The sequence below is a fragment of the Streptomyces sp. 11-1-2 genome (assembly GCF_003595545.1).
Taxonomy (GTDB): domain Bacteria; phylum Actinomycetota; class Actinomycetes; order Streptomycetales; family Streptomycetaceae; genus Streptomyces; species Streptomyces hygroscopicus_B.
In genome coordinates this window covers 7,030,305-7,144,598 of sequence record NZ_CP022545.1, presented here as the reverse complement: position 1 = coordinate 7,144,598, position 114,294 = coordinate 7,030,305, and the positions used below count along the sequence as shown (strand labels likewise).

Genomic DNA, 114,294 nt, shown 5'->3' with positions numbered 1-114,294 from the left:
GTCGGCTTCGGCGATCCTTACGGAGGCCATGTGCTGGCCGATCCGTTCGACGGCGGGCGGCCGCTGTCCAGTGAGGACGCGGCGACGCTGGTGTCAGGGGCCACGGGCGCCCCACTCTCCGCGTCGATGCTGACCCCGGCCGGGCCGCTGGACATCGTGCTGCGGATCCTCAACAACATCCGCGCTTGGGCGTCCGCCCGCCCCGAGCGCACCGATGTCCGGCTGTGGGCGGTCGAGCTGTCCCTGCTGCTGCCCAGCCACCCGGCCGAGCTGCGCTACGAGCGGGCACAACTCCTGGTGGAGCGGGGCGACTTCATGACCGGCGCCAAGGAGCTGGAGGACTACGCGGAGGTGGTGGAGGCGGTGAAACCCGACGCCGCCGAGACCGTACGCCACGAGGCCCGCGCCGCCCGCGCGATGCTCAACTAGCGGCTGCCTGGCGGGTCCTCGCGCCGGTGGCAGCGGCGGCTGCTCGGCCTCGGGCCCGGCCTTCCAGCCCCTCCGGCGTTTGAGGAGCGGGGCCCAGGGGCGGAGCCCCGGCGGGGGCCGGGGGCCGGGCCCCACGCGGCGGAGCCGCATATCGTCAGGTGTCGGGAAGGGTCGGGGAGGGGAAAGCCCGGGCCGCTACAGCCAGCCCTTTTCGCGGGCGATGCGGACGGCCTCGGCCCGGTTCCGGGCGGCGGTCTTCTGGATGGCCGTGGAGAGGTAGTTGCGGACCGTGCCCGGCGACAAGTGCAGGGCGCGGGCCAGCTCGGCGTTGGTCGAGCCGTCCGCCGAGGCATGCAGCACCTCGCGCTCCCGCGCGGTCAGCGGGCTGGCCCCGTCCACGAGCGCGGCGGCGGCCAGCGTGGGGTCGATGACCCGCTCCCCGCGCAGCACCCGCCGTATGGCGTCGGCGAGCTGGGCCGCCGGGGCGTCCTTGACCAGGAAGGCGTCGGCGCCGGACTCCATGGCGCGGCGCAGATAGCCGGGGCGGCCGAAGGTGGTCAGGATCACGATCCGGATCCCGGGCGCGGCCCGGTGCAGCGCGGCGGCGGCCTCGATCCCGCTCATGCCGGGCATCTCGATGTCCAGCAGCGCCACATCGGGGCGATGGGCCCGGGCGGCGTCCACGACCTCGTCGCCGCGGGCCACCTGCGCGATGACCTCGATCTCGTCCTCGAGCCCGAGGAGCGCGGCCAGCGCCTCCCGCACCATGGACTGGTCCTCGGCCAGCAGTACCCGGATCACGCCCCGCAGCGTATCCGCTCCTCGTCTCCGCTCTTCCGCGCGCTCCCTCCACGCGGTCCCTCCACGCGGTCCCTCCGCGCGCTCCTTACGGCGCGGCCCGTGCTACGGCGCGGCCTGTGAGGGCAGCTCCATGTGGGCGCCGCGGGAGAGTGGGACCAGGGCGCGGAGGGTGAAGCCGCCGCGCTCGCCGGGGCCGGTCTCCAGGCGGCCGTCGGCGAGCTGGAGCCGCTCGGCCAGCCCGGTGAGCCCGTTGCCGTGCGGGCCGGTCGCGCCGCGGCCGTCGTCGGTGACGGTCAGGCACAGCTCGTCGTCCGTCTCGTCGAGCGTGACCGCGCAGCGACGCGCCCCGCTGTGCCGCACCGCATTGGTGACCGCCTCGCGCAGCGCCCAGGCCAGCGCGCCCTCCTGGTCGGGCGGAAGGTCGGGGTGGTGGGTGGCGGCCCGGCTCAGGTCGGCGGCGATGCCCGCGGCGGCGAGGGCGGTACGGGCCCCGGCGACCTCGGCCTCCAGCGTGGGGCGGCGAAAGCCGCTGACCGCCTCCCGGACGTCCACCAGCGCCTGCCGGCTGACCCGTTCGATATCTGCGACCTGCCCCGCCGCCTGCTCGGGCTTGTCGGGCAGCATCCGGCCCGCCAGCTCGCTCTTGAGCGTGATCAGGGAGAGCGAGTGGCCCAGCAGATCGTGCAGATCGCGGGCGAGCCGCAGCCGCTCCTCGTTGGCGGCGAGCTGGGCCACGGTGGCGCGGGCGGCGCGCAGCGCCCGGGTGGTACGGACCATCTGCCGTACCCCGCTCATCGCGAACCCGCCGAGCAGCGAGGGGATCACCAGGGCGGACACCAGCCCGTGCGAACCGCGCACCAGCACCCCGACGGCCACCATGAACGCGGTGTTCAGCGGAATCGCCCACCGCGAGAGCCGCAGCGGCAGCACCGCCCCGTAGGCGACGGACACATAGACGCACAGCACCAGCCAGGCGTCGCCCATGGTGAGGGTGAGAACGGCGGCGAGCACACAGATCGTGCCCAGCGCCCCGAAGACGGCGGCCCGGTTCAGCGCCCGGCCGGTGTGCCGGAAGACCAGCACCAGATAGACGGCGACGAAGGCCAGCAGGCCGAGCGCGCCGCACACGGTGGCGGGGACCGTGTGGTGGCCGTCGGCGAGATCGCTCACCGGCGCGCCCATATAGGCCATCCAGATCCCGATCCACATCAGCTTGATCAGGACCTGCCGCCGGTTCTCGGGGCTCTGGCCGATGGTGGCCAGCCGGTCGTGCTCGTCGTCGTACGCCATCGCGTCGGCCCACCAGGTCAGCCGTCGGCGCACGCCGGGGCGGCACTCCGGATCGCCGTCGGTCCACTCGGCCCGGTCAGCCATGGTTCTTCTCTCCTCGGATCACGCCTCGGGCCACGCCCTCGGTCATGCCTTACGGCTGTCCTTCACGCCTTACGGTTGTCCTTCACGCCTTACGACTGTCCCTCACGCCTTACGGCTGTCCCTCATGCCTTACGGCTGTCCCTCACGCCTTACGGGTGTCCTTGCGGTACAGCCAGGCCGCGCCGCCCGCGAAGAGCGCCAGATAGCCGATGAGCAGCGCGACGTCCTTGGCGTGCGGGGCGCCGCCCAGCTCGATCGCCTGGCCGAGGGCGGTGTAGGCATGGGTGGGCAGATAGTCGCCGATGTTCCGCAGCCACTGTGGATAGGACGTGGTCGGCATCCACAGCCCGCCGAGGATCGACAGACCGAAGTAGATGATCATGGTCAGCGGGCGGACCGCGTCCCCGGTCGCCAGATAGCCGATGGCCACCCCCAGCGCGGCGAAGACCAGGGAGCCCGCCCAGATGGCGCCGGTCAGCGCCGCCCACTGCCAGGCGGCGTCCAGCCGTACGCCCTTGACGGCGGCGGCCACCACGAAGACGATCACGATCGACGGCAGGGTGGCCACCGCGCCCACCGCGATCTTGGCCGCCACATAGCCGCGCCCGGGCAGCCGGGTGAGCCGAAGCTGCCGGGTCCAGCCGCCCTCGCGCTCCTTGGCGATCCGCTCGCCGTTGCCCATCAGCCCGGCGGTCAGCGCCCCGAAGGAGGCCATCGCGACCATGTAGTAGAGCGGCATGGACAGCCGGGTGCCGGGCACGCGGTCGTCGGCGTCGGTGCTGCCCGCGATCAGCAGGAAGAGCACGGACGGATAGATGACCGTGAAGAACATGAACTTGCGATTGCGCAGGGTCCGCGCGATCTCCAGCTTGACCAGCGCCTTCATCGTGCGGACTCCTCAACTGTGGGCGCGGCGTCGGTGGCGGCGTCGGTGATGGCGAGGAACGCCTGCTCCAGGCCGAGGCCGGTGACCTCCAGGCCGTGGGGATAGAGCCCCAGTCCGTAGACCGCGTGCACGGTCGCGTCCGCGTCGGTGGACCGGATTCGTACGGTACGCCCCGAGATCTCGATCCCGGTCAGCGCGGGCAGGGCGCGCAGCGTCGTCTCGTCGATCGGCCCGTCCAGCTCGAAGGAGATCCGCCGGGCCCCCGCCATCGCCTTGATCTCGGCGGACGAGCCGTCGGCCAGCACCCGGCCGCCGTGCAGCACGATCACCCGGTCGGCGATGGCGTCGGCCTCATCGAGGTAGTGGGTGGCGAACAGGATGGTGCGGCCCTGCTTCGTCTGCTCCCGCATCGCGCCCCAGAAGGTCTGCCGGGACGACACGTCCATACCGGTCGTGGGCTCGTCCAGCACGATCAGATCGGAGGCGCCGGCGGTGGCGAACGCGAAGCGCACCCGCTGCTCCTGACCGCCGGAGAGCTTGTTCACCTTGCGGGAGGCGATCTCGGCGATCCCCGCGCGCTCCAGCACCTCGTCCACCGGATGGCCCTTGGGGTGCAGATCGCAGGCCAGCCCCACCAGTTCGCGGACCGTCACGTCCTCCATCAGAGCGCCGCTCTGCAGCATCGCGCCGACCCGGCCACGGACGATGGCCTGGCGCGGGGTGGTGCCGAAGACCTCCACCCGGCCGGAGTCGGGGTGGCGCAGGCCGAGCAGCAGATCGAGGCTGGAGGACTTGCCGGCGCCGTTGGGGCCCAGCAGGGCGACGGTCTCCCCCGGGTACAGCGTGAGATCGAGATCGGCCACGGCGCGCACACTGCCGTAGCTCTTGTTCACCTTCTCGAAGCGGACCACGGGCGGGGCGCCCGTGGTGGCGGCCCCGGTGCCGGGGGCGGAAACAGCGGTCGTTGCGGTCATGGCCACAAGCCTGGCCGAGGGCGGGCGGCGCCCGGCAGTGTCAGCGGTCGTGACCTGGGGATGACAGATGTCATGGGTCGGGGCATGACGCGCCGGGGAGACACGGCGCGGCCCCCGCCCGGTGCCGGGCGGGGGCCGCGTGGTGAACGAGCGGGGCCCGCTCAGTTGTCCTTGCCGATGACGCCGATGCGGTCGCTGGGCGTCTTGCCGAGCAGCGCCTGCCGCAGCGCGGACTCCACGTCCTCCGGGGTGACGGGCTTCTTGCTGCCGTCGCCCCGCTCGAGCAGAACGCCGTCGAAGGTGCCGCCGTAGAGCTGCTTGAGGACGGGCAGGTCGTAGTGCTCCACCAGCTTGCCGTCGATCACCTTCATGGAAAGGATCTTCGGCAGCGACTTGTCCGGGCCGAACGGAATCGAGTGCTGGGCGTCCGTCTGCACCGTGACCAGACCCGACATCGCGGGCTTGGCGAAGCTCTTCATCTTCCGGTCGACCTCGGCGTCGCTGACCGTGGGACGGCGGACGGCGACCGGCAGGGTGATGGCCTTGTTCTGGCCGGTCTCGGCGCGCAGTCGGAACCCTTCCGAGACGGCCTTGACCGCCGTGTCCACGTCCAGCCCCTTGCCCTCCTTGCCGTACACCGCGACGGGCTTGCCGGAGCTGAAGTCGATGCCGCCCTCGCGGGCCGTGCCGGAGTGGCCCGCGAGCCGCTCCAGGGCGTCCCGCAGCTTCTCCTCGTCGACCGTGACCGCGGGGTCGGCCTCATGGGTGCCGCCGAAGAGCGAGCCGATCACGGTGACCGGGTTGTAGTCCCGGCCCGCGACGTCCCGGACCGTGGCCTCGGTGTCGAGCGCCAGGCCCGCGACGGAGGGCTTGATCTCCTTCTGCTGGCCGTCGACCGACACCGTCAGCGGGGCGGTGGTGCGCTTGCCCAGCGCGGCGTCCAGCTTGTCGACGGCGACCTCCTTGGAGCTGCCGCCGATGTCGACGCCGAGGACGGTGGTGCCGTTCGGCACATCGGCGTGGTTCATCACCAGACCGGCGGCGTAGGCCCCGCCCGCGATCACGAACAGCAGGCCCGCGACCATGACGACCTTGGAACGGCCCTTCTTCTTGGGCTTACCGGCCTTCGGGGCGGACGGCGCCGGGGCGCTGTCGCCGCCGGGCGCCGGGGCTCCCGGACCGCCCGGGGCGGGCGGCGCCGGCGGCCTGGCCCGGCCCTCGCCCGACGGCACCACGGGCACCCCGCTGACCAGCGTGTCGCTGGAGATCTGGTCCGGCGGCACCCCGCCGCCCGGCGTGGGCTCGGGGTCGCGGAACAGCGAGGGGGACGGATCGCTCCCGAGGCCGTTCGCGAAGCCGTCGCCGGGGCCGGTCAGCGGGCCCGCGCCGGTGGTGGCGCCGAGGCTGCCGGACATCGGCGAGCCGCCCGGCGGGGTCGGCGGCTGGGCGGCCGGGCCGCCGCCGGCCAGCGGCCCCACTCCGCCCGGAGGCGTCTGCGGGTCACCGCCGTACAGGCCGCCGGCGGGGCCCGGTCCGGGCGGGGCCAGCAACTCACTGTCGTGCGGGCCCGCACCGGGGCCGGACGGCGGCATGAACATGTCGCCGGTGACCGGGCCGGTGGTCGGCCCGTTCGGCTCGGGGTGCCCGGACGGGGCCTGGGCGTCGGTGAAGTACGGCAGATCGGCGGCGGGGCCGCCGCCCTGCTGCGGGGCCGGGAACCCCTGGCTGATCTCCGGAGCGGGGAACCCCTGGGTGGTGTCCGGCGCCGGGAATCCCTGAGTGGTCTCCGGGGAGGGGAATCCCTGCGTGGTGTCCGGCGCGGGGAACCCCTGGGTGGTGTCCGGGGCCGGGGTCATCGGCGGCGTCGGCGTACTGCCGGTGGCCGACGAACCGCCCCTGGGCCTACGGGGCGAGAACCAGTCGCTGGTCCGCTGCTCGCCGTCGCCCTTCTTCTCGCGGTTCTCGGAAGGCTCGTCGGGCCCGCCGGGCTCGGCCGGCACACCGCGCTCCGGCGTCGGCGTGTAGTCGACCCGGGGCAGGGCACTGGTGGGCTCGGGTGCGTCGTCGTCCCCGCCGGAGCGCTGCGCGGGTACGCCGTCCTCCGCGACGGGCGTGCGCATGACCACCGGCGGGATGGGCCGCGATCCCGGAATGTTGATCTTGATCCGGGTCGTCAGCGTGGTCTCGGTCTTCGGCTCCTCCGGCTTGGCCGCGGCCCGCGCCTGCCCGTCGTCGGCGAACTCCTGCGGAGCCTCCTGCGTGGGGTTCGGCGAGGGGTACTGGCGGGATCCGTACGGCGGGGTGCCCGACGGGTAGGCGGCACCGCCGCTTCCCTCCCGGGGCCCGGAGGACGAACTGTCAGATTCACGGCTCAAAGCAGGTTCTCCCAGTTAGCTCCGCCGCCCGTCAGACCTCGCGCGGGCGGCTCGGCGGCGGCACCACCATACTGGGCGGTGCGGACGCGCACTTGACGGCCGCCGGATCACCGCATCCGGTACGCCCGAGGCGCACCCTTCGCCGCATGTCCGAAGGGCCTTCAAGCGCCGAGGACGTCGTGCCGAAAACGTCACGTCACTTACCAAGTCGGACCGGCGGGCCAGGAGGTTGCGGCACCAGAGGCAACGTGGCGCACATCACACCGATGAACATCCCGCCGAGGAGGAAAGCGTACGACCCCAGCCCGGCGCCGAACAGGAAATCCCCTTCCGAGCGGGAGGAAGTGAGCAGCAACACGGCCACCGTCCAGGCCCCCGCGGGCACTCCGCCGCCCATCCGGGCACCCGCGGCCTTGACCCCGCCGTAGCACAGGCCCGCGATCGCGAGCAGCGCGAGCAGCAACCCGCCGGGGAACCATGCCGCTTGGACCAGCGCGCCCGCGGCGCCGACCAGCACCCCGGCCACGGCGAGCAGGGCGTATCCGCCCAGGCGCAGGGCCGTCATGCCGTCACCCCCGCGAACAGGTCGTCCTCGCGGCCCGTCCCGGCCTCGCCCTTGACCAGCCGGTAGTGCTCATGGACGAACATCGGCTGGGCCAGGTCGTTGGAGAGCGCGAAGAAGGCTCCGTCCACCGCGATCTGGCTGGCGTGGGCGCGCATCGCCGCCGCCTTCGCTCCGGCATGGGCGGTGCCGTCGATGAACGCGGTGACGTCCGAGTCCGGCACCACTCCGGGGACGTCGTCGACCGTGGCGACCCCGGGGAAGAGCGAGTCACGGCCCGCGGCCCGCAGCCGGGCGAAGCCCTCCTCGACGGCCGAGCGCGGCACGCAGTTCCAGTAGACCTTCGCGATGTCGTGCGGCTCGCCGAGCTCGGGGCGGAAGTCCGCGTCGGCGGCCAGCTCCACGGCGCGCATCGCCACGCGGTGCGCCTGGATGTGATCGGGGTGGCCGTACCCCCCATGGGTGTCGTACGCGACGAGCACCTGTGGCCGGATCTCGCGGGCCACGGCCACCAGGTGCCCCGCGGCCTCGTCCAGGTCGGCCTGCCAGAAGCAGTCCGGCCGGTCGTTCTGCGGGGCGCCCATCATCCCGGAGTCGCGATAGCGGCCGGGACCGCCCAGAAAGCGGTGGTCCTCGACCCCCAAAGCGTCCATGGCCGCGGCGAGTTCGCCGATCCGGTGCGGACCGAGCGCGTCGTCGCGGTCGGCGGCGAGATGCGCGAGGGCAGGCGGGATGACCTCGCCTTCCTCACCGAGGGTGCAGGTCACCAGGGTGACGTGTGCGCCCTCGGCGGCATACTTCGCCATGGTCGCGCCGTTATTGATCGACTCGTCGTCCGGATGTGCGTGCACCAGCAGCAGACGACGGGCGGGAAGAGCGGTCATGGGCACAGCCTACGATTCGCACACCTGTGCCCACGGGTCGCACGCCCCGGCCCCGCTCGGAGTCAGATCTTCACGCCGCCGATCATGTCCGCCACATTGGTGGTGAGGTCGTCGATCGTCGGGGCTACCGAAGAACTCGCCAGGTAGAAGCCGAGGAGGACACAGACGACCGCATGGACTCCCTTCAGCCCTGCCTTGTTTACGAGCATGAAGACGATGATCAGCAATAGCACTGATACCGAGATCGAGAGCGCCACAGCGGCTCACCTCCAGATACACGCACTCGGACGGACAACATATTGATGCCACAGAGGGGCTACCCACTATGCGCAATCGATCATAACTATGGCGGTGTACACATGACTCGGTGCACGGGAGCATGACAGGGGCGCATGCCTGATCGCACGAACTTCCGCGCCCCCGGGGCGCTTTCTCGGTGGTTATGCGCCATCTCGCCGTCGCGCGGGGCCGGTTGGCTCCCGCGTCGTTCCGGCCGGACCGTGCCAGGGGCAACGTCGCCCCGGCCTACCGATCCGTACTCTCCCTCGCGATGATCCTGAGCCGTACGCTCGCCCTATGACCGGACAGCTCTCGTTCCCACGGCAGCACGCGCGGACCCAACGCTTCACCCTCGGGGCACCGCGGGCCCTGACCGTGGCCCCCGACGATTCACGCGTCGTCTTCCTGCGTTCCCGCTCGGGCACCGACCGGACCGGCCTCCTGTGGGTGCACGACCTCGCCGGGCAGCGCGAGTACCCCGCCGCCGACCCGGCCGAGCTGCTCGGCGGCGCCGGCGAGGAGCTGTCCCCCGAGGAGCGGGCGCGGCGCGAGCGCAGCCGCGAGGGGTCGGCCGGAGTGGTCGGCTACGCGGTGGACGCCGCCGTCGAGCGGGCCGCGTTCGCCCTCTCCGGACGGCTCTTCAGCACCGATCTGCCCGCGGGCACCACCCGTGAGCTGCGCGTCCCCGATCCGGTCGTGGACCCGCGCCCCTCGCCCGACGGCCGCCACATCGCCTATGCGGCGGGCGGGGCGCTGCGGGTCACGGGCGCGGACGGCGAGGACGACCGGGCGCTCGCGGAGCCGGAGGAGGACACCGTCACCTACGGCCTCGCGGAGTTCATCGCGGCCGAGGAGATGGACCGCTCACGCGGCTTCTGGTGGTCGCCGCGGAGCGACGCCCTGCTGGCCGCCCGCGCCGACGACGCCCCCGTACAGCGCTGGTGGACCGCCGACCCGGCCCACCCTGGCCGGAAGCCCGCGGAGGCCGCCTATCCCGCCGCGGGCACCGCCAACGCCGAGGTGCGGCTGCTTCTGCTCGGTCTGGACGGCTCCCGTACGGAGATCGAGTGGGACCGGGAGCGCTATCCGTACCTCGCGCGGGTGCACTGGTCGGCCTACGGTCCGCCCCTGCTTCTGGTCCAGGCCAGGGACCAGCGCAGCCAGCTCTATCTGGCCGTGGACACCGACACCGGACGGACCAGCACGGTCCATGTGGACGAGGACGCGGTTTGGCTGGATCTTTTCCCCGGGGTACCGGCCTGGACGGAGGACGGACGACTCGTCCGCATCGCGGACGAGGGCGGCGCCCGGGTGCTGATGGTCGGCGACCGCAAGTTGACGTCCGGCGCCCTCCAGGTGCGCGCGGTCCTCGACATCGGCACGGACGACGTGCTGTTCTCCGCCTCTCCGGGGACCGGTGCTCCGCTGCCCGAGCAGCCGGGTGAGATCGACGTCTACCGCGCCTGGTTCCGGGGCAGCGGCGACCAGGGCGGCTGGGAGCCGGTCGGCAAGCGGCCCTTCCCGGCGGTCCACTCCGCGACGCGCGGCGGTGAGGTGCTCGCACTGGCGTACACGGGGTTGGAGCGGCCCGGGGTGAGCGTGGAGATCCTCCGGCCCGCCGACCACGGCACGGCCGAGCACATCGCCGAGATCGCCTCGTACGCGGAGCGGCCCGTCATCACCGCCCGCCCCGAACTCCTCTTCGCGGGCAAGTGGGACATCCCCTGTGCCGTGCTGCTGCCCAGCGGCCACCGGGAGGGCGACGGACCGCTGCCGGTCCTGATGGATCCTTACGGCGGGCCGCACGGCCAGCGGGTGGTCGCCTCGCACAACGCCCACCTCACCTCGCAGTGGTTCGCCGACCAGGGCTTCGCGGTGGTCGTCGCCGACGGCCGCGGCACCCCCGGCCGCTCCCCGGCCTGGGAGAAGGCGGTGCGCGACGAACTGGCCGCGGTCACCCTGGAGGACCAGGTCGAGGCGGTGACGGCGCTCGCCGAGCGCTATCCGCTGGACCTCGGCCGAGTCGCCATCCGCGGCTGGTCCTACGGCGGCTATCTGGCCGCGCTGGCGGTGCTGCGCCGCCCGGATGTCTTCCACGCGGGCGTGGTGGGCGCCCCGGTGACGGACTGGCGGCTGTACGACACCCACTACACCGAGCGGTATCTGGGCCTGCCGGACGAACAGCCCGAGGTCTACGCCGCCAACGCGCTGATGACCGACGAGGGGCTGTCCGGCGCGGCGGAGACCGTCCGGCCGATGATGATCATCCACGGTCTGGCGGACGACAACGTGGTGGCCGCGCACACGCTGCGGCTCTCCTCGGCGCTGCTGGCCGCGGGCCGTCCGCACGAGGTGCTGCCGCTGTCCGGGGTGACCCATATGACCCCGCAGGAGCAGGTCGCGGAGAATCTGCTCCTGCTGCAGGTGGACTTCCTCAAGCGATCCCTCGGGATGCGGTAGCGCTCCGCGGGAAGAGCCGCAAGCTGCCGTCCTTCGTCTGCGGCTGCGTCGTGGCTGGTAGCGCCCACGCGGCGGAGCCGCACATCGACACAGCCCCGCGCCCCTTCGGGGCGCACCCAACCGCACCGGACGTCATCTGGCCGGTGGATCTTCGCCCCTGTGACATCAGCGGCTGCCGCCGCGGGGCCCGCGAAGATCCACCGGCCAGGTCCTGGCTGGGCCCCGGGGCCGCGCCGATCCGCCGTCACCAGCCCGGCGTCACCAGCCCGGCGGCGGTGCGGGAGGCGCGGGGGGCGCGGACGGCGGCGGGGGCGCGGCGGGCGGGGCCCCGGGCGGAGGGGGCACCAGCGGCGGGGTGCTGGGCGGCGGCGGGCCGTAACCCCCGCCGCCGTATCCCCCACCGCCGTAGCCACCGCTCCCGTCTCCGCCGCTCCCGTAGCCACCACTCCCGTCTCCGCTGCCCCCGTAGCCACCGCTCCCGTAGCCGCCGCCGTAGCCTCCGGCCCCGGAGCCGTCGTCGTAGCCCCCGGGCCCATAGCCGTCATAGCCGCCGTACGCCGGGGCGCCCGGCCCCGGCACCCCGGTGAACGCGGCGTCCTCCTCAACGCTCCGCCGAGCCAGCGCCAGGAGAGCGATCAGCCCCGCGATCGCCTCGAAGAAGCCGGTGAGCACGCTGAGCACGCCCACCGTCGGCAGATCGCTGAGGTGGTCCACATAGTCCAGCTTGATGTAGAGCGATGCCTCGCTGATCCCCGTCACCGTGACCAGCGCCGCCGCCGTCATCCCCAGCGGGCGCGCCAGCGGGGCACGCGCGAGCGCGGCCGCCGCGGCGGCCAGGCACAGCGCGACCGCCGCCCACGCCGTCCAGGCACCGGGCGGCGAGAGCAGGGTGGGCAGCGTGTGCTTGCCGGTGAGCAGGTACTTGTAGATCTCCCAGCCCCGCTCCTGGGCCCAGTAGATCTGCCAGGCGGCGATGACGGCCCCGCCGGCGCCCAGGAACAGCGCGCCGGTGACCGCCGCCCCGGGCGAGGGGCGGCCCGGCGGCCGGTCGGCGGGCGAGGCCAGGTGTCCGGGCGGGGCGAGGTCGGCGGGGCGGCGGGCGGCGGCCACCACGGCCAGCAGCAGCCCGCCGAGCACCACCTGCGCCCAGGCGCTGAGGTTGGCCCGCGTCTTCAGATCGCCGGGGATGCCCTGCAGCCAGTCGGAGTTCAGGTTCCACAGGCTGGGCAGGCGCACCGCGACGGTCACGACCGCGACCGTGCCGAGCGCGCCCGCGGCGGCCGGTGAGCGCAGGGCGGTGATCCCGACGACCGCGTAGACCAGCAGCAGCACCAGGTCGAGCAGGGAGGAACCGAAGATCCCTCCGGTGGCCCGGAACGGCAGCCCCGCCCACGTCCACCACAGATGGTTCGCCTCGTCGGCCTTGTCGAGGTCGTGGATGATCCACGCCAGCGAGATCAGCCCGAGAACCGCGCAGACGAGCGCCCCGAAAAGGCGCCCTCCGCTGTTGAGTATCCGTCCCTGCCCCATAGCCGTAGGTTTCCCCCGCCTCGTACCCCGGGCAACCGTCGCGGGGCGAAGAAAAATACGGATCGTGACCGTCCGGCGGCCGCGGAGGGGGTGCGACCGGCCGGGGCCACATGGCGCGCCCCGGCCGGTCCACGGCACCCGCACGGCCGTACGCAGTTCAGCCTGACGCGTCCGTATATCGGTGTTGCGACGGATGAGTTGCCGGTGTGTTAACGCGCTTCCTGCCCATAGAACATGCTTTGTCCATCCTGGCGGATCCCTGTCAAGCACGCCCGGACCTCGATCTGCCAAATCTTCGCTCAAGACTCGAATGAGCGGCACATCCACCCTCCCCGGCCCCTTGACTGGGCCGTTCCCCGATTGCGAAAGTCCGCTCAACCCGGTACGCACGCACCACCCTGGCGAGCGGGCAGCGACATGACGCGCATAGATAACGCGAGTTGACGGTGTGACACCAGTGCGGGGGGACGCTACGCGATGACGAGTCCATCCCAGTCCGGCGTGGTCGAGAAGGCCGCACCGGGCGCGGAGGGCGAGGCGCCGGCCGGTCTGGCGCCCCGGCAGCTGATGTGGCGGCGCTTCAAACGCGACCGCACGGGTGTCATCTCCGCATGCGTGGTGATCTTCTTCTTCGCCGTCGCCGTGCTGGCGCCGGTGATCTCCTCGCTGTACGGCAAGGATCCGTACACCACCTACGGCCTGGACCGGCCCGAGCTGCTGGACCCCCTCACCAGCTATCCGATGAAGCCCAACGGGGGCATCGACGGGGAGTTCTGGTTCGGCATCGAGCCCAAGCTGGGCCGCGATGTGCTGACCCAGCTCGTCTACGGCATCCGCACCTCGTTGCTGATCGGGCTGGCCGCGACCGTGCTGTCCACGGTCACCGGCATCGTGATCGGCGTGGTGGCGGGCTATCTGGGCGGCCGCACCGACTACTTCCTCGGCCGGCTCATCGATCTGCTGCTGTCCTTTCCGCAGCAGCTCTTCTTCGTCGCCTTCATGCCGGTGGTCACCGCGCTGTTCGTCAGCCCGCAGAAGGAGACACCCACCTATTTCCGGGTGACGGCCCTGGTGATGGTGTTGTGGCTGCTGGGCTGGATGCAGCTCGCCCGGCTGCTGCGCGGCCAGGTGCTGTCCCTGAGGGAGCGTGAGTTCGTCGAGGCGGCCAGGGTGACCGGCGCCTCGCCGTGGCGGATCGTCCGCAAGGAGCTGCTGCCCAACCTCGTCACGCCCATCCTGGTGCAGTCCACGCTGATGCTGCCGAACTTCGTGACGACGGAAGCGGCGCTGTCCTTCCTCGGCGTCGGCGTGGTGGAGCCGACCCCCGACTGGGGCCGGATGTTCGCCAAGGGCGCGAACTTCTACGAGGGCGACATCACCTACATGTTCTTCCCCGGCATCGCCATGGTGGTCTTCGTGGTCGCCTTCAACCTGCTCGGGGACTCGGTCCGGGACGCGATGGACCCGAAGACCACGCGGTGACCGGGGGGCCGGAGGGCCCGAGGCAGAGAACGGCAAGTCTTCCGTCCGATGAGGCAGGTGCAGTGACCACGATGACGCCGAAGAAGAACAGTCGCAGAGCCCGTACCTACGCCGTCGCCCTGGCCGCGGGCGCCCTGGCGCTCGCGGGGTGCAGCAGCGGAGGCGGCGGCTCGGACCCCAAGGAGTCGAACGAGCCCAAGATGGAGTCCCAGGACGTCACCCTGGGCACCGCCGCCGACTCCACCGGACCGGCCAAGGACCTGCCGGGCGCCAAGAAGGGCGGCACCGTCACGGTGCTGCAGCGGGACGCCTTCGAGCATCTGGACCCGGGGCAGATCTACGTCAGCGATGAGCTGATCGCGCAGACCCTCTACAACCGGACGCTGACGAACTACCAGTTCGACGACAAGACGGGCAAGGCCAAGCTGGTCGGCGACCTCGCCACCGACACCGGCAAGTCCTCCGACGGCGGCCGCACCTGGACGTACACCCTCAAGGACGGGCTGAAGTACGAGGACGGCTCGCCCATCACCTCCAAGGACGTCCGGCAGGCCGTCGAGCGGCTCTACGCGCCGTATCAGACGAACGGGCCGACCTATCTGCAGCAGTGGCTCTCCGGTGAGGGCCAGAAGTACCGCAAGGCGCTTCCGGACGGCCCCTACAAGGGCAAGCATCTGCCCTCGTCGGTGCTGGACACCCCGGATGACAAGACCGTCGTCTTCCACTTCGACCAGCCGCGCGCCGAGGTGCCGTTCGCGGTCGCCATGCCCAATATCGGCGCGGTGCCGCCGGGCAAGGACACCAAGGAGAAGTACGACAAGGCCCCGCTGGCCTCGGGCCCGTACAAGGTCCGGAACTTCAAGTCGGGCAAGGGCGTCGAGTTCGTCAAGAACGACCAGTGGGACCCCAAGACCGACTCGATACGCCATCAGTACGTCGACGGGTTCGACATCTCCTTCGGCCACCAGTGGGTGGACTCCACCCGCCGGCTCCAGGCCAACAAGGGCGCCGACCGGAACGGGATGACGCTCACCAACGCGGTCGACCCCTCGCAGATCTCCACGGTCCTCAAGGACAAGGAGGCGATGGCCCGGTCGCTGACCGAGACGCAGCCCTATGTGGACGTCGTCTCGATCAACACCGATCGGGTCAAGGACAAGAAGGTACGCGAGGCGATCGCCTGGGCCTTCCCCAGCGGGCAGTACCTCCAGCAGTTCGGCGGCCCCAAGGGCGGTGAGGTCGGCGGCGGGCTGGTCGGCCCCACGCTCAAGGGCTACGACCCCTCCTTCGACCCGTTCCAGAAGAAGAAGTACCCCGGCGGCAACGCCAAGAAGGCCAGGGAGCTGCTGAAGGAGGCGGGCAAGGAGAACTACGAGCTCGTCTACGCCTACGGCAACGGCGACACCCACCAGGACGCCTCGGTGGTCGTCCAGCAGGCCCTGGAGCGGGCCGGGTTCAAGGTGCAGAAGAAGGAGATCGACCAGTCGACCTATTACACGCAGATCGGAAAGGTCAAGAACAAGTTCGACCTGTACCGGTCCTCGTGGGGTGCCGACTGGCCGTCCGCCTCGACCGTGGTCCCGCCGCTGTACGACGGCAAGAACGTCTACGACGACTCCGCGAACTACTCGCACCTCGACGTCCCGGCGGTCAACGACGAGATCGGCAAGGTCGCCAAGGTCAGCGACCTCAGCCGGGCCACCTCGGAGTGGGTCAAGCTCAGCGAGAAGATCCTCACCGATGACGTCCCCGCGGTCCCGACCTTCTACAACCGGCTGTTCACCCTCTGGGGCTCGGGCATCGGTGGAGTGAAGTTCAACTCGGTCTACGGGGCCGTGGACCCGACGGCCGTCTTCATCAAGTAGCCGCGGCCGTACCCAGGCAGCGCAGACCCCGGCCGCACCCGTATCGGCGGGTGCGGCCGGGACCCGCCCATAGGAGGTGTCTCGTGGATCATGCCGGGCTCGCGGCGTCTGGCACGCACATCCGCCGCGTTGTCGTCGTCGCACGCAGCGCCGCTGCGCTCTCCTCCTCCGCCTTGCGGCTGCACGCTCCCCCAGCTACCGCTGGGTGGTGCCCCCTGACGCCGCTCCCTGATCCGGCCTGATCCACGAGACACCCCCTATCGGAAGATCACCGACGTCATGTTGAGATTCCTCGCCCGCCGGTCCCTCGGCGCGATCGTGATCCTGATCCTGATCAGCGCGATCACGTTCTTCCTCTTCTTCGCCCTGCCCGCCGAACCGGCCCGGCTCGCCTGCGGCAAGAACTGCGACCCCGTCTCGCTCGCCATGATCAACAAGAACCTGGGCCTGGACCAGCCGGTGCCGGTCCAGTACGCGAAGTTCATGGTGGGGATCGTCGCCGGGCGGGACTTCGCCATGGGGCACTGCAGCGCCCCCTGCTTCGGCTACTCCTTCGTCAGCCAGGAGCCCGTCTGGGGCACCATCGCCGACCGCTTCCCCACCACCCTCTCGCTCGCCCTCGGCGGTGCCGCCGTGTTCCTGGTCTGCGGGATCGGCATCGGCATGATCGCGGCCTGGCGGCGCGGCACCTGGATCGACAAGTTCTTCAGCTCGCTGTCGCTGCTCGGCGCCTCGATGCAGATCTACTTCGTCGGAGTGCTCGCCCTGGCCTGGTTCGTCAGCGGTTTGGGGATCATGGACCAGCCCGCCTACTACCCCTTCACCGACAATCCGGCGAAGTGGTTCAGCGGGATGCTGCTGCCCTGGGTGGTGCTCTCCCTGATCTTCCTGGCCAACTACAGCCGGATGACCCGCTCCCAGATGGTCGAGCAGTTGCAGGAGGACCATGTCCGCACGGCGAGAGCCAAGGGGCTCTCCGGCCGTACGGTCTTCTTCCGCTACGCCTGGCGCGGCGCCATCGCCCCCATCATCACCATCTTCGGCATCGACCTCGGATCGCTCTTCGGCGGGGCCATGGTCACCGAGTACACCTTCACCCTGCACGGCATCGGGCGGCTGGCGGTGGAATCCGTCCAGCTCACCGATCTGCCCATGCTGATGGGCGTGATGCTGGTCAGCTCCGCGGCCATCGTGGTGTTCAACATCCTGGTCGACGCCGCCTACGCCTTCATCGACCCGCGCGTGCGCCTCGCCTGACAGACCCGGAGCTGCCGAGATGACCACACTCACCAAGCCCGACGACGGCGCGACGCCCCCACCGGCCGGCCCCGGCGACGGCGCCTTCCTGTCCGTACGCGATCTGTACGTGCGCTTCTCGACCGAGGACGGCGTCGTCAAGGCCGTCGACGGCCTCTCCTTCGACCTCGAACGCGGCCGGACGCTCGGCATCGTCGGCGAGTCCGGCTCCGGCAAGTCCGTCACCAACCTCACCGTCCTGGGCCTGCACGACCCGCGCACCACCACCGTCAGCGGCGAGATCCTGCTGAACGGGCAGGAGCTGACCGGGGCGCCCGAGCGCACCCTGGAGCGGCTGCGCGGCAACACCATGGCGATGATCTTCCAGGATCCGCTGACCGCCCTGTCGCCGTACTACACGGTGGGCCGCCAGATAGCCGAGCCGTACCGCAAGCACACCGGCGCCTCCAAGAGCGAGGCCCGCTCCCGGGCGATCGAGATGCTGGAGAAGGTCGGCATCCCCAACCCCCGCCTGCGGGTGGACGACTATCCGCACCAGTTCTCCGGCGGGATGCGGCAGCGCGCGATGATCGCGATGTCGCTGGTCTGCGACCCCGATCTGCTGATCGCCGACGAGCCGACCACCGCCCTCGACGTCACCGTCCAGGCCCAGATCCTGGATCTGCTGAAGGACCTCCAGCAGGAGTTCGGCTCCGCGATCATCCTCATCACCCATGATCTGGGCGTGGTCGCCAACACCGCCGACGATCTGCTGGTGATGTACGCGGGCCGGGCCGTGGAGCGCGGTACGGTCCGCGAGGTGCTGCGCGCGCCCCAGCATCCGTACACCTGGGGGCTGCTGGGCTCCATGCCACGGCTGTCCTCCGCCGTGGACGAGCCGCTGAACCCCATCCCCGGCTCCCCGCCGAGCCTGCTCAGCCCCCCGCCGGGCTGTCCCTTCCATCCGCGGTGCCACTACACCGACCAGGTGGAGGGCGACCGCTGCGCCACCGAGCGGCCCGTGCTGCCGGACGGCCGCGGCGCCGCCTGCCACCTGGGCGCCGAACGGAAACAGACCCTCTTCACCGAGCAGATCAAGCCCCGGCTGGGCTAGGGGCCAGGGCCTAGGAGCGCTGACGCATGAGCATCGAGTCGGGCACACCCGAACCTCTCCTGGTCACCGAGAAGCTGACCAAACACTTCCCGATCATGGGCGGCTTTCCGTTCAAACGGAAGGTCGGGGCCGTGCAGGCGGTGGACGGGGTCGATCTGACCGTGCACGCCGGGGAGAGCTTCGGGCTGGTCGGCGAGTCCGGCTGCGGCAAGTCCACCACGGGCCGGCTGCTGACCCGGCTGCTGGAGCCCACCGCCGGGAAGATCACCTACCGGGGTCAGGACATCACCCACGCGGGCCGCAAGGAGCTGGCCCCGATCCGCTCCGAGATCCAGATGATCTTCCAGGATCCGTACTCCTCGCTGAACCCCCGGCAGACCGTCGGCACCATCATCTCCGGCCCCATGGAGATCAACGGCATCAATCCGCCGGGCGGCCGCGAGGCCCGGGTGCGCGAACTGCTGGAGATCGTGGGGCTCAACCCCGAGCACTACAACCGCTTCCCGCACGAGTTCTCCGGCGGCCAGCGCCAGCGCATCGGCGTGGCCCGCGCGCTCGCCCTGGAACCCATGCTGATCGTCGCCGACGAGCCGGTCTCGGCGCTGGACGTCTCCATCCAGGCGCAGGTCGTCAACCTGCTCCAGAAGCTCCAGCGGGAACTGGGCATCGCGTTCCTGTTCATCGCCCATGACCTCGCCGTCGTACGCCACTTCTCGCAGCGCGTCGCCGTGATGTACCTGGGCAAGGTGGTCGAGGTGGGCGACCGCGACTCCATCTACCACCGCCCCCGCCACCCGTACACCCACGCCCTGCTGTCCGCGGTGCCGGACGCGGCGGTGGTGATGGCCGAGGACGCCGAGCACACAGCGGACGCGGCGGACACCGGGGGCGCCTCGGACGCCTCGGACGCCTCGGGCGCCGAGGGGACCGCCCGCCGCCAACGCATCCGGCTCGCCGGGGACGTCCCCTCCCCCATCAACCCACCCTCCGGCTGCCGCTTCCGCACCCGCTGCTGGAAGGCCCAGGACAAGTGCGCGCAGGAGGAGCCGCCGCTCCTGCGCCTGGACGGCAACCGCGAGGGCCATCTGTCCGCCTGCCACTTCCCCGAGGACCCGACCCTCCAGGCCCGCGAGGAGGACGTCGTCCTCGACCCGGCACTGATCGCGGCGGAGTCGGGGACGGGAGCGCCACCGCGCAAGGAGCCGTAAGGGACTGGCCCCTCTCGGGCTCAGAAGCGCAGAAGCCCGGGGCCCTATGCGGTCTCAGCGATCTCAGAAGCGCGAGAAGGCATGCGTACGGCCGATGGCGGTGAACCCGCGGCGGCCGTACCAGTGCAGCGGCCAGTCGTCCTGGTCGGCGACGAGGAACCGCAGCCCGCACCCCGCGGCGGCCGCGCGGCGCAGCGCCGCGGTCAGGACGGTGTCGGCGTGGCCGCGGCGCAGGTACGGCTCGGCCGTCGCCACCTCCTCGATCTGGGCGATCCCAGCGGCGGGCTCCAGATACAGATCGGCCCAGGAGGCGACCTCGCCGCCGCCGTCGTGGGCGGCGAGGAAGAGCACCTCCTCGGCCCCGGCCCGCCGCGCGGTACGCCGCTCCACGAGGTCGTGCACGGTCCGCTCGTCCGCGTCCGGCATCCACCGCCGCTGCTGCGCCGTCACCGCCCGCCGCAGCGACCCATGCGGATCCGGCCCCAGCTCCCGCTCCACCACATCGGCCGCCGTGGCCTCCGGCACCGGCCCGGTGTGGACCATCAGCACCTCGGTCACATGGCCGTACCCGGCCCGTTCGAGCGCGGGCACACAGAGAAGCCCCAGCGTCTCGTCATGGACCGTGATCCGGCGATGCGGAAGGAAGGCCATGACCTCGTCGGCGAGGGCGGGAAGGCCCTCGGGGTCGGCGGGCCCGACGATATGCAGCTGATTGTGCTCATGGGAGCGCGGGTAACCGCCATGCAGCACCAGGAATCCCCCCGGCACCTCTCGCACCTCACCGGCCTGACGACGGGCGAAGGAGATCCGGAAGTCCTGGACGCGCTCAAGGTCGTTCTGCGGCACCTCGCGATCATAGGCGAACCCGCACATCGGGGGCGTCCTCCGGGACGGGGCCGTAGACGGCGGTGGGGGCAGCCGTGTCGCCCCACAACCTGCCCATCCCCTCGTTCGGATGAACCGCCGTCCATGGGCGCCCGGAATGGGCAGTCCGCCCGTATGATCGCCGGTATGAGCCTCGAACGTGTCACGATCACGATCCCGAGCGAGACCCTGAGCGCGGCCAAGGACGCGGCGGACCGCGAGGGAATGAGCGTCTCGGCCTGGCTCTCGCGCGCGGCCGAGCGCGCGGCCAAGATCGAGGCAGGGCTGATCGCGGCGGAAGAGGTGCTCGCGGAGGTCGGACCACCCACTCCGGAGGAGCAGGCGTGGGTGGATGACTTCATGGACACGGTCACGAGGCACGTCGCGGACGACAGCTCCGGTGTTGACGATCACGCGGCCTGATTTCGCAAGTGCCCGGGGGGACAACCGATGACCGTACTGCGTCCCGTCGTCTATGACGCGGGGATGTTGATTGCCGCCGAGCGTTCCCAGACGAAGGTCTGGAGAGCTCACCGTGCCTATCTCACCGCGGGCGGCGTGCCCCTGGTGCCCGCGGCCGTGGTCGCCCAGGTGTGGCGGGACGGAGCGCGGCAGGCGCGCTTGGCGCAATTGCTCAAGGGCTGCGATGTGGCGGTCATGGACGAGACAGCGGCCCGGGAGATCGGGGAATTGCTGGCCCGAGCGGGAACATCCGATCCGGTGGACGGCGCCGTCGCGGTGCTCGCCGTGCGACAGCGGGCGACGATCGCCACCTCCGACCCCGACGACATTCGGCATCTGCTCGACCGGCTTGGCACCCTGGGCAAGCTGGTGGCCGTGCAGCGGGTCTGATCCAACTCCCCTCACGTGCCCCACGCCATGTTGACGAGGGCCACGCACATCACGAGGACCATCCCCACACCCTGCACGGCCGTGCCCCAGGCAGGCATGGACTCGCCCCTCCGGGACGCCGAGCGCCGCGCGAAGAAGGCGGTCACCAGTGCGATGACGCCAATGGGGGCGAACACGATGGACAGCCAGTCAGCTTGCACAGGGGTCATGGCGGACTTCCTTGGTTTCTCACCTCGGTGACAGGGCGGCCATCATCCGTGGAAGTGCTCGGGACCCCTCCCGAGCGAGGCTCACCGGTACGGACCGTACGGGCCCCGGTCAGCGCAGGTCGCGGAAGAACGTCCGTACGTCACCCACCAGCAGTTCCGGGACCTCCATCGCCGCGAAGTGGCCGCCCGCCCCGAACTCCGACCAGTGGGTGATCCTGTGGTGCGGCTCGGCGAGGCGGCGGATCGCGGTGTCGCCCTGGAAGACCGCGACGCCGGTGGGGACGCCGGAGCGTTCGGGGGGTGTGCCCCAGGCCGAGGCGGCCTCCTTGTAGAGGCGGGCGGAGGGGCCCGCAGTGTTGGTGAACCAGTAGAGGGAGACGTTCGTCAGGACCGCGTCGCGGTCGAGGGCGTCCGGTTTGTCGCCGTGGGCGGCGAACCAGTCGAGGTTCCAGGCCAGTTGGCCGGAGGGCGAGTCGGCGAGACCGTAGGACAGGGTCTGGGGGCGGGTGCCCTGGATGGCGGCGTAGCCGGACAGCTCGCGGTGCCAGCGTTCCACACCGGCCAGCCGGGAGCGCTCCGCCAAGGTCAGCTCCTCCGGTCCGGCCGGGTCGGCCGACCCCACGGTCACCAGCGCGTTGACGTGTACGCCGACGACCCGGGACGGCGCCACCCGGGCCACCTCGGGGGAGATCAGCGAACCGAAGTCGCCACCCTGCGTGCCGAAGCGCTCGTACCCCAGGCGCCGCATCAGCTCCGTCCACGCGGTGGCGATGCGGCGGACGCCCCAGCCGGGTTCGCGGGGCGGGGCGGAGAAGGCGAAGCCGGGGAGGGACGGGATGACGACGTGGAAGGCGTCGGCCGGGCCGCCCCCGTGTCCGCGCGGATCGGTCAGCGGGCCGATGATCTCGGTGAACTCCGCGACCGAACCCGGCCAGCCATGGGTGATCAGCAGCGGCAGGGCATCCGGCTCGGGTGAGCGGATATGGAGGAAGTGCACCCGCTGCCCGTCGATCCCCGTCGTGAACTGGGGGAACGCGTTCAGCCGCGCCTCCTGCGCCCGCCAGTCGAACCCGGCGGCCCAGTACCCGGCCAGCTCGCGGACGTGGTCGAGCGAGGCCCCGTCGGACCAGCCGGCGCCGGGGAGCGGTTCCGGCCAGCGGGTGTGTTCCAGGCGTCGGCGCAGATCGTCGCGGTCGGGCTGGGGGACGGCGATGCGGAAGGGGCGGATCTCCATGGCCCGCACGGTAGAGGCGATCGCGGACGGGGAGCGTCCGCGACCCTCGGCGGCCTGCGGCCCTCGGCAGTCTGCGCCGTCCGGCGGCCTGCGGCGCCCGGGGCCAGCGGCGCCGGATATGAAACGCTTGCGCCTCTCCTATCACCCGAGACGGGAATGGATCGCTCCAAGTCCTGTAACAGCACTTGAAATCTCGGGTGTTCTTACGGGACAGTGCTCTAGAAAGCGCTTGCCGAGCGAGGGACGTACCGCTCGGCTCGCGCTTCCCCCATCGCGCTTCCTTCCCCCATCGCGCTTTCTCCCCTCCATCGCGCCTCACCCACGTCGCTTCGCCCACCGCCCGCCACCCCGGACAGCGGTCATCGACGTGCGCCGTCGCCCGAGGGGATGTCAGATGGGGCCTAAGGCGGATCTTGGACCGGATCCTCGGGAGGCGCCATGCGCGGAGCCCCGTATTCCCTGCGTGCCAGGCGCGCGCTGTCCGCACTCTGCGTGTCCGCCGTCGCCCTGCCCCTGACGGCCTGCGGCGGCGGGGACGGCGGCGCCGAGGACGGTGTCGTCCGCTCGTCCTGGGGCGATCCGCCCAATCCGCTGGAGCCGGCCAACATCAACGACGTCCAGGGCGGCAAGGTCCTCGACATGATCTTCCGCGGGCTCAAGCGCTACGACCCAAGGACCGGCGAGGCCAAGAACGCGCTCGCGGACCGGATCGAGAGCTCCGACCAGCGGAACTACACCATCACCCTCAAGCAGGGCCGGCGGTTCGCCAACAGGGAGAAGGTCACCGCCGCGTCCTTCGTGAACGCCTGGAACTACGGCGCCCGGATCGACCACAAGCAGCGCAACGCCTACTTCTTCGAGTACATCGAGGGCTACGACAAGGTCCATCCCGCCTCCGGTGGCGCCCCCACCGCCAAGACCCTCTCCGGGCTGCGGGTCAAGGACGAGCGGACCTTCACCGTCCGGCTCACCCAGAAGTTCTCCACCTGGCCCAAGACGCTGGGCTACAACGCGTATGCGCCGCTGCCCCGGGCGTTCTTCGAGGACCATGCCGCCTGGTTGAGAAAGCCCGTCGGCAACGGCCCGTACCAGGTGCGGTCGTACACCAAGGGCTCGGTGATGAAGCTGCGCGCCTGGGGCGGCTATCGCGGCCCGGACAAGGCCCGTAACAAGGGCGTCGATCTGCGCGTCTACACCGACAACAACACCGCCTACACCGATCTCCAGGCGGGCAATCTCGATCTGGTCGACGATGTCCCGGCGCAGCAGCTCAAGTTCGTCCGCTCCGATCTCGGCGACCGCTACATCAACCAGCCCGCCGGGATCATCCAGACCCTCACCTTCCCGATGTACGACCGCGCCTGGAGCGGCCCGGCCAAGGCCAAGGTCCGCCGGGGCATCTCGATGGCGATCAACCGTGCGCAGATCACCGAGCGGATCTTCCACGGCACCCGTACCCCCGCGACCGACTGGACCTCGCCGGTCCTGCGCCGCCAGGGCGGCTACGAGCCGGGGCTGTGCGGGGACGCCTGCCGCTACGACCCGGCCCGGGCGCGCAAGCTGATCAAGGCGGGCGGCGGGCTGCCCGGCGGCCGGATGACGATCACGTACAACGCCGACAGCGGCTCCCACAAGGACTGGGTGGACGCGGTCTGCAACAGCGTCAACACCGTGCTGAGAAGCGACCGGGCCTGTGTCGGCAAACCGGTCGGCACCTTCGCCGACTACCGCAACAAGATGACGGGCAAGGAGATGACCGGGCCGTTCCGGGCCGGCTGGCAGATGGACTATCCGCTGATCCAGAACTTCCTGCAGCCCCTGTACTACTCCGGCGCCTCCTCCAACGACGGCCACTTCAGCGACACCGGCTTCGACCGGATGGTGAACCAGGCCAACGCCGCCTCCGCGGACGGCCGGGCCATCGCGGACTTCCGGGACGCGGAGAAGGTCCTCGCCCAGCAGATGCCCGCCATTCCGCTGTGGTACCAGAACGGCAGCGCGGGCTATTCGCAGCGGCTCAGCGAGGTGGCGCTCAACCAGTTCAGCGTCCCGGTCTACGCACAGATCAGGGTCGGCTGAGCCATGGGCCGCTATGCGCTGCGCCGACTGCTGCAGATGATCCCGGTGTTCATCGGCTCCACCTTCCTGATCTTCTTCATGGTGTACGCGCTCGGCGACCCGGTCGCCGCGCTCTTCGGCGACAAGGCCCCCGACCCGGCCACCGCCGCCCGGATCCGTAAGGACCTCTATCTGGACGAGCCGCTGTGGCGCCAGTACGCGCACTACATGGGGCAGGTGTTCAGCGGGCACTTCGGTACGGCCTTCAACGGGCAGCCGGTGACCGAGCTGATGGCGAGCGCGTTCCCTGTCACCCTCCGGCTCACCGTGGTCGCGGTCGTCTTCGAGATGGCGCTGGGCATCACCCTGGGCGTCCTCAGCGGACTGCGCCGCGGCCGGGGGCTGGACACCTCGGTGCTGCTGCTCACCCTGGTCGTGGTCGCCGTCCCGACCTTCGTCAGCGGCACGGTGCTGCAGTATCTGTTCGGCGTGACCTGGGGCTGGGCCAGACCGTCGGTCTCCCCGGCGGCGCCGCTGACCGAACTGCTGCTGCCCGGGGTGGTGCTGGGGCTGGTGTCGCTCGCGTACACCACCCGCCTCACCCGCACCTCCATCGTGGAGAACGCCCGCGCCGACTACGTCCGCACCGCCGTCGCCAAGGGGCTGCCGCGCCACCGGATCGTCACCCGCCATCTGCTGCGCAACTCGCTGATCCCGGTCGTGACGTTCATCGGCACGGACATCGGCGCACTCATGGGCGGGGCCATCGTCACCGAGCGGATCTTCAACATCCACGGCGTGGGCTACCAGCTCTACCAGGGCATCCTGCGCCAGAACTCGCCGACCGTCGTCGGCTTCGTGACCATCCTGGTGATCGTCTTCCTGCTTGCCAATCTGCTCGTCGACCTCCTCTACGCCGTGCTCGACCCGAGGATCCGGTATGCCTGAGCCCTTTGACACGCGCTACGACATGACCGAGGCGATCGCACCGGCCGGCGGCGGCGGTCCGATGGACCTCGCCACCCCCGGCTCCCAGACCCTGAAGGGCGGACCACGGCGCGGCCCCTGGCGCCTCCCCCTCCCCTGGCGCAAGGAGCCCGGCCGCCGCTCCGGCGGACCGGCCGCGCCCACCGGACGGGGGCTGTGGTCCGACGCCTGGCACGATCTGCGCCGCAACCCCGTCTTCATCGTCTCCGCGCTGACCATCCTCTTCCTCGTCCTCATCGCGATCTGGCCGCAGTTGATCGCGAGCGGCAACCCGTACCACGGCGACCTCGCCAGGGCGCAGGACGGCCCGGCCCCCGGCCACCCCTTCGGCTACGACCTCCAGGGCCGCGACGTCTACACCCGCACGGTCTACGGCGCCCGCGCCTCCATCACCGTCGGCATCTGCGCCACCCTCGGCGCGGCGCTGCTCGGCAGCGCGCTGGGCGGGCTCGCCGGATACTTCGGCGGCTGGTGGGACGCGCTGCTCTCGCGGATCGCCGATGTCTTCTTCGGCATCCCGATCCTCCTGGGCGGTCTGGTCTTCCTGTCAGTGGTCACCAGCGGCTCGGTCTGGCCGGTCGTCGGCTTCATCGTGCTGCTGGGCTGGCCGCAGATCTCCCGGATCGCGCGCGGCTCGGTGGTGACCGTCAAGGAGCACGACTACGTCCAGGCGGCGCGGGCGCTCGGCGCCGGCAACGGCCGGACGCTACTGCGCCATATCGCGCCCAACGCCGTGGCCCCCGTGATCGTCGTCGCGACCATCGCGCTGGGCACCTACATCTCGCTGGAGGCCACGCTGTCGTTCCTCGGCGTGGGGCTCAAACCGCCCACCGTCTCCTGGGGGATCGACATCTCCTCCGCCGCCACCCAGATTCGCAACGCCCCGCACATGCTGCTGTGGCCCGCCGGAGCGCTGTCCGTCACGGTGCTCGCGTTCATCATGCTCGGCGACGCGGTGCGCGACGCCCTCGATCCCAGGCTGCGATGAGGAGCTGAGCTGCCGTGACCCACCTGCTGGAGGTACGCGACCTCCGCGTGGAATTCCGCACCCGGGACGGGGTCGCCGAGGCCGTCGGCGGGGTGAGCTACGGCCTGGACGCGGGCCGCACCCTCGCCGTGCTGGGCGAGTCCGGGTCCGGCAAGTCCGTGACCGCCCAGGCCGTCATGGGCATCCTCGACTCCCCGCCCGGCCGGGTCACCGGCGGCCAAGTGCTGTTCCGGGGGCGGGATCTGCTGACGATGGGCGCGCGGGAGCGCCGCCGGATCCGGGGCGCCGCGATGGCGATGATCTTCCAGGACGCACTCTCCGCCCTCAACCCGGTGATCCCCGTGGGCGCCCAGCTCGCCGAGATGTACGAAGTGCACCGGGGGATGTCCCGCAAAGACGCCCGGCGGCGGGCGGTCGAGCTGATGGACCGGGTCCGCATCCCGGCGGCGGGGCAGCGGTCCGGGGACTATCCGCATCAGTTCTCCGGGGGGATGCGCCAGCGCATCATGATCGCCATGGCGATGGCGCTGGAGCCGGAGCTGATCATCGCCGACGAGCCGACCACGGCCCTGGACGTCACCGTCCAGGCCCAGGTCATGGACCTGCTCGCGGAGTTGCGCCGGGAGTACGCCATGGGGCTCGTCCTCATCACCCATGACCTGGGCGTGGTCGCGGACGTGGCCGACACCATCGCCGTGATGTACGCGGGCCGGATCGTGGAGACCGCACCGGTGCGCGACCTCTACCGCCGCCCCGCCCATCCGTATACACGCGGACTGCTGGACTCCGTGCCGCGCGTGGACCAGCGGGGCGAGCGAGGCCACCGGGGCGGGGAGCTCTACGCGATCAAGGGAGCGCCGCCCAGCCCCCTCGCCATGCCCTCCGGCTGCCCCTTCCACCCACGCTGCCCGCGCGCCCAGGAGGTCTGCCGCGTCGAACGGCCGCCGCTGTACGAGGTGGTGACGGCGGGTGCGTACCCGGCGGGGACGTCTCCGGCGGGCGCGACCCCGGGGGGTGCGTCCCCGGCGTCCCCCGCGTCCGGCGGGCGGACCAGCGCCTGCCACTTCTGGAAGGAGGAGCTGCATGCCTGAGCGCATGTCCGATCCCGACGGGCCGGTCCTGGAGGTCCGCGACCTGGCCAAGCTCTATCCCCTGACCCAGGGCGTGGTGTTCAAGCGACGGGTCGGCGCCGTCCGGGCGGTCGACACGGTCTCCTTCGCCCTGCGGCGCGGGGAGACGCTCGGCATCGTCGGCGAGTCCGGCTGCGGTAAGTCCACCGTCGCCCGGCTGCTGGTCAGCCTGGAACGGCCGACCGCCGGGACGATCCACTACCGGGGCGAGGACATCACGCGTCTCTCGGGCCGCGCGCTGCGGGCCGTCCGCCGCAACATCCAGATGGTCTTCCAGGACCCGTACACCTCGCTCAACCCGCGTATGACGGTGGGCGACATCATCGGCGAGCCCTTCGAGATCCACCCCGAGGTGGCCCCCAAGGGCGACCGGCGGCGGGCGGTCCAGGAGCTGCTGGAGGTCGTGGGCCTCAGCCCCGAGCACACCAATCGCTATCCCCACCAGTTCTCCGGCGGCCAGCGCCAGCGCATCGGCATCGCCCGGGGCCTGGCGCTGCGGCCGGAGGTCATCGTCGCGGACGAGCCGGTCTCGGCGCTGGACGTGTCGGTGCAGGCGCAGGTGGTCAATCTGATGGAGCGGTTGCAGGACGAGTTCGGCCTGGCGTACGTCTTCATCGCCCACGATCTGTCGGTGGTCCGGCACATCGCCGACCGGGTCGCCGTGATGTACCTGGGCCGCTTCGCCGAAATGGGAACGGGCCCCGAGATCTACGACCACCCCACGCATCCGTACACCCAGGCCCTGCTGTCCGCCGTCCCGGTGCCCGACCCCGGGGCCCGCACCCGCCGGACCCGCATCCTGCTCCCCGGCGACGTCCCCTCCCCGGCCAACCCGCCCTCCGGCTGCCGCTTCCGCACCCGCTGCTGGAAGGCGCAGGAGCGCTGCGCGGCGGAGGTGCCGGTGCTGGCGGTGCCGACGGGCCTGGCGGGCCCGGCGGCCCATGCTTCGGCGTGCCACTTCGCGGAGGAGCGCGTGGGGGTCAGGGCATGATGTCGAATATGCTCCCGCCGGACCCGTACCCCGGCCCGCCGCCGTACCCCGGCTCGCCGCCCTGCCCCGGGCGCAGCCGGTGCACCGGGTGGACACGCAACTGAACTTGGGGCGCGAACGCCTGCATGGCGGTGGAGAGCCGGGTGTGGTCCACCTTCCACAAGGCGATGAACCGGCTGTTCCTGACGACCTCGTGCTCGATATGCGGCGCGATACCCGCGCTGAGCTGCGGGGTGAGCCCATGGTTGGGGCCGGGGGGGTCCGGCACGCCCGGCCGCAACTTCAGACCTATCCGCCGTATCGGCCTCTCCATGGTCTTTTTCGTGGACCACAGAACGACGGCTTCGATGTCCCACCACGGCACGACGGCGGTGAACCGGCGGTAGCACGTCACGGGGCCGCCCAGGGTTACGCCCGACTCATCGGCCCGGAAGGCCACCAGCCGCTTCCAGCCGACGCCCGAGAAGAGCTGCCAGGGCATGCGGGTGTAGTACGCCTGATAGAGCGGAGAGTGAGGGGCAGTCATGCCACGACCCTACGAGGTGCGGCGCGACGCCGTCTCGCGCCTTCGGCGCATTTGAGCATGGGTCGGCAGGTGGGGAGCGGGGCGCCGTCGCCGAGCGCCGGCCGCCGGGAGTGAGCGCCGGTGGCGGCGCCCGTGCTCGGGGCCGAGGCCGTTGCCGGACTGCCGGACCACCTCCAGCTTGGCGGGGGGGTGGGGTACCCCCCTTGAAAAACGTTTGACTAAATAGTTGCGTTAGATCAAGCACTTCCGGAAGGGGGTCGGGAGGGGGCACATCACCCTTCGATGCGGTCGAACTCCCCCGCCCTCGCTGCCCGCAGGAACGCGCGGAGCGCGGCCGGGGTGGTGGATATGACGACCTCCGGGTCGTCGCTCTCGCGGAGGTGTGGGGTGCCGACGGAGTCGGCGGCGAGTTCGACACACGTGTCGGAATGTCCCTCGCTGAAGCTCGACTTGCGCCACCTGAGGTGAGACATCAGCGCCCTCCTAGAGCAGGGGATACAGGAGTCGCTGGATGAGGCCCAACGAGTCCTTGGCGTCATGCGCCTCCGGTGAAACCGTTGCGTCCACGGGAGGCAACGCCACTTCGCACACCTTAGCGAAGGCATCGCCGTATCGAACGAGATCGCTACGGTCACCCAGGTAGAGCGACTTCTCCACGTGTCCCACGACCACTGTGCTCAGTTCCCATACCTCGGGCTGGATCAGCTCGAAGGACGTGCCGAACGCCACCGGCCCGTCGAACGGCATGACCTGCAGGGTGACGTTCGGCAGACGCGACAGCTCGATCAGTCGCAGCAACTGACCCCGCATGAGGCGAGGGCTGTTCAACGTCGCGCGAAGGGCCGCTTCGTGGACGACCGCGTGGAGCCGGGGAGCGCGCTCGCCGAGCAATACCTGCTGGCGCTTAAGCCGGAATTCGATGGCCAGGTCATCCTCTTGCCGGGAGGTGCGGACGTATCCAGCACGGTGGATGGCCGCCGCGTACTCGGGAGTCTGCAGCAACCCGGGTACGAACATGGGCTCGTAGCAGTGGAACGCACGGGCACCAGCCTCCAACTCGGCGACGTCCAGCAGTGACGGCCGCACCCGCTCCCGGTACTCCGTCCACCACCCCTTGCCCGACGCCTGCCCCATCTCGATCAGGGCGTCAACGTAGGTCGAGTCTTCACTACCACCAGCCACTGCGAGGGAGCGCAACCGCTCCGGTGACAGACCAGTCCGGCCGGACTCGACGTTACTGATGTGCGACTGCCGCATTCCCATGACCGCCGCGCTCTCCCCAACGCTCAGACCAGCGTTTTCGCGCAACTTGCGCACCTCCGAGCCGAACCGGCGCTGACGATACGTGGGATTTGCCCTCAGCCCCATACGCCCCTCCTCGACATCGCTCAGCAGTATGCCCCAGCCAACGAGGTTGTGGATTCACAACCCCGTTGGCTACCTTACGTATGGCGCCAGTCACAATAGGCACTCAACCGGAGGCTGCCCCATGCGCATGCCCGAAGAGCCCTGGTCCTACGGCCTGTTCATCCCCCACGACCCACGCGCCGTGAGCGTCGTACGGGCCACCATCCGCCACATCCTCAAGGCGGCGCGGCTCGACTGCATCGTCGACAGGGCCGAACTGCTCGTGTCGGAGTTGGTCACCAACGCGTACCGGAACACCACCACCGATGCGTACGTCAGCATGGACTGGGAGCCGATGCCACCCGACTTCCGGGTCACCGTATGGGACTCCGGCTGCGGGTTGCCGCAGCCGGTGACGGCGAACGTCGAGGACGAGAGCGGGCGCGGGCTCACGCTCGTCGAGTCGTGCTCCGACACCTGGGGCGTGCACGACTACACCGACAAGGACGCGGGCGTCACCGGCAAAGCCGTATGGTTCACGCTGACCCCGCAGCCACCCGCGATGGGGCAAACTGGATGAACATTGGCCTCCAGCGATCACCCTACGTGGACGACCTACGGCATACCGGAGGAGACAGCGCCGTGAGCACACAGCCCATAGAGGACTCCCACGACGAGCCGCTGTTCCCCATGCCGCCGCTGACCGAGCAGGCTCTGCGGGTCGCTGTGCGCTCCCTCGACCTCAGCGCGGCCGTCCGATTCGAGGAGGAATTCCACAGCGCCTGGCAGGAGGCGGTGCAGACGGACAGCACCGTCCCCATGCACACTTTCCTCCACCGCTGGGGGGTCTTCGTTGCTCTGCGGCGCCACCCGGACCGGGCTCGACGACTCCACGAGTTGGAAGCGGCCGTCGCCGATGCACCCAGCATCGAGGACGCCCGGCGGGCCTCTGCACAGATCGGGGTGCTGTTGGACACCGCGCGCCGTGAGGTAGCGGGGTGAGCGACTGGACCTGGGAGTACCTTCCCGATGCCGAGAACGTGGTCGGCGGTCTGAATCCGCAGATCAAGAACGATGTGGAGCGACTCGCCCAACGGCTGGCCGACGCCGCTGCCGTCAAGTACGTCGGCGACCCACCGATTCATGAGTCCGGGGTTTCGAACTTACTCGACCATGCAGAGGGCCGACTGATCGTCTGGTATCAGGAGCATCGTCGCTTCACCACCGTCTTCGTCGTCCGGGTACAGCATTGGCCCGAGTCGGACGAGGTCTGAACGACGGCGAGGGCCGCCCGGACCGTGGTGATCACGGTCCGGGCGGCCCTCGTCGTTCAACAGCGGGCCCGCGCGGCAGCGCTAGGCGTGGACCACGTCCTTCTCCTCCGCGAAGTGGCACGCCGACTCGTGTGCCGCGGGCGAGTCCGATCCGGCGAAGCGCTCCGGGATGGCCAGGAGCGGGATCTCCTTGGCGCACTTGTCCTCGGCCTTCCAGCAGCGGGTGCGGAAGCGGCAGCCGGAGGGCGGGTTGGCCGGGGAGGGGACGTCGCCGGTGAGGATGATGCGTTCGCGGCCCTCGCGCGACTCCGGGTCCGGGACCGGGACGGCCGACAGCAGCGCCTGGGTGTAGGGGTGCGTCGGGTGGTCGTAGATCTCGGTGTCGGAGCCGATCTCGGCCATCTTGCCCAGGTACATCACGCCGACCCGGTCGGAGATGTGCCGGACGATGGACAGGTCGTGGGCGATGAAGATGTAGGACAGGTTGAACTCGTCCTGCAGGCCCTCCATCAGGTTGATGACCTGTGCCTGGACGGAGACGTCGAGCGCGGAGACCGGCTCGTCGCAGATGATGATCTCCGGGTTGAGGGCGAGCCCGCGCGCGATGCCGATGCGCTGGCGCTGGCCGCCGGAGAACTGGTGCGGATAGCGGTTGATGTACTCGGGGTTGAGGCCCACGACGTCCAGCAGTTCCTGGACCTTGCGGCGCCGGTCGCCCTTGGGAGCCACCTCGGGGTGGATCTCGAAGGGCTCCCCGATGATGTCGCCCACCGTCATACGCGGGTTGAGCGAGGTGTACGGGTCCTGGAACACCATCTGGATGTTGCGGCGGACGGCCCGCAGCGCGCGGCCCGACAGCCTGGTGATGTCCTGGCCCTTGTAGAAGACCTCGCCCGCGGTGGCGGTCTCCAGGGTCATCAGCAGCTTGGCGACGGTGGACTTGCCACAGCCGGACTCGCCCACGATGCCGAGCGTCTCGCCCTGGTAGAGGTCGAAGGAGATGCCGTCGACCGCCTTGACCGCGCCGATCTGCCGCTTGAAGAGGATGCCCTGGGTCAGCGGGAAGTGCTTGACCAGATTGCGCACCTGGAGGATCGGCTCGCCGCGGTCGACCTTGGCCTCGATGGCCGCGACCGCCTCGTCCTCGGTGGCGGCGTCGACCGTCTCCACCTCCGTGACGTTGGGGGTGGCGTCCACGGCCGGTTCCATGGCCGCCTCGTTCTTCTCGGTGTCAGCCATGGAGGGTCTCCTTCCAGAAGTGGCACGCGCTGCCGCGGCCCGGCAGCTCCGTGCCGTCCTGCTCGGTGACCGGCACCAGCGCGGGGACGTCCGTACGGCAGATGTCCTCCGCCTTGGGGCAGCGCGGGTTGAAGGCGCAGCCCGAGGGGATCTTGAGCAGGTTGGGCGGCAGCCCCTTGATCGCGTAGAGCTCCTGTCCCTTGCGGTCCAGGCGCGGGATGGAGTCCAGCAGGCCCCGGGTGTAGGGGTGGGCCGGGCGCTTGTAGAGCTCGTGCACGGGGGCGGTCTCGACGATCCGTCCCGCGTACATCACGGCGATCTTGTCGGCGACGTCCGCGACCACGCCCAGGTCATGGGTGATCAGGATCAGACCCATGTTGTACTCACGCTGAAGCTCCGCGAGCAGGTCCATCACCTGGGCCTGGACGGTGACGTCGAGGGCCGTGGTCGGCTCGTCGGCGATGATCAGGTCCGGCTCCAGCGCGAGCGCCATGGCGATCATGATGCGCTGGCGCATACCGCCGGAGAACTGGTGCGGGTAGTCGCTCACCCGCTCCTTTGCCGCCGGGATGCGGACCCGGTCCATCAGCTCGATGGCCTTGGCCTTGGCGTCCTTCTTGGACAGGCCCTGGTGGACCCGGAACATCTCGCCGAGCTGATAGCCGACGGAGAGCACCGGGTTCAGCGAGGAGAGCGCGTCCTGGAAGATCATGGCGATCTTCCGGCCGCGGATCTTCCGGCGCTCCTCCCCCGACATGGTGAGCATGTCCTCGCCGCGGAAGAGGATCTGGCCCTGCGGGATCTTCCCGGGCGGCATGTCGAGGATGCCCATGATCGCCTGGGCGGTCACCGACTTGCCGGAGCCGGACTCGCCGAGGACGGCGAGCGTCTCACCGGCGTCGACGCTGTAGTTCACGCCGTTGACGGCCTTGGCGACACCGTCCCGGGTGTGGAACTCCACATGCAGATCGCGGACTTCCAGCAGTGGGGTGCCGTCGTCGCCTGCACCCTCGCGGACGGCGTCGTCCGCGGTCTTCTCGATGGTGGTCACGTACGCCCTCCTCAGCGCAGCTTGGGGTCGAGGGCGTCGCGGACCGCGTCGCCGAGCGTGATGAATGCGAAGACCGTGAGGCTCAGCATTCCGGCCGGGAACAGCATCACATGCGGGTTGTCCCGGATGGCGTCCTTGGCCGACGAGATGTCGATGCCCCACGAGATCGTCGGGTCGGCGAGGCCGAGACCCAGGTACGACAGCGTGGCCTCGGCGGAGATGTAGGCGCCGAGCGAGATCGTCGCGACCACGATGGTGGGCGCGAGCGCGTTGGGCAGTACGTGCCGGAACAGGATCCGGTTGGTGCCCGCGCCGAGGGCGCGCGCCGCGGTGACGTAGTCCGCCTGCTTGGCCGTGATCACCGAGCTGCGCATCACGCGGGCGATGGTGGTCCAGCCCAGGAAGGCGAGCGCCGCGATCACCACGTACACCTTGCGCTCGGTGAACGCGTTCAGCACGACCATCGAGCCGAGCAGGAACGGCAGACCGAAGAAGATGTCGACGATGCGGGAGACGACCGAGTCGATCCAGCCGCCGAAGTACCCGGCCAGCATGCCCAGCAGGCCACCGAAGATGGTGACCACGGCCGTCACCCCGACACCGACCATGATGGAGGCGCGGGTGCCGTAGATGACCCGGGCGTAGATGGAACGGCCCTGCCCGTCGTACCCGAACCAGTCGGCCTGGAAGAAGTGCGTCAGCTCCGGCTTGGTCAGGAAGTGGTTGGTCAGGTCGCCGTCCTTGGGGTCGGCGCCGCTGAAGAGACCGGGGAACATCGCGATGCTGAGCAGCAGCACCAGCAGCACCGCCGAGACCCAGAACAGCGGCCGGTGGCGCAGCTCGAACCAGGCGTCGCCCCACAGGGAGCGCGGCTTGCCCTGGGAGGCGGGGCCGGCGGGGGCGGTGTCCACCTCGGTCGGCGGGGCCACGGCGTCGACCGCCGTGTCGACCGCCGTACCGGACTGGGATTTGGTCATGTCAGGCATACCGGATCCTCGGGTCCAGGACCGCGTACAGCAGGTCGACGACTAGGTTGATCAGCAGGATGACGAGGACGAAGACGGTCACGACCCCGACGATCGTGGAGCCCTCCCGCCGTCCGAGCGCGTTGAACAGCAGATTGCCGACACCCTGGACGTTGAAGATGCCCTCGGTGACCACCGCGCCGCCGACCAGCGCGCCGACATCGGTGCCGAGGAAGGTGATCACGGGGATCAGCGAGTTGCGCAGCAGGTGGACGCCGATGATGCGGCGGCGCGGCAGGCCCTTGGCGAGCGCGGTGCGCATGTAGTCGGCGCGCAGGTTCTCGGCGAACGTGGTCCGGGTCAGCCGGGCCACATACGCCATGGAGAGCATCGCGAGGACGAAGCCGGGCAGCAGTAGCTGCTCCACGTCCATCGAGTTCTGCACATTCGGTGGCAGCCAGCCGAGCTCGTCGGCGAAGATGAACCGGGCCAGGTAGCCGAGGACGAAGACCGGCATCGAGATGACGATCAGCGTGAAGATCAGGACGCCGGTGTCCACGGCGCGGCCGGCCTTGAGACCGGCCCAGGCACCGAGCCCGATGCCGACGATGATCTCGATGGTGAGGGCCACCGCCGCGAGGCGGAGGGTCACCGGGAAGGCCATCCCCATCTCCTCGGAGACCGGGCGACCGCCGAAGGTCTTGCCGAAGTCTCCCTGGAAGAGGTTGACCATGTAGTCGATGTACTGCCTCCACAGAGGCTGGTCCAGCCCGAACTCATGGCGGAGGGACGCGACCTGCGCGGGGTCCGCGGCCTTGTCTCCCCACATCGCCCGGATAGGGTCACCGGGCAGTACGTGGACCATGAGGAAAATAATCAGAGTAGTCCCGATGAACACCGGGATCATCTGGAGCAGTCGCCTGGCGACATAGCGCCCCATCATGCCTCCATGCCGTTGGGGGGCGGCGGGGGCCACGTCTCGTCTGCGCCACGCGGGTGGGGGGATGAGCTGCGGGCCTCACGCCTGCGGGCCGGTGCCGCCGCTCCCCGGTGGGGGAGCGGCGGCACCGGCCGGCGGTCCCGATGATTACTTCTTCTTCACCTGGACGTCGGTGAAGATGGGGTCACCGTCCTGGCCGTAGGGGATCTTCCCCAGGACCTTGTTGGACTGGCCGCTGTTGACCTTGTAGAACCACAGCGGGATCGCCGGCATGTCCTTGGCGAGGACCTGCTCCGCCTGCTGGTAGAGCTTGACGGTCTCATCCAGGGTGGCGGCCTTGTCGGCCTTGGCGGCAAGCGAGTCGAACTCCTTGTTGGCGTAGCCGCTGGTGTTACCGGCCGCCTTGGAGCCGTACAGGTCCCTCATGAAGTTCGAGTTGACCGGGTAGTCGAGCACCCAGCCACCGCGGTACATCGACTTGACCTGGTGCTTGTCGCGCGCGTTCAGGTCGGCCTGGAAGTCGGGCTTGGAGTCGCCGACGCAGTCGACGCCGGTGGCCTTGCGGATGCTGTTGCAGACCGCGTCCACCCAGGGCTTGTGGTCCTGGTCGGCGTTGAACTGGATCGAGATCTTGTTGCCCGGGACACCGCCGCCCTCCTTGATGAGGGCCTTGGCCTTGGCCGGGTCGTAGGTGACCTGCTCCTTGAGCGCACCGGCCTTGTAGCCGATCACGCCGCGGGCGACATAGCTGTCGGCCGGGGTGCGGGAGCCGTGGAGCACGGTCTTGGTGATCGTGTCACGGTCGATCGCCATGGACAGACCCTGGATGACCTTGGGGTCGATGTTCTTGAACTGCTTGGTGTAGAAGGCCGGGACGACCGACTGGACCGCCGAGTACTCCTCGTCGATCGCGCGCTTGCCGAGGTCGGACTTGTAGTTGGTCAGCGCGGTGGTCGGGACCTGCTCGATCCAGTCGAGGTTGTTCGAGCGAATGTCCGAGTAGGCGGCGTCGGCGGTGGTGTAGTTCTTGAAGTCGATGCCGCCGTTCTTGGCCTTGTTCGGGCCCTGGTAGCCGTCGAACTTCCGGACCTTGATCAGCTTCTTGTGGTCCCAGGAGACGAACTTGTAGGGGCCGTTGCCGACCGGCTTCTCACCGAAGCCCTTGGGGTCCTTGAAGAACCCGGTGGGCAGCGGGGCCCACACGTCATAGCCCAGCTTGTAGGCGAAGTACGAGACCGAGCTGTTGAGCTCGATCTTGAACTCGTTGTCGTTGACGACCTTGAGGCCGGACATCTTGTCGGCCTTGGGCTTGCCCTTGTCAGGGTGGACGTCCTGGTAGCCCTTGATGTCCTGGAACCAACTGGAGTTGGTCTGGTTGTTCGACACGTTGGCCGACCAGTTCCACGAGTCCACGTAGGACTTGGCGGTCACGGTCTCGCCGTTGTGGAACTTCCAGCCCGGCTTGAGCTTGACGGTCCAGACAGAGGAGTCCTTGTTGGGGGTGACCGACTCCGCGTTGACGTACACCAGCTTGCCGGTGCCCGGCTCGTAGTCCACCAGCCCGGCGAAGATCTGCTTGAGGACGCGGCTGCCCTGGCTCTCCTTCGCGTTCGCCGGCTGCAGCGGGTTCTGCGGCTCGCTCAGCTGGGCGGTGAGTATCCCGTTCGGGTCCGCCGAGCCCTTGTTCATGTCATTGCTGCCGCTGTCGCTGTCGCCGCCACCACAGGCGGTTGCGGCCAGCGCCACAACTGCTGCCAACGCGACCCACTTGGCGCTCTGCGCACCGCGCATGGGTTTGCCTCCTCAGGAGTCCACTGTCACTACGAGAGGGGGCGCCCGGAGACACGCTGACACCCCTGACAGCGAAAGGGACCGGAACCCCCCAGATGTGCTCGTAGGTCCGCGCTCCCCACAGCGTGTGACCCATTGACCCGAGCTCAATGGACCCCATGATTGAGCACGTCCGGCCCTTAAACCACACCTTATGGGTCTCGCTTTGGTCACAGCATCTACGCGCGGAGCTTCGAAATCCGGACAAAACTGCCCCAGACAGACACACGCGAAACGGACTGTTAACACATCATGCGGAGTCTGGGCTCCGATACCCGGACGCCCAGATCCGGATAACCGCTTGACTGGCACCTTCCTGACATGACAACGGCCCGGACCCCCGCCGTGGAAGCGGGGGTCCGGGCCGTTGGCAGCTCACTGACGCACAGGGGGGCGCCTACGCTCCGTGATCGGCTCCGGAGTGCGCATCGGCGCACGGAGCGGGTCCCGGTGTCCGGCGCCCGGGCGTGAGCGTCAGCGCTTGGCGCGGGAGGCGCTGCGGGCGCGCTCCTTCTGGTCCAGCACCAGCTTGCGGATCCGCACCGTCTCCGGCGTCACCTCGACGCACTCGTCGTCGCGGCAGAACTCCAGGGACTGCTCCAGCGAGAGCAGCCGCGGCGGGACCAGGGACTCGGTCACATCAGCGGTGGAGGACCGCATGTTGGTGAGCTTCTTCTCCTTGGTGATGTTGACGTCCATGTCGTCGGAGCGGGAGTTCTCGCCGACGATCATGCCCTCGTACACCTCGGTGCCCGGCGAGGTGAAGAGCACGCCGCGCTCCTGGAGGTTGGTCATCGCGAAGGCGGTCACCGCGCCCGAGCGGTCGGCCACCAGCGACCCGTTGTTGCGGGTCTTCAGCTCGCCGAACCACGGCTCGTGGCCCTCGTGGATGGAGTGCGCGATACCGGTGCCGCGGGTCGCGGTCAGGAACTCGGTACGGAAGCCGATCAGACCGCGGGAGGGGACGATGAACTCCATACGGACCCAGCCGGAGCCGTGGTTGGACATGTTGTCCATCCGGCCCTTGCGGGTGCCCATGAGCTGGGTGACCGCGCCCATGTGCTCCTCGGGCACATCGATGGTGATGCGCTCGATCGGCTCGTGGAGCTTGCCGTCGATCTCCCGGGTGACCACCTGCGGCTTGCCGACGGTCAGCTCGAAGCCCTCCCGGCGCATGGTCTCCACCAGGATCGCCAGCGCCAGCTCGCCCCGGCCCTGCACCTCCCAGGCGTCCGGGCGGTCGGTGGGCAGCACGCGCAGCGAGACGTTACCGATCAGCTCGCGCTCGAGCCGGTCCTTGACCAGCCGCGCAGTGACCTTCCGGTCCTTCACGGCCGACTTGTCGGCGCCCTTGCCGCCGGGGCCGCGGCCGACCAGCGGAGAGGTGTTGGTGCCGATGGTCATCGAGATCGCGGGCTCGTCGACGGTGATCAGCGGCAGCGCGATCGGGTTCTCCGGGTCGGCCAGGGTCTCGCCGATCATGATGTCCGGGATACCCGCGACCGCGCAGATGTCACCGGGGCCGGCCACCTCGGCGGGCTTGCGGGTGAGCGCCTCGGTCATCATCAGCTCGGTGATCCGGACATTGGAGATGGTGCCGTCGCGCTTGATCCACGCGACCGTCTGCCCCTTCTTCAGCTCGCCCTGCTCGACCCGGAGCAGCGCGATACGGCCGAGGAAGTTGTCCGCGTCCAGGTTGGTGACATGGGCCTGGAGGGGCGCGGCCGCGTCGTACTCCGGCGCCGGGACGGTCCCCAGCAGGGTGGAGAAGAACGGCTGGAGGCTGTCGCTGTCGGCCGGGACGGTGCCGTCCTCCGGCTTGGTCAGCGAGGCCACGCCGTCACGGGCGCAGGCGTAGACGATCGGGAACTCGATCTGCTCCTCGGTCGCGTCCAGGTCCAGGAAGAGGTCGTACGCCTCGTTGACGACCTCGTCGATCCGGGAGTCCGGGCGGTCCGTCTTGTTGATGCACAGGATCACCGGCAGCTTGGCCTGGAGCGCCTTGCGCAGCACGAAACGGGTCTGCGGCAGCGGGCCCTCGGAGGCGTCCACCAGCAGGACCACCGCGTCGACCATGGACAGACCGCGCTCGACCTCACCGCCGAAGTCGGCGTGGCCGGGGGTGTCGATGATGTTGATGGTGACGGGGTCGCCGCCGCCCGCCGGGTGGTACTTCACGGCGGTGTTCTTCGCGAGAATGGTGATGCCCTTCTCGCGCTCCAGGTCGTTGGAGTCCATGACCCGGTCGTCCACGTGCTGGTGGGCGGCGAACGCACCCGCCTGCTTGAGCATGGCGTCGACGAGGGTCGTCTTGCCGTGGTCGACGTGGGCGACGATGGCGACGTTACGAATGTCGTGGCGCGTGGGCATAGAAGCGCGCTTCTCCCGGTTTCGTGGGTGGCGGCGCGCTCCTTGTGCGACGCGCCTTCCGCCGGGCTGATCACGCCTCGGCCTCACCCCCATGGTACGGGGACGGCGCGGAGACGGATGCCGCAGCCCGTCTCGCGCCCCGTCTCGCGGCCCGTCCCCCGCGCCGGTCGCCTCGTCCGGCGGTTCTTCCGGCGGCTGCTCTACGGGTGTCCGGCGGGTCCTTCCCCTCCCCGCCCCTTCCCGATACCAGGGGCTCCGCCCCTGGACCCCGGAGTCCGGGAGCGGAGCCCCTGGTACGCGGCGGAGCCGCATATCGATGCCGCGGGACGGGGCGAAGCCCCGGCCCAGGGTCTGGAGCGGGACGCCCCGGTCCGGGGTCCGGGCGGACGCTCCGGTCCGGGGCCTGGAGCGGACACCCCGGCCCGAGGCCCGGAGCGGACACCCCGGCCCGAGACCTGGGCGGACACCCCGACCCAGGGCCTGGAGCGGATGCCCCGGCCCGGGGCCTGGAGCGGACGCCCCGGCCCAGGGCCTGGAGCGGATGCCCCGGCCCGGGGCCTGGAGCGGACGCCCCGGTCGGGGTCTGGGGCGGAGCCCCGGTCCGGGGTCTGGGGCGGAGCCCCAGTTTCGGGGAGGGGCGGGGAGGGGAGCAGCCCGCCGCAGGCGCCAAGACCCGCCGGACACCCCCTAGCGGCGGAAGCCGATGTCCTGGTAGCGGGGGGTGGCGAAGCCGAAGGCGCCCGCGTTGACCAGGCCCTTGCGCATCGCGATCAACTGGGGGCGCTGATACAGCGGAATCGATCCGGCCGCCGCCCAGATCCGCGCGTCCGCGCGGCTGACCAGGGAACGGGAGGCACCGCCGTCCAGCTCGGAGAGCGCCTGGTCGAAGAACTGGTCGATCTGGTCGGTGCCCACCCGGGTGTAGTTCTGCTCGACGACCAGGGAGCCGTCGGCGGCGGGCTGCGGCTTGGCGTAGATGGGGCGGCCGTCGGTGGCCGGGTAGGCGGAGGCGGGCCAGGAGTAGAGGGCCAGGTCGTAGTCCCCGGTGGCGATGTGGTCCCGGAAGTAGCTCTCGCCCGAGACCTTGGTGATCTCGGTCCGGACGCCGATCTTCTCCAGCATCCGCGCGATGCGCTCGCCGACCGTGCTCAGCGGGGCGGCGGTCCGGTCGTCGGGGAGGACGAAGCGCAGCACCAGCGGCCGTCCCTTCTTCCGTACGACGGCCGCCTCCCCGAGCCGTCCGGACCGCCCGGCGTCACCGGCCGCGGGGGCGGCGTCGGAGGGGCGCTCGGAGTTCGCGGCGGAGGCGGAGGCGGTGCCGGAGGCGCTCTGGGACGCGCTTCCGGAGGCGCTGTCGGTGGCGGGGTCCGTGGCGGAGTCCGTGCCGGTGGCGGAGTCCGTGGCGGAGTCCGTGGCGCCGTCGGTGCCCGGGTCCGTGGCGGTGGCGGTCGGCGCGCTGTGCCGCCTGCCCCGGTCGTCCGTCTTGCCGTCGAGCGCCTTCTGCCGGCCGGCGTCACTCGCCCGCCAGCCCGCGTCCGCCAGCAGCGACTGCGCGGCGTTGGTGTCCTTGTCCCCGAGGGCGCCGCTGTGGTCCTTGTAGCCCGGCTGGCCCGCCATGAGCAGATGGTTGCCGAGCGGCTCGGACGGCAGCCCCATCGGCTTCAGCACCAGCTTCGCCAGGGCCTTCCGGTCGATCGCGCGGGCCACCGCGCGGCGCACCCGCTCATCGGCGAGCGGGCCCTTGGTGCCGTTGAGGGCGAGCTGGGTGTAGGCGGAGTCCAGGGCCTTGCGCAGGGTGAACCTGCTCAGCGCCCGGGTCTGCGACCGGTTCTTGTCGGTGTCGCCGGTGGCCCCTCCCTCGGCTCCGGCCGCCTCCCGGCCGGAGCCGAGGGAGGGCTCCGGCGCGCCCGCCTTGCCCGGGGCCGAGGAGCCCTGCTTGGTGCCCGCGGCCCGCTTGTCCGGGGCGGTGGCCCGGATGCGCCGGGCGGTGGCCCGGTCCACCTCGGCCAGATCGAGCCGCCCGGCGATCAGGGCTTCCGCCCGCTTCTCGGCCGACACCGCCTGGAAGACCACCCTGCTCAGCCGCGCCCGGTCGCCCCACCAGCGGGGGTTGCGGACCAGGGTGACGGAGCCGTCCGAGACCTCGCGCACCATGAAGGGCCCGGCGCCGACCGCGAGCCCCTTGGCCGCCGGTGCGCTGAAGACCGCCGGGTTGTCCATCACGCTCTTCGGGTACAGCGGGGTGAACAGCGAGCGCCAGTCGGTGTACGGCTTGGCGAAGGTGACCTTGACCTCGTGCTCCTTGTCCCCGGGTTCGATCTTGGCGATCCGGTCGTATCCGGCGTTGCGTGCCGTCCCGTACGCCTCGTCGGTGCCGCGCAGCGCCCGCCACTGGGCCTGGAAGTCCTCCGCACCGATCGGGCGGCCGTCGCTCCACACCGCCTTGGGGTTGAGCTTGTAGACCACGACCTGCTTGGGGTCGGACGAGGTGACGTCGGCGGCGGTCAGATAGTCGGCGTTGCGCTGGGGCCTGCCCCGGGCGTCGAGGGTGTAGAGGGAGGGCAGCACGGCGCCCGCGATCCGCTGGGTGCCCGTGTCCGCGGTCTTCTGAAACGCGTTGAGGGTGGTGGGTGCCGCATCCAGGGCCCAGCGCAGGGTGCCGGTACCGGTGGTCCCGCTGCGCGGCGCGGAGGCGATGTCCCAGGCGGCGGGCGGCGGCGGGCCGTCGTCGTCCGAGCTGCAGCCGGTCAGTACGGGCAGCGGCAGCATCACTCCCGCGGCGAGCAGCATGGCGCGGCGGCGCTTGGTGAGGGGCATGGCTCGTACCTCCGCAGGGTGACGGATATATGCGCATTTGGCATAGTGTGACGCTGATCGCATATACTCCTCACTCAAAGCGACGGTTCATGGGACAGCACGCCGAGAAGGCCATGGAGACGGCCATGAGGGGAAAGGATCACCCGACCGGATCAATGCGGCGGGCGCGCACTCCGGCGCGCGGCGGCGGAATCGCGCCGGTGGCGCCGCCAATCCCGACAGATCCCTTCACAACCACGACCGTGGCGCGTAACACTCGCTGTCGCATGAGCGTCGCCAACCGCAACCGCGGAAGTGAGGGCAAGTCATGTCCTTGACCGACGACTTGACGGCCGTCCAGCGCTGTCTCGATGACCTGGTCCGTTCCGTCTCCCGGCTGGAGCAGCGGGTGGGCGCCGGCGGGCTGGAGATACGCCGTGTCCGCACCGACGCGGACCACCTCCGCGAGAGCCTCGCCCTCCTGCGCGAGACCGCTCCCGAGGAGCGACCACGCCCCGAGATGGTTCCGGTCCCCGACGCGCCGTACAACAGTGCGCTGTGGTCGGACGTCGACGACGAGGGCCTCGGCGCGCGCGATCGCCACGCGCCCTAGGGACGGCCCGGCGCGCCTCCCGTCGTCGGGGCGCCCCCCACCGTCCCCCCATACCACTCCACCGCGGAGTTCCCCTTGGCCACAGGCACCGACCCCCAAGCCACCACACCCGCGCCCGCAGGCGGCGGGACGGCCCCGCACGGCGTGCACGGCGCCTCACGCGCCGCCATCCCCGCCCGCCATCTGCGCAGCGACCGCTGGTGGCTCTCCCCGGCGATCACCGCCGCCGGGCTGTTCGCGTTCATCGTCTACTCCACCTGGCGGGCCTTCGCCGGGGACGACTACTACGCAGAGCCGTATGTCTCCCCCTTCTACTCGCCCTGCGTCGCCCAGAACTGCGTGCCCATGAAGGGCGGCGCCAACTGGGAGATCTTCGGCGCATGGTGGGGCCTGTCCCCCGCGCTGCTGATCCTGATCTTCCCGCTGGGGTTCCGGCTCACCTGCTACTACTACCGCAAGGCGTATTACCGGGGCTTCTGGGCCTCGCCGCCCGCCTGCGCCGTCGCCGAGCCCCGCGCCAAGTACACCGGCGAGACCCGCTTCCCGCTGATCCTGCAGAACATCCACCGCTACTTCTTCTACTTCGCGGTGATCGTCGCGGGGATCCTCACCTATGACACCGTGCTCGGCTTCCGGGACGAGCACGGCCGCTGGGGCCATATGGGCCTGGGCACCCTGGTGCTGCTCGCCAACATCACGCTGATCTGGGCGTACACCCTCTCCTGCCACTCCTGCCGCCATATCGTCGGCGGCCGGATGAAGCACTTCTCCCGGCACCCGGTGCGCTATCGGCTCTGGGGCTGGGTGAGCGGGCTCAACGCCCGCCATATGCAGCTGGCCTGGGCCTCTCTCATCAGCGTCGCCGTCGCGGACTTCTACGTCTATCTGGTGGCGAGCGGTGCCTTCGACGATCCCCGCTTTTTCTAGGAGAGGTGCTCATCGATGACGCAAGTCGAGCGGCAGGCGTGGGACGTGGTCGTGATCGGCGCGGGCGGCGCCGGGCTGCGGGCCGCGATCGAGGCCCGCGAGCAGGGCATGCGCTGCGCCGTCATCTGCAAGTCGCTGTTCGGCAAGGCCCATACCGTGATGGCCGAGGGCGGCATCGCCGCCAGCATGGGCAATGTCAACGAGCGCGACAACTGGCAGGTGCACTTCCGCGACACCATGCGCGGGGGCAAGTTCCTCAACCACTGGCGGATGGCCGAGCTGCACGCCCAGGAGGCCCCGGACCGGGTCTGGGAGCTGGAGACCTGGGGCGCGCTCTTCGACCGCACCCCGGAAGGCAAGATCTCCCAGCGGAACTTCGGCGGCCATGAGTACCCCCGCCTCGCCCATGTCGGGGACCGCACCGGCCTGGAGCTGATCCGCACCCTCCAGCAGAAGATCGTCTCCCTGCAGCAGGAGGACAAGGCCGCGACCGGCGACTACGAGTCCCGGCTGAAGGTCTTCCAGGAGTGCACGGTCACCCGGATCGTCAAGGACGGCGACCGGGTCGCCGGTGTCTTCGGCTACGAGCGCGAGTCGGGCCGTTTCTTCGCGCTGGAGGCCCCGGCCGTGGTGCTGGCCACCGGCGGTATCGGCAAGTCCTTCAAGGTGACCTCCAACTCCTGGGAGTACACCGGGGACGGCCACGCGCTGGCGCTGCTCGCGGGCGCCCCGCTGATCAACATGGAGTTCGTGCAGTTCCATCCGACCGGTATGGTCTGGCCGCCCTCGGTGAAGGGGATCCTGGTCACCGAGTCGGTGCGCGGCGACGGCGGGGTGCTGCGCAACAGCGAGGGCAAGCGCTTCATGTTCGACTACATCCCGGACGTCTTCAAGGAGAAGTACGCGCAGTCCGAGGGCGAGGCCGACCGCTGGTACGAGGATCCGGACCACAACCGCCGCCCGCCCGAGCTGCTTCCCCGCGACGAGGTGGCCCGCGCCATCAACGCCGAGGTGAAGGCGGGCCGGGGCTCCCCGCACGGCGGGGTCTTCCTCGATGTGTCCACCCGGATGTCCCCCGAGGTCATCAAGCGGCGGCTGCCCTCCATGCACCACCAGTTCAAGGAGCTCGCGGACGTCGACATCACCGCCGAGCCCATGGAGGTGGGCCCGACCTGTCACTACGTGATGGGCGGGGTGGACGTCGACCCGGACACCGCGGCCGCGGCCGGGGTGCCCGGTCTGTTCGCCGCCGGCGAGGTCGCGGGCGGAATGCACGGCTCCAACCGGCTCGGCGGCAACTCCCTCTCCGATCTGCTGGTCTTCGGGCGCCGCGCCGGGCTCCACGCGGCCCGCTATGCCCAGGAGACCGCGGCCTCGGGCACCCGTCCGGTGCCGGACGAGACCCAGCTGGACCTGGCGGCGGCCGAGGCGCTGCGCCCGTTCAGCGCCGAGGCCGGTGAGCCGGACGAGAGCGCGGGTCCGGCCGGGCCGCCGGAGAACCCGTACACCCTCCACCAGGAGCTGCAGCAGTCGATGAACGACCTGGTGGGGATCATCCGGAAGGCCGGGGAGATGGAGGAGGCGCTGCACCGACTGGCCAGTCTGCGGGTCCGGGCGCGCCGCGCCGGGGTCGAGGGGCACCGGCAGTTCAACCCCGGCTGGCATCTGGCCATCGATCTGCGCAACATGCTGCTGGTCAGCGAGTGCGTGGCCCGTGCCGCGCTGGAGCGGACCGAGAGCCGTGGCGGGCACACCCGCGACGACTGCCCGGAGATGGACCGCGGATGGCGACGGCTCAATCTGGTCTGCCGGCTCTCCGACCCCTCGGGCGGGCTGGCGGCACCCGACACCGGACACGGCCAGATCCGGCTGGAGCGGCGCGAGATGCCGCCCATCCGGCCCGATCTGCTGAACCTGTTCGAGAAGGACGAGCTGGTGAAGTACCTGACGGACGAGGAGCTGACCCAGTGAGTGCGTACGAGGCCCACTTCCGGGTGTGGCGGGGCGACCAGGACGGCGGCGGCCTGAAGGACTTCCACGTCGAGGTCAACGACGGCGAGGTCGTGCTCGACATCGTCCACCGGCTGCAGGCGACCCAGGCCCCCGATCTGGCGGTCCGCTGGAACTGCAAGGCGGGCAAATGCGGTTCGTGCAGCGCCGAGGTCAACGGCCGCCCCCGGCTGCTGTGCATGACCCGGATGTCGGTGTTCGACCCGGCCGAGACGATCACCATCACCCCGCTGCGGGCCTTCCCGGTGGTGCGGGATCTGGTGACGGACGTGTCGTTCAACTACACCAAGGCCCGCGAGGTGCCGTCCTTCGTCCCCCCGGAAGGGGTGGGGCCGGGCGAGTACCGGATGTGGCAGGAGGACGTGGGGCGGTCGCAGGAGTTCCGCAAGTGCATCGAATGCTTCCTGTGCCAGGACACCTGCCATGTGGTGCGGGACTTCGAGGAGAACAAGGAGGCGTTCGCCGGGCCGCGGTTCCTGATGCGGGTCGCGGAGCTGGACATGCATCCGCTGGACGCGGCTGCCGACACCGGGCTCGACCGCAAGCGCACCGCCCAGGAGGAGCACGGACTGGGCTACTGCAACATCACCAAGTGCTGTACGGAGGTCTGCCCCGAGCAGATCAAGATCACCGACAATGCGCTGATCCCGCTCAAGGAGCGGGCGGTGGACCGTAAGTACGATCCGCTGGTCTGGCTCGGCAACAAGATCCGGCGCCGGGGGCAGTAGCTCCCCTCCGTGTCGCGGGCCCGCCGATGGCGGGCCCGCTGCCATGACCGCGCCCGGCCCGCCGCTATCACCTATCACCAGAGGCTGAGCAGCGCCTCCACCGAGTCCGGCCCCGAGGACCGGCCGTCCGGCAGGGCCAGCTCGAACCAGACGGTCTTGCCGAACGGGGTCCTGCGGCTCCCCCAGCCCGCGCTGAGCAGCCCGACCAGCTGCAGCCCGCGCCCGCCCTCGTCGGTGTCCCGGGCGCGCCGCCGCCGGGGCTGGACCAGACCGCCGTCCCAGACCTCGCACACCAGCGTGCGGTCCAGCAGCAGCCGCAGCCTGATCTCGCCCTCGCCGTACCGCAGGGCGTTGGTCACCAGCTCGCTGACCAGCAGCTCGGTGGTGTCCACCAGACCGTCAAGACCCCAGGACTCGAGCTGCTCCCGGGCCAGTTCGCGGGCCCGGCCCACGGACTGCGGGGCGCTGGGAAGGTGCCAGTCGCCGACCGACTCGGCCGACAGGCCCTGCACCCGGGCCATCAGCAGGGCGATGTCGTCCTCGCCGTGGTGGGTGTCGAGGGTGCTCAGGACGTGGTCGCAGACGTCCTCGAGGGATCCGGCCGCGGCGTTACCGCCGTCGGGGGTGTCGAGGGCCGCGCGCAGGGCCTGGAGTCCCTCGTCGAGGGTGTGGTCGCGGGACTCGACCAGACCGTCCGTGTAGAGGGCCAGCAGCGCGCCGTCGGGGAGCTCGACCTCGATCTCCTCGAACGGCTCGCCGCCGACGCCGAGCGGCATGCCGGGCGGGACCTCCATCAGCAGGGCGTTCTCACCCGGTTCCACCAGGACGGGGGGCGGATGTCCGGCGTTGGCGAAGGTACAGCGGCGGGTGACCGGGTCGTAGACGGCGTAGACGCAGGTGGCGAGATAGACCTCGGTCAGGTCGGACGAGTCGTCGGCCTTGCTGCCGCGGGCGCGCGATCCCGGCCGCGCGCCGGCGTGCGAGCCGCCCGGTGTGCCGAGGCCGAGGGCGATCTCGTCCAGCGCGGAGAGCACCTCGGCGGGCTCCAGGTCGAGCAGGGCGAGGGTGCGTACGGCGGTGCGCAGTTCGCCCATGGCCACGGCGGCGCGCAGCCCCCGCCCCATCACGTCGCCGACCACCAGCGCGGTGCGGTGCCCGGGCAGCTCGATCACGTCGAACCAGTCGCCGCCCACCTCGGTCGCCGCGTTCCCCGGCAGATAGCGGCAGGCGATGTCGAGCCCGGCGGCCTCCGGGTCGCCGGGCGGGAGCAGGCTGCGCTGCAGTATCAGCGCGCGTTCATGTTCTCTGCGGTACAACCGGGCGTTGTCGATGCTGACGGCGGCGCGGGCGGCCAGCTCGACGGCGAGCGCGCGGTCCCGTTCGCCGAAGGGCTCGCTGCCCTTGGTACGGGAGAACTGGGCCAGGCCCACGACGGTGTCGCGGGCGACCATCGGCACCACGAGGGTGGACTGGAGCATGGCTCCGAGCTCCAGGCTCTCACTGCCGTCCCGGCCGGGGACGACCCGGACCTGGGCGGTGCGCAGGGCGTGGGCGCACAGGGAGTTGAAGGGGTAGCGGTGGACCTCGCCGACCTGGATGGGCTTGGGGTCCTCGGCGGTGTTGACGCGGCAGATGTCGCCGAAGGCGACCGGGCCGTCGGAGACCGCGCTGGCGAAGGCGACGCGGCGCAACTCGGCGCTGCCGTCGGCGAGTCCGGGCGGGGTCTCGTCGCCGGAGAGCAGCCCCTGGTAGAGGTCGACGGAGGCCAGGTCGCAGAACTGCGGCACGGCCACGTCCAGCAGCTCCCGGGCGGTGGTCTCCAGATCGAGCGAGGTGCCTATTCGGGCCCCCGCCTCGTTCAGCAGCGCCAGATTGCGCCGTACGCCCGCGGCCTCCTGTTCGGCGCGGCGGCGGCCGGTGACGTCCGTGGCCAGTCCGGCGATGCCGATGGGGCGGCCGGAGCCGCTGTGCAGCCGGTAGAGCGAGACCGACCAGCGGCGGCGGTCGGCGCTGCCCGGAGTCTGGCCCATGAGCGGCATATCGGTCAGCGCCTGCCCGGAGTCCAGGACCTGGCGCAGGGCGGCGGCCAGCCGGTCGGCTTCACCGCGCGGCAGCAGATCGTGCGGGGTCACCCCGCGGTATTCCTCGGCGGGGCGGCCGAAAACCTTCGCAAAACGCTCATTGACCCGGAGCATCCGCAGATCGGTCCCGAAGAGGAAGAAACCGAGCGGAGATTGACCGAAAACGGCCTGTGAAGAAGCAAGATCGGTTTCCAGCCCGCGCAACGCACTGACGTCCACCGCGATACAGAGCGCGGCCCGCTTCCCGTCCTCATCCTGAGCGGGCATCACATAGACCTCGGCGATGCCATGTCCGCTCGGCGCCTGGGGGCTACGGTAGGGGACCAGCCCGGTCCACTCCCGGCCGTCCAGGATGTCGGCGACCGCGCGATGGCCGGTCTCCTGGTACTCGGGCGGTACGAACGCCTCCACCGGATCCTTGCCGATGGCCTGGCGCGCCGTCAGCCCCAGCAGTTCCGCGGCCCGTTCGCTCCACTGCGCGATCCGGCCGTCGGGCCCCAGTGCGAAGGAAGCGACCTGGATGTAGTCATAGATCGAGCCGGGCGGGCTGCTCTGCCACACCGCCGACATCGAGGACACGGGCGACATGTCCGGCACCGAAGACCCTTGTGACACCGGCGACACCTGCGAACCAACCGTCTCCTCGGGGATATCAGCCCCCGCTGGCTTCTCGCTCATGCGCCCGTCCCCTCCGGCTCAGGTGCTCCGACCGGCTCCAGATAGCCGAGTATCCAGCACATCGGCCATCCCGAGTACGGTCTTCACGATCACAGCACTATCTCAGCCCGCCATCGGTTTCCGTCCCGGCTTTTGGTGAAGCGCTCATGATCAGCGCTCCCCCTCACTCCTAACCAGGTGGAGGCGGCTCGAACCCCATGGATTCTCCCTGTACGAGACCTCGAACGGGCCCCGCGCGGGACGGCCTCAAGGGGTACGCGGAGGAGCGCCCTCGGCGCCCTGTTCGACACTCTGCTCAGCGCCTTGCCCGGCACCCTGTTCGGCGCCCTGCCCGGCACCCTCGGCCGCGCGCAGCCGGCGGACCGCCTCGGCCACCGCTGGGCGGTCCTCGTCCAGCCAATCGACCTCGTCCACCCGGTCCGGGGGAAGCCAGCGCAGCTCGTCGTGGTCCTCCAGCGGGCGCGGCTCACCGGAGCGCAGGGCCGCGGTCCACACCCGCAGCACATAGCCGGGCTTCAAGGGCCACTCCCCCGGCAGCGGTTCGAGCGGCTCGACCTCGACCCCGAGTTCCTCGCGCAGTTCGCGGACGAGCGTCTGCGGCGGGGTCTCCCCGGGCTCGGCCTTACCGCCCGGCAGCTCCCAGCGGCCCGCGAGCTCGGCCGGGGCGCTGCGCCGCGCGGCCAGCAGCCGCCCCCGGTCGAACACCGCTCCACCCACCACCACACGCACGCTCATGCGCCGCACCTTAGCCTGCCTGGCCTGCGCCGATACACACCAGGGCCCCGGGGCGGACGCCCCGGGGCCCTGGGAAGATGTACGTATTCCCGCGGACGGGCCGGATTCCTGTGGGCCGGCCCAATTCCGGGAAGACTGACCGGATTCCTGCGGGCTGACCCCATTCGGGAGCCGGCCGGATCCTTACGGGCTGACCCGAATCCTTACGGGCTGACCCGAATCCTGCGGGCGGGCCCGGTTCTTGCCGGCCGAGCCGATTCCCGCGGGCCAACTGGGCCGACCAGCCGACCGGACTGACGGCCTAGCCGGACTGACGGGTCGCGGCGGTCCGCTCGACCACGTACAACTGCTCCTGGCCCTGGCCCTCCAGGCGGTCGGCCACCTCCTGGGCCTCCGTCCTCGTGGCGTAGCGCCCGACGCGGTAGCGGTTGCCGTTGGTGTCCTGGCGGATCACGAGCCAGGGCAGCACAGCGTTCCCGTCACTCATCTCCCCGCCCTCTCCGCTGTGGCCCGCCCGGGCGTACGCCCCCGCGACACCATGAAGGAAATCCCGATCCGCATATGCCCGAGCCTACGCCCTACCTTCACGCAGCGGATACGTGTTCTTACAACGAGGCACTCATCCGGCCATGTCTCAGATGAATATCCTCAGACGTATGCCTCAGACGCGCGCGTCGGCCTTCGCCCGGTCGTCGTCCTCACTGTCCTCACTGTCCTCACCGGCCGGGGCGGTGCCCAGCTCGCGCTCGGCCTCCAGCAGCGTCGGATTGCGCCATGCGCTGCGTACACCCCAGACGTAGAAGACCAGCCCGATCAGGGCGACGACCAGGATGTCCCAGCCACCCGGCAGATAGCCGCGGCCACCGAACTCCTTGCCACCGGCCCACGACACCGCCGCCATGACCAGCAGATACGTGACCATCCAGGCACCGGCGGCCAGATGCGGCCGAAGCTCTGCCCACGGCTTGCGCAGCTCGTACCAGGCCCAGATCGGCAGCCCGATCGCCATGATGAAGATGACCTTGCCGGTGAGCGGCCAGCGGGCCCAGTACAGCACCAGCGAGCCGAAGACCATCGCGATCGGCGCGATCACCGGCATCGCGCGCAGCTTCACCGGGCGCGGCAGGTCCGGGGAGAGGCGGCGCAGCGACATCACGGCGACCGGACCGGTGATGTACGAGATCACGGTGGCGACGGAGACAATCTCGGCCAGCGAGCCCCAGCCGCGGAAGACCGCGAGGAAGATGAAGGCGATCCCCAGGTTGAGCAGCAGCGCCGGGCGCGGAATGCCGGTCTTGGGGTCGACCTTGCCGAAGATGCTCGGCAGATGGCCGTTCTCCTGGACGCCCTGGATCATGCGGGAGGTGGTGGCCGCGTAGATCATGCCGGTGCCGGACGGGGAGATGAAGGCGTCGGCGTACAGCAGCATCGCCAGCCAGTTCAGGCCCCAGGCCAGGGACAGATCGGCGAGCGGGGAGTTGAAGGAGAGCCCGGACCAGCCGCCGTGCTGCAGATCCGCGGCGGGGACGGCGGTCAGGAAGGCGATCTGCAGCGCGACGTAGATCACCAGCGAGATGAGGATCGAGCTGATGACGGCCTTGGGCAGCGACTTCCCGGGGTTGCGGGCCTCACCGGCCATGTTGAGCGGGGACTGGAAGCCGTTGTAGGCCCAGACGATGCCGGAGACGGCGACCGCGGTGAACACGGAGCTCCAGCCATTGGGAGTGAAGCCGCCGTGGCCGGTGACATTGCCGGTGTCGAAGTGCGACAGCAGCAGGGCCCCGGCGGTCAGGGTCGGCACGACCACCTTGAAGACGGTGATCGCGGTGTTGGTCTTCGCGAAGAGGGTGATCGCGAACCAGTTGAGGAAGAAGTAGAAGAGCAGCAGCACGGACGCGAGCGCGACACCGCTGCCGGTCAGCTCCTTCCCGTCGTACAGCGCCTTGGCCCAGCCGAAGTCCCAGGAGCTCATGTACTGCACGGAGGCGGTGGCCTCACCGGGGATCACGGAGACGATGGCGATCCAGTTGGCCCAGGCGGCCAGATATCCGGCCAGCGAGCCGTGGGAGTACTGGCCGTACCGGACCATGCCCCCGGCCTTGGGGAACATCGAACCCAGCTCGGAGTAGGTCAGGGCGATGGTCAGGGCGACGGCGGCGCCGATCACCCAGGCCAGGATGGCGGCGGGTCCGGCCAGCGAGGCGGCGCGCTCGGCGCCGAAGAGCCAGCCGGAGCCAATGATCGACCCGAGACCCACGGCGGTGAGGGCCACCGGTCCGAGTGACCTTCGATAATGCGAGTGGGAACCCTGCTCCGTGCTCAACGTTCCTGGCACTCCCTTCGCCCCCCCGACGACCGGACACAAACCGGTCCATCGTAAGAGCGAAATGGATGATCACCTTCCAGTAACCCCTTTCACCTGCGCCGATGTGAGTTTTGCAACAGCGGACGCTGGAACCGCGCTCAGGCGCCGGGGGCGGGAACCGGGCTCAGGAACCGTGAGCGGGGCTGGAGCTCAGGAACCGTGAGCGGGGGTTGGGGCTCAGGAACCGTGAGCGAGGCCGGGGCTCAGGAACCGTGAGCGGGGTCCACGATCAGGTGCCGGCGGTCGGGCCCGTACGCACACTGGGGAGCGGCATCAGCACCGGCTCGCCCGTGGGCGCCTTACGGCAGACATCCCCGCACTCGGCGTCCAGTGAGCAGCACAGCGAGCAGACGGCCCCCGCCCGCACCGGGCAGTCGGCGATGTCCGGCAGCTCGTACGCCGTCTCGCACGAGGCGCAGAGGTGGGTGGCGGTGATGTCCGGGACCTCGGCGCCCGGCCCGTTCACCGGGTTCTGCCGGGCCAAGTAGTAGCGCCCCCCGGTGAGCCAGGCCAGCAGCGGGCAGAGCGCCAGCGCCAGACCGCAGGCGATGAAGGTCGAGAACGCCTCGGCCACCTCCCCGAAGGCCCCGAAGAAGGCGACGATCGAGACCGTCGAGGCGATCACCATCGCACCGAATCCGGCGGGGTTCACCGGATGCAGATACGCCCGCTTGAACTCGATGTACTTCGGGCTCAGCCCGAGCGGCTTGTTGATGACCAGATCGGCGGCGACGGCGGCGATCCAGGCGATGCCGACGTTGGAGTAGAAGCCCAGCAGCTTGTTGAGCGCCGCGAACATGTTCATCTCCATCAGCGCCAGCGCGATGGCGAGGTTGAGGAAGATGTACCAGACCCGGCCCGGGTGGCGGTGGGTGACCCGGGAGAAGAAGTTGGACCAGGAGAGCGAGCCGCTGTAGGCGTTGGTCACATTGATCTTGATCTGGGACACCACCACGAAGAGCGCGGCGGCGGGCAGCGCGACCGAGCCCAGCCAGGGCTTCAGCGCCTCGATCTGCGGGGCGATGGGCTCCAGCGCATGGGTCTTGCCGACCGCGCCCAGCGCCACGAACGCGAGGAACGCACCGCCGATCTGCTTGGCCGCGCCGATGACCACCCAGCCGGGGCCGGCGGCCAGGACCGCCAGATTCCAGCGCCGCCGGTTCTCCTCGGTCTTCGCGGGCATGAACCGCAGATAGTCGGCCTGCTCACCGATCTGCGCGATCAGTGAGAGCGCGACACCCGTGCCCAGGCCGTATCCGATCCAGTCGAACCCGGACCCCGCGCCCTCGGTCCCGCCGAAGGAGGCGAACGCGCCCCAGGAGTCCGGCGCCTCGAAGGCCAGCACCACGAACGGCAGGGCGAGCCCGATCAGCCAGACCGGCTGGGTCCACGCCTGCACCTTGGCGAGCGCGCCCATACCGCGGAAGACGATCGGGATCACGATGAGGGTGGTCAGCAGATAGCCGACCGGCAGCGGGATATGGAGAGCCTGATGCATGGCCTGCGCCATGATCGAGCCCTCCAGCGCGAAGAAGATGAAGGTGAAGCTGGCGTAGATCAGCGAGGTCAGCGTCGAGCCGAAGTAGCCGAATCCGGCACCTCGGGTGATCAGGTCCATGTCCAGGCCGTAGGTCGCACAGGCGCGGGCGATGGGGATGCCGGTCAGGAAGATGATCGTCGCCGCGGTGAGGATCGAGGCGATACCGCTGGTGAAGCCGTAGGTGAAGACGATGGACGCGCCGATGGCGAAGTCCGCGAGATAGGCGATCCCGCCGAGCGCCGTCGAGGCGACCATGGTCGGCGACCAGCGGCGGTAGGAGTGGGGTGCGTAGCGCAGCGAGTAGTCCTCGCGGCTCTCGTCCGCCGCGAGCCGGGCGTAGCCACGCCGCGAGGCCGCTGCCGCGGACGCTCCCGCCTCGGGTGCGGCCGTATCGACCGTGCCGACCGCATCGACCGTATCCGTCATACCGGCTTCCCCTGTCGCTCGGGCCGTTCCGTTAGCCCCAGGAAGCTAGAAGCCGCAGGTGACGGGCGGCGGCGGTGCGGCATTGCCGGACCGTTACGGCGGCGGGGAGGCGGTTAACTCGCGGTAAGACGCGCCGGGACGGACCGCCCGACTATCGGTGAGCGCCGTGGGGGCGGCGAGCGCCAACGGGAACGGCGAACGGGGACGGGGAGCACCAACGCGGGCGATGGGCACCGACGGGGACGCCGAGCATCCACGGGCCGAACGAAGAATCACTTCACCGGCAGCCGATAGGCGACCCGATACCGCTCGGCCAGCACCACCACATCGGCGGTCTCGACCGGACGGCCGCCCGCGAAGTACGTACGCGAGGTGACCAGCACCCAGTGCCCCGGCACCCCGCCGAGCGCCAGCACCTCCTCGGCCCGGCCGGGCCGCGCGCCGACCTCCTCCGCCACGTTGTCCACCACCAGATCGAGGGCGGCCATCCGGTCGACGACCCCGCGCCCGGCCAACGGCCCCTCCTCGGGCAGCATCACGGGCGTACGGCCGGTGACGGCGAGCGGCTCCCAGGAGGTGGAGAGCATGACGGCCTCCCCCTGCGACTGGAACACATAGCGGGTGCGCATCACCCGCTCCCCCACGTCGATCCCCAGCCGCCCGGCGATCTCCGCCCCGGCCTCCTCCTGCTCGCTGTGGGCGTCCCAGCTCCCGATGACCCGCTCATCGGCCTGTTCCTGCCGGAACGGCGTGGCCTCCCCAGCGGTATGAAACCCACCCCGCACCACCCGCCGCGGCACCGGCTGGGCCCGCACATACGTCCCCGACCCCGACCGCCCCTCGACCAGCCCCTCGGCCATCAGCACCTTGCGCGCCTCGAGGGCGACGGTGTCCGAAACCCCGTACTCTTCCCGGATCCTGGCCTGAGAGGGGAGACGCGCATGCGGTGGCAGCTCACCCCCGGCGATCTTCTTCCGCAGATCGTCGGCGACGCGGAGGTATGCGGGCTGGTCACCAAAGGCCACGTGCACTCCCTGGGTTGACAGTCAGCCACAGCTTGGCAACCCAGCGTTGTCGATTGCAACTCAAGGCCATAGCTTCACTAGAAGTGGTGAACTGCAGCTCAGAGACGTTTAACTCGCACAAGGCCGGGTGAGCTGCCCAACCCCGGCCCCCGCCCAGACCTTTGCAACCGCGACGCGCTCTCGCCCCGTCAGTTCACGCTCTTCTCAATCGCCTCGAAGATGTCCGCGTCCGTCTCCTGCTGCCAGTCGGGGAGATCGGCCAGGGCCCAGGTCGTCGCCGCGCCGGAGCCGGGGCACATCGGAACACTGATCGTGCGGGCGGCGCGGGGCCGGTCCTGATGGCTGCCGGGCGGGCCCCGGACCTCCGCCGGGCGGGCCCCGGTGCCCGCTAGTCTCCTGAGCAGCAGCCGCCGAAGCGTAGGGACCGCGATGGACGACGAACCGCTCGCCTGGGAGCCCCACCGCGTGGCGCCCAGGACCGTTCGCCCCATCTCACGGGTGCTGCCCGGCGTGCTGCTCCTGGCGCTGTGCGTCGGGGGCTGCGCCGGTGGTTCCGGGGCGCAGGGCGCGGCCGGGTCGTCCAGCGCCGGTGCGGGCACCGCGGGGGTCGGCGACGCGCTCTTCCCCCGGCTCGGCAACGGTGGCTACGACGTGCGGAGCTACCGCCTGGCCCTCGACTACACGCCCGGCACCCGCCGTCTGAAGGGCACCGCCCGGATCACCGCCCGCGCGGACCGGGCCCTGCGCTCCTTCCACCTCGACCTCGCCGGGCTGCGCGTCCGGAAGGCCACGGTGAACGGCCGCCCCGCCAAGGCCGCCCGCAGCGGCACCGAGCTGGTCCTCACCCCCGCCTCGGCCCTCCCCAAGGGCCGCACCTTCACGGCCACCGTCGTCTACGACGGCAAGCCGAAGACCCTGACCGGCGAGGACACCGGGAAGGAGGGATGGATCCGCACCGACGACGGCGCCGTGGCGCTCGGCGAGCCGACCGGCTCCATGACCTGGTTCCCCGGCAACCACCACCCTTCCGACAAGGCCGCCTACGACATCGACGTCACCGTTCCCGAGGGCTACACCGCCGTCTCCAACGGGGAGCTGAAGGGCCGGCAGACCCGCGACCGCCGCACCACCTTCCGGTGGCACATGGGCGAGCCCATGGCGAGCTATCTGGCCAGCGTCGCCATCGGCCGCTTCGACGTCCGCACCACGACCACCGGCAAGGGCCTGCCCGTCTACGTCGCCGTCGACCCCACCGAGGCCGACCGCGCGAAGCACATCACCGACCAGGTCGACGACGCCATCACCTGGGAGAGCCGCACCTTCGGCCCGTACCCCTTCTCCTCCACCGGCGCGGTCGTCGACCACCTCCCCGGCCTCGGCTACGCCCTGGAGACCCAGACCAAGCCGTACTTCGACGCGGCCCCGGACCAGAGGCTCGTCGTGCACGAGCTCGCCCACCAGTGGTTCGGCGATTCGGTCACCCCCCGGGTCTGGAAGGACATGTGGCTCAACGAGGGCTTCGCGACCTACGCCGAATGGCTGTGGGAGGAGGACCACGACGGCCGCACCGCCCAGCAGATCTTCGACGACTTCTACGACGGCACCGACGACGAGAGCGAGGGCATCTGGGACTTCCCGCCCGCCAACCCCCGAGCGTCGCCAGCGTCTCCGACCCGCCCGTCTACGGCCGCGGCGCGATGGTGCTGCACCAGCTCCGCCGGGCCGTCGGCGACAAGACCTTCTTCTCCATCCTCCGCACGTGGGTCAAGGACCACCGGCACGGCAACGCGGACACGAAGCAGTTCATCGAGCTGTGCGAACGCAAGTCCGGCAAGGACCTGACCCGTCTCTTCGACGTCTGGCTGTACGGCAAGGGCAAGCCGAAGAGGCCCTGACGGCAAGGGGAAGGTGGCGCTCCTCCGTCGCCCGAAACCCCTACGGTTGAGCCATGACCGCACTGCCCGACTGGATGCGCCCACCGCGCGCGGAAGGCTGGTTCGCGGAGGACCTGGACCGCCTGCCGGAAGCACCCCGTCATACCGAGCTCATCGACGGAGCACTCGTTTTCATGGTGTCCCCGCAGAGGTGGTGGCACGGCCACCTCGTCACAATGCTCACCGTCGCGCTCATGGAGCAGGTGCCCGCAGGGGCGAGGGTCGACCGCGAGATGACGATCAAGCTGGATCAGCGCAACCGGCCCGAACCGGATTTGCTGGTGACGACAGCCGACTTCGACAGGGACCGCACCTGGTTCGCGGCGGATGAGGTGCAACTCGTCGTCGAGGTCGTCTCCCCCGAATCGGCCCACCGGGACCGAACGGTCAAGCTTCGCAAGTACGCCGAGGCCGGGATTCCCCACTACTGGTGCATCGAGGACGAGGCTGGGACCCCCGTCGTCCATGTCTATGAGCTCGACGAGCCGACCGGTGCCTACGCCCCCGCCGGAATCTTCCGCCACAACCTCCAGCGGACGGTCCCCTTCAAGGTCAACATCAATCTGGATGACCTCACCCCCGACAAGAGCAGGTGAGACGACGACGGGCCGGACTCCGGGAACCGGCCCCCTTCGCGCGTCGCCATCCCCGTAAGGGAGCTCAGATGCCCCCTCGGCCCGACGTCAAGGACGCCCCTGACGCATCGGCCCCGACCAGGCCGGCCATTCCGGGGGGAACCCTCAGCGCCGCGGCCACGAACGAGGCGAGCAGCGGGCGGCGGTCCTGTTCGTTCCAGGCGAGCACGAGGCGGCTGAGCGGGGCGTCGGATACCGGTACACCGACCAGGCCGGGCGGGAGCGGCTCGACCAGCGACCGGGGAAGTACTCCGATCATCCGGCCCACTTTGATCATCTGGAGCAGTTGGACCACGTCGGCGACCTCCGGACCGGTGCCGTCGCCCCCGGGCACGCCTTTCCAGCGCGGCAGCGTCTCACCCTCCAGGTCGGCCATCCGCGCCGCGGCGAGCCCGGCCAGGCGGTGTGCGGAGGGGACGATGGCCACCCGCTCCTCGGCGTGGAGCGTCTCGTGGTCCAGGCCGTCGAGATCGTCGAACGGTACGTAGAGCAGACCGACGTCGGCCCGGCCGTCGAGCAGGAAGTCGGTGCGGTCGGCGGGGCCGCTGAACAGGACGTCCACCCGGCGGGCATCGAATCTGTACTCGGGGATCGTGCAGTGCGGGACGCCCATCGGCGGTGCGTTCGCGGCCCTCGCCGCCAACACGTTGCTGAGCGGGCACAGTTTTCATGCGGAGTACCTGGTCGGGGGGCTCGCCGGGCTGCTCGTACTGCCCATGGCGTACGCCTGGCTGCCCGAGTCCACGGAATACCAGCAGGCGGTGAGCACGTCGGCCCCGGCCCCCGGCAGCCACGGTGTACGGCTGGTGCTGAGGCCGCCCTACCTCGCCACCACACTGCTGTTCTGCGCCATGGCGGCCCTTTCGTTCCTGCTCATCTTCGGCATGAACACCTGGCTGCCGGAGCTGATGCGGACCGCGGACTATCCGCTGCGATCCTCGCAGACCTTCCTCATCCTGCTGAATCTCGGCGCCACCGTCGGCGGACTCGCCATGGCACTGCTGGCCGACCGTGCCGGATCGAAGGGAACGGTCACCGCCAGTTTCGCCCTCGGGGCCGCCGCGATCGTCGCCATGAGCGCCCAGCTGCCGCTGCCGGTGCTCTACGGCATCGTGATCCTCGGCGGCTGCGGCGCGGTCGGGGTCCAGGGACTGCTCAATGTGTACATTGCCCGCACCTATCCGGTGACAGCGCGGGCCAGCGCGGTGGGCGTCGCGCTCGGAGTGGGCCGCATCGGCGCGATCGCCGGCCCCACGCTCGGCGGCTGGCTCCTCGCGGCCGACCTGGCACCCCGGTGGAACTTCATCCTCTTCGCCGTCCCCGCCGTCCTCGGCGCGGTCCTCGCCCAGGCCGCCGGCGGCCGAACACCCCGCGACCGCGGACGCACGCCCCTCGACCGCGGACGCAAGCCCCGCGACCAGAGCCGTCCCGCTCCCGCAGGTGTGTCTGTCTTCCGAAGCACCTCAGTCAGTGACTCTTCCAGCCCACCTCACTGACGTCGACCTCGCCCGGCGCTACGACTCGCCCTGGCCCAGCTGATCACCGCCGGGCGCCTGCGCCCCTCGATCACGAGCGAGGGACGCACGCGGTGGCCCGAGAAGCAGCAAGGGTCACGCGGGTGATCCAAAGCCGCTTCTGGGGCGGATGGGTGATTCATCCGGTCGAGTGATCCGGCGGGGCCGGCAGTGCCGGTTGGATCCGAGCGTCCTTGCCGGTCAGTCTGCCTGCCCGCCCGGTCGCGGACTCGCCGCGGACCGGTGCGCGTTCCAGTCGGCGCGGCCGCCCGCGCCCATTACTCCGGTGCCGACGGTGAACTTGGCCCCGCTCCGGCGCCGCAGCTCGCGCCGGGAGATGTGGGCGACGAGGGCGGGGAAGACTGGGCGCAGCGGCTGACACCAGCGCAGCCAGGGCGGCGCGTAGACGCGGGGAGCGCGGCGGACGATGCCGGCGGTGAGCAGGCCGGCCACCCGCGCCGGGGTCTGGACGCGGCGGGCGAACCCGGGCTGGTGTGCGCGCAGGGCTCGCAGCACCGGGTTGTCGTCGATGCCGCCGATCATGTCGGTGCCGGTCCAGTGCAGGTAGGCGACGCCGACGGCGATGCCGTCGGGTTCGAGCTCGCAGCGCAGGGCCTGGGCGAAGGACTCCGCGCCCGACTTGGAGGCGCAGTACGCGCTCATCATGGGCGCGGAGCCGAACGAGGCGGTGGAGGCGACCTGGAGGAAGTAGCCGCGAGTGCGGGTGAGGTGGGGCAGGAAGGCCCTGACGGTGTTGGCGGCGCCGGTCAGGTTGACGTCGACGACCCGCTGCCACAGGCCGGCATCGGTGTCGCGGAAGGGCCCGCTGACGGCGATGCCCGCGTTGGCCACCACGACGTCGGCGGGGCCGAGCCGTGCCTCGACCTCGCGTGCGGCGGCGTCCAGGGCGGCCGGGTCGGTGACGTCCGCCTCGACGCACAGGGTGGGCGCGGGCAGCCCGGCCGCCGCCTCCCGCAGCCTTTCCTCCTCCCGGCCGAGCAGCGCCACCCGTACTCCGGCCTCGGACAGCGCGGCGGCGAGGGCCGCGCCGACGCCGCGGGCGGCTCCGGTGACAACGGCCACGCGTCCGCGCAGCGCTGAGACGCCGGTGTGCGGGCCCGGGCGGCGGGCGATGCCGTGGCGGCCTAGTCCTCGTCCGCTTGTCTTCATGGTCCTCGTCTCCTGCCGACGGGTCTCCCCCTGCGGTTCCTCCGGCGTCCTCGTCTACGCAGGTGCGGGTTCGGTCCGGCGGGACCAGTCCGGTCCCGCGAGGCCGTTCAGTCCGACCGTCCGCGGACGGCGGGTGTCCGCCCCCACATGGCCAGGGCCCTGAGAGCGCGCTCGAAGTCGTCGGAGAGGATCATTCGATACCGCAGCGGGGCGATGTCCCCCTCGACCGGGACGCCGGTGCACGGACGCACCCTCAGTCACCGCCACTCGGCCCGCACCGCCGGCAGTCGCCGCCACTCGGCCCGCACCGCCGCGTCGAACCGCCCAGGTCCCGCCCCCAGTAGCACCAGGTCCGCGGCGGCGGGCGCAGCGGACCGGGCGGCGCGTCCACCAGCACAACGGACGGCGTCCGCAGGCCGGGAACGCGTCCGGCGAGCCGGTGGGCCGGCGACAGCCCGGCGGCGCCCGCCCCCACAACGGCCACGTCCGTCTCCGGCACGGCGCCTCCCTTCCTCGGTCCTGCTTCCGACTCGCGGCGGCGGGGTCCTACGACGGTGATGGGCTCCGCGGGTGATTGCCGTGCCACCGCGTGGCGGATGTCCCCGGCACCCGTTCCCGGATGTCCCGGCCCGGTTTTCCACATTGTGTACCCCGGCGGATGCGGACACCTCCTGACGACGGTGGTGGACGCGCGCGGCGGCCCGGCCTGCGCGGCGGACGACGGCACGGACGCCCTTACCGTCGACGTGTCCTTCAAGGTGGCGGGCCGGCTGGCCGTGCCGGTCCATGCCGTCTTCACCGCGCTCGAACCCCGCACTGTCGTCATGCACATCACCGAGGGCGAGGGCGAGGTGTGGGCTTCGTCGTGGAGACCCACGCCACCCCGCTCGGCCCGGACGAGTCCGGCCACCCCCCGCACACCGCCGTCATCGAGGCGGTGATCGCCTCCTCGGACCGTCCGGGCTTCGCCGCCGCCCGCCGGGCCGCGCCGCTGCCGCGTCCCCTGGTGCGCGCCGCGGCCGGGCGGTTGTGGCGGGACGGCCTGGCCTACGCCGAGCGGCGCCGGCAACTGCGATCGACGGGCCGCTTCCCGGGCTGAGCGGCGTGCAAGGCGCTCCCGAGCCCGGCCCGCTGTGTCCCCGCGACCCGCATCTCAGTCGCGTCCGACCCCGGCCGCCGCGTCCCGCCCGGGAAAACCCGCCCCCTCCAGATCCGCCGGCCGAGCGGCTCCGGATTCCCCCCGGACAGCGCGTACACGGGTCTGCCGCGGGCAGACCCGGTTGCCCCCCCCAGCGCAGGGCGCCGAACTCAGCGCGCAGCGAGATCGTCGTACGCCGCCCTTGGCGGGAAGAAGCAGCCGACCAGCACGGGAAAGGCCAAGAGCCCGCCCCGGAGGGTCGAGCCCTTCTGGCCTGCCTCATCCCATCCCATCTGACCTGCGCATGCGCCAGGTTCAGCGACGTGCTGGAGTTTCACACGTTGAAGCGGAACTCCACCACGTCCCCGTCCTGCATCACGTAGTCCTTGCCCTCCATGCGGGCCTTGCCCGCCGAGCGGGCCTCGGCTACCGAGCCGGTGGCGACGAGGTCCTCGTAGGAGATGACCTCGGCCTTGATGAAGCCCTTCTGGAAGTCGGTGTGGATCACACCGGCCGCCTCGGGGGCCGTGGCGCCCTTCTTGATGGTCCAGGCGCGGGATTCCTTGGGGCCGGCGGTGAGGTAGGTCTGCAGGCCCAGGGTGTCGAAGCCGACGTGGGCGAGGGTGGCGAGGCCGGGTCCCTCCTGGCCTACGGACTGGAGGAGCTCGAGGGCCTCGGCCTCGTCCAGCTCGGCGAGGTCGGCCTCCAGCTTGGCGTTGAGGAAGATCGCCTCGGCGGGGGCGACGAGGGCGCGCTGCTCGGCCTTGAAGGACTCGTCGGTGAGCTCGTCCTCGTCGACGTTGAAGACGTAGAGGAAGGGCTTGGTGGTGAGCAGGTGCAGCTCGTGGAGGAGGGCGGCGCGCTCGCTGCCCTGGACGATGCCGGCGGAGAAGAGGGTGCGGCCCTCGTCGAGGATGGCCTTGGCCTCCTCGACGGCCTTGACCTGGGGCTGCTTGTCCTTCTTGATCCGGGACTCCTTGACCAGGCGCGGCAGCACCTTCTCGATGGTCTGGAGGTCGGCGAGGATCAGCTCGGTGTTGATCGTCTCGATGTCGCTCTTCGGCGAGATCTTGCCGTCGACATGGACGACGTTCTCGTCCTTGAAGGCGCGGATGACCTGGCAGATGGCGTCGGACTCACGGATGTTCGCCAGGAACTTGTTGCCCAGGCCCTCGCCCTCCGAGGCGCCCTTGACGATGCCCGCGATGTCGACGAAGTCGACGGTGGCGGGGAGCTTGCGGGCCGAGCCGAAGATCTCGGCGAGCTTGTCCAGGCGGGGGTCGGGGACGCCGACCACGCCGACGTTGGGCTCGATGGTGGCGAACGGGTAGTTGGCCGCCAGCACGTCGTTCTTGGTCAGGGCGTTGAAAAGGGTCGACTTGCCGACATTCGGCAGACCGACGATTCCGATCGTGAGCGACACGTTGGCGACTTCCCGTAACTTCCCGTGGTCGGGATGTGAGGACAGAGGACGGACCCCGGCGGGGCCGGTCCACCAGTCTACGGGGCCGCCCCCCAACGCCCGGCCGATCACCCGGCCGGGCTGACAATCGGTCGAACACACTGCCAAGGTCCTGCGAAGGGCGTGTCCAAGACCGGATTCCCGCCCTCCGGCCGCCTACGTTGGTCGGGTGGAGCAATACAGCACGCGTACGCCCCGCCGCACGGCGGCCCCGCCGCCCCGCCCGGCCGCGGACGACACGTATTCCGGCCGGAGCCGAGGCACGGGTCAGGGCCGTGGGCGGCCCGGCGGCCCGGTCCGGGCTGCCCGGCCGCCCGCGCGCCGGACGGGGCCGTCCGGTCCGGCCGCGCCGCTGCCCGCCGCGCTGCGGCGGGCCCGGGGGCTCTCGCTCCCGGACGCCCGGCTGACCGGGCTGGGCGCGGGGCTGCTGACCGCGCTCACGATGCTGGGCATCGGCTGCCTGGACGCGCTGCTGTTCTCCGGCTCACCCACCGTGTACAGCGTGCTCTTCCTGCCGGCCTGCGCGGCCTGCGGACTGTGGGTGCGCCCCGCCGATCTGCTGGCGGCGCCGGTGACGGCGCCGCTGGCCTATACGGTCGGGCTGCTGCCGATCAACGACGGTTCAGCCGGGTTCAGCGGACAGGCGGTGGGGGTGTTCACCGCACTGTCGCTGCAGGCCGGCTGGCTCTACACGGGGACGCTGCTGACCGTGGTGATCGTGCTCGTACGGCGGGCCGTGCTGGTCACCCGGCGTCGTCGGCAGCAGCGGCCGCGGCCATCGCGGCACCCACGATCCCCGCATTATTCTGCAGCTGCGCAGGCACGATCTCGGCCCTGACCCCCTCGATCAGCGGCAGGAACTTGTCCGCCTTACGGCTCACCCCGCCGCCCAGCACGAAGAGCTCCGGTGAGAAGAGCATCTCCAGGTGATGGAGGTACTTCTGCACCCGGCGCGCCCAGTGCGACCAGCTGAGCTCGTGATCGTCCTTGACCTTGGTCGAGGCCCGCTTCTCCGCCTCGTGGCCGTCCAGCTCCAGATGGCCCAGCTCGGTGTTGGTCAGCAGATGCCCGTCGGTGAAGAGCGCGCTGCCGATGCCGGTGCCGAGGGTGAGCACGATCACGGTGCCCTTGACGCCGCGGGCGGCGCCGAAGGCCACCTCCGCGACTCCGGCCGCGTCCGCGTCGTTCAGCACTGTGACGGGGCACTCCAGCCGCTCGCCGAGCTGTGACGCCAGATCGGTGCCGATCCAGCTCTTGTCGACATTCGCGGCGGTAAGGGTGACGCCGTTCTTCACCACGCCCGGGAAGGTCACCCCGACCGGCCGCCCGGACAAGTCGAACTGCCGGACGACCTCCACCACACCGTCCAGGACCGCCTCGGGCGTGGACGGCTGCGGGGTGAGCACCTTATGGCGCTCCTCCGCGAGCTCACCCCGGTCCAGGTCCACCGGGGCGCCCTTGATGCCCGAACCGCCGATGTCGATGCCGAACACCCTCGCCGCGGATGCCCCCGTGGCCCCCTGGTCCTGCGTCACCGCTGGGATCCCTCCGCCTCGGCGGCGACCGCCGCGGCCTCCGGCTCACCGACGACCGCCGCGGCCTCCGGCGCACCAACGGACGTCGCGGCCGCTGCCGCCTCCGCCCGCAGATCCCGGCGCAGCTCCTTGGGGAGCGAGAAGGTCAGGGACTCCTGCATCGGCTGGACGACCTCGACATCGCCGAAGCCGCGCTCGGCCAGCCACTCCAGGACGCCCTCGACGAGCACGTCCGGCACGGAGGCGCCCGAGGTCACGCCGACCGTGGTGACGCCCTCCAGCCATGCCTCGTCGATCTCGCTCGCGTAGTCGACCAGATGGCCGTCCTTGGCGCCCGCGCCGATGGCGACCTCCACCAGCCGCACCGAGTTGGAGGAGTTCTTGGAGCCGACCACGATGACCAGGTCGGACTCGGCCGCCACCTGCTTGATGGCGATCTGGCGGTTCTGGGTGGCGTAGCAGATGTCGTCGCTCGGCGGGCTGATGAGCTGCGGGAAGCGCTCCTTGAGCGCGTCCACGGTCTCCATGGTCTCGTCGACCGAGAGGGTGGTCTGGGAGAGCCAGACCACCTTGGACTCGTCGCGCACGTCGACGTTCTTCACATCGTCGGGGCCGTCGACCAGGGTGATGTGGTCCGGGGCCTCACCGCTGGTGCCGATGACCTCCTCATGGCCCTCATGACCGATCAGGAGGATGTCGTAGTCCTCCTTGGCGAACCGGACTGCTTCCTTGTGGACCTTGGTCACCAGGGGACAGGTGGCGTCGATGGTGGCCAGCTTGCGCTCGGCGGCCTCCTCGTGGACCACCGGCGCGACACCGTGCGCCGAGAAGATCACGATGGAGCCCTCGGGCACCTCCTCCGTCTCGTCGACGAAGATGGCGCCCTTTTTCTCCAGGGTCCGGACGACGTACTTGTTGTGGACGATCTCCTTGCGCACATAGATCGGCGCGCCGTACTGCTCCAGGGCCTTCTCGACGGCGATCACGGCACGGTCGACACCGGCACAGTAGCCACGGGGGGCCGCGAGCAGGACCCGGCGGGCGGAGGTTGCAGTCATGTCCCCCATGGTAGGGGCGATGCCCCCGGGGTCTGTCGGTGGTGACCGATACCCTCGCGGTCATGGCTGTCAACACGTCCGCGGAGGCGCCGATCCCGGTCGGCGAGGTGTCCCGGCTGATCGGGAGCTGGATCGACCGGCTCGGCGCGGTGTGGGTCGAGGGGCAGATCACCCAGCTGTCCCGGCGCCCCGGCGCCGGTGTGGTGTTTCTGACCCTGCGCGACCCCAGTTACGACATCTCGCTGACCGTCACCTGCTTCCGCGCCGTCTTCGACAGAATCGCGGACACGGTCACCGAGGGCGCGCGGGTCGTGGTGCACGCCAAGCCGGAGTGGTACGCGCCGCGGGGCCAGCTCTCCCTGCGGGCCGCCGAGATCCGCCCGGTGGGGGTCGGCGAACTGCTCGCGCGGCTCGAGCAGTTGAAGAAGGCGCTGGCGGCGGAGGGGCTGTTCGCGGCCGACCGTAAGAAGCCGCTGCCCTTTCTGCCGCAGCTGATAGGGCTGGTCTGCGGGCGCGCCTCGGCCGCCGAGCGCGATGTGCTGGAGAACGCACGGCTGCGCTGGCCCGCCGTCCGCTTCGAGGTGCGCAATGTGGCCGTGCAGGGGGTGCACGCGGTGCCGCAGGTGATCGAGGCGGTCAAGGAGCTCGACGCGCTGCCGGAAGTGGATGTGATCGTGGTGGCGCGCGGCGGCGGCAGTGTGGAGGATCTGCTGCCGTTCTCCGATGAGCAGCTGGTGCGGGCGGTGGCCGCGTGCCGCACGCCGGTGGTCTCCGCGATCGGCCATGAGCCGGACTCACCACTGCTCGACCTGGTCGCCGATCTGCGCGCCTCCACGCCCACCGACGCGGCGAAGAAGATCGTGCCGGATGTGGGCGAGGAGCTGATGCGCGTCCAGCAGCTTCGGGAGCGCGCGCTGCGCAGTGTGCATGGGCTGCTGGACCGGGAGGAGCGGGGGCTTGCCGCCGCGCTGGCCCGGCCGTGCATGCGGGAGCCGCACCGCATGGTGGACGAGCGCGCGGAGCGGATCACGGCGGTGCTGGAGCGCGCCCGCCGCTGCCTGGGCCATCTGCTGGACCGGGCCGACTCCGAGCTGGCCCACACCCAGGCGCGAGTGGTGGCCCTCTCCCCCGCCGCGACGCTGCGGCGGGGCTATGCGGTGCTGCAGCACCCCGACGGCTCGGTCGTGCGGGCGGCCGACGAGGTCACGGAGGGCGAGGAGCTGCGGGCGCGGGTCGCCGAGGGCGAGTTCCGGGCGCGCGTCGCTGTCGGTCCGGCTGAATAGGGTGAGGGGCATGGCGAAGACGGACGAGCAGGCCCAGCAGGCCGAGCAGAGCGCACCGCGGGCGGAGACCACGCTCGGCTATGAGCAGGCGCGGGACGAGCTGGTCGAGGTGGTCCGCCGCCTGGAGGCGGGCGGCACGAGTCTGGAGGAGTCGCTCGCGCTGTGGGAGCGGGGCGAGGAGCTGGCGAAGGTCTGCCGCCGCTGGCTGGAGGGCGCGCGGGCGCGGCTGGACGCGGCGCTGGCGGACGAGACGGACGCGGACGGGGACGACGAGGGCGCGGAGGGCGCCGGGGGCGCGGGCGCCGCGGAGGGCTGACCGGCGGGTCGGCCGTCGGTCGGCCGCCATCGGTCGGCCGCGTCCACCGACCGCCGACCACCGGGGGTCGTCGATCTCCCGCCGCCGACCGCCGCCCTCGATCAGCCACCCTCGTCGGCCGGCGTCCACCGGCTGCCGTCGACCGGCGGCCCCTCGATCACCCGCCGTCGACCGCCCACCGGACGCCGTCGATCGGCCGCGCGCGATCCCCCACTCTCGACCGGCCGCGCCGGTCTTGGCGCGCTGCGCACTGAGTGATTCGGAGCACCTTCCGTACACTGCGCCAACTTTTTAGTTGAACATTAATCTAAGCGCCGTACAGTAGAAGCCGTCAGCGATATCCCCGCCTATGTAGAGGTTTCTTCCATGGCACTCGTACTCGACCCCGCCGCTCAGGACCTTCTCTTCCGTGAGGCCCGCACCGCGAACACCTTCACCGACGAGCCGGTGACCGAGGAGCAGGTGCAGGCGATCTACGACCTGATCAAGTACGCGCCGACCGCGTTCAACCAGTCGCCGCTGCGCGTCGTGCTGGTCCGTTCCCCCGAGGCCCGTGAGCGCCTGGTCCAGCACATGGCCGAGGGCAACCAGGCCAAGACCTCCACGGCCCCGCTGGTGGCGATCCTCGCCGCGGACAACGAGTTCCACGAGGAGCTGCCCGCGCTCTTCCCGCACTTCCCGCAGGCCAAGGACGTCTTCTTCGCCGAGCGCGCCGCCCGTGAGCAGGCCGCCGGGCTGAACGCCTCGCTGCAGGCCGGTTACTTCATCCTGGGCATCCGCGCCGCCGGGCTCGCCGCCGGCCCGATGACCGGTTTCGACGCCGCCGGGATCCAGAAGGAGTTCCTGGACGAGGACCACACCCCGCTGGTGGTCATCAACATCGGCAAGCCGGGCGAGGACGCCTGGTTCCCCCGTGGCCCGCGCCTGGACTACGACCAGGTCATCACCGCGGTTTGATCGGCCACAGGCCACAGACCACAAAGCACAGGCCACAAACCGAAGGGCGTGGTCCGGACCGCTGGTCCGGGCCACGCCCTTCGGCCGTCGCGCTCAGCCCTTCTTCTCGGTGAGCGCGGCGGCCATCTTCGTCAGCTGCCCGTACGACGCCGTCCCGGTGACCACCGTGGTCACGCCCGGCTCCTGGCGCACCAGCGCGTCGTACTTGTCGCCCTCGTAGCGGACCCACTCCTCGCCGTCGACCCGCTCCGTACGCTTCGTCTCCCGCGCCTGCTGTGTGACCTCTTCCACGAACGGCACGGGCTTGCCGTCGCTCTGCTCGACCGCGATGTACTCCTCGTCCTGGTCGAGGAAGCCGAGGTGCCAGAGCGCGCCGTCCGGCTCGGCTGCCGGGCGGTAGGTCACCGACGTCGCGCGCCAGCCCTTGGGCAGGCTCCCGGGCTCGGGGGCGGCCACCGGGTACGGGGCGGCGCGGCGGGCCGTGTCCAGCTCCACGCGGTAGTCCACCGTCTTCACCCCGGAGCCCTTGGCGCCCTCGTCGTGCGGGATGCCGAAGAGGTAGATGCCCGCCGCGACGACACCGATCGCCGCCAGCGACAGCACCATGTCCCGGACCGTCTCTTTGCCACGCATACCTGCCACGCCCCTATCGTCCCTCATCCGGTCGCCGCACCTTGCAACAGGGCCGTGCTCATGCGTGGGGCTGTCTGCTCACTTAGCCAATCAGCGGATAAGGTCATGAACACCCTCACCCTCCTAGCCCCCTGCGGGAAGGAGGGACCTCCGGTCCGTCGCCGTACAGAAAGGTGCGCTCCGATGACCGAGCATCATCTCCCCTCCCAGCTCGAGGTCAGCCCCGAGGCTCCCGATCGCAACCTCGCCCTGGAACTCGTCCGGGTCACCGAGGCGGGTGCCATGGCCTCCGGCCGCTGGGTGGGCCGCGGCGACAAGAACGGCGCCGACGGCGCCGCCGTGAAGGCCATGCGCTCCCTCGTGCACACCGTCTCGATGAACGGCGTCGTCGTCATCGGAGAGGGGGAGAAGGACGAGGCGCCGATGCTCTTCAACGGCGAGCGCGTGGGCGATGGCACCGGCCCGGAGTGCGACGTGGCCGTGGACCCCGTGGACGGCACCACGCTCACCGCGAAGGGCATGGCCAACGCCGTCTCCGTGCTCGCGGTCGCCGAGCGCGGCACCATGTTCGACCCGTCGGCCGTCTTCTACATGGACAAGCTGGTCACCGGCCCCGACGCCGCCGAGTTCGTCGACATCACGGCGCCCCCCGGCGTGAACATCCGCCGGATCGCCAAGGCCAAGAAGTCCAGCCCCGAGGACGTCACCGTCGTGGTCCTCGACCGGCCCCGCCACGAGGGCATCGTCAAGGAGATCCGGGAGGCGGGCGCCCGGATCAAGTTCATCTCCGACGGCGACGTGGCCGGCGCGATCATGGCCGCGCGCGAGAGCACCGGTGTGGACCTGCTGCTGGGCGTGGGCGGTACGCCGGAGGGCATCATCGCGGCCTGCGCGATCAAGTGCCTCGGCGGCACCATCCAGGCCAAGCTGTGGCCCAAGGACGACGAGGAGCGGCAGCGCGCCGTCGACGCGGGCCACGACCTCGACCAGGTCCTCGAGACCAACGACCTGGTCAGCGGCGACAATGTGTTCTTCGTCGCGACCGGCATCACGGACGGGGATCTGCTGCGCGGGGTGCGGTACCGCGCGGAGACCGCCACCACCCAGTCGCTGGTCATGCGGTCCAAGTCGGGGACCATCCGGCAGATCGACTCCACCCACCGGCTGGCCAAGCTGCGCGCCTACGCCGCCGTCGACTTCGAACGGCCGAGCTGAGCGCGCGACAGCACGTAACGCGGACGGCGCCTGATGCGGACGGCACATAGCGCAGACGGCACATGACAAGGGCCGGGTCCCGCCTCCCGGCGGGGCCCGGCCCAGGTCCCGAAGAGTTCAGCCCGCGGCGGCGACCTGCACCGCGCGCTGCAGCTCCACCTCCCGGCGCCGGCGGCGGGCCAGCACGACCCGGCGCTCGGCCGCGGTCAGCCCGCCCCACACGCCGTACGGCTCGGGCTGCAGCAGTGCGTGCTCCCGGCACTCGACCATGACCGGGCAGCGCGCACAGACGCGCTTGGCGGCCTCTTCCCGCGACAGCCTGGCAGCCGTGGGCTCCTTGGAAGGGGCGAAGAACAGCCCGGCCTCGTCCCGTCGGCACACCGCCTCCGAGTGCCAGGGGCCGGCCTGATCCCGCGCGGGGACGCGCTGCGGGGGCACGGCGGCTTCCAGCAGGGGCTGATGCGGTTGCAGCACGGTCTACTCCTGACGACGGCTCCGGTGGTCACCCTTGCCCGCCTCGAGGTGTACGGCCCCGTGAGCACCCCCATCAGCCGTACGAGAGACGATGCACCAAGCCTTACCCGCTGTGCGCGCGCTTATGCACACCGTTGTCCCACCCGGAACTTCCCCCGCGCATGCTCGTTCTTCAGGGCTTATGCCCGCAGGTTCTTCAGCCGCTTTCCTCGCTTGGGCTTGGCCTCGACACCGCCGAAGACCCCGAACCCGGTGACGTGGATCACCGGTGCGTCGGGGTCCTGTGCCTCGTACGTCCTGACGTCGAAGCCACCGAGGATGCCCGCGCCCGAGCCGCGCAGCGAGACGTTCTCCGGGACCTTGATGTCCACCCCGCCGAAGGCGGCCACGACATTGATGACGATCTCCCGGTGCTCGAACACCGCCTCGGTCAGATCGATTTCGACACCGCCGAAGACCGCCAGGACGTTCGTACGGCGCCTGACCCGCCAGCGGCCCTTGCGCGTCGAACCGCCGAAGACCGCCACCAGGTTCTCCGACTCGGGCACGGTGCGCGCCCAGTCCGTCTCCGCGTCGTGCGCCGGCGCCGAGCCGGCGCCGCGGGCCGGGGCGACGGGCAGATCGCGCACCAGGGGCTCCAGCTCGCCGAGGGTCTTGGCCCGATAGACCGCGTCGATCCGCTCGGCGTGCTCCTCGGGCTGGAGCCGCCCCTCGGCGAGGGCCTCCCGCAGGATGTCCGCGATCCGGTCGCGGTCGGCGTCGGACGCGCGTAGCTCCGCCTCCGCGACGGGCGCGGACGCCGGAGCCGGGGTCGGAGCCGGGGCTGGCGCGGGGGCCGCCGAGGCGGGCGCGGGGGCGGATTTGGTCAGGGGCACGGGCTGCTGCTCATCCACGGACTCAGCGTATCCAGTCGCGATAGATCGCGACTAGGGGACGATCCCTGACGTCTCCCTGATCCTTCCCCTACCGGTCCTCTACCGGTCCTCGCGCCCGCTACTGAGCCTTACCTCACAGGTTCCGTTCCGCTGCCCCGTTCTACGCTTATGAACGCGCTGTCGACGAAGTCAGCCGAAGCCCTGTCGAGTGAGGAACGGCCGCGATGCCAGAGTTTGCCTATTCGGACCTGCTGCCCTTGGGAGCCGACACCACGCCGTACCGCCTGGTGACCTCCGAGGGCGTGAGCACCTTCGAGGCCGATGGGCGCACCTTCCTGAAGGTCGAGCCGGAGGCGCTGCGCAGGCTCGCGGCCGAGGCGATGCACGACATCTCGCACTATCTGCGCCCCGCCCACCTCGCCCAGCTACGCCGCATCCTCGACGACCCGGAGGCCAGCGCCAACGACCGCTTCGTGGCGCTGGACCTGCTGAAGAACGCCAACATCGCGGCCGCCGGGGTGCTCCCGATGTGCCAGGACACCGGCACCGCGATCGTCATGGGCAAGCGCGGGCAGCACGTGCTGACCGAAGGCGGCGACGAGGAGGCCCTGTCGCGGGGCGTCTTCGACGCGTACACCAAGCTCAATCTGCGCTACTCCCAGATGGCCCCGCTGACCATGTGGGAGGAGAAGAACACCGGCTCCAACCTGCCCGCGCAGATCGAGCTGTACGCGACCGACGGCGGCGCCTACAAGTTCCTCTTCATGGCCAAGGGCGGCGGCTCGGCCAACAAGTCCTTCCTCTACCAGGAGACGAAGGCTGTGCTGAACGAGGCATCGATGATGAAGTTCCTGGAGGAGAAGATCCGCTCGCTGGGTACGGCCGCCTGCCCGCCGTACCACCTGGCGATCGTGGTCGGCGGCACCAGCGCCGAGTACGCGCTCAAGACCGCCAAGTACGCCTCCGCGCACTACCTGGACGAGCTGCCCGCCGAGGGCTCCCCGACCGGCCACGGCTTCCGCGACAAGGAGCTGGAGGAGAAGGTCTTCGAGCTGACGCAGAAGATCGGGATCGGCGCGCAGTTCGGCGGCAAGTACTTCTGCCATGACGTCCGGGTCGTCCGGCTGCCGCGCCACGGCGCCTCCTGCCCGGTCGCGATCGCCGTCTCGTGCTCCGCCGACCGCCAGGCGCTCGCCAAGATCACGCCGGAGGGCGTCTTCCTGGAGCAGCTGGAGACCGACCCGGCGCGCTTCCTGCCGGAGACGACGGACGAGGAGCTGACCAAGGGCGCGGGCCCGGACCTGGACGCGGTCGCCATCGACCTCAACCGGCCGATGGACGACGTCCTGGCCGAGCTGACCAGGCACCCGGTCAAGACCCGGCTCTCGCTCACCGGCACGCTGGTCGTCGCCCGGGACATCGCGCACGCGAAGATCAAGGAGCGGCTGGACGCGGGCGAGGAGATGCCCGAGTACCTGAAGAACCACCCGGTCTACTACGCGGGCCCGGCCAAGACCCCCGAGGGCTACGCCTCCGGTTCGTTCGGCCCGACGACCGCGGGCCGGATGGACGCGTACGTCGAGCAGTTCCAGGCGGCGGGCGGCTCGAAGGTCATGCTGGCCAAGGGCAACCGCTCGAAGCAGGTCACCGACGCGTGTGCCGCGCACGGCGGCTTCTACCTGGGCTCGATCGGCGGTCCGGCGGCGCGGCTGGCCCAGGACTGCATCAAGAAGGTCGAGGTCCTGGAGTACGAGGAGCTGGGCATGGAGGCGGTCTGGAGGATCGAGGTCGAGGACTTCCCGGCGTTCATCGTGGTGGACGACAAGGGGAACGACTTCTTCCAGGACCCGGCGCCGCAGCCGACGTTCACGAGCATTCCGGTGCGGGGGCCGGGGGTGGCGTAACGCCTGCGGGGCGGCGGGGGCGTGGATGCGCCCCCGCCGCCCTTACCCGTCCCATCCGAGGGGCCGCGCCCCCAGGCCCCCGACCGGCCCGGGGTGGGCCTTGTCCTCAAACGCCGGACGGGCTGGATTAGCCGGGACCGGTCCTGTCCTCAAACGCCGGACGGGCTGGATTTGCCGGGCCTGGGCTGGGATAGGGGCCTGGGCGGGCCTTGTCCGCAAAGGCCCGTCAGCCCCTCAGTGCCGCCTCGAAGGCGCCGGGGCGCTGGATGACACCGCTGCAGCGGGTGTTCGGGACGACGTTCTCGGCCGTCTCGGGGCCCGCGGCACCGGCCGTGGGGGCGGCGGGGGTGGCGGGGGTGGCGGACTGGGTCATATCCGGGGTGCACGGCTGGTCGCGTTCGGCGGACCACATCGACAGCCGCCCGATCCCCTTGTCCGCGGCGAACCGCGCCAGCCCGGACGCGTCCTCCAGTGTGAAGGTCTCGCCGGTGACGTCGTTGACCCCGATCATCGGCGTCACGGCGAGCACCTTCCAGGCGGCGGCGTCGGACATGCCGAGCACCTCGCGGATCCGGGCCTGCGCGGCGGTGGCCGCCTGGACGGCATAGTCGCCCATGTCGCCCGTATGGTCCCCGCTGTAGTTCATCGCCATGATGTTGACGGTCGAGAGGATGACCCCCTCCTGTTTGGCGGCCTCCAACTGGGCGACGCTCTCTGCGGTCAGCCCGTCGGGCATGGCGGGCAGGGTGAAGGAGATGTTCAGGCCCTCGTGGGTGCGCTGGATCAGCGCGAGCGCCTGGGCGCGGCGGGCCGCCGCCTCGGTGTCGGCGAGCGCCTCGCCCTCGAGGTCGAAGTCGATCCGGCGCGCCTGGTATCGCTCGATCACCTCGGCGTAGGCGGAGGCGAGTTCGGGGACGTCGGTGCAGGCGGTGGCGAGCTCGGTGCCCTCGGCGCCGCCGAAGGAGATCCGTACGTCGCCGCCCGCCCGGCGGACGCCCTCGACCCGGGCCTCCAGCGCCTGGTCGTCGAGCGAGGTGCCGCCGTCCCACGCCGGAGTGCAGCCGTCGCCCGCGACGACGAAGCCCATGGTGAACTCCTTGACTCCGCGCGCGGCCGCGGCGGCCATGTCGTACGCCGAGTCCGACCAGGCGTTGACGTACGGCACGAACTCGGCGGGTGGCCGTGCCGCGGGGGGCTGCGACACCTGCGGCGGTGAGGGCGCGGCGTGCGGCTCGGGCGACTGTTTGTGGTGTCCCGCCCATACGGCGATGGTGGCGCAGACCACCGCGCCGGCCACGGCGATTCCGCTCATGCGGGGGCTGGCCCTCATGGCTCTGGCTCCTTCTTGCGGTCCGGTACGAGGCGCCGGGGGCTGGGCCGCCCGTGCCGTTCTCCTCGCCAAACCTCGCATATTCGGTGAAGCCTACTGAACTATGACACACCGCATGTTTGACTTATATGTCGCATGTCGTATTTTCTGCATTAACCTCTTCCGTATGGATCCTCAGTCAGATGTGGCCGAGCGCGCGCCTTCGCGTCCCCTCCGCGCTGACGTGGCCCGGAAGGGGCCCGTGTTCGTGGACCTCTCCGGGCGCCGTGGCCGACTCGTACGACATGTGGGCGTAGTCGCGGGGGCCGCCTGCCTCGGCTATTCGGCGGTCCTGGGGTTGGGCTACGCGGGCGGTACGCCATTCGCGCCGCAGACGCTGATCCCCGGGCATCCCGTCGCCACCGAGGCGTTCGGCCGGGAGCCGAAGCACACCCCGGAGGGACGTTCGGGGCCCTCCGGATCGCATGAACGGCCCGACGACGAGTACGAGTACGCGCCGACCCACCGTCAGCATCAGCGCCACCGGCACGACTCCGAGCGCCCGGAGCCCCAGTACGCCCGGGAGCCCGTCGCCCTTCCCCCCGTCACCACCCGGCCGCGGCCCGCGCCCCCGCAGCCCGCCCCGCCCAAGGCCCACCGCGCGGCGAAGCGGCATTCCCCCGCCCACCCCCGCCCCGGCGCCCGCGAGTCCGCCGAGGGACACCGGGCCGCGGGGCACCGCAAGCACACCCACGCGCCCTCGCATCCGGCCGCCCACCCGCTCGCCAAGCACCCCGCGGACGCGTCGCACACCCCGCCGAAGAAGCACTCCGGCGCCGCCAAGCCACCGGCCAAGGGATCCGGCCACTCGCAAGCTCCCGGCCGCATCACGAAGCCCGGCCACGCCAAGTCCCCCCAGAAGCCCCAGACCCAGAAGCCCCCGCAGGCCAACCCGCCCAAGCCCCCGAAAGGCCCCCAGGGGCCCGCCGGAGGCGGCGCCCCGGCCGATGGGCCGGGCGCCCCCGAGGCCGACGGCGAGGAGTCATGAGCGGCGGCAGACCGCCGAGGCTGCCCCGGCCGCGCCGCCGACCCCCCGCGCCCCGTCAGGACGGCGCGCCCCGCACGGTGTTCCGGCTGACCGGCTCCGGGCGCCGCGCCGCGAGGCTCACGGGCAGGCTCCGGTTCACGGGCAGGCTCCGCACCCCCAAGCCGGCCAAAGCTGACGGCCACCCTCCCAAGCTCCGTACCGTCAAGCTGCGAAAGCTCCGCACCCGCACCCGGATGGTGCTCGCCCTCGCGACCCTGCTCGCGCTGGTGTGCACCCTGCTGCTGGACGGCTATCTGCACGCCGAGGTCGGCAACGACGCCCGGGTGTACCGCTCGCACGCCTCGCGCACCGTCCCCGACCGCCTGCGCAAGGGCGGGCCGGTGATCACCTTCGACCGGAAGGGGAAGGCCACCGAGCACGCCATCCCGTCCAAGACCATCGCGCTGACCTTCGACGACGGCCCGGACCCCCGCTGGACCCCGGAGATCCTCGACGTACTGCGCCGCCACAAGGTGCGGGGCACCTTCTTCGTGCTGGGTCAGATGGTGGTCCGCCATCCGGAGCTGGTCCGCCGGATGCGGGCCGCGGGCCATGAGGTCGGGGTGCACACCTTCTCCCATGTCGACCTGTCCTACCAGGACAAGGGGCGCATGGACCGCGAACTGGCCCAGTCCCAGCTCGCCCTGGCCGGTGCGGCGGGCATCACCAGCTCGCTCTTCCGGGCGCCGTACGCCTCCAAGGTCCGCGCGCTGGACGACCGCACCTGGCCGGTGCAGCAGCACATCGGGTCCAAGGGCTACATCAGCGCGTTCGTGGACACCGACAGCGAGGACTGGCAGCGGCCCCCGGTCAAGGAGATCATCCAGAACGCCACTCCCGAGGGCAAAAAGGGCGCGTCCGTGCTCTTCCACGACGCGGGCGGCAACCGCGCGCGGACCGTGACGGCCCTGGGGCTGTACATCGAGCGGATGCAGCAGAAGGGCTACTCCTTCACCACCGTCACCGGTGCGCTCGGCGCCCACAGCGCCAACCACCCGGCGCACACCCTCCCGGTCTGGGAGGGCCGGGCGCTGATCTGGGCCGCCGCGTTCACCCACAGCGCGCTGCCCGCGCTGATGGCGCTGCTGGGGCTGGTGGGCTTCTCGGTGATCGGGCGGCTGCTGCTGATGGTGGTCCTCGCCTGGTGGCACCGGCGCTCGCGGGAGCGGCGGCGCTGGAGCCGGGTGCAGGAGGTGACCGATCCGGTGAGCGTGATCGTGCCCGCGTACAACGAGAAGGAGTGCATCGCCAACACCCTGAGGTCGCTGTCCGCCTCCACCCACCCGATCGAGATCCTGGTCGTGGACGACGGCTCCACCGACGGCACGGCCGATATCGCCGAGGCGATGGGGCTGCCCAACGTACGGGTGCTGCGCCAGGCCAACGCGGGCAAGCCCGCCGCGCTCAACCGGGGCATCGCCCACGCCGGCCACGAGCTGATCGTGATGATGGACGGCGACACCGTCTTCGAGCCCACCACCATCCGTGAGCTGGTCCGCCCGTTCGCCGACTCGCGGGTGGGCGCGGTCGCGGGCAACGCCAAGGTGGGCAACCGGGGCAAGCTGATCGGCGCCTGGCAGCACATCGAGTATGTGATGGGCTTCAACCTCGACCGGCGAATGTACGACCTGCTGCGCTGCATGCCCACCATCCCCGGCGCGATCGGCGCCTTCCGCCGCCGGGCGCTGCTGGAGGCCGGGGGCATGAGCGCGGACACCCTGGCCGAGGACACCGACATCACCATCGCCCTGCACCGGGCCGGGTGGCAGGTGGTCTACCAGGAGCACGCCCGCGCCTGGACCGAGGCGCCCAGCTCGCTGGGCCAGTTGTGGAAGCAGCGCTACCGCTGGAGTTACGGCACCATGCAGGCGCTGTGGAAGCACCGCCGCTCGCTGATCGACCGGGGGCCCTCGGGGCGGTTCGGCCGGGTGGGGATGCCGCTGGTGGTGCTCTTCCAGATCCTCACCCCGCTGTGCGCGCCGCTGATCGACCTCTTCACCCTCTACGGGGTGATCTTCCTGGACCCGGTGCGCTCGCTGCTGGCCTGGGGCGCGCTGCTGCTGGTGCAGCTGCTGGGCGCGGCGTACGCGTTCCGGCTGGACCGGGAGGACTACCGGGCACTGGCCGTACTGCCGCTGCAGCAGATCGCCTACCGTCAGTTGATGTATCTGGTGCTGCTGCACTCCTGTGTCACCGCGGCGACCGGCGCCCTGCTGCCGTGGCAGAAGCTCAAGCGCACCGGCGAGGTGGACACTCCCCGTGCGCCGGAGGCCGTACGGTGACCGGGGTCACTCATTCGGCACGGCGGGCGCGGGAACACGGGGTGGCGTGATGACGCTGTGCTGAACGGAGGTGTCCCCATGACCGACGAGAGCCACCGCGACGACAGCCCCCAGGAGGGCTACCGCATCGAGCACGACTCGATGGGAGAGGTCAGGGTCCCGGCGCACGCCAAGTGGCGCGCCCAGACCCAGCGGGCGGTGGAGAACTTTCCCGTCAGCGGGCAGCGGCTGGAGCGGGCGCATATCGAGGCGCTGGCCCGGATCAAGGGCGCGGCCGCGCTGGTCAACGCGGATCTGGGCGTGGTGGACAAGGACATCGCGGGGGCGATCGCGGAGGTGGCGGCCCAGGTCGCCGAGGGGCGCTGGGACGATCACTTCCCGGTGGACGTCTTCCAGACCGGCTCCGGCACCTCGTCCAATATGAACACCAATGAGGTGCTGGCCACCCTCGCGACCGAGCGCCTGGGCCGCCCGGTGCACCCCAACGACCATGTCAACGCCAGCCAGTCCTCCAACGACGTCTTCCCCTCGTCGATCCACATCGCGGCCACCGCGGCCGTCACCCGCGATCTGATCCCGGCCCTGGCCCATCTGGCGGAGGCGCTGGAGCGCAAGGCGGCCGAGTTCGCGGAGGTGGTCAAGGCGGGGCGCACCCATCTGATGGACGCCACCCCGGTGACCCTGGGCCAGGAGTTCGGCGGCTACGCGGCCCAGGTGCGGTACGGGATCGAGCGGCTGCGCGCCGCGCTCCCCCGGCTGGCCGAGCTGCCGCTGGGCGGTACGGCGGTGGGCACCGGGATCAACACCCCGCCCGGGTTCGCCGCCGCCGTCATCGCCGAGCTGGCCCGCACCACCGGGCTGCCGCTGACCGAGGCCCGGGATCACTTCGAGGCGCAGGGCGCGCGGGACGGGCTGGTCGAGACGTCCGGGCAGCTGCGGACGATCGCGGTCGGCCTCACCAAGATCTCCAACGATCTGCGCTGGATGGCGTCGGGCCCCCGCACCGGGCTCGCCGAGATCGCGCTGCCCGATCTGCAGCCCGGCTCCTCGATCATGCCGGGGAAGGTCAACCCGGTGATCCCCGAGGCCACGCTGATGGTCGCGGCGCAGGTCACCGGCAATGACACCACCGTCGCCATGGCCGGGGCCGCCGGGAACTTCGAGCTCAATGTGATGCTCCCGGTGATCGCCAAGAATCTGCTGGAGTCGATCCGGCTGCTGACCAATGTCTCCCGGCTGCTCGCGGACCGCACGATCGACGGGATCACCGCCAACGCCGAGCGGGCCCGGGAGTACGCGGAGTCCTCGCCGTCCATCGTCACCCCGCTCAACCGCTACCTCGGCTACGAGGAGGCGGCGAAGGTGGCCAAGCGGTCGCTGGCGGAGCGCAAGACCATCCGGGCGGTGGTGCTGGAGTCCGGCTATGTGGAGCGCGGGCTGCTGACCGTGGAGCAGCTCGACGAGGCGCTCGACGTGCTGCGCATGACGCATCCTTAGCCGGGCGTTGGCCACCGGTTGCGGCATAGGTCACGGCATCGCGGCCCCTGCGCACCTAAGATCTGCTCATGACAGCGGACATCGCGGAGACAACGGGGACGGCGGACATCGCCCGGTGGGCACCGGGTGACCATATCCTGTGGCGCTATCGGGCCAACGCCTCCGAGCTCATCCACATCTGCCGTCCCGTGACCGTCGTCGAGGACACCGCCGAGCTGCTCGCCGTCTGGCTCGCCCCCGGCACCGCCTGCGTCAAACCGCAGCTCACCGACGGCACCTCGGTGCACCACGAGCCGCTGTCCACCCGTTACACCAAGCCGCGGACCACCGCCCTGTCCCAGTGGTTCGGCACCGGGGTGCTGAAGCTGGCGCGGCCCGGTGAGCCGTGGTCGGTGTGGCTGTTCTGGGACCAGGGCTGGCAGTTCAAGAACTGGTACGTGAACCTGGAGGAGCCGCTGGTCCGCCGGGCCCGCGGGGTGGACTCCGAGGACCACTTCCTGGACATCGCGGTCTACCCCGACCACAGCTGGGAATGGAAGGACGAGGACGAGTTCGCGCAGGCGCAGCGGGCCGGGCTGATGGGCCCCGAGCAGGCGGAGCGGGTCCGGACCGCGGGCCGGGCGGCCGTGGCGGCCATCGAGTCCTGGGGAGCGCCGTTCCGGGACGGGTGGGAGGACTGGCGGCCCGACCCCGCATGGTCCGTGCCCGCCCTTCCGGCGGACTGGGGCCGTACGGACAAGAAGCACACCTCGGCACACTCGAGGTCATGAACCTCTTGTCGTGTCCCAGTGTTTCAAACGTAGGATCGTCGTCCGGAACACTGCCCATGCGGGACACCAGACGCCAGCGCAAGTCACGGGCGATGCGCAAGATCTGACGTATTGTCACAGGAGGGGGCGGAGTCGTGAGCGGTGAGGACGCGTGCAGGGACGGTTACGAGGGCTACGAGGACTTCGACCGCCTCGCACTGGACCGCAGCGGTCAGGCGGACGCCTTCGACACCATCGGCGACCGCTATGACGAGGCCTTTCCGTACAAGGAGGGCCAGATCGCGGCCGGTCAGTGGCTGGCCGAATCGCTGCCGCCCGGCTCCCGGGTGCTCGACGTCGGCTGCGGTACGGGCCTGCCCACGACCCGTCAGCTTGTCGACGCGGGGCACGAGGTGGTCGGGATCGACATCTCCCCCGGGATGCTCAAGCTGGCCCAGGACAATGTGCCGGAGGCCACCTTCCACCATGTGGACATCGTCGATCTGCGGGTGGGCGGCCGGTACGGCCCGGGAGGCCCCCGGGAGCTCGGCCCCTTCGACGGCATCGCCGGCTACTTCACACTGCTGCTGCTGCCCCGCCCGGAGATCCCGTACGCACTGCGGACCCTGCACGCGGTGCTCAGACCCGAGGGGCTGCTGGGGCTGGGCATGGTGGAGGCGGACATCGACGACTTCCCCATCCCGTTCCTCGGCAACTCGGTCCGGGTATCCGGTTATCTGCGGGACGAGCTGCGCCAGGTCGTACGCGAAGCGGGCTTCGAGATCGCCGGGGAGGACTCACACGCGTACGCCCCGGCCAGCACGGACGTACCACCCGAGATCCAGCTCTATCTGAACTGCCGACGACGTGCCTGACACTCGGTGCGCCCACGACCTGCGGGCGCACGGCCCCGGACGGATGGAAACCCACGCGTGACGGAGCACCCCACCTCCCACAACAGGCGGCAGGCGGCCACCTCTGCCGCCGCCCCGGGCGCGCCCGCGCCCGACGACGCGCACGGCGCGGTCCCGGACCCGCGGACCGCCGTGCGGCAGACGGCTGCGCCCGGCCAGGAGCCCGGCGGCGGCCGCCCGCGTCCTGCCGAGCCCCGTCCGGTCGGCGCCGGCCCCGCGGGCCCGTCGGCCCATGACGGACCCCCGGGCCCCGAAGGGGAGCCCGTGCCGCGCGCCAGAGAGCGCGGCGACGGCGCCGACCGGACGGGCCGCGGGCGCCGTGGCCGCGGCGGGAGCGGCGCCACCGGCACCGACAGCGCCGCTGGGCAGGGAGGCGCCGCCGCGGCGCGCGGCGGCGGAGGCAGGGAGCGCCGGAACACGGCGGAGAGCGAGCACCCGGCGCAGCCGGAGCACGGCACACCGGAGGGCGAGCCTGTGTGGGACGCGGATCGCAATGCCGCAAGAGGCGCGTCGGGCCGGCCCGGAGGGCCGAGCGGCGGCACCGGCCCCGATGAGCAGCCCCCGGCCGCCCAGAGCGGCGGCCGGGGCCGGGGAGCGGCGCGCCGGGGCACCGGCGCGGGCGAGCACCCGGAGCGGGCCGGCGAGACCACCCACGCGGCGGCCGCCGCCGCGGGCGAGGTCGCGTACAGCGCGCCGGAGGGCGGAGTGCCCACGGTGCCGCCCGCGGGCGGCACCGCCGCCGCCGAGGCCGCCACGCGGGACCGGGGCGGCGACCGGCTGAGGTTCGTGGGGGCCGCGACCCGGCGGATCGCCCGCGGCATCGACCTCGACGAGATCGTGCTGGGCCTGTGCCGGGCCACCGTGCCCACCTTCGCCGACGCGATCCTGGTGTATCTGCGCGATCCGCTGCCGGTCGGCGACGAGCGCCCGGTCGGCCCGGTGGTGCTGCGGCTGCGCCGCACCGACCGGATCCCGCTGGACCCGGACACCGACAGCGGCCGGCTGTCGCTGCTGCCCTCCCAGCCGGATCTGTCGCCCGCCGTGGGCGGCGGCCCGGCCGCCGAGCTGTGCGAGGTGGAGGCGGGCGGTCCGCTGGCCGAGGTGCTGCGCGGGGTACGGCCGGTGTTCGGCGACTCGCAGGCGGCCCGCGCCGCGCTGCCGGAGCTGCTCGGCGAGGGCCCCTCGGTGGCGACCGGTCAGCGCACCGTGCTGGCGCCGCTGCGCGGCCGCCGCCGGGTGATCGGCGCGGCCGTGTTCGTACGCCGCCCGGACCGGCCGCCGTTCGAACCGGACGATCTGCTGGTGGCCGCGCAGCTCGCCACCCACACCGCGCTCGGCGTCGACAAGGCGGTGCTGTACGGGCGCGAGGTGTACATCGCGGACGAGCTGCAGCGCACCATGCTGCCCGACTCGCTGCCGCAGCCCACCGGCGTCCGGCTGGCCAGCCGCTATCTGCCCGCGGCCGAGACCGCGCGGGTCGGCGGCGACTGGTACGACGCGATCCCGCTGCCGGGCAACCGGGTGGCGCTGGTGGTCGGCGATGTGATGGGCCATTCGATGACCTCCGCCGCGATCATGGGCCAGCTCCGCACCACCGCGCAGACCCTGGCCGGGCTCGATCTGCCGCCGCAGGAGGTGCTGCACCACCTCGACGAGCAGGCCCAGCGGCTGGGCACCGACCGTATGGCCACCTGCCTGTACGCGGTCTACGACCCGGTCGCGCACCGCATCGTGGTCGCCAACGCGGGCCATCCGCCGCCCATTCTGCTGCACCGGGGCGGCCGCGCCGAGGTGCTGCGGGTGCCGCCGGGGGCGCCGATCGGGGTCGGCGGGGTCGACTTCGAGGCGGTCGAGCTGGACGCCCCGGCCGGGGCCACCCTGATGCTCTACACCGACGGTCTTGTCGAATCGCGGATGCGCGATGTGTGGACCGGGATCGAGCAGTTGCGGGAGCGGCTGACCGCCACCGCCCGGCTCACCGGCCCCAACCCGCCGCCGCTTGAGCCGCTGTGCGACGAGGTGCTGGACATGCTCGGCCCCGGCGACCGCGACGACGACGTGGCGCTGCTCGCGGCCCGCTTCGAGGGCATCGCGCCCAGCGATGTGGCGTACTGGTTCCTGGACCCGAAGGCGCAGACCGCCGGGCAGGCGCGCCGGCTGGCCCGCCGGGCGCTGGCCCGCTGGGACCTGGACGATCTGACGGACGCGGTGGAGCTGCTGGTCAGCGAGGTGGTGACGAACGCGGTGCGCTACGCCGAGCGGCCGATCACGCTGCGGCTGCTCCGCACCGACGTGCTGCGCTGCGAGGTCGGCGACGATGTGCCGCAGCTCCCCCGGCTGCGCCAGGCCCGACCGTCCGACGAGGGCGGGCGGGGGCTGTATCTGGTGAACCGGATGGCGCGGCGCTGGGGCGCGACCCGGCTGTCCACGGGCAAGGTCGTCTGGTTCGAGCTCGCGATGCCGTGAGGCGCACGGTCGTGAGGCGTACGGTCCCGGGCCGCCCGGTGCGGGGCCGTACGGTTCAGGACCTCGCGCTGAGGTAGGCCACGACCATGTCGCCGAGCATCCGGCGGTAGTGGGCGCGGCGCTCCGGGTCCAGGGGGTCGCGGCCGAAGAGGGTGCCGAAGGTGTACTGGTTGGCCACCGGGAAGACGGCGAACGAGCTGATCATCATGTGCACGTCGACGGCGTCGGTGTCGGTGTCGTCGCGGAAGACGCCCTGCTCACGGCCGCGGGCGAGGATCCCGGAGATCAGGTCGATCACCGGGGTACCGGCCTTGGCCAGCGTCTCGGACTTGACCAGGTGCTCGGCCCGGTGGATGTTCTCGATCGACACCAGCCGGATGAAGTCGGCGTGTGCGGTGTGGTGGTCGAAGGTCAGCTCGGCCAGGTGCCGGATGGCCTCGGCGGGGTCCAGACCGGTGACGTCCACGGCCTGTTCGGCCTCGCGGATGCCGGTGTAGGCGCGCTCCAGGACCTTGATGTAGAGCTGCTCCTTGCCGCCGAAGTAGTAGTAGATCATCCGCTTGGTGGTGCGGGTGAGTGCGGCTATCTCGTCGACGCGGGCCCCGGCGTAGCCGCGCTCGGCGAATTCCCGGGTCGCGACGTCCAGGATCTCGGCCTGGGTGCGGACGGCGTCGCGGAGGCGGCTGTTCTTCGGCGGCTGATCGCTCATGCTGGGCCCACTCTACGTGCATGGGGTTCACAAGAAGGCGTCCTGGGGCTTTTACTGTCCCAGCTACTAACGAACCAGTTCGTACATTAGCCGGGAACGCAGGAGGTCACCCGTATGCGGGGCAGTGCACACCAGTCGCGGGAGTCACCGGAGGGGCGGCAGGGCCGGGAGTCCTGTCTGGTGGGGCTGATCGGATCCGGCGTGGGCCCCTCGCTCTCCCCCGCCCTGCACCAGCGCGAGGCCGACCGCCACGGGCTGCGGTATCTGTACCGCACGATCGACATCGATCCGCTGGGGCTCGGCCCGGACGGGGTCGGCGAGCTGGTGCGAGCGGCCGCCCGGCTGGGCTTCGACGGGCTGAACATCACCCACCCCTGCAAGCAGACGGTCATCGGGCATCTCGACGGGCTGTCGGAGGACGCCGCACTGCTCGGCGCGGTCAACACGGTGGTCTTCGGCGAGGACGGCCGGGCGATCGGCCACAACACCGACGGGTCCGGGTTCGCCCGCTCCTTCGCCCGCGGTCTGCCCGACGCGCCCACCGGCCAGATCGTGCTGCTCGGCGCGGGCGGGGCGGGCGCCGCCGTCGCCCATGCGCTGCTGACCGTCGGCGCCGACCGGCTGACGCTGGCCGACACCGATCCGGCGCGGGCCGCCGGGCTCGCCGGGACGCTGGCGACACGGTTCGGCGCCACCCGGGTCCGTACCGTGCCCGACGGCGGGCTCCCGGCGGCCGTCGAGGTCGCCGACGGGCTGGTGCACGCCACCCCCACCGGGATGGCCGCCCACCCCGGGCTGCCGCTGCCCGCCGGGCTGCTGCGGCCCGGGCTGTGGGTCGCCGAGGTGGTCTACCGCCCGCTGGTCACCCCGCTGCTGACCGCCGCCCGCGCGGCCGGCTGTCGCACCCTGGACGGCGGCGGCATGGCCGTCTTCCAGGCCGCCGACGCCTTCCGGCTCTTCACCGGCCGCGAACCCGACGCCGAGCGGATGCTCGCCGACCTCACCGACCTGCTCGAGCTCCCCGCCGGAGGCTGATCATGCGCAAGTCCATCGCCACCGTGTGCCTCAGCGGCACCCTCGAGGAAAAGCTCACCGCCATCGCCGCCGCCGGTTTCGACGGGGTCGAGATCTTCGAGAACGACCTGCTGGCCAGCCCCCTGTCCCCCGAACGGATCCGGGACCGCGCCGCCGAACTGGGCCTGGCCATCGACCTCTTCCAGCCCTTCCGCGACTTCGAGGCCGTCCCCGAGGACCTGCTGGGCCGCAATCTGCGCCGGGCCGAGAAGAAGTTCGCGGTCATGGAGCGGCTCGGGGCCGACCTGATGCTGGTGTGCTCCAGCGTCTCCCCCGCCGCCCTCGACGACGACGCCCTCGCCGCCGAACAGCTACGCCTCCTCGCCGAACGGGCCGCCGCCCACGGCATCCGCATCGCCTACGAGGCGCTGGCCTGGGGGCGGCATGTGAACACCTACGACCACGCCTGGCGGATTGTCCGGCAGGCCGGCCACCCCGCGCTCGGCACCTGCCTGGACAGCTTCCACATCCTCTCGCGCGGCTCGGACCCCAAGGGCATCGAGGAGATCCCCGGCGAGAAGATCTTCTTCCTCCAGCTCGCCGACGCCCCGCTGATGGCCATGGACATCCTCCAGTGGAGCCGCCACTACCGCTGCTTCCCCGGGCAGGGCGGCTTCGACGTGGCGGGGCTGCTGGAGCACGTCCTGCGGACCGGCTACGACGGGCCACTGTCCCTGGAGGTCTTCAACGACGTCTTCCGGCAGGGCGATACGGCCCGCACCGCCGTGGACGCGCTGCGCTCGCTGATCGCCCTGGAGGAGGCCGCGGGCCGCACCGATCTGCCCGCCCCCGTCGTCCCCACCGGCTTCGCCTTCGCCGAACTGGCCTCGGGGGGAGCCGAGTTGCCCGCCCTGCTGACCGGTCTCGGCTTCGCCCGCACCGGCCGCCACCACTCCAAACCCGTGGAGCTGTGGGAGCAGGGCGAAGCCCGGATCGTCCTCAACTCCGGCCTCGACGCCGCCACCGGACACCCCGAACCCGCGCTCGCCGCCATCGGCCTGGAGACCCCCGACCCGGCCGCGTCCGCGGGCCGGGCGCGGGCCCTGCTCTCCCCCGTCCTGCCGCGCCACCGGGCCGTGGCGGACGCCCCGCTGGACGCGGTCGCCGCACCCGACTCCACCGAGCTCTTCTTCTGCCGCACCGAGCACCCCGACCACCCGAGCTGGACCGGCGACTTCACCCCGCGCGCCCACGCGGCCTCCCCCGCCGGTATCACCCATATCGACCATGTGGCGCTCACCCAGCCCCGGCACCACTTCGACGAGGCGTCGCTGTTCTACCGCGCCGTCCTGGGGCTGCGGCCGCACGAATCCCTGGAGCTGGCCGATCCGTACGGGCTGCTGCGCAGCCGGGCCGTGTCCAACGCCGACGGCTCGGTGCGCCTCGCGCTCAACCTGGCCCAGGTCCGCCCGGGTTCGGGCCCTTCCGGCTCCCTGTGGCAGCACATCGCGCTGCACAGCCGGGACATCCTCGCCACCGCGCGCCGACTGCGGGAACTCGGCGCACCCCTGCTGCCCATCCCCGACAACTACTACGACGACCTCGAAGCGCGCCATGAGCTCGACCCCGGGCTCCATCGCACCCTGCGCGAGCTCGGCCTGCTCTACGACCAGGACGACAGCGGCACGTTCCTGCATCTGTACACGGCCACCGTCGGCCGGGTCTTCTTCGAGATCGTCCAGCGGATCGACGGCTACCAGGGCTACGGCGCGGCCAACGCCCCCGTGCGCCTGGCCGCCCAGCATGCCCGTACCGGCTTGAGCACCTGAGCACCTGAGCACCGCCAACCCCCCTTTCCCCGTCCCCGTAACGACCTCGCCGTCCCCCCGAGGAGCCGCCATGTCGTCAGCGTCGTCGACACCGTCACCATCCACCCGGCGCCCGTCCCACCCGGCCGACGCGCCACCCGATCTGCTCGATCTGCCCGATCCACCGCCGCTGCGCACGATGGTCGGCCCGGGGGTCGTCGCCGTCGGGATCGGCATGGCGGCGGGCGAGATCATCCTGTGGCCGTATCTGACCTCGATCGGCGGGCTCGGGCTGCTGTGGCTCGCGGTGGTGACCCTGGTCGTCCAGACGGTGATCAATCTGGAGATCGAGCGCTACACCCTGGCCACCGGACAGACCGTGGTCGCCGGTTTCTCCCGCTGGTCCAAGGCGTGGGGCATCCTGATCTGCCTGGCCGGCGCGTTCCAGTACGTCTGGCCGGGCTGGGCCACCTCCGGCTCGACGGTGCTCACGTATCTGACCGGCGGCGGCGATGTCACCTGGATCACCGTGGGCTCGCTGGTGGGCTTCGGAGTGGTGCTGACCGTCTCACCGGTGGTCTACCGCACGATCGAGAAGGTCGAAGTGGTCAAGGTGGCGCTGACGCTGTTCTTCCTCGCCGTCGTCGCGGTCGCCGTCATCGGCTGGCACACCTGGAGCACGGCGGGCGAGAAGACCGTCACCGGCGTCGGCCGGATCCCGGACGGCATCACCTTCACCATGATCCTCAGCGCGATCGGCGCCGCCGGGGCGGGCGGAGTGCACAACCTGGTGCTCAGCAACTGGATCCGGGACAAGGGCTACGGCATGGGCGCCCATGTCCCCAAGCTGGTCTCCCCCATCACCGGCCAGTCGGAGGCGTCGGGCGCCGACCGCTACGCCTTCCCGCAGGACGAGGCGAATCTGGCCCGCTGGCGGGTGTGGTGGCGCCGGGCCAACACCGAGCACATCGTGTCGTTCTTCGTGGTCTGCCTGGTGACGATCGGGCTGATGAGCATGCTCGCGTACGAAACCCTCTTCGGACGCGACGACGTGGAGAACAGCCCAACCTTCCTGCGGATCCAGGGCGATCTGCTGGGGCAGCAGGTGGGCGACTGGCTCAAGATCGTGTTCTTCGCGGTGGCCACGGTCTCGCTCTGGGCCGCCTCGATCGGTCTGCTCGACGTCATCGGACGGGTGGTCAGCGACTTCGCCAAGCGCAACTACCTGCGGGAGTCGGCCTTCTGGACCGAGGGACGGCTGTATTTCGCGGTCGTATGGGCCGAGGTGGGCATCGGCTCGGCGATCCTGCTGTCCGGGGTGAACCAGCCGATCGTGCTGCTCACCATCTCCACCTGCACCGCCTCCGTCGTCACCCTCGTCTACTCGGCGCTGCTGATCCGGCTCAACCGCCGCGATCTGCCGGCCGCGATACGGCTGCGGGGGTCGCGGCTGGGCATGATGCTGCTGGCCATCGGCTTCTACGGCTTCTTCGCCCTCGCCATGCTGAAGAGCCAGATCGAGGCGAACTTCTGACCCTCGGGGCCTTCCGGCCTTACGGCCATGCGGTCCGGTGCGGGCGTGCCGAGGGGCACGCCCGCACCGGGCCGTCACTGCTGGTCTCTGCGGAGGAAGCCGGCGCCGTCGTCGGCCGAGGACGACGTCGACGGGTCGGGTGCGCTCGGGGAGCCCGGGGCGGACGGCGACCCCGAGGACGTGGCGGAGGGCGACCCGCTGTCGGACGGGGAGGACGACGGGGACGACGAGGGCGACTCGCTATTGGACGGGGACGACGACGGGCTGGACGACGGCGACTCCGAGGTGTCACTCGAACTCGGCGGCGCGGGCGGCTTGACGGCCGCCCCCATGTCGGTGTCCAGGTCGAACTTCGAGGCCTTCTTACCGTTCAGCGCGGTCTGGGTGTACGCGGCCCAGATCCGGGCCGGGAAGTCACCGCCGTTGACGCGGCCACCGCCCGCGGTGCCCTTGAGCGAGACCTGCTTGCCGACGCCCTTCAGCTCGCCGAACATGCCGACCGAGGTGACCAGGTCGGGGGTGTAGCCGGAGAACCAGGCCGACTTGTTGTCGTCCGAGGTGCCGGTCTTGCCCGCGACCGCCTGGCCCTGCTGCCGCACCGCCTGACCGGTGCCGTCGTCGACCACCCCGGTGAGGACGGAGGTGACGGAGTCGGCGGCGCCCCGGCTGATCGCCTGGCCGTTGGTGGGATCGGGCAACTGGGGCCGCTCATCGCCCTTTTCGGCGGACTTCACGATCGCCGGCGTGACCTTCTTGCCGTGGTTGTCGAGGGTGGCGTAGACCCCGGCCATGTCCTTGGGACTGGCGCCCATCACGCCCAGCGACATCGCGGGGCGCACATCGAAGCCGCCCGCGTCCTTGCCCATGCCCAGGTCGATGGCGGTGCCCTTCACCTTGTCCAGGCCCACGTCCACCGCCATCTGAGCGAAGACGGAGTTGACGGAGTTGTTCATCGCCTTCTGGACGGAGATAGGCCCGTAGGACTTGTTGTCCTCATTCGGCGGGGCGAAGCCGGTGAGAGAGCCCTTGACGGGCCGTCTGCTGGTGCCGTCGTAGAGGGTGCTGGATGTGATCGGCGTGCCGTCCTGGGTGGCCGAGCCGTTCTCCAGGGCCGAGGCCAGGATGAGCGGCTTGAAGGTGGAGGCGGGCTGGTAGTCCTGGCGGGTGGCGTTGTTGGTCCAGTGCTCCGTGTAGCCCGCGCCGCCGTACATCGCCACGATGCCGCCGGACTTGGGGTCCACCGAGACCGCGCCCACCTGGGCGTCGCCGTCGACCTTGCGCTTCTTCGGGTCCAGCTTGGACGTCAGCTCGGTGCGGACCGCCTTCTCCAGCGCCTTCTGCTTCTTCTTGTCGATGTTGAGGGTGACCGTCCAGCCGCCGGCCGCGAACTCGTTCTCGTCCACCCCTGCCTTGAGCAGCTCGGCCTCGGCGGCCTTGATGAAGTAGCCGGCCTGGCCGTCGAGGCCCGGGATGGGGCGGGGCTCGATGGGCACGGGGAACTTCATGCCCTCGCGCTCGCTCTTCGGCAGCCAGTCCTTCTCGACCATGTTGTCCAGGACGTAGTTCCAGCGGGCCTTCACCAGCTTCTTGCCCTTGGGGCCGGCCGCCGCCCAGTCGTACTGGCTGGGCGCCTGGAGCACCGACGCGAGATAGGCGCCCTGCTCGACGCTGAGTTCCTCGACGTCCTTGTCGTAGTACGCGCGGGCGGCGGCCTGGATGCCGTAGGCGCCGCGGCCGTAGTAGCTGGTGTTGATGTAGCCCGCGAGGATGTAGTCCTTGGACTTCTGCTGGTCGACCTTGAGCGAGATCACCAGTTCCTTCAGCTTGCGGCTGACGGTCTGTTCCTGGCTCAGGTAGTAGTTCTTGACGTACTGCTGGGTGATGGTCGAACCACCCTGCTTGCCCCGGCCCAGCGCGGTGTTGATGAGACCGCGGGCGGTGCCGGTGAACGAGACGCCGGAGTCGCTGAAGAAGTCCTTGTTCTCGGCGGCGACAAAGGTGTGCTGCACCTTCTTGGGGATCTTGGACAGCGGTACGGACTCACGGTTGACGTCGCCCGTCTTCGCCATGATCGTGCCGTCGCTGTACTTGTAGATGTTCGCCTCCGCCTTGGCCGCGGCGTTGGCAGGCGGAACATCGACCCACAGATAGAGGACGAAGAACGCCCCGACGAGCAACGCGCAGAACCCCAGGACGTAGCCGAGCACCCATTTCCAGGTGAAGAAGCGGCGTATGCCCCCCGACTTCGCCGCCCGCTTGGCTCGGCGAGCGCCCTTCTGCCGCGCGCGTCGCTCTTCCGCTCTACCCATCGCTCCCGCCGCTCCAGTCCATAAGCCCCCCAGGTCAGCTCATGAAGCTAACACCGCAACAACCCTCAAATGCTCATCGATCTAGCTTTTTCCGAAGGTGACAAAAAGCACCCACTCCAAGGGAACTGACGGCTTACGGGCGCCAAGGGTTGCGAGGAGCACGTAATGTGCTATCACTTTGCTAGAACACAAGAAGGCACCCGCAGCACCGAACGGAAACGGGGATCCACCCATGTCCGACGCCACCTCCACCGAGGGCATCACCGACCAGGCCGACATACCGGCCCTTCCGGAGCCGCAGGTCCGGGAGCGGCCCGCGCACAACGTCAGCGGCGGGCTGGCCCTGCTCGGGGGCCTGGCCGGACTCGCGGGCGGCGTCGGCCTGATCTTCGCGGGGGCCGCCGTCGCCGCCGACCACAAGGGCGCCGGGTCCACCCTGCTGATCGTCTCCGGCATCGTGGTGATCATCGCCGCGATCCTCACCATGTGCGGCCTGAACACCATCGCGCCCGGTGAGGCCCGGGTGGTCCAGCTCTTCGGCCGCTACCGCGGCACCATCCGCACCGACGGGCTGCGCTGGGTGAACCCGCTCACCAGCCGCGAGAAGATCTCCACCCGGGTGCGCAACCACGAGACCGCGATCCTCAAGGTCAACGACGCCTACGGCAACCCGATCGAGCTCGCCGCGGTCGTCGTCTGGCGGGTCGAGGACACCGCCCAGGCGATGTTCGAGGTGGACGACTTCCTGGAGTTCGTCTCCACTCAGACCGAGGCCGCGGTGCGGCACATCGCCATCGAGTACCCGTACGACGCCCATGACGAGGGCGCCCTCTCGCTGCGCGGCAACGCCGAGGAGATCACCGAGAAGCTCGCCGTCGAACTGCACGCCCGGGTCGAGGCTGCCGGGGTCCGCATCATCGAATCGCGCTTCACCCACCTCGCGTACGCCCCGGAGATCGCCTCCGCGATGCTCCAGCGCCAGCAGGCGGGCGCGGTGGTGGCCGCCCGCCGGCAGATCGTGGACGGCGCGGTCGGCATGGTCGAGGCGGCGCTGGCCCGGATCACCGAGGAGGAGATCGTGACACTGGACGAGGAGCGCAAGGCCGCGATGGTCAGCAATCTGATGGTGGTGCTCTGCGGGGACCGCTCCCCGCAGCCCGTTCTGAACACGGGCACGCTGTACCAGTGACGGACGAGAGCGGGCCGAAGGGTCGACAGCCACGGCAGCGCAAGCAGATGCTGCTGCGGCTCGATCCGGCCATCCATGACGCCCTCGCGCGCTGGGCCAACGACGAGCTGCGCAGCGCCAACGCGCAGATCGAGTTCCTGCTGCGCAAGGCGCTCGCGGACGCGGGCCGGCTGCCCGGCGCGGTGCGCCCGATCCCGCGCCGGGGCCGCCCGCCGCGGCGGCCCGCCGAGGGCGCCGAGGGCGGGGGCCCCGCCGAGGGCCCTGAAGGCCCCGAGGGCCCCGGCCGCGCACCGAACCAGCCCTGATCCCGCTCGCACCTCCCTGACCTGCGGTAACACACTCTCCAGCACAGCTATACACTCCAGGTATACGCATGATGTAGAGTGCCGGACATGTCAATTGGCCACACCCTGCTCGGACTCCTCGAGGGCGGCCCGCGCCACGGCTACGACCTCAAGAGAGCCTTCGACGAACGATTTGGACACGACCGCCCGCTGCACTACGGGCAGGTCTACTCGACCATGTCCCGGCTGCTGAAGAACGGCCTGGTGGAGGTCGACGGCATCGAGCACGGCGGTGGCCCGGAGCGCAAGCGCTACGCCATCACCGACGCGGGCATCACCGATGTGGAGCACTGGCTCACCGAGCCCGAGAAGCCCGAGCCCTATCTCCAGTCGGTCCTCTACACCAAGGTCGTCATCGCCCTGCTCACCGGGCGCGACGCGGCCGATCTCCTCGACGTCCAACGCGCCGAACATCTTCGGCTGATGCGCGAACTGACCCAGCGCAAGCGCGAGGGCGACCTCAGCGACCAACTCATCTGCGACCACGCCCTCTTCCATCTCGAGGCCGATCTGCGCTGGCTGGAACTCACCGCCGCCCGCCTCGGCCAACTCGCCAAGGCGGTGCGTTCATGACCCCGGCAGGCTCCTTGCTGATCGCCACGTCCCTGAACAAGACGTACGGTCACACCCCCGCCCTGGACGGTGCGGACTTCTCCATCCACCCCGGCGAGGTCGTCGCCGTCATGGGCCCCTCCGGCTCGGGCAAGTCGACACTCCTCCACTGCCTGGCCGGGATCGTGCGGCCGGACTCCGGCACCGTCCACTACAACGGGCGCGAGCTGACCGCCATGTCGGACACCGAGCGCAGCGGTCTGCGCCGCGGCGAGTTCGGCTTCGTCTTCCAGTTCGGCCAGCTCGTCCCCGAGTTGACCTGTGTGGAGAACGTCGCCCTGCCGCTGCGGCTGAACGGCACCAAGCGCAAGGAGGCCGAGGCCCGCGCCGAGTCCTGGATGGAGCGGCTGGAGGTCGCGGACGTGGCCCACAAGCGGCCCGGAGAGGTCTCCGGCGGCCAGGGGCAGCGGGTCGCCGTCGCCCGGTCGCTGGTCACCGCGCCGCGGGTGCTGTTCGCGGACGAGCCGACCGGCGCACTGGACTCGCTCAACGGCGAGCGGGTCATGGAGCTGCTGACCGAGGCCGCCCGCGAGTCCCGTACCGCCGTGGTGCTGGTCACCCACGAGGCCCGGGTCGCCGCCTACTCCGACCGCGAGGTCGTGGTCCGTGACGGCAAGGCCCGGGACATGGCAGGGGTCCGATGAGCGGCCAGGACGCCCCGGCGCAGGAGCCCCGCGCCCGCGTCTCCGTCGCCCGCTGGGCCGCCGACCTCGCCATGGGCGCCCGGTTCGCGGTCACCGGCGGCCGGGAGAGCTGGGCCAGAACGATCATGACCGCGGTGGGCGTCGGCCTGGGAGTGGCGCTGCTGCTGGTGGCCTCCTCCGTCCCCACCGCGTACCAGCAGCGCAACGAGCGGGGTGACGCCCGCGCCACGCAAAGCTTCGCCAGCAAGGTGAAGGCCGGCCCCGATACGCTCCACCTCAGCGACGCGCAGACCACCTTTCGCGACCAGGACATCTCGGGCATCGTCATGGCCCCCGACGGCGACGGCTCGCCGCCCTCGCCCCCGGGCGTCGACCGGCTTCCGGCCGCCGGTGAGATGTGGGTGTCCCCGGCGCTGAAGAAGCTGCTCGACTCGGATGAGGGGAAGCTCCTCCGGGACCGCTTCCCGTACCGCACCGCCGGGGTGATCGGCGACAGCGGCCTGTCGGGCCCGAACGATCTCAGCTACTACGCGGGGATCTCCCCGAAGGCGTTCGACCACGTCAACTCCGACTACCACCTCGCCCAGTGGGGCATCCAGAAAAAGGACAAGGGCGAGCCCCTCAACCCCGCACTGCTGCTGCTGATCATCGTGGGCTGTGTGGTGCTGCTGCTGCCGGTGCTCATCTTCATCGCCACCGCCACCCGCTTCGGCGGTGAGCGGCGCGACCGGAGGCTGGCCGCGCTGCGGCTGGTCGGCGCCGACACCCATATGACCCGGCGGATCGCCGCGGGCGAGTCGCTCTTCGGCTCCCTCCTCGGGCTGGCCGTGGGCACCGGACTGTTCCTGCTGGTGCGCGTGTTCATCGAGGGGGTCGTGGTCTGGGACATCAGCTTCTTCGCCTTCGACATCGTGCCGACCGCCCCGCTCGCCCTGGCAATCGCGGTGGCCGTGCCCGCCTCGGCCGTCATGGTCACCCTCCTCGCCCTGCGCGGTATCGCCATCGAGCCGCTGGGCGTCGTACGGAACGCCAGGCCCAAGCGCCGCCGTCTGTGGTGGCGGCTGCTGCTGCCGCTCCTGGGCATAGCCCTGCTGGCGCCGCTCGCGGGCGGCTTCCAGGCGGGCAGCGGGAGCGACAGCACCAAGGCGTACCAGGCCGCGGCCGGCGCCGTGCTGCTGCTCGTCGGCGTCACCGCGCTGCTGCCCTGGGTCATCGAGGCCGTGGTGGAACGGTTCGGCGGCAAGGGCTCGGTGCCCTGGCAGCTCGCCACCCGCCGGCTCCAGCTCAGCAGCGGCACCGCTTCGCGCGCGGTCAGCGGCATCACGGTCGCCGTCGCCGGGGCCCTCGCGCTCCAGATGCTCTTCGCCAGCGTGCAGGCCCGCGACAGCCATTCGACCGGCCAGGATCCGCACCGCGCCGAGTTGATGGCGAACGTCCCGGTGTCCACCGGCGCCGAGGCCCGCGACGCCTTCGAGCGGTACCGCGCGACCAAGGGCGTGCGCGAGATGCTCGGTGTCACCGAGGGCTATGTCTCCGCCCTGCACCACAGCAAGAACGACCCGTCGACGGCCCCGGAGGAGTCCCTCACCGTCGCCGACTGCCCCTCGCTGCGCGAGGTCGCCCGCATCAGGAGCTGCAAGGACGGCGACACCTTCTTCATCGACGCGCCGCCCGACTACTACGAGGCCGGCGATAAGTTCGCCAAGCCGGGCGCCCAGGTCAATCTCGCCTACGACGACGAGGGCATGCCGGACCTGCGGCACAAGAAGCTGTGGACGATTCCCGCCTCGATCAAGGTGGTGAAGTCCCGGGTGGACCCGATCGGCAGTGAGCGCACCGGCGTCCTCGCCACCCCCGGCGCCTTCGACGTCGCCAAGCTGGCGAAACCACACGCGGTGGCCATGATGCGGACGGATCCGAAGGTGCCGGACGCCACCGAGTACGTACGCAACACCAGCGCGGCGCTCTCCCCGGCGATGGATGTCATGCGGCTGACCAGCACCGCGCAGTCGGATGAGTTCACGGTCATCCGCAAGGCCCTGTTCATCGGCGCCACCGCGACCCTGCTGCTCATCGGCGCCAGCATGATCGTGACCACCCTGGAGCAGTTGCGCGAGCGCAAGCGGCTGCTGTCGGTCCTGGTCGCCTTCGGCACCCGGCGCACCACGCTGAGCTGGTCGGTGCTGTGGCAGACCGCGGTCCCGGTGGTGCTGGGCCTGGCACTGTCGATCGCGGGCGGACTGGCACTGGGCACGCTGCTGCTGAAGATGGTCGGCCAGCCGCTGGCCGTGGACTGGTCCGGGCTCGGCGCCATGACCGGTATCGGCGGCGGCGTGATCCTGCTGGTGACCCTGGTCAGCCTGCCGCCGCTGTGGCGGATGATGCGGCCGGAGGGTCTGCGGACGGAGTAGACCCGGCCGCCCCACCCGGTGCCGGGGACCGTTCCCACCTGCGGGAACGGTCCCCGGCACCGGGTTTTCGGCGATTATGCCACCCGTATGGGTGATTCCCGGCAGACGGACGCACATCCACGTTCGGGCCTACGATGATGTTCTCGACATCAACCACGGGGAGACCAGCTATGTCTGCTGCCGCAGTCGAGGGGCCCTACCGCCCCGAGCCGCTGACTCTGCTCGAGCAAGCCAACAAGCTCATGGAGCAGCACCCGGGCTGCCGAGTCGAGATCATCGGGGGAGTAATCACCGTGGCCCCACCGCCGGACGTTCCGCACGCCAGGGTGCTGACCAAACTCATGAAGCCATTCCTGGCGGCGGGCCTGGACGCCGAGGAAACCGAAGTGCTCCAAGGGGTGGGCCTGTGGCTGCCGACCGGCCCCGAGGACTACGCCATCCCGGACCTCGTGGTGGTCGACGCCGACATCCACGAGCACCTGATCGAGAACAACTGCTATGACCCCGCGTCCTTCCGGCTGGTGCTGGAGGTGACGTCCAGCAACTTCAACAACGATCTGAAGAACAAGGTCACCGCATATGCCGAGGCCAAGGTTCCGGTGTATGTGATCGTCAACCGCAAGCACGGGCGGGTTCATGTGCTGACCGACCCCGTCGAGGGCGGATACGACACCCACCGCGTCCATGCCCCGGGTGAGCACATCACCCTCCCGGAGTCGATCGGCGCCGAGGTCACCCTGGACGTGGAGGCGGTCCTGGCCGCCGGGCACCCCTGACGCTCAGCCCCTGCCCCTCAGCCCCCGGCGACCCGTACCGGCAGTGGCCGCAGCGCCTCCCGCAGCGCCTCCGCAAGCGTCTCGAACTCCTCCGTGCGTGCCGCGCCCGCCCGCATGGCCAGGGCGATCCGGCGGGCGGGCGCCGGATCGGCGAAGTCGCCGGTGGCCAGACGGTCGTTGCGCGCGGTCTCCACCCGTAGCGCGGTGCGCGGCAGCAGCGTCACCCCGAGACCACCCGCGACCAACTGCACCAGGGTGGAGAGCCCGGCGGCGCTGGTGGTCACCGGGGTGCCCTCGGTGCGGCCCGCCTCCCGGCAGATGTCCAGGGCCTGGTCGCGCAGGCAGTGGCCCTCGTCGAGCAGCAGCAGATCCAGCTCCTTGAGCGCCTCGCGGGGGATGTCGTCGCGTCCGCCCAGCCAGTGGTCCCGCGGTGTGACCAGGACGAAGTCCTCGTCGAACAGCGGCATTTCGACCACTCCTGGGGCGCCGAGCGGCACCGCGAGCAGCAGCAGATCGAGGCGGCCGTGGGCCAGCCCGTCCAGCAGCGAGGCGGTCTGCTCCTCGTACACCTGGAGATCGAGCCGGGGATAGCGCTCATGCACCAGCCGCAGCACGGTCGGCAGCAGATACGGCGCCACGGTCGGGATCACCCCGAGCCGCAGCACGCCGGTGAAGGGCGCCCGCGCCGCCTCGGCCTCCTCCAGCAGCTCCCCGACCGCCTCCAACACGGTGCGTGCCCGGGCCGCCAGCCGCTCCCCCGCCAGGCTGAGCAGCACCTTGCGCGTCGTACGCTCGAGGAGCTGGACACCGAGTGTCTCCTCGAGGGCCGCGACGGCGCCCGAGAGCGCGGGCTGGCTCATCCCGATGGCGGCCGCGGCATCGCGGAAGTGCAGCTGCTCCGCGACCGCGACAAAGGCCCTGAGCTGGGAAATGCTGGGCTGCCGTGGTTTGCCCGCCGGTGTGGCTGATGCGGCCACTGATAGCCACCTCCAATCAACCCCACCGAGTGTAGCTATTTCACTGATCAATGCACGCTGTGCCAAGGTAGGACCGTCCAACCCCAGGGAAACCCGGATGACCGGGTCTTTCCTACGCAAAACCTGCAAGGAGTGTGCGTGCTCACCGTCGGTGACAAGTTCCCCGAGTACGACCTGACCGCCTGCGTGTCGCTGGAGAGCGGCAAGGAGTTCGAGCAGATCAACCACAAGACCTACGAGGGCAAGTGGAAGATCGTCTTCGCGTGGCCGAAGGACTTCACCTTCGTATGCCCGACGGAGATCGCCGCCTTCGGCAAGCTGAACGAGGAGTTCGCCGACCGTGACGCCCAGATCCTGGGCTTCTCCGGCGACTCCGAGTTCGTCCACCACGCCTGGCGCAAGGACCACCCGGACCTGCGCGACCTGCCGTTCCCGATGCTGGCCGACTCCAAGCACGAGCTGATGCGCGACCTGGGCATCGAGGGCGAAGACGGCTTCGCGCAGCGCGCCGTGTTCATCGTGGACCAGAACAACGAGATCCAGTTCACCATGGTGACGGCCGGTTCCGTGGGCCGTAACCCCAAGGAGGTCCTGCGGGTGCTGGACGCCCTCCAGACCGACGAGCTGTGCCCCTGCAACTGGAGCAAGGGCGAGGACACCCTGGACCCGGTGGCCCTCCTCTCCGGTGAGTGAGCTGATTCCCCATGGCACTCGATGAACTGAAGTCCGCGCTTCCGGACTACGCCAAGGACCTCAAGCTGAACCTCGGTTCGGTGATCGGCAACTCCGAGCTTCCGCAGCAGCAGCTGTGGGGCACCGTGCTGGCCTGCGCGATCGCCTCGCGCTCGGCGCGGGTGCTGACCGAGCTGGAGCCGGAGGCCAAGGCCAACCTCTCGCCGGAGGCGTACACCGCCGCCAAGTCGGCGGCCGCCATCATGGCGATGAACAACGTCTACTACCGGACCCGGCACCTGCTGTCCGACCCGGAGTACAACAACCTGCGCGCCGGGCTGCGGATGAACGTCATCGGCAACCCGGGTGTGGAGAAGGTCGACTTCGAGCTGTGGTCGCTGGCCGTGTCCGCGATCAACGGCTGCGGAATGTGCCTCGACTCGCATGAGCAGGTGCTCCGCAAGGCGGGCGTGGACCGCGAGACGATCCAGGAAGCCTTCAAGATCGCCTCTGTGCTGCAGGCGGTCGGCGCCACCCTGGACGCCGAGGGCGTCCTGGCCGCCAACGGCTGACCCGCTCGGTCACGAGACCGCTCGGTCGCAGAGACTCGAACGGTCGCGGAGAGACTCGAACGGTCGCGGAGACCAGAAGGGCGCCCCACCGATCGGTGGGGCGCCCTTCGGCGTTCAACGGCCACGGGCCGGTCCCGGGTTCACCGGGGCTCGGCGTCCTTCCCCGGCGGCGCACCCGGCGGGTCGGTGGGCGCCGCACCGGAGGCGGTGGCGCCGTGCGGGCCCGGGACGGCGCGCAGCGCGTTCTCCTGGCTGTAGCTGCGCAGATAGACGACGACCGCGTTGGCGACCGCCACCAGCGGGACGGCCACCACCGCGCCGCCGATGCCGCCGATCAGCGAACCGGCCGCGACCGAGAGCACCACGGCCAGCGGATGGACCCGCACCGCCCGGCCGAGGATGAAGGGCTGCAGCACATGGCCCTCGAGCTGCTGCACGGCGAGCACCACGATCAGCACCATCGCCCCCGTGAACACGCCCTGGGTGACCAGCGCCACGACCACCGCGAGGGCGCCGGAGACCACCGCACCCACCAGCGGGATGAAGGCGAAGAGGAAGATGAAGACGGCGAGCGGCACCGCCATCGGCACATGGAGGAAGAACAGACCCACGCCGATGAAGATCGCGTCGATCAGCGCCACGATCACCGTGCCGCGCACATAGGCGGTCAGCGTCGCCCACGCCCGCGGACCCGCGCCCGCCACGCCCTCGCGGGCCGGGGCGGGGACCAGCTTGAGGGTCCAGTTCCAGATCTTCGGGCCGTCGTACAGCAGGAAGAGCGTGGAGAACATCGTCAGCAGAAGGCCGGTCAGCACCTCCACGACGACCGTGACGCCCTCGAGCCCCGCCGAGGTGATCTGCTCGGTGTTGGCGCCGACCGCCTCGCGCAGACTCTTGGCGATGTGGTTGATCTGCTTCTCGGTCACATGGAACGGGCTGTGCAGCAGCCAGCGCCGCAGATCGTCGATACCGGCCTGGACCTCGCCCGAGACCTCGTCGATGTTCTCCATGACCTGCCAGACCACGAACCATACGACCAGGCCCATGACGACGAAGCCGGCGATGAAGGTGAGCGCGGTGGCCAGCCCGCGCGGTACACCGCGCCGGCGCAGCCGGGTCACGGTGGGTTCCAGCAGCGCGGTGATGAGGAGCGCGACGGTGAAGGAGAGCACCACCAGCTGGACGGAGCTGATGACCCTCATGAGCACCCATACCGTGCCGCCGAGCACCAGCAGCCGCCACGCGGCCTCGGCGGCGACGCGGACGCCCCAGGGGACGGCGTCCACCGGATCGGGTTTGGCGGAGACGGCGGGGGCGTAGGCGGGCGGGGCGGGCACGCTGGACGGCTCCGGCCGGGGGGCCTCGCCCTCCGCGCCCTTCCCCGCGGCGCCCGCGGAACTCCGGGGACCCTCGGGGCCCGCCGGGCCCGCGGAACTCTCGGGGCTCCCCGGGCTCGCGGAACTCTCCCGGCCCTCAGCTCCCTCGGCGCTCTCGGCGCTCTCGGCGCCCTCAGTCCCCCGGCGCTCTCGGCGCCGCCCCGCGCGGCTCCGGCGCCCTGGTCCTGGCCCGCTCCTCCGGTGCCGGGCGCGCCGCCGGACGGCCGTGTCCCCCGTGGGCGTTCCTCGGATGGTTCGGGCCCCGATGGGGGCCTCGGGCCGGCGTCGCCGTCGCCCTCGCGCCCCCGCATCTCGGCCTGTTGGGATTCCAGCCGGTGGGCGAGCCGGGTAAGTCCGGTTCCCAGCCTGCCGACCCACTGCGGCAATTTGGACATTTCTCGTTTCCTACCCCCAGGTTCCCCCTCGGCCGTCAAGGAGACGTTACCTGCTGGGGATGCACGAAACCCCCGACCCATGGGACGGGGGTTTCGTGAAGTATGCGAGCGTGCGCCGCTGCCGGGACGGCCCGGTCCGATCGGCTCAGTAGTGGCCGTTGGCCTGCCAGAACGCCCAGGCGTCACAGGGACTGCCGTAGCGCTCGTTCATGTAGTTCACGCCCCACTTGATCTGAGTGGCCGGGTTGGTCTGCCAGTCGGAGCCCGCCGAGGACATCTTGGAGGCGGGCAGCGCCTGTACCAGACCGTAGGCACCGGACGAGGGGTTGCTGGCCTGGTAGTTCCAGGTGGACTCGTGGTCCACGATGTTGCTGAAGCACTGGAACTGGCCACTCGGAACGATCTGCCGCGCCATCGACTGGACTTCGGAGATCGTGTAGGAGGCCTGCTGGGGGAAGTCGCCGGCGTCACGCGTGGCCGAACGGCTCGCGACGTCGTCCTTCTTCTCCTTCGCCTCCCGCTCCTTGGCCAGCTTCTCGGCGGCTGCCTTGTCCGCGGCGGCCTTCTTGGCCTTCGCGTCCTTGGCCGCCTGCTTGCGGGCTGCCTCCTCGGCGGACTTGCGCGCCTCCGCGTCGGCCGCGGTGGACTGAACGTCCGCCTGCTGCGTCAGGGATGCGGTCTGGGCAACGGCCTGCTGCCCGGCGGGTATGTCCGCAAGGAGCGTCGAGTCGGCGGCTGTCGCCTCGATCGGGTCGGACGAGCCCTGCTGCTGTCCGCCCGCGGCGACGCCGACAACGGCGCCCACAGTGGTGACCGCGGTGGCCGAGGCCACTGCGAATCCCCGGACCGAAATCCGGCTCACTCGGTTTCCTTCCAGCTCGCCCGCTTAGGTGACCTCGCGGGCGCAATCGTGCCCCTGACGCTGGCCTCCCCTTGTTCCGTCCCCGGTGGTACACGGTGGGGTCGGCTGGTCACGGGAGGCACGGGCCCGGTGGGGATCCCCCGCGGGAAATCCTCGAGGTGCTCGGGCGGCATACGGCGAACTCTCTTCAATTCTGGTGCTGCTGTGGTTCTGTACCGCTGGGGGTACCGGTGTGCCGTATGCGGGGCCTGACAGAACCCACAGACTGCCGGACGCCGAGCCCCGAGGCAATTCCCCGCCAGGTGTGAAAGCTCACATCCCGTTTACGCCCTAGGATTTCTGGAAATCCCCACGCACCAAGACGCCGCGCGGCTAAGCTCCTTGGCCTTTCCGCGCGGCGCCCTGTGGCCGCAAACGACTCAACCAGCTCAGATGTGGCCGTCCTCCAGCATTTCGGTCACCAGCGCCGCGATCGGCGAACGCTCGGAGCGGGTCAGGGTGACATGCGCGAACAGCGGATGCCCCTTCAGCTTCTCGACGACCGCCACCACACCGTCGTACCGCCCGACGCGGAGGTTGTCCCGCTGGGCCACGTCGTGGGTCAGCACCACCCGGGAGTTGGCGCCGATCCGGGACAGCACGGTGAGCAGCACATTCCGCTCGAGCGACTGGGCCTCGTCGACGATGACGAAGGCGTCATGGAGCGAGCGGCCGCGGATATGCGTCAGCGGCATCACCTCCAGCATCCCGCGCCCCACGACCTCCTCGATCACCTCGGCGCTGGTCACCGCGGACAGCGTGTCGAAGACCGCCTGAGCCCAAGGGCTCATCTTCTCGGCCTCGGAGCCGGGCAGATAGCCCAATTCCTGGCCACCCACCGCGTACAGCGGACGGAAGATCATCACCTTGCGGTGCTGACGCCGCTCCAGCACGGCCTCGAGACCGGCGCACAGCGCCAGCGCCGACTTGCCCGTACCGGCCCGGCCGCCCATCGAGATGATGCCGACCTCCGGGTCGAGCAGCAGGTCCAGCGCGATGCGCTGCTCCGCGCTGCGCCCGTGGATCCCGAACGCCTCCCGGTCGCCGCGCACCAGTCGCACCTGCCCGTCCGGGGTGACCCGGCCGAGCGCCTTGCCTCGCTCGGACTGCAGCACCAGACCGGTGTGCACGGGCAGTCCGGCCGCCTCGGGGACGTACGCGGTCTCGGCGGCGAACAGGTCGTCCACCTGCTCGGCCGAGACGGCGAGCTCCGCCATCCCGGTCCAGCCCGAGTCGGTTATCGCCAGCTCCGCGCGGTATTCCTCGGCGAGCAGCCCCACCGAGGACGCCTTGATGCGCAGTGGCAGGTCCTTCGATACGACGGTGACGTCATACCCCTCGGCCTGCAGGTTTCTGGCGACCGCGAGGATCCGCGCGTCGTTGTCCGGGATGCGGCCGTGATTCAGGAAGGCCGCGGGCAGAACACCCGGGTCGGAGTGGTTGAGCTCGACACGCAGAGTCCCGCCCAGATCGCCGATCGGGATCGGGGCGTCAAGGCGGCCGAACCGGACGCGGTACTCGTCCAGCAGGCGGAGCGCCTGCCGCGCGAAGTACCCGAGCTCCGGGTGGTGCCGCTTGGCCTCCAGTTCCGTGACCACCACGACCGGCAGCACGACTTCGTGCTCGTCGAAGCGGGCCATGGCATTGGGGTCGGCCAGCAGGACGCTGGTGTCGAGGACATAGGTGCGCCGGTCTTGCTCGCGGCGTTTCTTGCTGGTCACCACGGGTGGACGTACCCCCTCGGGAGAGGTTGGGGTGCGACGGCGTCGCGGGAGTGAGGTATCCCCGCCGTAGACGGGGAACGGACCGGGCTCAGGCCCTACTGGGAGGGCCGAGCGCCGGCCCTCCGCGTCATACGCACGATCCGCACAGTCGTCCGTGTGCAAAGGGCCTCCCGGACGGACGGCCCAATGCCGTCCGCTGGCAGTTCGACACCCGACTGGACAGGTGGGACAGGGCGTCGACCTGGAAGGGATATTCCCTCGAACGTGCGGGGGCATGCAACGGCATATGACGGCGCGGATATGAACGTTGTGAAACCAGCGTGCTACACGGCCCGGGGCCGGACGCCGGGCGGCGTCCGGCCCCGGGCCGGTGAACTGCGGTGCTACAGACCGGAACTAGTTGCCGTACCTGCGGTGACGGGCGGCGTAGTCGCGCAGTGCGCGGAGGAAGTCGACCTTGCGGAAAGCGGGCCAGAAAACTTCACAGAAGTAGTACTCCGAATGGGCGCTCTGCCACAGCATGAAGCCGGAGAGCCGCTGCTCACCGCTGGTGCGGATGACCAGGTCGGGATCCGGCTGCCCACGCGTGTACAGGTGTTCGGAGATGAGGTCGATGTCGACGACCTCGGCGAGCTCCTCGAAAGAGGTGCCCTTGGTGGCGTGGTCCAGCAGCAGCGACCGCACCGCGTCGGCGATCTCCTGCCGTCCGCCGTAGCCGACGGCCACATTGACCAGTATTCCGTCGATGTGCTCGGTGTCCCGCTCGGCCTCCTTGAGGACCGTCTGGGTCCGGGAGGGCAGCAGATCGCGGTTGCCGACGTGGTGCACCCGCCAGCGGCCGTCGGCGGCCAGATCGCGCACCGCGCCCTCGATGATGCTCAGAAGCGGTCCCAGCTCGTCCTCGGGGCGGTCCAGGTTGTCCGTGGAGAGCAGCCAGAGGGTGACGACCTCGACGTCCGTCTCACTGCACCAGCCGAGCAGCTCCTGGATCTTGCTGGCGCCCGCCTTGTGCCCCTGCTCGGCGGTGCCGCCGGCCGCGCGGGCCCAGCGGCGGTTGCCGTCGAGGATGACGCCGATGTGCTTGGGCACCTGGGCGTGATCGAGGCGGCCTTCCACCCGGCGTGCGTAGAGCCCGTACACCAGGTCGCGCAACTTCACGTCTTCCAGCCCCTCAGTGCCTCGCATGGCTTGCCATGGCAGTCCGCCCCAAGGCCGACACCCTACTGCGGGGCGGGAAGGCTGGCTAACCGGGACGGCCGAACGATCACCCTGCGTCACGCTTCGTAGCCGACCGTGCGGGATACGTGCCGCCCCTGGGGCCCCGGATGCCCCAAATAAAGCGGGCCGGTCCGTGGGGGGGGAGTACGGACCGGCCCGAGGGGGGGCTTCCACCATAACGCTTCGTGAGGGGATGTCCATGCACCGGCGGGGCCGACAATCCGCGCGCCGGTTTCATCCGGCCCCGAGCGCCCCCAGCACCAGCCCGGCGCCCGCCCCGAGAATCATGAAAGGGCCGAACGCCATCGCGGTCCGGCGCCCGGCCCGCCGGGTCAGCACCAGGGCCGCGGCGCAGCAGGAGCCCAGCAGCAACCCGGCGAAGGCGCCCACAAAGAGCACGTCCCAGCCGTACCAGCCCAGGGCGACCCCCAGCGTCAGCGCCAGCTTGACGTCGCCGAACCCCATCCCGCTCGGGCTGATCAGGAACAGCACCAGATACGCCCCGCCCAGCACCGCGCCGCCCAGCAGCGCGCGCGGCCAGGACCCGGCGCTGTGCGGCAGCAGCGCCGCCGCGCCGAGCAGCGCGGCGACTCCGCCCGCCATGGGCAGGGTGAGGACGTCCGGCAGCCGGTTTACCGCCAGGTCCACGGCCGTGAGCAGCACCCCCAGCGGCGCCAGCAGAAGCCACACCGCCAGCTCCGGGCGGGCGCCGACGGCCGCCGCCAGGCCCGCGCACACCAGCGCGGTGAGCGCCGCGGCGGGCAGCGGGCCCGTCCCGTAGTCCCGCTCGCCGCCCCGGCAGCCGGCGCAGCGGGCGGGGCCCAGCCAGCCGCGCGCCGGGCCGGTGAGCGCGTGCCCGCGCGGACAGGCGCCGCGCCAGGGCTCCTCCGGATCGACGGCCAGCCGGTAGAGCGGGCGCGGTACGAGCAGCCCGGCGGCCGCACCGTACGCGGCGGCGAGCACGATCAGCAGCGGTTGCACGGGCCGAGCCTACGGAAGCGCCCGGCCGGTGGAACACTGCGCGGGACGGGCGGACGGCGCGGGACGGGCCGAAGGGGGACCGGATGGTGGGCCGCTGGCGGGACGGTACGGGGACGCTGCACGTGGTCGGCGGCGCGGACGGAGCGGACGGCGCAGAGGAGGACCGGGAGGGCGCGGAGGGCAGCGCGGGGCGCGCGAAGGGCTTGAGCGCGGGGCTCGCGGAGGGCATTCCGCTCACCATCGCCGCCTCCTATCGCGCCCGCGCCCGCGGTCTGCTCGGCCGGGACGGCATGACCGGCGCGCTCCTCCTCACCCCGGCGAGCGGGGTGCACACCTTCCGGATGCGGTTCGCCATCGACGTCGCGTATCTAGACCGGCGGCTCACCGTCGTGGACGTCCACACCCTGCGCCCCGGCCGGCTCGGGCGCCCCCGGCTGCGCGCCCGCCATGTCCTGGAGGCGGAGGCGGGCGCGTTGGAGCGCTGGGGCGTGCGGCGGGGCGTACGCGTCGTGATCACCCCCGGGCCTTCAGCGCCGCCCACTCCTTCTGTACGCTGACTTCTCGGTGTCATGGTTGGGACACCCTCGATCGCGGTCGAGATTCATCGAGGTAGCGGTCGGGATCATCGAGGTAGAGGTAGTAGGGGTAGGGGTGGCACGGTGACGACCACGGGCAAGATTCTGCGTTTCGACGAGTTCCGCGGCTACGGCTTCATCGCTCCGGACGACGGTGGCGAGGACGTCTTCATGCACGCCAACGACCTGCTGGACGAGAAGCACCTGTTCCAGCCGGGGTCCAAGGTGCGGTTCGTTCCCGAGTACGGCGACAAGGGGCCCAAGGCGTCGGAGGTCCGCGTCCTCGAACGCGCCGCCGCGCCGGTCGTGCGGCCCTCCGGGCCGGACGGCGACGACACCATGTGCGATGTGCTGTCGGTCGCCGAGCTCCGGCAGGAGCTCACCGAGGCGCTGGTCGAGATGGGCGGCAGCCTGACCGCCGACCAGATCAAGCAGGTGCGCAGGCGGGTCATCGAGCTCGCCCAGGCGCACAACTGGATCGAATCCTGATATCGGACCCTGAATCCTGGTATCGGATCCTGGCGTCGGGCCGCATCGCGTCCTGACAGCGGGCTGAGGGCCGCCGCCGCGACGAGCCGTCGCGGCGGCGGCCCTTCGCGTTCCAGGGATCCTCGCGTTCCAGCGCCTCTCAGCTTCCGGCGCTCCTCGGCTTCCGGTGCTTCTCAGCTTCCGGTGACCTTCAGCATCATCCACATCGCCGCCGTCGCGGCCACCACGGTCGCCGGTACGGTCAGCAGCCCCAGACGGGTGAACACCCCCAGGTCGGAGCCGGTGTCCGGCTCGTGGTGGTGCACTATGCGCCGCCACAGCAGGGTGGCCAGGGAGCCGACGTAGGTGAGGTTGGGGCCCAGGTTGACGCCGATCAGCACGGCGAGCACGGGCCCGGTGCCGCCCGCGGAGGCGATCGGCAGCAGCGCCAGCACGGCGGGCAGGTTGTTGATGAGATTGGCCAGCACCGCCGCGACCGTCGCGATCCCGAGCAGCGCGGGCAGGCTCGTCCCGGTGGGCAGCACCTGGGTCAGCGCGTCCTGGAGACCGCCCGCCAGCACGGCCTGGACCACGACTCCGAGCGCGAGCACGAACAGGCAGAACAGCGGCCCGGCCGCGCCGATGGCCCCCCTTACGGTCGTCTCGCGGCGCCGCAGCGCCCTTACGGTGAGCACGAGGGCGCCCGCCCAGGCCGCCCACTGGGGGTCGAGGCCCGCCAGCGAGGTCCCGACGAACCCGGCGAGGGTCAGCAGCAGCACGGTCAGCGCGAAGACCGGCACCCGGGGCCAGTCGGCGGGCGGGGGCTCGGAGGTCCCGGCGGCCAGATCGGTGGCGAAGAACCGGCGGAAGACCAGGTACTCGATGCCGATGGTCAGCAGCCAGGCGGGCCCCATCAGCACGGCGAAACGGGTGAAGGAGACCCCGCCGGCCTGAAGGGCGAGCAGATTGGTGAGGTTGGAGACCGGAAGGAGCAGGGACGCCGAGTTCGACAGATGGGCGCAGGCGTACACATGCGGCCGGGACCGCGCCCCGAGCCTGCCCGCCGTGGCGAACACCACGGGCGTGAGCAGCACGACGGTGGCGTCCAGGCTCAGCACGGCGGTGACGACCGCCGCGACGGCGAACACCCCGCCCAGGAGCCGGTCCGTACGCCCCGCGCAGGCCCGCGCCACGGCCTGGCCCGCCGCCTCGAAGAGCCCCTCGTCCGCGCACATCCGGGCAAGCAGCAGTACGGCGGCCAGAAAGCCCACGACGGGCAGCAGCTCCTGGGTCTCCGTCCAGGCCCGGGCGGGCGAGACCGCCCCGGTGGCCACGACGATCCCGGCGGCGGGCACGGCCGCGACCGCTTCCGGCAGACCCCGGGGGCGCACCACAGCGAAGGCCAGTACGCCGAGCAGCAGGACGACGGAAAGGGACTCGGCGACGGCGGTACTCAGAACGGACTCCGGCGGATGGCGTGATCGGCACACCCATGATGCGGCATCGCGCCGCCGGGACCGCTCAGCCGGTCCTGGGGAGCCGGGAACCGGGACCGCTCGGCCCGCCCGTCCTGGGGAGCCGGGAACCGGGCCGCTCAGGCGGTCCTGGGGAAGCTGACCTCCACCCGGCGGTTGCGCTTGCGGCCCTCCTCGCTCGCGTTGTCCGCGATCGGGTACTGCTCGCCGTAGCCCCGGATCTCGTAGTTGACCGAGGGCTCAAGGTCCTCGGCGAGCGCCTGCTGCACCGCGTTGGCCCGCTGCTTCGACAGCACGATGCCATGGCCCGCGGAGCCCAGGTTGTCGGTGAAGCCGAAGACGCGGACGCTCTTCGCGTTCTGCCGCTCGGCCTCGGAGGCGATCTCCTTGATCCGGGCCTTCGCCTCGCCGCCCAGCTTGGCGCTGTCCTTGCCGAAGAGCACCTCGGCCTGGAGGGCGAACTTCACCTTGGCGTTGGTGTCCTCCCGCCGCTCGTCGCCGTCGTCCGTCTCGACCACGGACTTGATGTCCAGGACCCGGCCGGGCGCCAGCTTGGCGCCCTCGGGCATCCGCAGATCGGAGTCCTTGGCGTCGATCTTCAGGGGCGGGGTGGTGTCGGCGGGCGCGCCGGGGCCGCTGTCCGCGTGGGCGGGCGGCGCCGGAGCGGTGAGGGTGACCAGGAGCGCGGTGGAGGCCAGCGCGGCCAGTACGGGGCCGCGGCGCGCGGGGCGGCGGGCCGTCGTCTGCGGTGTCATGGCCCGGCTCATCCGGAGAGGGTGATGCCGACGGACGGCATGGTCGGGATCTGGAAGTCGAGCTCCGTGACGCTCTTCGGCGGGGCCGGGAACTGTGCGAACAGCGGCCGGCTCTCATTGGGCTTGATCCCGGAGAGCCCCGTGGTGCACAGGCACTGGCCGTCGGTGTCCCGGAGGACGAGATAGCGCTTCTTGCCCTTCTCGTCGACCAGGGACGCGCCGGAGACGGACGACAGGGACTTCACCTCGGTCTCCTTCGAGCGCCAGTCGATCGCGTTGAAGAGCCGACTGCCGTGGTTGGTGACGGTGGCGTTCACGGTGACGAACCCGCCGTCGTCGCGCTCCGCGGAGTGCAGGGTGACGACGATCCCGCCGGGACCCTTCATCTCGCCGATGGTCTTGGACGAGTCCGCCGCGGGCTCCTGATCCCCGCCGTCGTCCTTGGGCGCGGTCGACGTCCGGGCCGCGCCGTCGCCGGGCTTCTTGTCGCCGTCGCCGTCGCCGCTGCCGCACCCGGCCACGGCGAGGGCCAGGGCCGCGGCGAGCGCCGTCGCGGCGGCCCCCCTCCGGGCCTTCGTCGTGTGCCGAATGCTCATCGCTCGCTGTCCTTTGCTCTTCGTTCGCTCGTCAGTCGGCCGTCAGTCGGCAAGGTGCACGGAGAACAGGTCCTTGGCGTCGGGGAAGAGGTCGAGACGCGTCGGGTCGATGGTCAGGTCGAGTCCGTCGCAGCGGAGGTCGATGGGCGGCTTGTCGTCCTTACCGCCGTCCCCGTCGCCCTTACCGCCGTCCCCGCCCTCGTCGTCCTTACCGCCGTCGCCGTCATCGGGCCCCTTGGTCGGCGGGGCGGGCGGCTCGGCCGTGCAGCGCGGGGTGACGACCGCCTTGGCCGTCGCCTTCGCGTGCTTGGTCTCCGTGCCGGGGATGACGGTCTTGCCCACGGGCTTCCGCGTCCTGACGGTGACGGTGAAGGACGTCGGCAGGAACTCGGGCCCGTGGCAGTCGGTCACGTCCGCACCGTTCTGACCGGCGAACCACCGCGCCTCATCACAGGCGCTGGTCGAGCCCAATCCCCGTCCGTTCAGCAGGTCGTCCCAGGCGCTGCCGTCCGCGATCGCCTCCAGGAACCCCTTGCGCAACTGGTCGCGGTAGTCCTGGGCGGCCGCGAGGGCCGCCGCGTCGGCGGCGGTCTGTCCGCCGTTGCGGGTGGCTCCGGCCTGGCCGACGGCGAAGAGGGCGAGCGCGAGGAAGAGCAGGCCCGCCACCGCGGTGATGTAGATCGGAAATGCCTGCCCCGCGTCGCTCCTGAGATCTCGGCGCGCTGTCACGGGACCGGTCAGATGCCGACGACCTGTGAGATCTTGTCGGAGATGGCGTTCGCGATCATGCTGCCGAAGTCCGTGGTCGACAGGACCAGCACGATGGCCACCACCACGGCGATGATGCCCAGATATTCGATCGAGGTCTGTCCCCGATCGTTCCGCATGACGCGCTTCCCCATTGTGTTCCCCTCCATGGGCTGCCGTCCCACTGTGGTCCGGCGACTCAACCCCCGTTGTGTCGCTCGCGACACGAGCAAAGTACGCCGAAACAGCCGTCTCGGAACAGTGCCCCAGGAAGCATTGCCTTCCCCGTTCACCACGTTCGAACCGTGGACGTGACGACCGGCCCCGGTCGTGCATCCGTCTCACCCCCTCCCGCCACCGAGGAGTTCTCCGTCGACGACTGTCCCACATTCAATTGCAACCGCGAAGGAGCTTCACCTAAAAGAGACCGTCAGTCCCCGGTCACCGAACCGAAGTCGGTGCCCGAACCGATGAAGAACCCCGCGACGAGCAGCACCATGGTTCCGGGGACCATGAAGGTCGTAATGACCATGGTCGCCTTCGGTACCGCACGCGCCGCGCGCCGCCGCGCGTTCTGAGCGTCCGTACGGCGCATGTCGTTCGCAATGGCGATCAGCGTTTCCACAATCGGAGCGCCCAGCTCCTCCCCCTGCTGGAGGGCGGTGACGAACTGCGCGACCTGTTCGGAGTCATTACGTTTACGTAGCTCCTCGAACGCATGGCGGCGGCTGACGCCCATGTCCATTTGCCGAAGTGTGATGCGAAGTTCATCCGCCCAGGGACCCTCATACTTCTCCGCGACCCGGTCCAGGGCCTGACGGAAGCTCAATCCGGCGCTCACCACGACGGCCAGAACATCCAGAAAATCCGGCAGTGTCCGCTCGATCGCGTCCTTGCGCTCCCGCACCGCCGCCCAGATGCCCACCTCGATCCAGAACAGCCCGAACGCCACCAGCACCAGCGCCAGCAGCACTTGACCCTTGATCAGCATCACCAGCGCCCCGCCGAAGCCGAGCGCCCCGTAGACCGCCCGCCGGGCCGCGTAGCGGTCCACCGTCAGACCGCCCGGATTGCCCGCCAGATCGATCCGGCGGCGGACCCTGGCCACCCGCTTCTCGCCCATCAGCCGCAGCACCAGCGGGGCGTAGCGGATGCCCAGCCGGTCGACGGCCGAGCCGACCGCGGTCGTCCGGCTGGAGCCGACCTCCAGGGCCACCGCGAGGTCGCTGGGCAGCTTGGCCTCGCTGCGGTACAGCGTGATGCCGTAGGCGATGCCCGCCACCGCGAGACCGGCCGCCAGCGCCAGCAGCAGTGCCATCTCCCTCAAGTCCCCTCTACCTGGATTCGCTAGACGTCGATCTTGGACATGCGGCGGATGAGGAAGAAGCCGATCCCGTACAGGCAGAAGGCCACGACCACCGCGGCCTGCCCCCAGAAGGACGAGGTCATCCGGTCCAGCGAACCGGCCGAGATCCGGTTCATCAGCAGCAGCGTCCCGATCCCCAGCAGCGGTACGACATAGGCGGTGACGGTCACCTGCGAGAGCTGGGTGCGCACCTCCCGCCGGGTCTCCTTGCGCTCCTCCAGCGTCTGGGTGAGGTTGCGCAGCGAGCTGACCACCGTCCCGCCCGCGCGGTTGGACAGCACCAGCGTGGTGACCAGCACCACCAGCTCCCGGGAGGGCAGCCGCTCGGCCAGCTCCTCCAGCGCGTCGTCGATCGAGTGGCCGACGGCCAGCTTGGCCGCGACCTTGGCCAGCTCCTCGCCCGCCGGCGCCTCCATCTCGTCCGCCGCCATACCGAGCGCGGTGCGCAGCGCCAGCCCGGCCTGGGTGGCGTTGGCCAGGATCCTCGACAGCTCCGGCAGTTGGTTGATGAAGCGCTCTATCCGCTTCTGCCGCTGCCAGCCGAGGAACGCGAAGGCCCCCCAGACGGCGATCACCGCCGCTATCGGGCCGAAGAACGCGGCGAGGAAGGACGCCGCGATCAGCCACAGCCCGGCCGCCGCCCCCGCCGTGTAGACGAAGAACTCCCCCGGGGTGATCTCCAGGCCCGTCGCCACCAGCCGCAGCTCCAGCTTCCGGCCGAGGGACATGGTGCGCAGCCGCCGGTCGACCCCGGCGAAGCGGCGCGCGCGGACGGTGCCCGGCAGCGGGCCGGTCTCCGACAGCCGGTCGATCAGCGCGCGCTGCTGCTCCTTGCCGCGGACGTAGGTGTGCACGCCCACGACGCCCAGCGCGCCGCACACCAGCGTCGCGCCGAGTGCGGCCGTCGCGAGATGGTCCATGGGCCCTGCTACCTCCGGTCCCTGGGGTCGAACGGGGGTGGATCGAACGAGGGTCGGTCGTGCGGCGGTCGGCCGAACGGCGGCCGGTCGTGCGGGTCGTATCCGGCCGCTCGGGTGGCCAGTTGCGCCGGGAAGGCGGCCACGCCGAAGGCCGGCGGCACCGATTCGCTCGCCATCCGCAGCCGCTCCGCGACCCGCTCCGGCAGCGGGAAGTAGCCGAACCGCCCGTGCACCACCCGGTCCGCGCCCATCGGCTGGGCGTCGAAGCGGCAGACGGTGGCGATGCGGTACGCCTCGTGGCCGTGGCTGTCGAGCAGCGCGATCTCGCTGATCCGCCGGGATCCGTCGGCGTTACGGACAAGCTGGACGATGCAGTCCACGGCGCTGTTGATCTGGTCCCGCAGCGCCTCGTAGGGGATCGCCACCTCCGACATGGAGGCGAGCGTCTGCAGCCGCATCAGCGCGTCCTCGGCGCTGTTGGCGTGGACGGTGGCCAGCGAGCCGTCGTGGCCGGTGGACATGGCCTGGAGCATGTCGAGGGTCTCACCGCCGCGCACCTCGCCGACGATGATGCGGTCGGG

The 114,294-nt window shown here is 70.8% G+C and carries 100 protein-coding genes and 4 pseudogenes (2 of these 104 running past the window's edge); 50 read left to right on the top strand and 54 right to left on the bottom strand.

Going from position 1 to position 114,294, the window contains the following annotated elements; genetic code table 11:
* Positions 1-429, top strand: the 3' portion of a protein-coding gene (locus CGL27_RS30735) for a transglutaminase-like domain-containing protein (RefSeq protein ID WP_119991356.1). Its footprint begins 408 nt before the window's first position; the window shows 429 of its 837 coding nt (coding positions 409-837); its start codon lies beyond the left edge, outside the window; the stop codon is at positions 427-429.
* Between the two features lie 195 nt (positions 430-624).
* Here CGL27_RS30735 and CGL27_RS30730 read toward each other — a convergent pair whose 3' ends face one another.
* From CGL27_RS30730 to CGL27_RS30690, 8 genes are all read right to left on the bottom strand, one after another.
* On the bottom strand, positions 625-1,239 hold the full coding sequence (locus CGL27_RS30730) for a response regulator transcription factor (RefSeq protein ID WP_086019670.1): 615 nt from the start codon (positions 1,237-1,239) through the stop codon (positions 625-627).
* Between the two features lie 93 nt (positions 1,240-1,332).
* Positions 1,333-2,604 carry a sensor histidine kinase gene (locus CGL27_RS30725; protein ID WP_119991355.1) on the bottom strand — a complete coding sequence of 424 codons (1,272 nt, stop codon included), beginning with the start codon at positions 2,602-2,604 and terminating at the stop codon, positions 1,333-1,335.
* A gap of 142 nt (positions 2,605-2,746) precedes the next feature.
* Positions 2,747-3,490: an ABC transporter permease gene (locus CGL27_RS30720; RefSeq protein ID WP_078643387.1), complete on the bottom strand. Its 744-nt coding sequence runs from the start codon at positions 3,488-3,490 to the stop codon at positions 2,747-2,749.
* Positions 3,487-4,464 (bottom strand): ABC transporter ATP-binding protein, encoded by a 978-nt coding sequence (locus CGL27_RS30715; RefSeq protein WP_119991354.1) that lies wholly within the window; start codon positions 4,462-4,464, stop codon positions 3,487-3,489. Before CGL27_RS30715 ends, CGL27_RS30720 begins: the two co-directional genes overlap by 4 nt.
* Positions 4,465-4,625: 161 nt before the next feature.
* A complete protein-coding gene (locus CGL27_RS30710; RefSeq protein ID WP_205587774.1) occupies positions 4,626-6,839 on the bottom strand; it encodes a hypothetical protein in 2,214 nt (737 codons plus the stop codon).
* A gap of 196 nt (positions 6,840-7,035) precedes the next feature.
* A complete protein-coding gene (locus tag CGL27_RS30700; protein ID WP_059145262.1) occupies positions 7,036-7,404 on the bottom strand; it encodes a DUF6113 family protein in 369 nt (122 codons plus the stop codon).
* A complete protein-coding gene (gene mshB / locus CGL27_RS30695) occupies positions 7,401-8,285 on the bottom strand; it encodes an N-acetyl-1-D-myo-inositol-2-amino-2-deoxy-alpha-D-glucopyranoside deacetylase (RefSeq protein ID WP_119991352.1) in 885 nt (294 codons plus the stop codon). Before mshB ends, CGL27_RS30700 begins: the two co-directional genes overlap by 4 nt.
* Positions 8,286-8,347: 62 nt before the next feature.
* Positions 8,348-8,542 carry a hypothetical protein gene (locus tag CGL27_RS30690; protein ID WP_078643382.1) on the bottom strand — a complete coding sequence of 65 codons (195 nt, stop codon included), beginning with the start codon at positions 8,540-8,542 and terminating at the stop codon, positions 8,348-8,350.
* A gap of 319 nt (positions 8,543-8,861) precedes the next feature.
* Here CGL27_RS30690 and CGL27_RS30685 point away from each other — a divergent pair, with 319 nt between their 5' ends.
* A complete protein-coding gene (locus CGL27_RS30685) occupies positions 8,862-11,024 on the top strand; it encodes an alpha/beta fold hydrolase (RefSeq protein WP_119991351.1) in 2,163 nt (720 codons plus the stop codon).
* Positions 11,025-11,282: 258 nt separating this feature from the next.
* On the opposite strand, the gene CGL27_RS30680 is transcribed toward CGL27_RS30685, so the two are convergent.
* Entirely contained in the window at positions 11,283-12,554 is a 1,272-nt protein-coding gene (locus CGL27_RS30680; RefSeq protein WP_119991350.1) for a hypothetical protein, read from the bottom strand.
* Positions 12,555-13,031: 477 nt separating this feature from the next.
* On the opposite strand from CGL27_RS30680, the gene CGL27_RS30675 reads away from it, so the two are divergent.
* The 5 genes from CGL27_RS30675 to CGL27_RS30655 all read left to right on the top strand — a co-directional run bounded on the left by CGL27_RS30675 (position 13,032) and on the right by CGL27_RS30655 (position 19,459).
* Complete coding sequence (locus CGL27_RS30675; protein WP_119991349.1) at positions 13,032-14,036, top strand: ABC transporter permease; 1,005 nt, start codon at positions 13,032-13,034, stop codon at positions 14,034-14,036.
* 71 nt (positions 14,037-14,107) lie between these two features.
* On the top strand, positions 14,108-15,901 hold the full coding sequence (locus CGL27_RS30670) for an ABC transporter substrate-binding protein (protein WP_162953331.1): 1,794 nt from the start codon (positions 14,108-14,110) through the stop codon (positions 15,899-15,901).
* Positions 15,902-16,180: 279 nt separating this feature from the next.
* On the top strand, positions 16,181-17,158 hold the full coding sequence (locus CGL27_RS30665) for an ABC transporter permease (RefSeq protein ID WP_119991347.1): 978 nt from the start codon (positions 16,181-16,183) through the stop codon (positions 17,156-17,158).
* Between the two features lie 19 nt (positions 17,159-17,177).
* Complete coding sequence (locus tag CGL27_RS30660) at positions 17,178-18,251, top strand: ABC transporter ATP-binding protein (RefSeq protein WP_078643375.1); 1,074 nt, start codon at positions 17,178-17,180, stop codon at positions 18,249-18,251.
* Positions 18,252-18,277: 26 nt separating this feature from the next.
* A complete protein-coding gene (locus CGL27_RS30655) occupies positions 18,278-19,459 on the top strand; it encodes an oligopeptide/dipeptide ABC transporter ATP-binding protein (protein WP_119991346.1) in 1,182 nt (393 codons plus the stop codon).
* Between the two features lie 63 nt (positions 19,460-19,522).
* Here the strand turns inward: CGL27_RS30655 and CGL27_RS30650 are convergent, their stop codons facing one another.
* Positions 19,523-20,305, bottom strand: coding sequence for a GNAT family N-acetyltransferase (locus CGL27_RS30650; RefSeq protein ID WP_240450697.1), 783 nt, complete (start codon positions 20,303-20,305; stop codon positions 19,523-19,525).
* A 165-nt stretch (positions 20,306-20,470) separates the two neighbouring features.
* Here CGL27_RS30650 and CGL27_RS30645 point away from each other — a divergent pair, with 165 nt between their 5' ends.
* Together CGL27_RS30645 and CGL27_RS30640 are read left to right on the top strand one after the other, a co-directional pair.
* Positions 20,471-20,746, top strand: a complete 276-nt coding sequence (locus CGL27_RS30645; protein ID WP_162953103.1) for a hypothetical protein — start codon at positions 20,471-20,473, stop codon at positions 20,744-20,746.
* Between the two features lie 27 nt (positions 20,747-20,773).
* Positions 20,774-21,175: a PIN domain-containing protein gene (locus CGL27_RS30640; protein WP_119991344.1), complete on the top strand. Its 402-nt coding sequence runs from the start codon at positions 20,774-20,776 to the stop codon at positions 21,173-21,175.
* An 11-nt stretch (positions 21,176-21,186) separates the two neighbouring features.
* Here the strand turns inward: CGL27_RS30640 and CGL27_RS30635 are convergent, their stop codons facing one another.
* Together CGL27_RS30635 and CGL27_RS30630 are read right to left on the bottom strand one after the other, a co-directional pair.
* A complete protein-coding gene (locus CGL27_RS30635; RefSeq protein WP_078643369.1) occupies positions 21,187-21,384 on the bottom strand; it encodes a hypothetical protein in 198 nt (65 codons plus the stop codon).
* A gap of 109 nt (positions 21,385-21,493) precedes the next feature.
* Positions 21,494-22,618, bottom strand: a complete 1,125-nt coding sequence (locus CGL27_RS30630; protein ID WP_119991343.1) for an epoxide hydrolase — start codon at positions 22,616-22,618, stop codon at positions 21,494-21,496.
* Between the two features lie 438 nt (positions 22,619-23,056).
* Between CGL27_RS30630 and CGL27_RS30625 the strand changes: the two genes are divergently transcribed.
* Genes CGL27_RS30625 through CGL27_RS30605 form a run of 5 tightly spaced genes read left to right on the top strand, consistent with a single transcriptional unit; the run spans position 23,057 to position 28,772 of the window.
* On the top strand, positions 23,057-24,697 hold the full coding sequence (locus tag CGL27_RS30625) for an ABC transporter substrate-binding protein (RefSeq protein ID WP_119991342.1): 1,641 nt from the start codon (positions 23,057-23,059) through the stop codon (positions 24,695-24,697).
* A gap of 3 nt (positions 24,698-24,700) precedes the next feature.
* The gene (locus CGL27_RS30620; RefSeq protein ID WP_119991341.1) at positions 24,701-25,624 is read left to right on the top strand and encodes an ABC transporter permease; all 924 of its coding nucleotides are present in this window, start codon (positions 24,701-24,703) and stop codon (positions 25,622-25,624) included.
* A complete protein-coding gene (locus tag CGL27_RS30615; protein WP_119991340.1) occupies positions 25,617-26,651 on the top strand; it encodes an ABC transporter permease in 1,035 nt (344 codons plus the stop codon). The genes CGL27_RS30620 and CGL27_RS30615 overlap by 8 nt, the downstream gene beginning before the upstream one ends.
* A gap of 14 nt (positions 26,652-26,665) precedes the next feature.
* Positions 26,666-27,742: an ABC transporter ATP-binding protein gene (locus tag CGL27_RS30610; RefSeq protein WP_119991339.1), complete on the top strand. Its 1,077-nt coding sequence runs from the start codon at positions 26,666-26,668 to the stop codon at positions 27,740-27,742.
* Positions 27,735-28,772: a dipeptide ABC transporter ATP-binding protein gene (locus tag CGL27_RS30605; protein ID WP_276147887.1), complete on the top strand. Its 1,038-nt coding sequence runs from the start codon at positions 27,735-27,737 to the stop codon at positions 28,770-28,772. The genes CGL27_RS30610 and CGL27_RS30605 overlap by 8 nt, the downstream gene beginning before the upstream one ends.
* Here the strand turns inward: CGL27_RS30605 and CGL27_RS30600 are convergent.
* From CGL27_RS30600 to CGL27_RS30590, 3 genes are all read right to left on the bottom strand, one after another.
* The gene (locus CGL27_RS30600; protein WP_119991337.1) at positions 28,762-29,298 is read right to left on the bottom strand and encodes a hypothetical protein; all 537 of its coding nucleotides are present in this window, start codon (positions 29,296-29,298) and stop codon (positions 28,762-28,764) included. The genes CGL27_RS30605 and CGL27_RS30600 overlap by 11 nt on opposite strands.
* A gap of 272 nt (positions 29,299-29,570) precedes the next feature.
* The gene (locus CGL27_RS30595) at positions 29,571-29,771 is read right to left on the bottom strand and encodes a DUF397 domain-containing protein (protein ID WP_078643358.1); all 201 of its coding nucleotides are present in this window, start codon (positions 29,769-29,771) and stop codon (positions 29,571-29,573) included.
* Positions 29,772-29,781: 10 nt separating this feature from the next.
* Positions 29,782-30,666: a helix-turn-helix transcriptional regulator gene (locus tag CGL27_RS30590; RefSeq protein ID WP_119991336.1), complete on the bottom strand. Its 885-nt coding sequence runs from the start codon at positions 30,664-30,666 to the stop codon at positions 29,782-29,784.
* 121 nt (positions 30,667-30,787) lie between these two features.
* On the opposite strand from CGL27_RS30590, the gene CGL27_RS30585 reads away from it, so the two are divergent.
* From CGL27_RS30585 to CGL27_RS30575, 3 genes are all read left to right on the top strand, one after another.
* Positions 30,788-31,225 (top strand): ATP-binding protein, encoded by a 438-nt coding sequence (locus CGL27_RS30585; RefSeq protein WP_119991335.1) that lies wholly within the window; start codon positions 30,788-30,790, stop codon positions 31,223-31,225.
* Between the two features lie 62 nt (positions 31,226-31,287).
* Entirely contained in the window at positions 31,288-31,647 is a 360-nt protein-coding gene (locus CGL27_RS30580) for a hypothetical protein (RefSeq protein WP_119991334.1), read from the top strand.
* Positions 31,644-31,919, top strand: coding sequence for a hypothetical protein (locus CGL27_RS30575; protein WP_119991333.1), 276 nt, complete (start codon positions 31,644-31,646; stop codon positions 31,917-31,919). Before CGL27_RS30580 ends, CGL27_RS30575 begins: the two co-directional genes overlap by 4 nt.
* 81 nt (positions 31,920-32,000) lie before the next feature.
* Here CGL27_RS30575 and CGL27_RS30570 read toward each other — a convergent pair whose 3' ends face one another.
* From CGL27_RS30570 to CGL27_RS30540, 7 genes are all read right to left on the bottom strand, one after another.
* On the bottom strand, positions 32,001-33,158 hold the full coding sequence (locus CGL27_RS30570) for a dipeptide ABC transporter ATP-binding protein (RefSeq protein WP_119991332.1): 1,158 nt from the start codon (positions 33,156-33,158) through the stop codon (positions 32,001-32,003).
* Positions 33,151-34,209, bottom strand: a complete 1,059-nt coding sequence (locus CGL27_RS30565; protein ID WP_078643350.1) for an ABC transporter ATP-binding protein — start codon at positions 34,207-34,209, stop codon at positions 33,151-33,153. Before CGL27_RS30565 ends, CGL27_RS30570 begins: the two co-directional genes overlap by 8 nt.
* A gap of 11 nt (positions 34,210-34,220) precedes the next feature.
* On the bottom strand, positions 34,221-35,195 hold the full coding sequence (locus CGL27_RS30560; RefSeq protein ID WP_078643349.1) for an ABC transporter permease: 975 nt from the start codon (positions 35,193-35,195) through the stop codon (positions 34,221-34,223).
* The gene (locus CGL27_RS30555) at positions 35,188-36,114 is read right to left on the bottom strand and encodes an ABC transporter permease (RefSeq protein WP_059145286.1); all 927 of its coding nucleotides are present in this window, start codon (positions 36,112-36,114) and stop codon (positions 35,188-35,190) included. Before CGL27_RS30555 ends, CGL27_RS30560 begins: the two co-directional genes overlap by 8 nt.
* Before the next feature lie 147 nt (positions 36,115-36,261).
* Entirely contained in the window at positions 36,262-37,905 is a 1,644-nt protein-coding gene (locus tag CGL27_RS30550) for an ABC transporter substrate-binding protein (protein WP_119991331.1), read from the bottom strand.
* Positions 37,906-38,418: 513 nt separating this feature from the next.
* Positions 38,419-40,314, bottom strand: coding sequence for a translational GTPase TypA (gene typA / locus CGL27_RS30545; protein ID WP_119991330.1), 1,896 nt, complete (start codon positions 40,312-40,314; stop codon positions 38,419-38,421).
* A 687-nt stretch (positions 40,315-41,001) separates the two neighbouring features.
* The gene (locus tag CGL27_RS30540; RefSeq protein ID WP_119991329.1) at positions 41,002-43,131 is read right to left on the bottom strand and encodes an ABC transporter family substrate-binding protein; all 2,130 of its coding nucleotides are present in this window, start codon (positions 43,129-43,131) and stop codon (positions 41,002-41,004) included.
* Positions 43,132-43,438: 307 nt separating this feature from the next.
* Here CGL27_RS30540 and CGL27_RS30535 point away from each other — a divergent pair, with 307 nt between their 5' ends.
* The 4 genes from CGL27_RS30535 to CGL27_RS30520 all read left to right on the top strand — a co-directional run bounded on the left by CGL27_RS30535 (position 43,439) and on the right by CGL27_RS30520 (position 47,388).
* Positions 43,439-43,723, top strand: coding sequence for a hypothetical protein (locus tag CGL27_RS30535; protein ID WP_078643343.1), 285 nt, complete (start codon positions 43,439-43,441; stop codon positions 43,721-43,723).
* 75 nt (positions 43,724-43,798) lie between these two features.
* On the top strand, positions 43,799-44,650 hold the full coding sequence (locus tag CGL27_RS30530; RefSeq protein WP_119991328.1) for a hypothetical protein: 852 nt from the start codon (positions 43,799-43,801) through the stop codon (positions 44,648-44,650).
* A gap of 15 nt (positions 44,651-44,665) precedes the next feature.
* Positions 44,666-46,621 carry a fumarate reductase/succinate dehydrogenase flavoprotein subunit gene (locus tag CGL27_RS30525; RefSeq protein ID WP_078643341.1) on the top strand — a complete coding sequence of 652 codons (1,956 nt, stop codon included), beginning with the start codon at positions 44,666-44,668 and terminating at the stop codon, positions 46,619-46,621.
* The gene (locus CGL27_RS30520; RefSeq protein ID WP_119991327.1) at positions 46,618-47,388 is read left to right on the top strand and encodes a succinate dehydrogenase/fumarate reductase iron-sulfur subunit; all 771 of its coding nucleotides are present in this window, start codon (positions 46,618-46,620) and stop codon (positions 47,386-47,388) included. The genes CGL27_RS30525 and CGL27_RS30520 overlap by 4 nt, the downstream gene beginning before the upstream one ends.
* Positions 47,389-47,462: 74 nt before the next feature.
* Here the strand turns inward: CGL27_RS30520 and CGL27_RS30515 are convergent, their stop codons facing one another.
* From CGL27_RS30515 to CGL27_RS30490, 6 genes are all read right to left on the bottom strand, one after another.
* Entirely contained in the window at positions 47,463-50,147 is a 2,685-nt protein-coding gene (locus CGL27_RS30515; RefSeq protein ID WP_205587773.1) for a SpoIIE family protein phosphatase, read from the bottom strand.
* 246 nt (positions 50,148-50,393) lie between these two features.
* A complete protein-coding gene (locus CGL27_RS30510) occupies positions 50,394-50,882 on the bottom strand; it encodes a (deoxy)nucleoside triphosphate pyrophosphohydrolase (RefSeq protein ID WP_119991326.1) in 489 nt (162 codons plus the stop codon).
* Positions 50,883-51,183: 301 nt separating this feature from the next.
* Positions 51,184-51,369, bottom strand: a complete 186-nt coding sequence (locus CGL27_RS30505; protein ID WP_078643335.1) for an SPOR domain-containing protein — start codon at positions 51,367-51,369, stop codon at positions 51,184-51,186.
* Positions 51,370-51,543: 174 nt separating this feature from the next.
* Positions 51,544-53,205, bottom strand: coding sequence for an APC family permease (locus CGL27_RS30500; RefSeq protein ID WP_078643333.1), 1,662 nt, complete (start codon positions 53,203-53,205; stop codon positions 51,544-51,546).
* A 271-nt stretch (positions 53,206-53,476) separates the two neighbouring features.
* Entirely contained in the window at positions 53,477-55,213 is a 1,737-nt protein-coding gene (locus CGL27_RS30495) for a hypothetical protein (protein WP_119991325.1), read from the bottom strand.
* Between the two features lie 272 nt (positions 55,214-55,485).
* A complete protein-coding gene (locus tag CGL27_RS30490) occupies positions 55,486-56,238 on the bottom strand; it encodes a GntR family transcriptional regulator (protein ID WP_119991324.1) in 753 nt (250 codons plus the stop codon).
* 429 nt (positions 56,239-56,667) lie between these two features.
* Here CGL27_RS30490 and CGL27_RS30485 point away from each other — a divergent pair.
* Together CGL27_RS30485 and CGL27_RS30480 are read left to right on the top strand one after the other, a co-directional pair.
* Positions 56,668-58,133 (top strand): annotated as a pseudogene (locus CGL27_RS30485) (M1 family metallopeptidase).
* A 53-nt stretch (positions 58,134-58,186) separates the two neighbouring features.
* Complete coding sequence (locus tag CGL27_RS30480; RefSeq protein WP_119991323.1) at positions 58,187-58,768, top strand: Uma2 family endonuclease; 582 nt, start codon at positions 58,187-58,189, stop codon at positions 58,766-58,768.
* Positions 58,769-58,832: 64 nt separating this feature from the next.
* Here the strand turns inward: CGL27_RS30480 and CGL27_RS30475 are convergent.
* Positions 58,833-59,390, bottom strand: a pseudogene (locus CGL27_RS30475) (LysR substrate-binding domain-containing protein); the annotation flags it as partial.
* Between the two features lie 10 nt (positions 59,391-59,400).
* On the opposite strand from CGL27_RS30475, the gene CGL27_RS30470 reads away from it, so the two are divergent.
* Positions 59,401-60,303 carry an MFS transporter gene (locus CGL27_RS30470; protein WP_240450696.1) on the top strand — a complete coding sequence of 301 codons (903 nt, stop codon included), beginning with the start codon at positions 59,401-59,403 and terminating at the stop codon, positions 60,301-60,303.
* 219 nt (positions 60,304-60,522) lie between these two features.
* Here CGL27_RS30470 and CGL27_RS30465 read toward each other — a convergent pair whose 3' ends face one another.
* Positions 60,523-61,491, bottom strand: coding sequence for an SDR family oxidoreductase (locus CGL27_RS30465; protein WP_240450695.1), 969 nt, complete (start codon positions 61,489-61,491; stop codon positions 60,523-60,525).
* Positions 61,492-61,661: 170 nt separating this feature from the next.
* Positions 61,662-61,990: pseudogene (locus tag CGL27_RS30460) on the bottom strand (lycopene cyclase family protein); the annotation flags it as partial.
* 229 nt (positions 61,991-62,219) lie between these two features.
* On the opposite strand from CGL27_RS30460, the pseudogene CGL27_RS30455 reads away from it, so the two are divergent.
* A pseudogene (locus CGL27_RS30455) lies at positions 62,220-62,590 on the top strand (DUF5914 domain-containing protein); the annotation flags it as partial.
* A 373-nt stretch (positions 62,591-62,963) separates the two neighbouring features.
* On the opposite strand, the gene ychF reads toward CGL27_RS30455, so the two are convergent.
* A complete protein-coding gene (ychF, locus tag CGL27_RS30450; protein ID WP_119991322.1) occupies positions 62,964-64,052 on the bottom strand; it encodes a redox-regulated ATPase YchF in 1,089 nt (362 codons plus the stop codon).
* A 208-nt stretch (positions 64,053-64,260) separates the two neighbouring features.
* Between ychF and CGL27_RS30445 the strand changes: the two genes are divergently transcribed.
* Positions 64,261-64,929 (top strand): DUF6542 domain-containing protein, encoded by a 669-nt coding sequence (locus CGL27_RS30445; RefSeq protein ID WP_119991321.1) that lies wholly within the window; start codon positions 64,261-64,263, stop codon positions 64,927-64,929.
* Here the strand turns inward: CGL27_RS30445 and CGL27_RS30440 are convergent.
* Positions 64,835-65,626 (bottom strand): polyphosphate--glucose phosphotransferase, encoded by a 792-nt coding sequence (locus CGL27_RS30440; protein ID WP_240450694.1) that lies wholly within the window; start codon positions 65,624-65,626, stop codon positions 64,835-64,837. The two genes, CGL27_RS30445 and CGL27_RS30440, sit on opposite strands and share 95 nt — an antisense overlap.
* Positions 65,623-66,693 (bottom strand): 4-hydroxy-3-methylbut-2-enyl diphosphate reductase, encoded by a 1,071-nt coding sequence (locus CGL27_RS30435; RefSeq protein ID WP_119991320.1) that lies wholly within the window; start codon positions 66,691-66,693, stop codon positions 65,623-65,625. The genes CGL27_RS30440 and CGL27_RS30435 overlap by 4 nt, the downstream gene beginning before the upstream one ends.
* A 53-nt stretch (positions 66,694-66,746) precedes the next feature.
* Between CGL27_RS30435 and xseA the strand changes: the two genes are divergently transcribed.
* The 3 genes from xseA to CGL27_RS30420 all read left to right on the top strand — a co-directional run bounded on the left by xseA (position 66,747) and on the right by CGL27_RS30420 (position 69,240).
* Positions 66,747-67,967: an exodeoxyribonuclease VII large subunit gene (gene xseA / locus CGL27_RS30430; protein WP_043237979.1), complete on the top strand. Its 1,221-nt coding sequence runs from the start codon at positions 66,747-66,749 to the stop codon at positions 67,965-67,967.
* Positions 67,968-67,977: 10 nt separating this feature from the next.
* Entirely contained in the window at positions 67,978-68,283 is a 306-nt protein-coding gene (locus CGL27_RS30425; RefSeq protein ID WP_119991319.1) for an exodeoxyribonuclease VII small subunit, read from the top strand.
* Positions 68,284-68,649: 366 nt separating this feature from the next.
* Complete coding sequence (locus CGL27_RS30420) at positions 68,650-69,240, top strand: malonic semialdehyde reductase (RefSeq protein ID WP_119991318.1); 591 nt, start codon at positions 68,650-68,652, stop codon at positions 69,238-69,240.
* A 93-nt stretch (positions 69,241-69,333) separates the two neighbouring features.
* Here the strand turns inward: CGL27_RS30420 and CGL27_RS30415 are convergent, their stop codons facing one another.
* Positions 69,334-69,873: a DUF4245 domain-containing protein gene (locus CGL27_RS30415; protein ID WP_078643301.1), complete on the bottom strand. Its 540-nt coding sequence runs from the start codon at positions 69,871-69,873 to the stop codon at positions 69,334-69,336.
* A gap of 183 nt (positions 69,874-70,056) precedes the next feature.
* Here CGL27_RS30415 and glpX point away from each other — a divergent pair, with 183 nt between their 5' ends.
* Entirely contained in the window at positions 70,057-71,088 is a 1,032-nt protein-coding gene (gene glpX, locus CGL27_RS30410) for a class II fructose-bisphosphatase (protein ID WP_119991317.1), read from the top strand.
* 117 nt (positions 71,089-71,205) lie between these two features.
* On the opposite strand, the gene CGL27_RS30405 is transcribed toward glpX, so the two are convergent.
* Together CGL27_RS30405 and CGL27_RS30400 are read right to left on the bottom strand one after the other, a co-directional pair.
* Entirely contained in the window at positions 71,206-71,562 is a 357-nt protein-coding gene (locus tag CGL27_RS30405; protein ID WP_078643299.1) for a WhiB family transcriptional regulator, read from the bottom strand.
* Positions 71,563-71,741: 179 nt separating this feature from the next.
* Entirely contained in the window at positions 71,742-72,455 is a 714-nt protein-coding gene (locus tag CGL27_RS30400; protein WP_240450693.1) for a DUF1707 domain-containing protein, read from the bottom strand.
* 206 nt (positions 72,456-72,661) lie between these two features.
* On the opposite strand from CGL27_RS30400, the gene CGL27_RS30395 reads away from it, so the two are divergent.
* Positions 72,662-74,341 carry a fumarate hydratase gene (locus CGL27_RS30395; protein WP_119991316.1) on the top strand — a complete coding sequence of 560 codons (1,680 nt, stop codon included), beginning with the start codon at positions 72,662-72,664 and terminating at the stop codon, positions 74,339-74,341.
* Between the two features lie 226 nt (positions 74,342-74,567).
* Here CGL27_RS30395 and CGL27_RS30390 read toward each other — a convergent pair whose 3' ends face one another.
* Positions 74,568-75,671 carry a chitinase gene (locus tag CGL27_RS30390; RefSeq protein ID WP_119991315.1) on the bottom strand — a complete coding sequence of 368 codons (1,104 nt, stop codon included), beginning with the start codon at positions 75,669-75,671 and terminating at the stop codon, positions 74,568-74,570.
* 166 nt (positions 75,672-75,837) lie between these two features.
* Here CGL27_RS30390 and CGL27_RS30385 point away from each other — a divergent pair, with 166 nt between their 5' ends.
* The 6 genes from CGL27_RS30385 (at position 75,838) to CGL27_RS30360 (ending at position 84,645) form a co-directional block, all read left to right on the top strand.
* A complete protein-coding gene (locus CGL27_RS30385) occupies positions 75,838-76,698 on the top strand; it encodes a hypothetical protein (RefSeq protein WP_162953102.1) in 861 nt (286 codons plus the stop codon).
* The gene (locus CGL27_RS30380; RefSeq protein ID WP_119991313.1) at positions 76,695-79,019 is read left to right on the top strand and encodes a bifunctional polysaccharide deacetylase/glycosyltransferase family 2 protein; all 2,325 of its coding nucleotides are present in this window, start codon (positions 76,695-76,697) and stop codon (positions 79,017-79,019) included. The genes CGL27_RS30385 and CGL27_RS30380 overlap by 4 nt, the downstream gene beginning before the upstream one ends.
* A 78-nt stretch (positions 79,020-79,097) precedes the next feature.
* Positions 79,098-80,516: a class II fumarate hydratase gene (locus CGL27_RS30375; RefSeq protein ID WP_119991312.1), complete on the top strand. Its 1,419-nt coding sequence runs from the start codon at positions 79,098-79,100 to the stop codon at positions 80,514-80,516.
* A 68-nt stretch (positions 80,517-80,584) separates the two neighbouring features.
* Positions 80,585-81,286, top strand: coding sequence for a DUF402 domain-containing protein (locus CGL27_RS30370; protein ID WP_078643289.1), 702 nt, complete (start codon positions 80,585-80,587; stop codon positions 81,284-81,286).
* Between the two features lie 134 nt (positions 81,287-81,420).
* The gene (locus CGL27_RS30365) at positions 81,421-82,140 is read left to right on the top strand and encodes a class I SAM-dependent methyltransferase (RefSeq protein ID WP_119991311.1); all 720 of its coding nucleotides are present in this window, start codon (positions 81,421-81,423) and stop codon (positions 82,138-82,140) included.
* 57 nt (positions 82,141-82,197) lie between these two features.
* On the top strand, positions 82,198-84,645 hold the full coding sequence (locus CGL27_RS30360) for a SpoIIE family protein phosphatase (protein WP_119991310.1): 2,448 nt from the start codon (positions 82,198-82,200) through the stop codon (positions 84,643-84,645).
* A gap of 55 nt (positions 84,646-84,700) precedes the next feature.
* Here CGL27_RS30360 and CGL27_RS30355 read toward each other — a convergent pair whose 3' ends face one another.
* A complete protein-coding gene (locus CGL27_RS30355; protein WP_119991309.1) occupies positions 84,701-85,354 on the bottom strand; it encodes a TetR/AcrR family transcriptional regulator in 654 nt (217 codons plus the stop codon).
* Between the two features lie 114 nt (positions 85,355-85,468).
* Here CGL27_RS30355 and CGL27_RS30350 point away from each other — a divergent pair, with 114 nt between their 5' ends.
* The 3 genes from CGL27_RS30350 (at position 85,469) to CGL27_RS30340 (ending at position 89,710) form a co-directional block, all read left to right on the top strand.
* Positions 85,469-86,389, top strand: coding sequence for a shikimate dehydrogenase (locus tag CGL27_RS30350; RefSeq protein WP_119991308.1), 921 nt, complete (start codon positions 85,469-85,471; stop codon positions 86,387-86,389).
* Positions 86,390-86,391: 2 nt separating this feature from the next.
* Positions 86,392-88,197: a sugar phosphate isomerase/epimerase and 4-hydroxyphenylpyruvate domain-containing protein gene (locus CGL27_RS30345; protein ID WP_119991307.1), complete on the top strand. Its 1,806-nt coding sequence runs from the start codon at positions 86,392-86,394 to the stop codon at positions 88,195-88,197.
* Positions 88,198-88,267: 70 nt separating this feature from the next.
* Positions 88,268-89,710 (top strand): Nramp family divalent metal transporter, encoded by a 1,443-nt coding sequence (locus tag CGL27_RS30340; protein ID WP_119991306.1) that lies wholly within the window; start codon positions 88,268-88,270, stop codon positions 89,708-89,710.
* 74 nt (positions 89,711-89,784) lie between these two features.
* Here the strand turns inward: CGL27_RS30340 and CGL27_RS30335 are convergent, their stop codons facing one another.
* Positions 89,785-92,019 (bottom strand): transglycosylase domain-containing protein, encoded by a 2,235-nt coding sequence (locus CGL27_RS30335; protein ID WP_119991305.1) that lies wholly within the window; start codon positions 92,017-92,019, stop codon positions 89,785-89,787.
* 232 nt (positions 92,020-92,251) lie between these two features.
* Here CGL27_RS30335 and CGL27_RS30330 point away from each other — a divergent pair, with 232 nt between their 5' ends.
* The 6 genes from CGL27_RS30330 (at position 92,252) to CGL27_RS30305 (ending at position 97,995) form a co-directional block, all read left to right on the top strand.
* Positions 92,252-93,208, top strand: coding sequence for an SPFH domain-containing protein (locus tag CGL27_RS30330; RefSeq protein ID WP_119991304.1), 957 nt, complete (start codon positions 92,252-92,254; stop codon positions 93,206-93,208).
* Positions 93,205-93,513, top strand: coding sequence for a hypothetical protein (locus CGL27_RS30325; protein WP_119991303.1), 309 nt, complete (start codon positions 93,205-93,207; stop codon positions 93,511-93,513). Before CGL27_RS30330 ends, CGL27_RS30325 begins: the two co-directional genes overlap by 4 nt.
* A gap of 87 nt (positions 93,514-93,600) precedes the next feature.
* Positions 93,601-94,125, top strand: coding sequence for a PadR family transcriptional regulator (locus CGL27_RS30320; RefSeq protein WP_014054635.1), 525 nt, complete (start codon positions 93,601-93,603; stop codon positions 94,123-94,125).
* Positions 94,122-94,808: an ABC transporter ATP-binding protein gene (locus tag CGL27_RS30315; RefSeq protein WP_078643279.1), complete on the top strand. Its 687-nt coding sequence runs from the start codon at positions 94,122-94,124 to the stop codon at positions 94,806-94,808. Before CGL27_RS30320 ends, CGL27_RS30315 begins: the two co-directional genes overlap by 4 nt.
* A complete protein-coding gene (locus CGL27_RS30310) occupies positions 94,805-97,219 on the top strand; it encodes an FtsX-like permease family protein (protein WP_119991302.1) in 2,415 nt (804 codons plus the stop codon). The genes CGL27_RS30315 and CGL27_RS30310 overlap by 4 nt, the downstream gene beginning before the upstream one ends.
* Positions 97,220-97,389: 170 nt before the next feature.
* Positions 97,390-97,995, top strand: coding sequence for a Uma2 family endonuclease (locus tag CGL27_RS30305; RefSeq protein ID WP_119991301.1), 606 nt, complete (start codon positions 97,390-97,392; stop codon positions 97,993-97,995).
* 17 nt (positions 97,996-98,012) lie between these two features.
* Here CGL27_RS30305 and CGL27_RS30300 read toward each other — a convergent pair whose 3' ends face one another.
* On the bottom strand, positions 98,013-98,972 hold the full coding sequence (locus CGL27_RS30300) for a hydrogen peroxide-inducible genes activator (protein ID WP_119991300.1): 960 nt from the start codon (positions 98,970-98,972) through the stop codon (positions 98,013-98,015).
* A 138-nt stretch (positions 98,973-99,110) separates the two neighbouring features.
* On the opposite strand from CGL27_RS30300, the gene CGL27_RS30295 reads away from it, so the two are divergent.
* Both CGL27_RS30295 and CGL27_RS30290 read left to right on the top strand, forming a co-directional pair.
* A complete protein-coding gene (locus tag CGL27_RS30295) occupies positions 99,111-99,665 on the top strand; it encodes a peroxiredoxin (RefSeq protein WP_014054604.1) in 555 nt (184 codons plus the stop codon).
* Positions 99,666-99,676: 11 nt separating this feature from the next.
* The gene (locus CGL27_RS30290) at positions 99,677-100,216 is read left to right on the top strand and encodes an alkyl hydroperoxide reductase (protein WP_014054603.1); all 540 of its coding nucleotides are present in this window, start codon (positions 99,677-99,679) and stop codon (positions 100,214-100,216) included.
* 140 nt (positions 100,217-100,356) lie between these two features.
* Here CGL27_RS30290 and CGL27_RS30285 read toward each other — a convergent pair whose 3' ends face one another.
* The 5 genes from CGL27_RS30285 to CGL27_RS30265 form a co-directional block, all read right to left on the bottom strand.
* Positions 100,357-101,553: an AI-2E family transporter gene (locus CGL27_RS30285; protein ID WP_119991299.1), complete on the bottom strand. Its 1,197-nt coding sequence runs from the start codon at positions 101,551-101,553 to the stop codon at positions 100,357-100,359.
* 579 nt (positions 101,554-102,132) lie between these two features.
* Entirely contained in the window at positions 102,133-102,849 is a 717-nt protein-coding gene (locus CGL27_RS30280) for a transglycosylase SLT domain-containing protein (RefSeq protein ID WP_078643276.1), read from the bottom strand.
* A 428-nt stretch (positions 102,850-103,277) separates the two neighbouring features.
* A complete protein-coding gene (locus tag CGL27_RS30275) occupies positions 103,278-104,612 on the bottom strand; it encodes a PhoH family protein (RefSeq protein WP_078643275.1) in 1,335 nt (444 codons plus the stop codon).
* 396 nt (positions 104,613-105,008) lie between these two features.
* A complete protein-coding gene (locus CGL27_RS30270) occupies positions 105,009-105,770 on the bottom strand; it encodes an isoprenyl transferase (protein WP_078643274.1) in 762 nt (253 codons plus the stop codon).
* 294 nt (positions 105,771-106,064) lie between these two features.
* Entirely contained in the window at positions 106,065-106,811 is a 747-nt protein-coding gene (locus CGL27_RS30265; RefSeq protein WP_078643273.1) for an A24 family peptidase, read from the bottom strand.
* Positions 106,812-106,894: 83 nt separating this feature from the next.
* Between CGL27_RS30265 and CGL27_RS30260 the strand changes: the two genes are divergently transcribed.
* Together CGL27_RS30260 and CGL27_RS30255 are read left to right on the top strand one after the other, a co-directional pair.
* Positions 106,895-107,368, top strand: coding sequence for a DUF192 domain-containing protein (locus CGL27_RS30260; protein ID WP_119991298.1), 474 nt, complete (start codon positions 106,895-106,897; stop codon positions 107,366-107,368).
* Between the two features lie 102 nt (positions 107,369-107,470).
* Positions 107,471-107,875 (top strand): cold shock domain-containing protein, encoded by a 405-nt coding sequence (locus CGL27_RS30255; RefSeq protein ID WP_078643271.1) that lies wholly within the window; start codon positions 107,471-107,473, stop codon positions 107,873-107,875.
* Between the two features lie 173 nt (positions 107,876-108,048).
* Here CGL27_RS30255 and CGL27_RS30250 read toward each other — a convergent pair whose 3' ends face one another.
* From CGL27_RS30250 to CGL27_RS30220, 8 genes are all read right to left on the bottom strand, one after another.
* Positions 108,049-109,311 (bottom strand): SLC13 family permease, encoded by a 1,263-nt coding sequence (locus CGL27_RS30250; RefSeq protein ID WP_078647632.1) that lies wholly within the window; start codon positions 109,309-109,311, stop codon positions 108,049-108,051.
* A gap of 137 nt (positions 109,312-109,448) precedes the next feature.
* Entirely contained in the window at positions 109,449-110,084 is a 636-nt protein-coding gene (locus CGL27_RS30245; RefSeq protein WP_119991297.1) for an OmpA family protein, read from the bottom strand.
* 8 nt (positions 110,085-110,092) lie between these two features.
* The gene (locus tag CGL27_RS30240) at positions 110,093-110,680 is read right to left on the bottom strand and encodes a hypothetical protein (protein ID WP_078643270.1); all 588 of its coding nucleotides are present in this window, start codon (positions 110,678-110,680) and stop codon (positions 110,093-110,095) included.
* A 42-nt stretch (positions 110,681-110,722) separates the two neighbouring features.
* A complete protein-coding gene (locus CGL27_RS30235; protein WP_119991296.1) occupies positions 110,723-111,409 on the bottom strand; it encodes a pilus assembly protein TadG-related protein in 687 nt (228 codons plus the stop codon).
* Between the two features lie 8 nt (positions 111,410-111,417).
* Positions 111,418-111,567 (bottom strand): hypothetical protein, encoded by a 150-nt coding sequence (locus CGL27_RS50270; RefSeq protein ID WP_162496074.1) that lies wholly within the window; start codon positions 111,565-111,567, stop codon positions 111,418-111,420.
* Between the two features lie 290 nt (positions 111,568-111,857).
* Complete coding sequence (locus CGL27_RS30230; protein WP_119991295.1) at positions 111,858-112,745, bottom strand: DUF5936 domain-containing protein; 888 nt, start codon at positions 112,743-112,745, stop codon at positions 111,858-111,860.
* A 29-nt stretch (positions 112,746-112,774) separates the two neighbouring features.
* Positions 112,775-113,713, bottom strand: coding sequence for a type II secretion system F family protein (locus CGL27_RS30225; RefSeq protein ID WP_078643267.1), 939 nt, complete (start codon positions 113,711-113,713; stop codon positions 112,775-112,777).
* Positions 113,714-113,721: 8 nt separating this feature from the next.
* Positions 113,722-114,294: the 3' end of a CpaF family protein gene (locus tag CGL27_RS30220; protein WP_119991294.1), read on the bottom strand. The gene runs 864 nt beyond the window's last position; 573 of the gene's 1,437 nt are visible here — the last part of the coding sequence; the start codon falls outside the window, past its right edge; its stop codon occupies positions 113,722-113,724.

Excerpts from the sequence above, each read along its gene's own strand:
- CGL27_RS30725 (WP_119991355.1), bottom strand. The coding sequence starts at position 2,604 with ATGGCTGACCGGGCCGAGTGGACCGACGGCGATCCGGAGTGCCGCCCC.
- CGL27_RS30720 (WP_078643387.1), bottom strand. The coding sequence starts at position 3,490 with ATGAAGGCGCTGGTCAAGCTGGAGATCGCGCGGACCCTGCGCAATCGC.
- CGL27_RS30715 (WP_119991354.1), bottom strand. The coding sequence starts at position 4,464 with ATGACCGCAACGACCGCTGTTTCCGCCCCCGGCACCGGGGCCGCCACC.
- CGL27_RS30700 (WP_059145262.1), bottom strand. The coding sequence starts at position 7,404 with ATGACGGCCCTGCGCCTGGGCGGATACGCCCTGCTCGCCGTGGCCGGG.
- mshB (WP_119991352.1), bottom strand. The coding sequence starts at position 8,285 with ATGACCGCTCTTCCCGCCCGTCGTCTGCTGCTGGTGCACGCACATCCG.
- CGL27_RS30685 (WP_119991351.1), top strand. The coding sequence starts at position 8,862 with ATGACCGGACAGCTCTCGTTCCCACGGCAGCACGCGCGGACCCAACGC.
- CGL27_RS30680 (WP_119991350.1), bottom strand. The coding sequence starts at position 12,554 with ATGGGGCAGGGACGGATACTCAACAGCGGAGGGCGCCTTTTCGGGGCG.
- CGL27_RS30675 (WP_119991349.1), top strand. The coding sequence starts at position 13,032 with ATGACGAGTCCATCCCAGTCCGGCGTGGTCGAGAAGGCCGCACCGGGC.
- CGL27_RS30670 (WP_162953331.1), top strand. The coding sequence starts at position 14,108 with ATGACGCCGAAGAAGAACAGTCGCAGAGCCCGTACCTACGCCGTCGCC.
- CGL27_RS30665 (WP_119991347.1), top strand. The coding sequence starts at position 16,181 with ATGTTGAGATTCCTCGCCCGCCGGTCCCTCGGCGCGATCGTGATCCTG.
- CGL27_RS30660 (WP_078643375.1), top strand. The coding sequence starts at position 17,178 with ATGACCACACTCACCAAGCCCGACGACGGCGCGACGCCCCCACCGGCC.
- CGL27_RS30655 (WP_119991346.1), top strand. The coding sequence starts at position 18,278 with ATGAGCATCGAGTCGGGCACACCCGAACCTCTCCTGGTCACCGAGAAG.
- CGL27_RS30645 (WP_162953103.1), top strand. The coding sequence starts at position 20,471 with ATGAGCCTCGAACGTGTCACGATCACGATCCCGAGCGAGACCCTGAGC.
- CGL27_RS30640 (WP_119991344.1), top strand. The coding sequence starts at position 20,774 with ATGACCGTACTGCGTCCCGTCGTCTATGACGCGGGGATGTTGATTGCC.
- CGL27_RS30635 (WP_078643369.1), bottom strand. The coding sequence starts at position 21,384 with ATGACCCCTGTGCAAGCTGACTGGCTGTCCATCGTGTTCGCCCCCATT.
- CGL27_RS30630 (WP_119991343.1), bottom strand. The coding sequence starts at position 22,618 with ATGGAGATCCGCCCCTTCCGCATCGCCGTCCCCCAGCCCGACCGCGAC.
- CGL27_RS30625 (WP_119991342.1), top strand. The coding sequence starts at position 23,057 with ATGCGCGGAGCCCCGTATTCCCTGCGTGCCAGGCGCGCGCTGTCCGCA.
- CGL27_RS30620 (WP_119991341.1), top strand. The coding sequence starts at position 24,701 with ATGGGCCGCTATGCGCTGCGCCGACTGCTGCAGATGATCCCGGTGTTC.
- CGL27_RS30615 (WP_119991340.1), top strand. The coding sequence starts at position 25,617 with ATGCCTGAGCCCTTTGACACGCGCTACGACATGACCGAGGCGATCGCA.
- CGL27_RS30605 (WP_276147887.1), top strand. The coding sequence starts at position 27,735 with ATGCCTGAGCGCATGTCCGATCCCGACGGGCCGGTCCTGGAGGTCCGC.
- CGL27_RS30600 (WP_119991337.1), bottom strand. The coding sequence starts at position 29,298 with ATGACTGCCCCTCACTCTCCGCTCTATCAGGCGTACTACACCCGCATG.
- CGL27_RS30595 (WP_078643358.1), bottom strand. The coding sequence starts at position 29,771 with ATGTCTCACCTCAGGTGGCGCAAGTCGAGCTTCAGCGAGGGACATTCC.
- CGL27_RS30590 (WP_119991336.1), bottom strand. The coding sequence starts at position 30,666 with ATGGGGCTGAGGGCAAATCCCACGTATCGTCAGCGCCGGTTCGGCTCG.
- CGL27_RS30585 (WP_119991335.1), top strand. The coding sequence starts at position 30,788 with ATGCGCATGCCCGAAGAGCCCTGGTCCTACGGCCTGTTCATCCCCCAC.
- CGL27_RS30570 (WP_119991332.1), bottom strand. The coding sequence starts at position 33,158 with ATGGCTGACACCGAGAAGAACGAGGCGGCCATGGAACCGGCCGTGGAC.
- CGL27_RS30560 (WP_078643349.1), bottom strand. The coding sequence starts at position 35,195 with ATGCCTGACATGACCAAATCCCAGTCCGGTACGGCGGTCGACACGGCG.
- CGL27_RS30555 (WP_059145286.1), bottom strand. The coding sequence starts at position 36,114 with ATGGGGCGCTATGTCGCCAGGCGACTGCTCCAGATGATCCCGGTGTTC.
- CGL27_RS30550 (WP_119991331.1), bottom strand. The coding sequence starts at position 37,905 with ATGCGCGGTGCGCAGAGCGCCAAGTGGGTCGCGTTGGCAGCAGTTGTG.
- typA (WP_119991330.1), bottom strand. The coding sequence starts at position 40,314 with ATGCCCACGCGCCACGACATTCGTAACGTCGCCATCGTCGCCCACGTC.
- CGL27_RS30540 (WP_119991329.1), bottom strand. The coding sequence starts at position 43,131 with ATGCCCCTCACCAAGCGCCGCCGCGCCATGCTGCTCGCCGCGGGAGTG.
- CGL27_RS30535 (WP_078643343.1), top strand. The coding sequence starts at position 43,439 with ATGTCCTTGACCGACGACTTGACGGCCGTCCAGCGCTGTCTCGATGAC.
- CGL27_RS30525 (WP_078643341.1), top strand. The coding sequence starts at position 44,666 with ATGACGCAAGTCGAGCGGCAGGCGTGGGACGTGGTCGTGATCGGCGCG.
- CGL27_RS30515 (WP_205587773.1), bottom strand. The coding sequence starts at position 50,147 with ATGAGCGAGAAGCCAGCGGGGGCTGATATCCCCGAGGAGACGGTTGGT.
- CGL27_RS30510 (WP_119991326.1), bottom strand. The coding sequence starts at position 50,882 with ATGAGCGTGCGTGTGGTGGTGGGTGGAGCGGTGTTCGACCGGGGGCGG.
- CGL27_RS30505 (WP_078643335.1), bottom strand. The coding sequence starts at position 51,369 with ATGAGTGACGGGAACGCTGTGCTGCCCTGGCTCGTGATCCGCCAGGAC.
- CGL27_RS30495 (WP_119991325.1), bottom strand. The coding sequence starts at position 55,213 with ATGACGGATACGGTCGATGCGGTCGGCACGGTCGATACGGCCGCACCC.
- CGL27_RS30480 (WP_119991323.1), top strand. The coding sequence starts at position 58,187 with ATGACCGCACTGCCCGACTGGATGCGCCCACCGCGCGCGGAAGGCTGG.
- CGL27_RS30465 (WP_240450695.1), bottom strand. The coding sequence starts at position 61,491 with ATGAAGACAAGCGGACGAGGACTAGGCCGCCACGGCATCGCCCGCCGC.
- CGL27_RS30435 (WP_119991320.1), bottom strand. The coding sequence starts at position 66,693 with ATGGGGGACATGACTGCAACCTCCGCCCGCCGGGTCCTGCTCGCGGCC.
- xseA (WP_043237979.1), top strand. The coding sequence starts at position 66,747 with ATGGCTGTCAACACGTCCGCGGAGGCGCCGATCCCGGTCGGCGAGGTG.
- CGL27_RS30425 (WP_119991319.1), top strand. The coding sequence starts at position 67,978 with ATGGCGAAGACGGACGAGCAGGCCCAGCAGGCCGAGCAGAGCGCACCG.
- CGL27_RS30420 (WP_119991318.1), top strand. The coding sequence starts at position 68,650 with ATGGCACTCGTACTCGACCCCGCCGCTCAGGACCTTCTCTTCCGTGAG.
- CGL27_RS30415 (WP_078643301.1), bottom strand. The coding sequence starts at position 69,873 with ATGCGTGGCAAAGAGACGGTCCGGGACATGGTGCTGTCGCTGGCGGCG.
- glpX (WP_119991317.1), top strand. The coding sequence starts at position 70,057 with ATGACCGAGCATCATCTCCCCTCCCAGCTCGAGGTCAGCCCCGAGGCT.
- CGL27_RS30395 (WP_119991316.1), top strand. The coding sequence starts at position 72,662 with ATGCCAGAGTTTGCCTATTCGGACCTGCTGCCCTTGGGAGCCGACACC.
- CGL27_RS30390 (WP_119991315.1), bottom strand. The coding sequence starts at position 75,671 with ATGAGGGCCAGCCCCCGCATGAGCGGAATCGCCGTGGCCGGCGCGGTG.
- CGL27_RS30385 (WP_162953102.1), top strand. The coding sequence starts at position 75,838 with ATGGATCCTCAGTCAGATGTGGCCGAGCGCGCGCCTTCGCGTCCCCTC.
- CGL27_RS30380 (WP_119991313.1), top strand. The coding sequence starts at position 76,695 with ATGAGCGGCGGCAGACCGCCGAGGCTGCCCCGGCCGCGCCGCCGACCC.
- CGL27_RS30375 (WP_119991312.1), top strand. The coding sequence starts at position 79,098 with ATGACCGACGAGAGCCACCGCGACGACAGCCCCCAGGAGGGCTACCGC.
- CGL27_RS30370 (WP_078643289.1), top strand. The coding sequence starts at position 80,585 with ATGACAGCGGACATCGCGGAGACAACGGGGACGGCGGACATCGCCCGG.
- CGL27_RS30355 (WP_119991309.1), bottom strand. The coding sequence starts at position 85,354 with ATGAGCGATCAGCCGCCGAAGAACAGCCGCCTCCGCGACGCCGTCCGC.
- CGL27_RS30350 (WP_119991308.1), top strand. The coding sequence starts at position 85,469 with ATGCGGGGCAGTGCACACCAGTCGCGGGAGTCACCGGAGGGGCGGCAG.
- CGL27_RS30345 (WP_119991307.1), top strand. The coding sequence starts at position 86,392 with ATGCGCAAGTCCATCGCCACCGTGTGCCTCAGCGGCACCCTCGAGGAA.
- CGL27_RS30340 (WP_119991306.1), top strand. The coding sequence starts at position 88,268 with ATGTCGTCAGCGTCGTCGACACCGTCACCATCCACCCGGCGCCCGTCC.
- CGL27_RS30335 (WP_119991305.1), bottom strand. The coding sequence starts at position 92,019 with ATGGGTAGAGCGGAAGAGCGACGCGCGCGGCAGAAGGGCGCTCGCCGA.
- CGL27_RS30330 (WP_119991304.1), top strand. The coding sequence starts at position 92,252 with ATGTCCGACGCCACCTCCACCGAGGGCATCACCGACCAGGCCGACATA.
- CGL27_RS30320 (WP_014054635.1), top strand. The coding sequence starts at position 93,601 with ATGTCAATTGGCCACACCCTGCTCGGACTCCTCGAGGGCGGCCCGCGC.
- CGL27_RS30315 (WP_078643279.1), top strand. The coding sequence starts at position 94,122 with ATGACCCCGGCAGGCTCCTTGCTGATCGCCACGTCCCTGAACAAGACG.
- CGL27_RS30310 (WP_119991302.1), top strand. The coding sequence starts at position 94,805 with ATGAGCGGCCAGGACGCCCCGGCGCAGGAGCCCCGCGCCCGCGTCTCC.
- CGL27_RS30305 (WP_119991301.1), top strand. The coding sequence starts at position 97,390 with ATGTCTGCTGCCGCAGTCGAGGGGCCCTACCGCCCCGAGCCGCTGACT.
- CGL27_RS30290 (WP_014054603.1), top strand. The coding sequence starts at position 99,677 with ATGGCACTCGATGAACTGAAGTCCGCGCTTCCGGACTACGCCAAGGAC.
- CGL27_RS30260 (WP_119991298.1), top strand. The coding sequence starts at position 106,895 with ATGGTGGGCCGCTGGCGGGACGGTACGGGGACGCTGCACGTGGTCGGC.
- CGL27_RS30245 (WP_119991297.1), bottom strand. The coding sequence starts at position 110,084 with ATGACACCGCAGACGACGGCCCGCCGCCCCGCGCGCCGCGGCCCCGTA.
- CGL27_RS30240 (WP_078643270.1), bottom strand. The coding sequence starts at position 110,680 with ATGAGCATTCGGCACACGACGAAGGCCCGGAGGGGGGCCGCCGCGACG.
- CGL27_RS50270 (WP_162496074.1), bottom strand. The coding sequence starts at position 111,567 with ATGCGGAACGATCGGGGACAGACCTCGATCGAATATCTGGGCATCATC.
- CGL27_RS30230 (WP_119991295.1), bottom strand. The coding sequence starts at position 112,745 with ATGGCACTGCTGCTGGCGCTGGCGGCCGGTCTCGCGGTGGCGGGCATC.
- CGL27_RS30225 (WP_078643267.1), bottom strand. The coding sequence starts at position 113,713 with ATGGACCATCTCGCGACGGCCGCACTCGGCGCGACGCTGGTGTGCGGC.